Source organism: Amycolatopsis sp. NPDC003676 (assembly GCF_053587275.1).
The window spans coordinates 1-112049 of record NZ_JBSFNS010000017.1 but is presented as its reverse complement, the minus strand read 5'-3'; the positions used below and the strand labels follow the sequence as shown (position 1 = coordinate 112049).

The 112049-nt window shown below is 68.7% G+C and carries 111 protein-coding genes, 1 tRNA gene and 2 pseudogenes; 59 read left to right on the top strand and 55 right to left on the bottom strand.

Annotation, left to right across the window (positions count from 1 at the left end; translation table 11 throughout):
* Positions 1-347: 347 nt before the first annotated feature.
* The 8 genes from ACWDNU_RS14205 to ACWDNU_RS14170 all read right to left on the bottom strand — a co-directional run bounded on the left by ACWDNU_RS14205 (position 348) and on the right by ACWDNU_RS14170 (position 11988).
* Positions 348-3095: a BTAD domain-containing putative transcriptional regulator gene (locus ACWDNU_RS14205; RefSeq protein WP_449669103.1), complete on the bottom strand. Its 2748-nt coding sequence runs from the start codon at positions 3093-3095 to the stop codon at positions 348-350.
* Between the two features lie 363 nt (positions 3096-3458).
* Positions 3459-4361 (bottom strand): ectoine hydroxylase, encoded by a 903-nt coding sequence (gene thpD / locus ACWDNU_RS14200; RefSeq protein WP_370933721.1) that lies wholly within the window; start codon positions 4359-4361, stop codon positions 3459-3461.
* 66 nt (positions 4362-4427) lie between these two features.
* Complete coding sequence (locus ACWDNU_RS14195; protein WP_009084077.1) at positions 4428-4820, bottom strand: ectoine synthase; 393 nt, start codon at positions 4818-4820, stop codon at positions 4428-4430.
* A 31-nt stretch (positions 4821-4851) separates the two neighbouring features.
* Complete coding sequence (gene ectB, locus ACWDNU_RS14190) at positions 4852-6102, bottom strand: diaminobutyrate--2-oxoglutarate transaminase (protein ID WP_449669102.1); 1251 nt, start codon at positions 6100-6102, stop codon at positions 4852-4854.
* Positions 6103-6143: 41 nt separating this feature from the next.
* The gene (gene ectA, locus ACWDNU_RS14185) at positions 6144-6638 is read right to left on the bottom strand and encodes a diaminobutyrate acetyltransferase (RefSeq protein ID WP_449669101.1); all 495 of its coding nucleotides are present in this window, start codon (positions 6636-6638) and stop codon (positions 6144-6146) included.
* Positions 6639-6869: 231 nt separating this feature from the next.
* Entirely contained in the window at positions 6870-9899 is a 3030-nt protein-coding gene (locus ACWDNU_RS14180; protein ID WP_449669100.1) for a patatin-like protein, read from the bottom strand.
* A 47-nt stretch (positions 9900-9946) separates the two neighbouring features.
* On the bottom strand, positions 9947-11191 hold the full coding sequence (locus tag ACWDNU_RS14175; RefSeq protein ID WP_370933717.1) for a DUF445 domain-containing protein: 1245 nt from the start codon (positions 11189-11191) through the stop codon (positions 9947-9949).
* Positions 11192-11196: 5 nt separating this feature from the next.
* Positions 11197-11988, bottom strand: a complete 792-nt coding sequence (locus ACWDNU_RS14170; RefSeq protein WP_370933716.1) for an Abi-alpha family protein — start codon at positions 11986-11988, stop codon at positions 11197-11199.
* A 91-nt stretch (positions 11989-12079) separates the two neighbouring features.
* Here ACWDNU_RS14170 and ACWDNU_RS14165 point away from each other — a divergent pair, with 91 nt between their 5' ends.
* Positions 12080-12838, top strand: coding sequence for a hypothetical protein (locus ACWDNU_RS14165; protein WP_449669099.1), 759 nt, complete (start codon positions 12080-12082; stop codon positions 12836-12838).
* Here ACWDNU_RS14165 and ACWDNU_RS14160 read toward each other — a convergent pair.
* Genes ACWDNU_RS14160 through ACWDNU_RS14150 form a run of 3 tightly spaced genes read right to left on the bottom strand, consistent with a single transcriptional unit; the run spans position 12835 to position 15015 of the window.
* A complete protein-coding gene (locus ACWDNU_RS14160; protein WP_449669098.1) occupies positions 12835-13251 on the bottom strand; it encodes a lipopolysaccharide assembly protein LapA domain-containing protein in 417 nt (138 codons plus the stop codon). The genes ACWDNU_RS14165 and ACWDNU_RS14160 overlap by 4 nt on opposite strands.
* Before the next feature lie 37 nt (positions 13252-13288).
* Entirely contained in the window at positions 13289-14419 is a 1131-nt protein-coding gene (locus tag ACWDNU_RS14155) for a dipeptidase (RefSeq protein ID WP_449669097.1), read from the bottom strand.
* Entirely contained in the window at positions 14416-15015 is a 600-nt protein-coding gene (locus ACWDNU_RS14150) for an alpha/beta hydrolase (RefSeq protein WP_449669096.1), read from the bottom strand. Before ACWDNU_RS14150 ends, ACWDNU_RS14155 begins: the two co-directional genes overlap by 4 nt.
* 103 nt (positions 15016-15118) lie before the next feature.
* Here ACWDNU_RS14150 and ACWDNU_RS14145 point away from each other — a divergent pair, with 103 nt between their 5' ends.
* Positions 15119-15571, top strand: coding sequence for a MarR family winged helix-turn-helix transcriptional regulator (locus tag ACWDNU_RS14145; protein WP_370933711.1), 453 nt, complete (start codon positions 15119-15121; stop codon positions 15569-15571).
* On the opposite strand, the gene ACWDNU_RS14140 is transcribed toward ACWDNU_RS14145, so the two are convergent.
* The 3 genes from ACWDNU_RS14140 to ACWDNU_RS14130 form a co-directional block, all read right to left on the bottom strand.
* Entirely contained in the window at positions 15557-16768 is a 1212-nt protein-coding gene (locus tag ACWDNU_RS14140; RefSeq protein ID WP_449669095.1) for an FAD-dependent monooxygenase, read from the bottom strand. The genes ACWDNU_RS14145 and ACWDNU_RS14140 overlap by 15 nt on opposite strands.
* 73 nt (positions 16769-16841) lie before the next feature.
* On the bottom strand, positions 16842-17339 hold the full coding sequence (locus ACWDNU_RS14135; protein ID WP_449669094.1) for an RNA polymerase sigma factor: 498 nt from the start codon (positions 17337-17339) through the stop codon (positions 16842-16844).
* A 139-nt stretch (positions 17340-17478) separates the two neighbouring features.
* Positions 17479-17973, bottom strand: a complete 495-nt coding sequence (locus ACWDNU_RS14130; RefSeq protein ID WP_370933708.1) for a winged helix-turn-helix transcriptional regulator — start codon at positions 17971-17973, stop codon at positions 17479-17481.
* A gap of 77 nt (positions 17974-18050) precedes the next feature.
* Here ACWDNU_RS14130 and ACWDNU_RS14125 point away from each other — a divergent pair, with 77 nt between their 5' ends.
* Positions 18051-18695 carry a dihydrofolate reductase family protein gene (locus ACWDNU_RS14125; protein WP_449669093.1) on the top strand — a complete coding sequence of 215 codons (645 nt, stop codon included), beginning with the start codon at positions 18051-18053 and terminating at the stop codon, positions 18693-18695.
* Position 18696: 1 nt separating this feature from the next.
* Here the strand turns inward: ACWDNU_RS14125 and ACWDNU_RS14120 are convergent, their stop codons facing one another.
* The 6 genes from ACWDNU_RS14120 to ACWDNU_RS14095 form a co-directional block, all read right to left on the bottom strand.
* Positions 18697-19551, bottom strand: a complete 855-nt coding sequence (locus ACWDNU_RS14120; RefSeq protein ID WP_449669092.1) for an amidohydrolase family protein — start codon at positions 19549-19551, stop codon at positions 18697-18699.
* A 13-nt stretch (positions 19552-19564) separates the two neighbouring features.
* Positions 19565-21127, bottom strand: a complete 1563-nt coding sequence (locus ACWDNU_RS14115) for a benzoate-CoA ligase family protein (protein WP_449669091.1) — start codon at positions 21125-21127, stop codon at positions 19565-19567.
* 10 nt (positions 21128-21137) lie between these two features.
* Positions 21138-22559: a benzoyl-CoA 2,3-epoxidase subunit BoxB gene (gene boxB, locus ACWDNU_RS14110; RefSeq protein ID WP_370933704.1), complete on the bottom strand. Its 1422-nt coding sequence runs from the start codon at positions 22557-22559 to the stop codon at positions 21138-21140.
* A 4-nt stretch (positions 22560-22563) separates the two neighbouring features.
* Complete coding sequence (boxC, locus tag ACWDNU_RS14105) at positions 22564-24201, bottom strand: 2,3-epoxybenzoyl-CoA dihydrolase (protein ID WP_370933703.1); 1638 nt, start codon at positions 24199-24201, stop codon at positions 22564-22566.
* A gap of 32 nt (positions 24202-24233) precedes the next feature.
* Positions 24234-24671, bottom strand: coding sequence for a hypothetical protein (locus tag ACWDNU_RS14100; RefSeq protein ID WP_449669090.1), 438 nt, complete (start codon positions 24669-24671; stop codon positions 24234-24236).
* 62 nt (positions 24672-24733) lie between these two features.
* On the bottom strand, positions 24734-25168 hold the full coding sequence (locus ACWDNU_RS14095) for a MarR family winged helix-turn-helix transcriptional regulator (RefSeq protein WP_370933701.1): 435 nt from the start codon (positions 25166-25168) through the stop codon (positions 24734-24736).
* Positions 25169-25221: 53 nt separating this feature from the next.
* Between ACWDNU_RS14095 and ACWDNU_RS14090 the strand changes: the two genes are divergently transcribed.
* Together ACWDNU_RS14090 and ACWDNU_RS14085 are read left to right on the top strand one after the other, a co-directional pair.
* The gene (locus ACWDNU_RS14090) at positions 25222-25692 is read left to right on the top strand and encodes a DUF1579 family protein (RefSeq protein ID WP_370933700.1); all 471 of its coding nucleotides are present in this window, start codon (positions 25222-25224) and stop codon (positions 25690-25692) included.
* A 4-nt stretch (positions 25693-25696) separates the two neighbouring features.
* Positions 25697-26554 (top strand): alpha/beta fold hydrolase, encoded by an 858-nt coding sequence (locus tag ACWDNU_RS14085; protein ID WP_449669089.1) that lies wholly within the window; start codon positions 25697-25699, stop codon positions 26552-26554.
* On the opposite strand, the gene ACWDNU_RS14080 is transcribed toward ACWDNU_RS14085, so the two are convergent.
* Together ACWDNU_RS14080 and ACWDNU_RS14075 are read right to left on the bottom strand one after the other, a co-directional pair.
* Positions 26544-27305, bottom strand: a complete 762-nt coding sequence (locus ACWDNU_RS14080; RefSeq protein ID WP_370933698.1) for a 2-keto-4-pentenoate hydratase — start codon at positions 27303-27305, stop codon at positions 26544-26546. The genes ACWDNU_RS14085 and ACWDNU_RS14080 overlap by 11 nt on opposite strands.
* Positions 27302-28099: a 2-keto-4-pentenoate hydratase gene (locus ACWDNU_RS14075; protein ID WP_344265172.1), complete on the bottom strand. Its 798-nt coding sequence runs from the start codon at positions 28097-28099 to the stop codon at positions 27302-27304. Before ACWDNU_RS14075 ends, ACWDNU_RS14080 begins: the two co-directional genes overlap by 4 nt.
* A gap of 152 nt (positions 28100-28251) precedes the next feature.
* Here ACWDNU_RS14075 and ACWDNU_RS14070 point away from each other — a divergent pair, with 152 nt between their 5' ends.
* From ACWDNU_RS14070 to ACWDNU_RS14060, 3 genes are read left to right on the top strand one after another with little or no spacing between them, the layout of a single operon-like run.
* A complete protein-coding gene (locus tag ACWDNU_RS14070) occupies positions 28252-28755 on the top strand; it encodes a VOC family protein (RefSeq protein ID WP_370933697.1) in 504 nt (167 codons plus the stop codon).
* Between the two features lie 42 nt (positions 28756-28797).
* On the top strand, positions 28798-29364 hold the full coding sequence (locus ACWDNU_RS14065; protein ID WP_449669088.1) for a hypothetical protein: 567 nt from the start codon (positions 28798-28800) through the stop codon (positions 29362-29364).
* 42 nt (positions 29365-29406) lie between these two features.
* Positions 29407-29808: a CoA-binding protein gene (locus ACWDNU_RS14060; RefSeq protein WP_370933695.1), complete on the top strand. Its 402-nt coding sequence runs from the start codon at positions 29407-29409 to the stop codon at positions 29806-29808.
* On the opposite strand, the gene ACWDNU_RS14055 is transcribed toward ACWDNU_RS14060, so the two are convergent.
* From ACWDNU_RS14055 to ACWDNU_RS14035, 5 genes are read right to left on the bottom strand one after another with little or no spacing between them, the layout of a single operon-like run.
* Positions 29797-30339: a chloramphenicol phosphotransferase CPT family protein gene (locus ACWDNU_RS14055; RefSeq protein ID WP_449669087.1), complete on the bottom strand. Its 543-nt coding sequence runs from the start codon at positions 30337-30339 to the stop codon at positions 29797-29799. The genes ACWDNU_RS14060 and ACWDNU_RS14055 overlap by 12 nt on opposite strands.
* A complete protein-coding gene (locus ACWDNU_RS14050; RefSeq protein ID WP_009084133.1) occupies positions 30336-31004 on the bottom strand; it encodes a response regulator transcription factor in 669 nt (222 codons plus the stop codon). Before ACWDNU_RS14050 ends, ACWDNU_RS14055 begins: the two co-directional genes overlap by 4 nt.
* Before the next feature lie 2 nt (positions 31005-31006).
* Positions 31007-32395, bottom strand: coding sequence for a HAMP domain-containing sensor histidine kinase (locus tag ACWDNU_RS14045; RefSeq protein ID WP_370933693.1), 1389 nt, complete (start codon positions 32393-32395; stop codon positions 31007-31009).
* 29 nt (positions 32396-32424) lie between these two features.
* Positions 32425-33132, bottom strand: coding sequence for a type 1 glutamine amidotransferase (locus ACWDNU_RS14040; protein ID WP_449669086.1), 708 nt, complete (start codon positions 33130-33132; stop codon positions 32425-32427).
* The gene (locus ACWDNU_RS14035; protein ID WP_370933691.1) at positions 33125-34351 is read right to left on the bottom strand and encodes a MurT ligase domain-containing protein; all 1227 of its coding nucleotides are present in this window, start codon (positions 34349-34351) and stop codon (positions 33125-33127) included. Before ACWDNU_RS14035 ends, ACWDNU_RS14040 begins: the two co-directional genes overlap by 8 nt.
* A gap of 242 nt (positions 34352-34593) precedes the next feature.
* On the opposite strand from ACWDNU_RS14035, the gene ACWDNU_RS14030 reads away from it, so the two are divergent.
* Complete coding sequence (locus ACWDNU_RS14030) at positions 34594-35373, top strand: IclR family transcriptional regulator (protein WP_078870254.1); 780 nt, start codon at positions 34594-34596, stop codon at positions 35371-35373.
* Between the two features lie 192 nt (positions 35374-35565).
* Here the strand turns inward: ACWDNU_RS14030 and ACWDNU_RS14025 are convergent, their stop codons facing one another.
* The 3 genes from ACWDNU_RS14025 to ACWDNU_RS14015 are packed head-to-tail and all read right to left on the bottom strand — an operon-like array spanning position 35566 to position 37679.
* Positions 35566-36843 (bottom strand): RNA polymerase sigma factor, encoded by a 1278-nt coding sequence (locus ACWDNU_RS14025; protein ID WP_449669085.1) that lies wholly within the window; start codon positions 36841-36843, stop codon positions 35566-35568.
* Between the two features lie 54 nt (positions 36844-36897).
* Positions 36898-37254, bottom strand: coding sequence for a YciI family protein (locus ACWDNU_RS14020; RefSeq protein ID WP_449669084.1), 357 nt, complete (start codon positions 37252-37254; stop codon positions 36898-36900).
* The gene (locus tag ACWDNU_RS14015; protein WP_344265209.1) at positions 37254-37679 is read right to left on the bottom strand and encodes a YciI family protein; all 426 of its coding nucleotides are present in this window, start codon (positions 37677-37679) and stop codon (positions 37254-37256) included. The genes ACWDNU_RS14020 and ACWDNU_RS14015 overlap by 1 nt, the downstream gene beginning before the upstream one ends.
* A gap of 135 nt (positions 37680-37814) precedes the next feature.
* Here ACWDNU_RS14015 and ACWDNU_RS14010 point away from each other — a divergent pair, with 135 nt between their 5' ends.
* A complete protein-coding gene (locus ACWDNU_RS14010) occupies positions 37815-38813 on the top strand; it encodes a small ribosomal subunit Rsm22 family protein (RefSeq protein WP_449669083.1) in 999 nt (332 codons plus the stop codon).
* 86 nt (positions 38814-38899) lie between these two features.
* Complete coding sequence (locus ACWDNU_RS14005) at positions 38900-39658, top strand: maleylpyruvate isomerase family mycothiol-dependent enzyme (protein ID WP_449669082.1); 759 nt, start codon at positions 38900-38902, stop codon at positions 39656-39658.
* Positions 39659-39663: 5 nt separating this feature from the next.
* On the opposite strand, the gene ACWDNU_RS14000 is transcribed toward ACWDNU_RS14005, so the two are convergent.
* Positions 39664-40935, bottom strand: coding sequence for a cytochrome P450 (locus tag ACWDNU_RS14000; RefSeq protein ID WP_449669081.1), 1272 nt, complete (start codon positions 40933-40935; stop codon positions 39664-39666).
* A 47-nt stretch (positions 40936-40982) separates the two neighbouring features.
* On the opposite strand from ACWDNU_RS14000, the gene ACWDNU_RS13995 reads away from it, so the two are divergent.
* Together ACWDNU_RS13995 and ACWDNU_RS13990 are read left to right on the top strand one after the other, a co-directional pair.
* Positions 40983-41711: an alpha/beta fold hydrolase gene (locus tag ACWDNU_RS13995; protein WP_449669080.1), complete on the top strand. Its 729-nt coding sequence runs from the start codon at positions 40983-40985 to the stop codon at positions 41709-41711.
* 21 nt (positions 41712-41732) lie between these two features.
* The gene (locus ACWDNU_RS13990; protein ID WP_354739864.1) at positions 41733-42557 is read left to right on the top strand and encodes an acyl-CoA thioesterase; all 825 of its coding nucleotides are present in this window, start codon (positions 41733-41735) and stop codon (positions 42555-42557) included.
* A 19-nt stretch (positions 42558-42576) separates the two neighbouring features.
* Here the strand turns inward: ACWDNU_RS13990 and ACWDNU_RS13985 are convergent, their stop codons facing one another.
* Complete coding sequence (locus ACWDNU_RS13985) at positions 42577-43131, bottom strand: hypothetical protein (protein WP_449669079.1); 555 nt, start codon at positions 43129-43131, stop codon at positions 42577-42579.
* A gap of 329 nt (positions 43132-43460) precedes the next feature.
* Between ACWDNU_RS13985 and ACWDNU_RS13980 the strand changes: the two genes are divergently transcribed.
* Positions 43461-43673 (top strand): hypothetical protein, encoded by a 213-nt coding sequence (locus ACWDNU_RS13980; protein ID WP_344265227.1) that lies wholly within the window; start codon positions 43461-43463, stop codon positions 43671-43673.
* Positions 43674-44026: 353 nt separating this feature from the next.
* Here the strand turns inward: ACWDNU_RS13980 and ACWDNU_RS13975 are convergent, their stop codons facing one another.
* Entirely contained in the window at positions 44027-44719 is a 693-nt protein-coding gene (locus ACWDNU_RS13975; protein WP_449669078.1) for a TetR/AcrR family transcriptional regulator, read from the bottom strand.
* A 500-nt stretch (positions 44720-45219) separates the two neighbouring features.
* Between ACWDNU_RS13975 and ACWDNU_RS13970 the strand changes: the two genes are divergently transcribed.
* Together ACWDNU_RS13970 and ACWDNU_RS13965 are read left to right on the top strand one after the other, a co-directional pair.
* Positions 45220-45828 carry a nuclear transport factor 2 family protein gene (locus ACWDNU_RS13970; RefSeq protein ID WP_449669077.1) on the top strand — a complete coding sequence of 203 codons (609 nt, stop codon included), beginning with the start codon at positions 45220-45222 and terminating at the stop codon, positions 45826-45828.
* Positions 45825-46439, top strand: a complete 615-nt coding sequence (locus ACWDNU_RS13965; protein ID WP_009084166.1) for a response regulator transcription factor — start codon at positions 45825-45827, stop codon at positions 46437-46439. Before ACWDNU_RS13970 ends, ACWDNU_RS13965 begins: the two co-directional genes overlap by 4 nt.
* Here the strand turns inward: ACWDNU_RS13965 and ACWDNU_RS13960 are convergent.
* From ACWDNU_RS13960 to ACWDNU_RS13945, 4 genes are all read right to left on the bottom strand, one after another.
* A complete protein-coding gene (locus ACWDNU_RS13960) occupies positions 46429-47646 on the bottom strand; it encodes an amidase (protein WP_449669076.1) in 1218 nt (405 codons plus the stop codon). The two genes, ACWDNU_RS13965 and ACWDNU_RS13960, sit on opposite strands and share 11 nt — an antisense overlap.
* Positions 47643-47891, bottom strand: a complete 249-nt coding sequence (locus tag ACWDNU_RS13955) for a hypothetical protein (RefSeq protein WP_344266668.1) — start codon at positions 47889-47891, stop codon at positions 47643-47645. The genes ACWDNU_RS13960 and ACWDNU_RS13955 overlap by 4 nt, the downstream gene beginning before the upstream one ends.
* Before the next feature lie 22 nt (positions 47892-47913).
* Positions 47914-48420 (bottom strand): flavin reductase, encoded by a 507-nt coding sequence (locus ACWDNU_RS13950; protein WP_449669075.1) that lies wholly within the window; start codon positions 48418-48420, stop codon positions 47914-47916.
* 96 nt (positions 48421-48516) lie between these two features.
* On the bottom strand, positions 48517-49974 hold the full coding sequence (locus ACWDNU_RS13945) for an ATP-binding protein (RefSeq protein ID WP_449669074.1): 1458 nt from the start codon (positions 49972-49974) through the stop codon (positions 48517-48519).
* Between the two features lie 135 nt (positions 49975-50109).
* Here ACWDNU_RS13945 and ACWDNU_RS13940 point away from each other — a divergent pair, with 135 nt between their 5' ends.
* The 10 genes from ACWDNU_RS13940 (at position 50110) to ACWDNU_RS13895 (ending at position 58408) form a co-directional block, all read left to right on the top strand.
* Complete coding sequence (locus ACWDNU_RS13940) at positions 50110-51231, top strand: acyl-CoA dehydrogenase family protein (protein ID WP_449669073.1); 1122 nt, start codon at positions 50110-50112, stop codon at positions 51229-51231.
* Positions 51232-51263: 32 nt separating this feature from the next.
* Complete coding sequence (locus ACWDNU_RS13935) at positions 51264-51644, top strand: hypothetical protein (protein WP_037808097.1); 381 nt, start codon at positions 51264-51266, stop codon at positions 51642-51644.
* A gap of 12 nt (positions 51645-51656) precedes the next feature.
* On the top strand, positions 51657-52928 hold the full coding sequence (locus tag ACWDNU_RS13930; protein WP_449669072.1) for an aromatic ring-hydroxylating oxygenase subunit alpha: 1272 nt from the start codon (positions 51657-51659) through the stop codon (positions 52926-52928).
* Complete coding sequence (locus tag ACWDNU_RS13925) at positions 52921-53424, top strand: aromatic-ring-hydroxylating dioxygenase subunit beta (RefSeq protein WP_370933678.1); 504 nt, start codon at positions 52921-52923, stop codon at positions 53422-53424. Before ACWDNU_RS13930 ends, ACWDNU_RS13925 begins: the two co-directional genes overlap by 8 nt.
* Complete coding sequence (locus ACWDNU_RS13920) at positions 53421-54164, top strand: SDR family NAD(P)-dependent oxidoreductase (protein WP_449669071.1); 744 nt, start codon at positions 53421-53423, stop codon at positions 54162-54164. Before ACWDNU_RS13925 ends, ACWDNU_RS13920 begins: the two co-directional genes overlap by 4 nt.
* A gap of 27 nt (positions 54165-54191) precedes the next feature.
* Entirely contained in the window at positions 54192-55148 is a 957-nt protein-coding gene (locus tag ACWDNU_RS13915; protein WP_449669070.1) for a PDR/VanB family oxidoreductase, read from the top strand.
* 181 nt (positions 55149-55329) lie between these two features.
* Positions 55330-56655, top strand: coding sequence for an MFS transporter (locus tag ACWDNU_RS13910; RefSeq protein WP_370933675.1), 1326 nt, complete (start codon positions 55330-55332; stop codon positions 56653-56655).
* Between the two features lie 45 nt (positions 56656-56700).
* Complete coding sequence (locus ACWDNU_RS13905) at positions 56701-57270, top strand: helix-turn-helix domain-containing protein (protein WP_449669069.1); 570 nt, start codon at positions 56701-56703, stop codon at positions 57268-57270.
* 73 nt (positions 57271-57343) lie between these two features.
* A complete protein-coding gene (locus tag ACWDNU_RS13900; RefSeq protein ID WP_370933674.1) occupies positions 57344-57967 on the top strand; it encodes a DUF4190 domain-containing protein in 624 nt (207 codons plus the stop codon).
* Between the two features lie 162 nt (positions 57968-58129).
* Positions 58130-58408 (top strand): hypothetical protein, encoded by a 279-nt coding sequence (locus tag ACWDNU_RS13895; RefSeq protein WP_370933673.1) that lies wholly within the window; start codon positions 58130-58132, stop codon positions 58406-58408.
* 254 nt (positions 58409-58662) lie between these two features.
* Here ACWDNU_RS13895 and ACWDNU_RS13890 read toward each other — a convergent pair.
* Positions 58663-58735, bottom strand: a tRNA-Thr gene (locus tag ACWDNU_RS13890).
* 208 nt (positions 58736-58943) lie between these two features.
* Between ACWDNU_RS13890 and ACWDNU_RS13885 the strand changes: the two genes are divergently transcribed.
* The 6 genes from ACWDNU_RS13885 (at position 58944) to ACWDNU_RS13860 (ending at position 66961) form a co-directional block, all read left to right on the top strand.
* A complete protein-coding gene (locus tag ACWDNU_RS13885; protein WP_370933672.1) occupies positions 58944-60449 on the top strand; it encodes a threonine/serine exporter family protein in 1506 nt (501 codons plus the stop codon).
* An 84-nt stretch (positions 60450-60533) separates the two neighbouring features.
* Positions 60534-61985, top strand: a complete 1452-nt coding sequence (locus ACWDNU_RS13880) for an alpha,alpha-trehalose-phosphate synthase (UDP-forming) (protein WP_370933671.1) — start codon at positions 60534-60536, stop codon at positions 61983-61985.
* A 41-nt stretch (positions 61986-62026) separates the two neighbouring features.
* Positions 62027-64561, top strand: coding sequence for a trehalose-phosphatase (otsB, locus tag ACWDNU_RS13875; protein WP_449669068.1), 2535 nt, complete (start codon positions 62027-62029; stop codon positions 64559-64561).
* Between the two features lie 130 nt (positions 64562-64691).
* A complete protein-coding gene (locus tag ACWDNU_RS13870; RefSeq protein WP_370933669.1) occupies positions 64692-65225 on the top strand; it encodes a hypothetical protein in 534 nt (177 codons plus the stop codon).
* Between the two features lie 39 nt (positions 65226-65264).
* Positions 65265-65870 carry an RNA polymerase sigma factor gene (locus ACWDNU_RS13865; protein ID WP_449669067.1) on the top strand — a complete coding sequence of 202 codons (606 nt, stop codon included), beginning with the start codon at positions 65265-65267 and terminating at the stop codon, positions 65868-65870.
* Positions 65867-66961, top strand: a complete 1095-nt coding sequence (locus tag ACWDNU_RS13860; RefSeq protein WP_449669066.1) for a hypothetical protein — start codon at positions 65867-65869, stop codon at positions 66959-66961. Before ACWDNU_RS13865 ends, ACWDNU_RS13860 begins: the two co-directional genes overlap by 4 nt.
* On the opposite strand, the gene radA is transcribed toward ACWDNU_RS13860, so the two are convergent.
* Both radA and ACWDNU_RS13850 read right to left on the bottom strand, forming a co-directional pair.
* Positions 66962-68323 (bottom strand): DNA repair protein RadA, encoded by a 1362-nt coding sequence (gene radA / locus ACWDNU_RS13855; protein WP_370933666.1) that lies wholly within the window; start codon positions 68321-68323, stop codon positions 66962-66964.
* Positions 68324-68367: 44 nt separating this feature from the next.
* On the bottom strand, positions 68368-69060 hold the full coding sequence (locus tag ACWDNU_RS13850) for a hypothetical protein (RefSeq protein ID WP_449669065.1): 693 nt from the start codon (positions 69058-69060) through the stop codon (positions 68368-68370).
* 274 nt (positions 69061-69334) lie between these two features.
* Between ACWDNU_RS13850 and ACWDNU_RS13845 the strand changes: the two genes are divergently transcribed.
* The 5 genes from ACWDNU_RS13845 (at position 69335) to ACWDNU_RS13825 (ending at position 74678) form a co-directional block, all read left to right on the top strand.
* A complete protein-coding gene (locus tag ACWDNU_RS13845; protein WP_009084200.1) occupies positions 69335-69826 on the top strand; it encodes a CarD family transcriptional regulator in 492 nt (163 codons plus the stop codon).
* A gap of 55 nt (positions 69827-69881) precedes the next feature.
* Positions 69882-70538, top strand: a complete 657-nt coding sequence (locus ACWDNU_RS13840; protein ID WP_449669064.1) for an IspD/TarI family cytidylyltransferase — start codon at positions 69882-69884, stop codon at positions 70536-70538.
* A gap of 5 nt (positions 70539-70543) precedes the next feature.
* A complete protein-coding gene (gene ispF / locus ACWDNU_RS13835; protein ID WP_344266674.1) occupies positions 70544-71008 on the top strand; it encodes a 2-C-methyl-D-erythritol 2,4-cyclodiphosphate synthase in 465 nt (154 codons plus the stop codon).
* 203 nt (positions 71009-71211) lie between these two features.
* Entirely contained in the window at positions 71212-73209 is a 1998-nt protein-coding gene (locus ACWDNU_RS13830) for a hypothetical protein (RefSeq protein WP_449669063.1), read from the top strand.
* Positions 73206-74678 carry a hypothetical protein gene (locus tag ACWDNU_RS13825; protein ID WP_449669062.1) on the top strand — a complete coding sequence of 491 codons (1473 nt, stop codon included), beginning with the start codon at positions 73206-73208 and terminating at the stop codon, positions 74676-74678. The genes ACWDNU_RS13830 and ACWDNU_RS13825 overlap by 4 nt, the downstream gene beginning before the upstream one ends.
* 64 nt (positions 74679-74742) lie before the next feature.
* On the opposite strand, the pseudogene ACWDNU_RS13820 reads toward ACWDNU_RS13825, so the two are convergent.
* A pseudogene (locus ACWDNU_RS13820) lies at positions 74743-75087 on the bottom strand (2'-5' RNA ligase family protein); the annotation flags it as partial.
* An 89-nt stretch (positions 75088-75176) separates the two neighbouring features.
* On the opposite strand from ACWDNU_RS13820, the gene ACWDNU_RS13815 reads away from it, so the two are divergent.
* From ACWDNU_RS13815 to ACWDNU_RS13785, 7 genes are all read left to right on the top strand, one after another.
* Complete coding sequence (locus ACWDNU_RS13815) at positions 75177-75863, top strand: HAD family hydrolase (RefSeq protein ID WP_370933660.1); 687 nt, start codon at positions 75177-75179, stop codon at positions 75861-75863.
* 44 nt (positions 75864-75907) lie between these two features.
* Positions 75908-77293, top strand: a complete 1386-nt coding sequence (gene cysS, locus ACWDNU_RS13810) for a cysteine--tRNA ligase (RefSeq protein WP_370933659.1) — start codon at positions 75908-75910, stop codon at positions 77291-77293.
* Positions 77294-77324: 31 nt separating this feature from the next.
* The gene (gene rlmB, locus ACWDNU_RS13805) at positions 77325-78281 is read left to right on the top strand and encodes a 23S rRNA (guanosine(2251)-2'-O)-methyltransferase RlmB (protein ID WP_370933658.1); all 957 of its coding nucleotides are present in this window, start codon (positions 77325-77327) and stop codon (positions 78279-78281) included.
* Positions 78282-78317: 36 nt separating this feature from the next.
* Positions 78318-78989 carry a TetR/AcrR family transcriptional regulator gene (locus tag ACWDNU_RS13800; RefSeq protein WP_449669061.1) on the top strand — a complete coding sequence of 224 codons (672 nt, stop codon included), beginning with the start codon at positions 78318-78320 and terminating at the stop codon, positions 78987-78989.
* A gap of 503 nt (positions 78990-79492) precedes the next feature.
* The gene (locus ACWDNU_RS13795) at positions 79493-80926 is read left to right on the top strand and encodes an MBOAT family O-acyltransferase (protein WP_370933656.1); all 1434 of its coding nucleotides are present in this window, start codon (positions 79493-79495) and stop codon (positions 80924-80926) included.
* 255 nt (positions 80927-81181) lie between these two features.
* The gene (locus ACWDNU_RS13790) at positions 81182-81547 is read left to right on the top strand and encodes a hypothetical protein (protein WP_449669060.1); all 366 of its coding nucleotides are present in this window, start codon (positions 81182-81184) and stop codon (positions 81545-81547) included.
* Positions 81548-81583: 36 nt separating this feature from the next.
* The gene (locus tag ACWDNU_RS13785; RefSeq protein ID WP_449669058.1) at positions 81584-82381 is read left to right on the top strand and encodes a hypothetical protein; all 798 of its coding nucleotides are present in this window, start codon (positions 81584-81586) and stop codon (positions 82379-82381) included.
* Between the two features lie 4 nt (positions 82382-82385).
* On the opposite strand, the gene ACWDNU_RS13780 is transcribed toward ACWDNU_RS13785, so the two are convergent.
* From ACWDNU_RS13780 to ACWDNU_RS13755, 6 genes are read right to left on the bottom strand one after another with little or no spacing between them, the layout of a single operon-like run.
* On the bottom strand, positions 82386-83036 hold the full coding sequence (locus ACWDNU_RS13780) for a class II aldolase/adducin family protein (RefSeq protein WP_449669057.1): 651 nt from the start codon (positions 83034-83036) through the stop codon (positions 82386-82388).
* Positions 83037-84485: an FGGY family carbohydrate kinase gene (locus ACWDNU_RS13775; RefSeq protein WP_449669056.1), complete on the bottom strand. Its 1449-nt coding sequence runs from the start codon at positions 84483-84485 to the stop codon at positions 83037-83039.
* The gene (locus ACWDNU_RS13770) at positions 84482-85522 is read right to left on the bottom strand and encodes a 2-hydroxyacid dehydrogenase (protein WP_449669055.1); all 1041 of its coding nucleotides are present in this window, start codon (positions 85520-85522) and stop codon (positions 84482-84484) included. The genes ACWDNU_RS13775 and ACWDNU_RS13770 overlap by 4 nt, the downstream gene beginning before the upstream one ends.
* A gap of 53 nt (positions 85523-85575) precedes the next feature.
* Positions 85576-86031: a ribose-5-phosphate isomerase gene (locus ACWDNU_RS13765; RefSeq protein ID WP_067576815.1), complete on the bottom strand. Its 456-nt coding sequence runs from the start codon at positions 86029-86031 to the stop codon at positions 85576-85578.
* Entirely contained in the window at positions 86031-87716 is a 1686-nt protein-coding gene (locus ACWDNU_RS13760; RefSeq protein ID WP_449669054.1) for a dihydroxyacetone kinase family protein, read from the bottom strand. The genes ACWDNU_RS13765 and ACWDNU_RS13760 overlap by 1 nt, the downstream gene beginning before the upstream one ends.
* A gap of 3 nt (positions 87717-87719) precedes the next feature.
* The gene (locus tag ACWDNU_RS13755) at positions 87720-88403 is read right to left on the bottom strand and encodes an HAD family hydrolase (protein ID WP_449669053.1); all 684 of its coding nucleotides are present in this window, start codon (positions 88401-88403) and stop codon (positions 87720-87722) included.
* A 104-nt stretch (positions 88404-88507) separates the two neighbouring features.
* Here ACWDNU_RS13755 and ACWDNU_RS13750 point away from each other — a divergent pair, with 104 nt between their 5' ends.
* From ACWDNU_RS13750 to ACWDNU_RS13735, 4 genes are all read left to right on the top strand, one after another.
* The gene (locus ACWDNU_RS13750; protein ID WP_449669052.1) at positions 88508-89119 is read left to right on the top strand and encodes a histidine phosphatase family protein; all 612 of its coding nucleotides are present in this window, start codon (positions 88508-88510) and stop codon (positions 89117-89119) included.
* 7 nt (positions 89120-89126) lie between these two features.
* A complete protein-coding gene (locus ACWDNU_RS13745) occupies positions 89127-89921 on the top strand; it encodes a DeoR/GlpR family DNA-binding transcription regulator (protein WP_370933648.1) in 795 nt (264 codons plus the stop codon).
* Positions 89922-89997: 76 nt separating this feature from the next.
* The gene (locus ACWDNU_RS13740; protein WP_370933647.1) at positions 89998-91329 is read left to right on the top strand and encodes an MFS transporter; all 1332 of its coding nucleotides are present in this window, start codon (positions 89998-90000) and stop codon (positions 91327-91329) included.
* On the top strand, positions 91326-92765 hold the full coding sequence (locus tag ACWDNU_RS13735; protein WP_449669051.1) for an FGGY-family carbohydrate kinase: 1440 nt from the start codon (positions 91326-91328) through the stop codon (positions 92763-92765). The genes ACWDNU_RS13740 and ACWDNU_RS13735 overlap by 4 nt, the downstream gene beginning before the upstream one ends.
* A 106-nt stretch (positions 92766-92871) precedes the next feature.
* Here ACWDNU_RS13735 and ACWDNU_RS13730 read toward each other — a convergent pair whose 3' ends face one another.
* Positions 92872-93342 (bottom strand): hypothetical protein, encoded by a 471-nt coding sequence (locus tag ACWDNU_RS13730; RefSeq protein WP_449669050.1) that lies wholly within the window; start codon positions 93340-93342, stop codon positions 92872-92874.
* 448 nt (positions 93343-93790) lie between these two features.
* Positions 93791-95374, bottom strand: coding sequence for a hypothetical protein (locus ACWDNU_RS13725; protein ID WP_449669049.1), 1584 nt, complete (start codon positions 95372-95374; stop codon positions 93791-93793).
* Positions 95375-95504: 130 nt separating this feature from the next.
* Between ACWDNU_RS13725 and ACWDNU_RS13720 the strand changes: the two genes are divergently transcribed.
* The 4 genes from ACWDNU_RS13720 to ACWDNU_RS13705 all read left to right on the top strand — a co-directional run bounded on the left by ACWDNU_RS13720 (position 95505) and on the right by ACWDNU_RS13705 (position 100632).
* Positions 95505-96734: a DUF445 family protein gene (locus ACWDNU_RS13720; protein WP_449669048.1), complete on the top strand. Its 1230-nt coding sequence runs from the start codon at positions 95505-95507 to the stop codon at positions 96732-96734.
* An 82-nt stretch (positions 96735-96816) separates the two neighbouring features.
* Positions 96817-97992, top strand: a complete 1176-nt coding sequence (locus tag ACWDNU_RS13715; protein ID WP_449669114.1) for a DUF445 family protein — start codon at positions 96817-96819, stop codon at positions 97990-97992.
* Positions 97993-98038: 46 nt separating this feature from the next.
* Entirely contained in the window at positions 98039-99262 is a 1224-nt protein-coding gene (locus tag ACWDNU_RS13710; protein ID WP_449669047.1) for a DUF445 domain-containing protein, read from the top strand.
* Between the two features lie 53 nt (positions 99263-99315).
* On the top strand, positions 99316-100632 hold the full coding sequence (locus tag ACWDNU_RS13705; protein ID WP_449669046.1) for an alginate O-acetyltransferase AlgX-related protein: 1317 nt from the start codon (positions 99316-99318) through the stop codon (positions 100630-100632).
* Here the strand turns inward: ACWDNU_RS13705 and ACWDNU_RS13700 are convergent.
* A complete protein-coding gene (locus ACWDNU_RS13700; protein ID WP_449669113.1) occupies positions 100586-100948 on the bottom strand; it encodes a winged helix-turn-helix transcriptional regulator in 363 nt (120 codons plus the stop codon). The genes ACWDNU_RS13705 and ACWDNU_RS13700 overlap by 47 nt on opposite strands.
* A 106-nt stretch (positions 100949-101054) precedes the next feature.
* Here ACWDNU_RS13700 and ACWDNU_RS13695 point away from each other — a divergent pair, with 106 nt between their 5' ends.
* Positions 101055-101750, top strand: a complete 696-nt coding sequence (locus tag ACWDNU_RS13695) for an NAD(P)-dependent oxidoreductase (RefSeq protein ID WP_449669045.1) — start codon at positions 101055-101057, stop codon at positions 101748-101750.
* Here the strand turns inward: ACWDNU_RS13695 and ACWDNU_RS13690 are convergent.
* Genes ACWDNU_RS13690 through ACWDNU_RS13680 form a run of 3 tightly spaced genes read right to left on the bottom strand, consistent with a single transcriptional unit; the run spans position 101747 to position 104382 of the window.
* Positions 101747-102631: a metal ABC transporter permease gene (locus ACWDNU_RS13690; protein ID WP_370933640.1), complete on the bottom strand. Its 885-nt coding sequence runs from the start codon at positions 102629-102631 to the stop codon at positions 101747-101749. The two genes, ACWDNU_RS13695 and ACWDNU_RS13690, sit on opposite strands and share 4 nt — an antisense overlap.
* Positions 102632-102634: 3 nt before the next feature.
* Positions 102635-103471: a metal ABC transporter ATP-binding protein gene (locus ACWDNU_RS13685; protein ID WP_037808198.1), complete on the bottom strand. Its 837-nt coding sequence runs from the start codon at positions 103469-103471 to the stop codon at positions 102635-102637.
* On the bottom strand, positions 103471-104382 hold the full coding sequence (locus ACWDNU_RS13680) for a metal ABC transporter solute-binding protein, Zn/Mn family (protein ID WP_449669044.1): 912 nt from the start codon (positions 104380-104382) through the stop codon (positions 103471-103473). The genes ACWDNU_RS13685 and ACWDNU_RS13680 overlap by 1 nt, the downstream gene beginning before the upstream one ends.
* A gap of 178 nt (positions 104383-104560) precedes the next feature.
* Between ACWDNU_RS13680 and ACWDNU_RS13675 the strand changes: the two genes are divergently transcribed.
* The 4 genes from ACWDNU_RS13675 (at position 104561) to ACWDNU_RS13660 (ending at position 108257) form a co-directional block, all read left to right on the top strand.
* On the top strand, positions 104561-105661 hold the full coding sequence (locus tag ACWDNU_RS13675; RefSeq protein WP_037809317.1) for a LacI family DNA-binding transcriptional regulator: 1101 nt from the start codon (positions 104561-104563) through the stop codon (positions 105659-105661).
* A 161-nt stretch (positions 105662-105822) separates the two neighbouring features.
* Entirely contained in the window at positions 105823-106314 is a 492-nt protein-coding gene (locus tag ACWDNU_RS13670; RefSeq protein ID WP_182895763.1) for a beta-class carbonic anhydrase, read from the top strand.
* Positions 106315-106337: 23 nt separating this feature from the next.
* On the top strand, positions 106338-107213 hold the full coding sequence (locus ACWDNU_RS13665; RefSeq protein WP_370933637.1) for an HhH-GPD family protein: 876 nt from the start codon (positions 106338-106340) through the stop codon (positions 107211-107213).
* 90 nt (positions 107214-107303) lie between these two features.
* Positions 107304-108257: a peptidoglycan recognition protein family protein gene (locus tag ACWDNU_RS13660; protein ID WP_449669043.1), complete on the top strand. Its 954-nt coding sequence runs from the start codon at positions 107304-107306 to the stop codon at positions 108255-108257.
* Positions 108258-108303: 46 nt separating this feature from the next.
* On the opposite strand, the gene ACWDNU_RS13655 is transcribed toward ACWDNU_RS13660, so the two are convergent.
* Positions 108304-109056, bottom strand: a complete 753-nt coding sequence (locus ACWDNU_RS13655; RefSeq protein WP_370933635.1) for an alpha/beta fold hydrolase — start codon at positions 109054-109056, stop codon at positions 108304-108306.
* A gap of 57 nt (positions 109057-109113) precedes the next feature.
* Here ACWDNU_RS13655 and ACWDNU_RS13650 point away from each other — a divergent pair, with 57 nt between their 5' ends.
* Complete coding sequence (locus tag ACWDNU_RS13650) at positions 109114-110538, top strand: M1 family metallopeptidase (protein ID WP_449669042.1); 1425 nt, start codon at positions 109114-109116, stop codon at positions 110536-110538.
* On the opposite strand, the gene ACWDNU_RS13645 is transcribed toward ACWDNU_RS13650, so the two are convergent.
* Entirely contained in the window at positions 110514-111920 is a 1407-nt protein-coding gene (locus tag ACWDNU_RS13645; RefSeq protein ID WP_449669041.1) for an AAA family ATPase, read from the bottom strand. The genes ACWDNU_RS13650 and ACWDNU_RS13645 overlap by 25 nt on opposite strands.
* Positions 111921-111954: 34 nt before the next feature.
* Between ACWDNU_RS13645 and ACWDNU_RS13640 the strand changes: the two are divergent.
* Positions 111955-112049 (top strand): annotated as a pseudogene (locus tag ACWDNU_RS13640) (DnaJ domain-containing protein); the annotation flags it as partial.

The following is a 112049-nucleotide window of genomic DNA, read 5'->3' as shown; positions in this document are numbered from 1 at the left end:
CTGGCGGCTCTTCCAGGTCCGCGCGGTGCTTGCCGCGGTCCCGCGTCGCCGGCTTCACAGCCTGCCCCTCCCCTAGGGCTCCGCCAGCGTCGCGGCCGACCCTACGCGCGCTGACCGCCCGATGGCTAAGAATCCGCTAAGCGGGCGCGATTATTACCACGCAGACCTGCGAAAACACAGCTGAACGTTGTACAAGAGCGCAGCGCGCCGACTGCCCGCTCACTCCCTGCGCGCTCCCGAGCTGGTCCGTGAGGGGAACCCTGAGGGAATCTGATTCCGTCAGGGTTCCCCTCACGGACCTGGGGACGCGGCACCGCGCCCGCCTGAGTTCTGGGCAAGCGCTCCGCTCACCCCAGGTCGGCAGCTTCCTTCCGCAAGTCCTCGACCTGCCGAGGGTTCATCCGCTCATAAAGCGCGACAGCCCGCCAGTACTGCTCCTTCGCCGGCTCCAGCCGCTTCTGGGCGCGCAGGATCCGGGCCAACGTCACCCGCAGGATGCCCTCCTGCAGTTCGAACTGCCGCGCGACCGCCAGCGACACGGCCTCCCGCGCGTAGCCTTCGGCCGCGTCCAGATCGCCGATGTCCAGGTGCAGCTCAGCGAGGTTGTTCAGCGACACCACGGCGTAGCTGTCATCGCCGAGTTCGCGGTCGATCTTCAACGACGCCAATTGGTGAGTGATCGCCTCAGTGGGCCGACCAGCGCGCTTTTCCGTCTCGGCGCAGTTGTTGAGCGCCTGGCCGCGCAATTCGAGATCACCAGTGCGTTCAGTCTCCGCGACGGCCTCCAGCAGCCGTTCGATGGCCTCCTCGTAGCGGCCGAGCAGGGTCAGCACGCTGCCGAGGTGGATCTTGGCGACGATGAGCGAACGTCCGTCGAGCCGGGTGGCCAGACCAACCGCGCGTTCGGCGTCGGCGATGCTGCCCTGCGACAGCTCGAAGGTGAGCGCGATCGCGCAGCGGGAGATCAACATCCAGCATTGGCCGAGCGGCTCGTCGGCGACCTCCGCGGCGGCGAGGCCGAGGTCGACCAGCCGGATCCATTCCTCGTACAGCGGGCAGACGACCCGGTAGGTGTGCGCGACGCGGGCGAGCCGCCAGACGTCGGCGTAGCGGCCGTCGGCGTGGGCGGCGTCCAGTACGGCCAGCAGGTTCGGCCATTCCGCGGCGAACCAGTCCTGGGCCTGGGCGAAGGTTTCCAGCGGTGGCAGCGCGTCCGGCGGCACGAGGCCGGTCAGGTCCAGCGGGTCGACGATGCGCAGCATCTTCCGGCGCGCGGTGTCCGAGGCGGCCTGGTGGTAGCGGATCGCCCGGTCGAGCACCGCCGCGCGCTCCGCCGGGTCCAGTTCGGTTTCCGCCAGCTCGCGCAGGTAGAGCCGGACCAGGTCGTGCGGGGCGAAGGCGTCGCGCGAGGTCTCGGCGATCAGGTTGTGCGCGGCGAGCGTGCGAAGTTCGCGGCGGGCCTGCGCCACCGGGATCTCGGCGATGGCCGCCGTCAGGTGCGGTCCGGCGTGCCGGGCGGGCACCGCGCCGAGCCGCAGCAGGGTCCGGGCGAGGCTGTCGGGCAGGCCGCGGAACGAGACGTCGAACGCGGCCCGCACGCCGTCGTCGGCTCCGGTCACGTCCAGGCCGGCCAGCCGGGTGCGTTCGTTCCCCAGTTCGCCGACGAGGTCCTTGAGTGTCCACTGTGGACTGGCGGCGAGCCGGGCCCCGGCGATCCGCAGCGCGAGCGGCAGGTAGCCGCACAGCCGGGCCAGCGCGTGGTTGAGGTCGAAGTCCGCGGGCCCGGCCAGTTCCTCGATCACGCTCACCGCGGCTTCCGGCGCGAGCGTGCCGAGCACGCGCAGCTTCGCCGCGTGCGACACCGCCAGCGCCTCCAGCCGCGACCGGCTGGTCACCACCGTCATCGACCGCGCGCCCGGCGGCAGCAGCGGACGCACCTGTTCGGCCGAACGCGCGTCGTCGAGCAGCACGAGCATCCGCCGTCCGGCGATCAGCGAGCGGTACAGCGCGACGCGTTCGTGCATGCGCTCCGGCACCTCGTCGGCGGGCACGCCGAGGCCGAGCAGGAACTGCGACAGCACATCGCCCGGTTCCAACGGCGGCTGATGCGGGTCAAACCCTTGCAGCGCCGCGTACAGCACGCCGTCCGGGAACAGCCGGGCCGCGCGATGCGCCCACCAGATGACCAGCGCGCTCTTGCCGACCCCGGCGGTGCCGGACACGATCACGGTGCTGTCGCCGCGTTCAGCGAGCCCGTCGAGCCACTCCACCTCCGCCGCGCGCCCGGCCAGCGTCGGCAGCGCAGGCGGCAGCTGAGACGGCGCGACGGCCTGCTCCGGCACCGCGCTCTCGTGCGCGGCGAGATCGTCGTTGAGCACCCGCTCGTGCAGCGAACGCAGATCGGCTCCGGGTTCGACACCGAGCGAGCCGAGCGTGGCCCGCGAGACGGTGCGGTACAGCTCGAGCGCTTCCCCGCGCCGCCCGGCGTGGTAGAGCGCGCGCATCAGCTGCCCGGCGATGCGTTCGGCGAGCGGGTCGGCGCGGACGAGCGGGCTCAGCTCCACGATCAGCTCGTCGTAGCGGCCGAGGTCGAGATCGGCGTTGACCCGGGCGTAGCGGATCGCGCGCCGCAGCTCGTCCAATTCGGGCGCCCGTACCGAATCGGGCACGCCGGACAGCGTCGGGCCCTGCCACAGCGAGAGCGCTTCGGCGAGCAGCTTCGAGGCGCTCTCCGGCGGTTCCAGCGCGGCCTGGTCGAGCAGCGCCCGCGCGCGGTGCGCGTCGATCCGCTCCGGGGCGAGGGAAAGCTGGTAGCCGGGCGGGCGGGTGTTGATCACCGCGACCGGTTCGGACATCTCCCGCAGCAGGCGGCGCAGCTGCGACACGTTGCCGTGCACGATGGTGCGGGCGGTGGCGGGCGGATCGTGACCCCACAGCGCGTCGATGATCTCCTCGAGCGGCACCACCTTGCCCACGCGCAGCGCGAGCAGCGCCAGCAGCCCCCGCACCCCGGGCCCGCCGACGGGAACCGCACGGCTGCCGTCGAGCAGCCGCACCGGGCCGAGCAGTTCGACCCGCGCGCCGGCATCGGCCATGCTCGCGCGCACCTCCCAGGCTCTCCCCCAGCCAGACAGGTCAACTTACCGTCAGCGGCAGCCCGCAGAAACCGCTCTTTCGTGAATTCAGCCCCTGAACAGACGAGTCCGGCCCCCGCACCATCAGTCCCGATCTGATGGTGCGGGGGCCGGACTCAATGATCGTCGGCCGGGCCGCCAGGGGGCGCGGTCCACCCGTGCATCGCGGCCGTCCGCCCGCGGTTCGGGGGGCTCACCCCGAGCAAGAACCCGGATCGCCGCGGACAACCTTGCCTCCGCAGACGAGCTGCGAGGTGGCGACAACGTAACAGGGCGCACATTCTTCGTTACGAGCGACCCGCCGGTTGGCGAAAGTAACGCTGGTCACCGCGTGATCGGCGCGGGGTTGCGGCCGGCGATGAAGGACGGCCGGCGCTCGCCCGCGGCGAACGGCTCCTGCAGCGCGTTCTCCACGCTGTTGAACACCAGGAAGATGTTCGAGCGCGGATACGGCGTGATGTTGTTCGACGATCCGTGCATGATGTTCGAGTCGAACCACAGCGCCGAACCGGCCGACCCGGTGAACTGGTCGATGCCGTAGTCGGCGGCGAGCTTCGTGATGTCGTCCGGGGACGGCACGCCCACCCGCTGGTCCTTGAGCGAGCTCTTGTAGTTGGCGTCCGGGGTCTCGCCGACGCACTGCACGAACGTGCGCTGGGAGCCCGGCATGACCATGAGCCCGCCGTTGTACGGGTAGTTGTCGGTGAGCGCGATCGAGCAGCTCACCGCACGCGGCGACGGCATGCCGTCCTCCGCGTGCCAGGTCTCGAAATCGGAATGCCAGTAGAAGCCGGTGCCCTTGAAGCCGGGCATGTAGTTGATCCGGCTCTGGTGGATGTAGACATCCGAGCCGAGGATCTGCCGGGCCCGGTCGAGCACGCGCGGATCTCGGATCAGCTCGGCGATCAGGCCGGAGATCTCGTGCACGTCGAAGATCGACCGGACCTCGCCGGTCCGCGCCTCGGTGATGACGCGTTCGTCGTCGCGCAGCTGCTCGTCCGACGACAGCCGGACGACCTCCTGCCAGTACGTCTGGACCTCACCGGGCGAGAGCAGTCCGTCCACGACCGTGTAGCCCTTGGCGTCGTGATTCGCCAGGGTCGCGGCGTCGATCGGGCCGTCAGCCTCGGTACCCCACACAGTGGGGTGCACGCGCGGAAGGTGCTCCGGCGTACCGGTGATCCGGGTCGGGTAACCGTCGTCGACCCGGGTGTCCATGATCGTCACAGTGGCTCGCCTCCAGTTCTTCTGGCGTTTCTTCTTTCTCGGGGTGGTGGTGGGAGCGGCTCAGTGTCAGGAGTCTTCGGTGACGAGCGGGTAGACGCCGTTCTCGTCGTGCACCTCGCGGCCGGTGACCGGCGGGTTGAACACGCACACGCACTTGATCTCGGTCTTCGGCCGGACCTGGTGCTTGTCGTGGTCGTTCAGCAGGTACAGCGTGCCCGGCTTGAGCGGGTGCACCTCGCCGGTGGCGAGGTCCTCGATCTCGCCTTCACCGGAAGTGATGAAAACGGCCTCGATGTGGTTGGCGTACCAGAAGTCGTTCACCGTGCCCGCGTACAGCGTCGTCTCGTGCACCGAGAACCCGACGCCCTCCTTCGCGAGGATGATGCGCTTGCTGCGCCAGTTCGGGGTCTTGATGTCAGCGTCGGTGTCGGTGATCTCGTCGAGCGTGCGGACCAGCAAGTGAAGAGCTCCTTCTTGTGCTTCGGGGCGGTTACTTCAGAACGGCGGCGATGGATTCCTCGATGATCGCGAGGCCTTCGCTCAGTTCTTCGTCGGTGAGGGTAAGCGGCGGCAGCAGTTTCATCACTTCGCCGTCCGGACCGGAGGTCTCCATCAGCAGGCCGCGCTCGAAGGCCTCCTTGCAGACCGCGCCCGCGAGGTCGCCGCTGCTGAACTCAAGACCGCGCGCCAGACCGCGGCCCTTCGCGACGAGGTTCGCCTCCGGGTAGCGCTCCACGAGGTCCTTGAAGGTGCTCGCGATGCGCTCGCCCTTGGCCTTGGTGGACTTCTCCAGCTCGTCGTCGCTCCAGTAGACGCGCAGCGCCTCGGTCGCGGTGACGAACGCCGGGCTGATGCCGCGGAAGGTGCCGTTGTGCTCGCCCGGCTCCCAGACGTCCAGCTCCGGTTTGATCAGCGTGAGCGCCATCGGGAGGCCGTAGCCGCCGATCGACTTCGACAGGCAGACGATGTCCGGCGAGATGCCGGCGTCCTCGAAGCTGAAGAACGGGCCGGTGCGCCCGCAGCCCATCTGCACGTCGTCGAGGATGAGCAGGATGTTGTGCCGCTTGCACAGATCGTCGAGGCCGCGGAGCCATTCCAGACGCGCGGCGTTGATGCCGCCCTCGCCCTGCACGCCCTCCACGATCACCGCGGCGGGCTCGTTCAGTCCGCTGCCGGAGTCTTCGAGCAGCTTCTCGAAGTACAGGAAGTCCGGCATCGCGCCGTCGAAGTACTTGTCGTACGGCATCGGCGTGGCGTGCACCAGCGGGACGCCCGCGCCGCCGCGCTTCATCGAGTTGCCGGTGACCGACAGCGCGCCGAGCGTCATGCCGTGGAACGCGTTGGTGAAGTTGATGACCGATTCCTTGCCGGTCACCTTGCGCGCCAGCTTGAGCGCGGCCTCCACGGCGTTCGCGCCGCCGGGGCCGGGGAAGACGATCTTGTAGTCCAGCTCGCGCGGGGCGAGGATCTTCTCCTGGAAGGTCTCCAGGAAGTCCCGCTTCGCGACGGTGAACATGTCCAGCGCGTGCGTGACGCCGTCGCGCTGGATGTAGTCGACGAGCGCCTTCTTGAGGTACGGGTTGTTGTGCCCGTAGTTCAGCGCGCCGGCGCCGGCGAAGAAGTCGAGGTAGGCCTTGCCGTCCTCGCTGTAGATCCGGCTGCCCTGCGCCCGGTCGAAGACGACCGGCCACCCCCTGCTGTAACTGCGGACTTCTGATTCGAGCTCTTCGAAGATGCTCATGACGATTTCTTTCGCTCCTACTCGGCGAAATTGACGGGTTATTAGCGGCGCAACGGCCCGATGCGGTAAAGATCCTCGGGTTCGTGCGCCTCCCCCTGCGGAAAATCAGCGACTTCGAACAACCGGCGGTGTTCCAGATCCGCGTTCCAGCGCTTCGCGAACGACTCGAAGAGCCGGATCGACGCCTGGTTGTCCGGAGTGATCGTGGTTTCCAGGTACCGCACGCCCTCGCCGACCAGACGCGTGTACAGGCTGTCCAGCAACTGCCCGGCCAGGCCTTTTCCGCGTTGCGACGCGTCGACGGCGACCTGCCACACGAGCGCGACGTCCGGCGCGGACGGCCTTCGGTAAGCGATCACGAATCCGACTGGCTCACCGTCGACGCGGGCGACGACCGAGGTCTCCGCGAAATCCTTGCACCACAACAGGTAGGCATACGGCGAGTTGAGATCAAGCTTCTGCGAATCGCGTGCGATTCGCCAGAGAGCGGCACCATCGGCCTTGGTCGGGGATTCGATCAAGTGCTTTCCGGACATACTTTGGAAACGTAACAGAGAATTTTCGCGCCGCCAGCGATCCATGCCACGTCCACCGCCCTCACCAGGGATGACGTGGATACCCCGGTGAGGAGGACCACAAACATGTTTAGCGGAGCCGAGTTCTGGGCACAGGTGCGCCTGGGCCGCACACCTTCGGTATGCCACCTGTGACACCAGACGATGGGCCTTCGTCGGCGCTGCCGCAACTCCAGCGCCGGAAATCGCGGTCTACCTGGGGCTGGAGCGTGGACTGTCCGGACGGGACCGTCGCCGCTTCTTCCGCCCCAGCCCGGACAGCGGGGTCCAGACCGCGGGCAGCAGGAGCAGCGCGACGACGGCGAGCCACCACAGTGGAGCCTGCCCGCGCCGCCAGCCGTCCACCACCGTGCCGAGCCAGCCGAACAACGGCTGCGCGATCGGCGGCAGGAAAGCCGCGAACAGCAACGCGGCTATCACCAGCACACCCAGCACGGTCAGCACCATTCGCCACGTGCGCCTCAACGTCAGCAGACTCACCACGAGGAACACGAGCGCACCGCCGGCGACCGGCAGGCCGAGCCACTGCAGGACGGATCCGCCTTCGCCGCTGAGCACGAATCCGGCGATCGCGGTGATGGCGGCGGCGAGCAGGTTCCAGGGACGGCCCAGCCTCGTCGCGCCCTGCGTGACCCACCACGAACTACGGCTGCTGAGCTGCGCGAATTTCGCCAGCGGCTGGAGGGTTTTCGGGACCCGCGTCGCGGTCGACGCGGCGTTGAGCCCGGCGGCTCCGGCTTTGACAATGGTTTTGGTGAGCAAAGTACTGCCGAGTTCGCCTTCGAAGCGTTCAGCGGAGACTTGGCAGGCTTGGAAAGCGCGCTGAGCCGCGTCCTGCTGACCGGAATTTTCCGGCGGGGCGGCGGCTTTCTTGGATTCTTGTTCGAGCGGCCGGGAAACCATCAGCTTTCGGAAACTCTCCGACGCTTTTCCGTTGCCCTCCTTCGCATCCTGCTCGGCTTGCTGCGCGAGCACCGGCAATTCCTCCCGCGCGATGGTCAGCTGCCGCGACTTGGCCAGCACCATCGACGTCACCGGAAGGCTGGTCGGCACCTCTTTCCCGAAGTCGACCGGCGACAGATTCGCGTCCAGGCCAAGGAAAGCCAGCTCGTCGCCCAGCTGCGCGAGCAGCACGGGCAGGTCCGCGGGCATCCCGTTGTCCGCCGGGGAAGGCGGCTCCCAGCCGATCTCGCGGAACGTCGTCCTCACCTGCTCCCGGAATTCCTCCGGGCCCACGATGTCGCGCAGCACCCGCAGGCGTTTCGGGTCGAGCAGGCACTGCATCAGCCAGCCCGCGCCGTCGATCCGGCCCCACATCCAGTCGTTCGCGCGCCAGGACGCTTTGTAGAACCCGCCGAAGTTGTTCGCCTGCGTCCCGGTCAGTTTGTCCTGGCCGCGCGGCCGCGCCAGATCCAGCAGGGTGCGGCTGTCCGCGCTCATCTGCACCAGGTCGACACGCTGGTCCACCGCCGGCGCTTCGGCCAGGAGCCCGCGCGTTGCCATGTGCAGCAACAGGAACCGCGCCATGACAAAGCCGTCCGCGACGTCCGCGTTGTCCAGGCCGAACCAGTCCAGCAGCGTCGTCACCGTGTCGGCGGCGTCCGCGGACCACTGGTTTTCCTTGCCCGACAACGCTTGCAGCACCGGGGCCGCCGACCGCAGCGCGCCGGTCAGCTCCGGCCACGCCTCGCGGACCGCGTCCGACGCGCCGAGATCCGCCCATTCGACGGCGAGCTGGCCGATCCAGTCCGGCATCGACGTGCCCGCAGGCGGGGGTTCGTGCCGGGCCACCCACGCGGACAGCCGGGCCTCGCGAGCCGCACTCCGGCGGGCGGCGTGCATCTTCGCGCGCGCCTCGTTGAGCTGCGTCGCCTGTTCGAGATCCGGGCCCATCCGGAAGCCGGCGTTGATCAGCTGGATGCCGGTGGCGACCGCGTCCTCCAGCGTCGAGGTGCGGTAGCCGACCATCTCGCCGACCGTGACCGATTCGCCGGGCAAGGTGTCCGGGATCCCGCGACGCAGTCCGTCGGCGGCGATGTCCTGCAGCAGCGCCGAATTCCCGGCCGCCCACCCACTGTCCTCATCGGACAGTTCGTAGCGGCGGGTGGCCGCTCGCACCAGATCGGCCGCGTCGAGGGCGACCCGGCGGTCGAGGTACGCCCGGTGCACGCGGTCGTCCACCAGCTGTCCGCCGCGCAGGCCGAGCGAGGCGAGCGCGACCCGCGTGTCCCGGGTGCGCGTGACAGCGGAGTTGTGGCGGCTCAGGTCCTCAAGTTCGACACTGATGGTCTGGCTCATGATCGTCGAGGCGACCTTCGCCAGCGCGGTGCCGAGCATCGGCGGATCGGCCGGATCACAAGCCATCGGCTTGACTTCCCCGTCGATCTTCGGGACGACGTACAGCAGCAGCCGCCGCACATCCGTCGAGGACGAGCGTTCGAAAATCTCTCGCAACGCCGGTCGCAAGGGCTTGTTCACCAGCACGCCGCCGTCGGCGAGCCAATGCGAACGGCACAGCTCGGTGTAGTCGGTCATGTCCGGATGCAGCCGGTCCGCCGCCTCGGGGCCGATCGGCATCCGCGACAGCTCGAAGGCCCCGGGGAAGGACGCGCTCGACCGGGCGGCGAGTGCGAGCGGGCCGTGCACCTGGTTATTCCACAATGGACCGTCGAAGCGGAACAGCATGCGATGTTCGGTGTCCCGCACCCGGTTTCCGAGCGCGTCGTCGTACTGCGTGGTCTCGCCGTCGATCATGGTCCCGGTGAGCAGCACGGTCACGTCCGGCGGCTCGGTGGGCACGACGCCGGATCCGGTGATGTCGTGCATCGCCTGGACCAGGCCGCCCAGCAGCACCTTGTCGCCGTTCAGCACCGAACGCGGCTGCGTCTCGCCCGGGTCGCGGATCAGGTTTTCCAGCGACCCGGCGGAGAACCAGGTATCGCGCAAGATCGCCGGCGTCGACCGGTACGCCTCCGCCAAACCGAGACACGCGGCGTTGATGCCGCCCGCGCTCGTGCCGGTGAGCACGTCGAGGCGCACCGAAGCGTGCAAAAGGTCGAGAAGTTTCCGGTAGCCGTTACTCTCGTCCGGCGTGCGCGAAGCGTGCAGCAACGCCGAGGTCTCGGTAGCGACTCCCCCCATCCACACTGCCAGGCTGGATCCCCCCACCATGGCCATCGCGATCCGGATTTCCTGCGGCCACGGCACCGCCGTCTCACCCATGAGGGTCAGTCTCCCGGCCGAAGCCGCTCCTCCACAAGGGGGAGGCGTCACACGGCGAGATGCTCCAGCACCAGTACCTGCGCCTCGCCGACCGCGAAGCCGAGCACCGCGCCGGTCGCGATGAGAATCCATTCGTCCTGCTGGAAAGCCGGGCGCAGCAGCTGCTCGAACTCCTCGGGCGACAATTCCTTCATCTTGCCGACCAGGACATTCCGGATGTCCATCGCGTCGGTGGCGTAATCCTCGATGTAGCGCATGGTGTCCGGCAGCCGGGTCATGATCTGCTCCGAGATGGCCAGCTTCATGTCCTGGTAGCGGCGGCTGCCGATGGCGAAGACCAGCAACGGTTTCGCGACGTTCGCCGCCCGGCCCAGCTCGCGGTCGAGCTGCCGCTGGATGAGCGCGAGCACACGGTCGGAAAGCGGGCCCTGCAGCACCGCCTCGATGACGTTGTGCGGCGTGATGATTTCTTTCGCGATCAGCTCGCCGTAGGCCTCGGCGACCTCCGCGCGCCGTTTGAGGAACAGGCCCTGCCAAGTGACGCCGAAGTATTTCTTGGGCTCCAGCGGGTAGAAAATCATCCGCAGCGCGAGCCAGTCGGTGAACCATCCGGTGAAGAGACCGAACAACGGCATGATCGGCGGGAATTTGAACAGCACCCACGCGACCATCTGGATCACGCCGATCAGGCCGCCGAATACCAGCCCGGAGCGGGCGATGAACTTGAACTCCTCCGCGCCGGCTTCCTGGAAGATCCGGTTCAGCAGCCGTTTGTCCTTGACGAGGCTGGTGACCACCATGCCCTTGAGGTCGAACACACTGTCCACATCGGACTGGATGAGTTCGAGCACGGCCTTGACCATGTGCGGCGATTCGGCCTGCACGCGCTGGATCACCAGCCGCTGCACGCCGACCGGCAGCGACTCCCACAGACCAGGCTGGTAGTGCCCGGCCACCTCGCGCACGATGTCCTCGACGGCCGCGAGCAGCGGTTTCTCGATTTCCTTGGCGATCCGGTCGGCGTCGAGGCGGGCGACGACCTCGGCCGGTTTGATCAGCTGCTCGGTCATCGTGTCGCAGGCGATGCTCGCCATCCGCGCGGCCCGCTTGGGCACGATGCCCTGCCAGCCGAGGAAGGGTTTGACGCCGATGAACTCGACCGGCTGGAACATCATCCGGATCGCGACCAGCTTCGTGCCGTACCCGATCAGCGCGGCGACGATCGGGATGGAGACATACAGCGGCCAGTGCCGGACGAAGTCGTCGAGGATCTTCGAGACGAACTCGCCCATCGGGGTCAGCCCAGGCTCGGGTCGCAGGCCTGCCAGAACTGCGCGCCGAGCCGCGAGACGTGGATGGTGCGGCGGATGATCTTGATCCGCTTCACCTGCTTCTCCACCTCGCGGACCGACTCGTCGGTCAGCAGGATCTCGTACTGCGTCTCGAGCGAGGGCACCTCCTCGTCCAGTTCGACCAGTCCGAGACCGATCAGCCGGGTCACGTAGCCGGGCACCTGGTCCGGCAGCGACACCCCGGCGGCCTTGCCGACCGTCGAGGCGTTGCGCAGCACGATCCGGCCGGTGCCGCCGATGGCGCTGCGCTCGGCGACGTCGATCGCGGGGAACGGGGAGCCGTCGGACAGCGCGGAGAGGATGCGCGCCTCGTCGGGCGTGAGCTGGCGGAGGATGATCGCGTACAGATACTCGCGGGCGCGCTCGCGGCCGAAGCCGATGGAGTGGTTGAGCAGTTCGGCCATCGCCGCACGCAGCGGTTCGACGTGATCGCGCGCGGGTACCAGCGTCACGGTCGTTTCGACGGCGCGGCTGCCGAGATCGGCCCGGTTCATCGCGGACGCCGCGGTCAGCGCCGCGTGATAGGGATCGTCCACCTCGTCGAGGCGGCGGCGCAGCTCGCTCAGCAGCCCGCGTTCGACCTGCTTGAGGCCGCGTTCGGCGGTGTCGATCCCCGGGAGTTTGCGGGTCAGGTCGAAGCCGGTGCGCGCCGCCCATCCGGCGAGCTGGCCGGCCCGGCGGGCCAGGTTGGCCACGTCCTCGGCGGTGCCCCGGCCGTTCGGTCGCTGGTAGTCCACGGGCTGCTCCCCTCACTGTTCGCGCTGATGCTACCTGCGAGTAGGCCGAATGGCCCTGTGATGCCTGGCCGGTGGGTGTTGGATGACGCGCATGACCGCGCCGTGGGGACCGCCGATCGACGTGCTGCCGCTGCTCGTCCGCGAAGAACAGGCGCTGATCGGAGTTCTCTCCGAGCTTCGGACGCCGGAGTGGGCGTCGCCCGCGCTGGGCGAATGGACGGTGCACGACCTCACCGCCCACATCCTCGGCTTGAAGCTCCGGCGGCTCTCGCGGGACCGGGACGGCCACTTCGGCGAGGGGGCTTCTTGGGTTGCTGCCTGCCGTCAGCTGTCGCCGGAGGTGTTGTTCGCGATGTTCGTGGACAGCACGACGCAGCTGACCGAGCTGTGGAAGCACCGGGATCTGGACGAACCGGCCGCTGCGCCGTTGTGGCTGACGGTTGCTCGTGATTACGCGGAGCAGTGGGTGCATCAGCAGCAGATCCGGGAGGCTGTGGAGGCTCCGCTGCTGGACGAGCCGGAGTTCCGGACGCCGGTGGTGGACACGTTCCTGCGCTCGCTGCCGCAGACGTTGCGTGCGGTGACCGCTCGGGCCGGACGCCAGGTGGCGTGTTCGGTGGAAGGGGCTGGGCGGTGGACCGTGCGCGCTACTGCGGTGGGCTGGACGATCGACCGCGGCGGGGCTACGTCACGGTCTCCGCTCGCGTCTCTGGCGACTGACGCGGACTCGTTCTGGCGGTTGTGCAGCGGGACCTTGCCCGCGGCGGAAGTGCGCACGCGGGTACAGCTCAGCGGGGATCCCGCGGTGTGCGAGATCCTGCTGGGCCTCCGCGCGCAGGAATGCGCCTAACGCCGTCGGCGAGCCTGCTTCCGCAGCTGCAAGATGCGCGCCCCGCCGATCAGCGCGACCAGCGCGGCACCCGCGATGGCAGCGAAGAGCATCGCCACCGCGAGCGGCATGCTGCCGGACGCGCCGAGGAAGTGGACGGTCGCCGTGTCCAGGTTCTGCAGGATGAACACCAGCAGGAACACCAGCAGGACGATCGCCACGATCACGGCGACCCAGGTGCCGCTGATGCGGGTGGACTTGACCTTCCCCCGGCGGCCCGCGGGCTTCGCGGCGGGTGGTCGCGGCCCGGGTTCGGCTCCCGGTGCGGTGCCCGGGGCGGCGGGGTCGAGCGCGCCGGGCACCTCGGTGCCCGGCGCTTCGGGAATTTCCGATTTAGCGGTCCCGTCGGGACCGTCGTTTCGCGCGTGGGACATACCGTGATTGTCCGCCCACTCGCCGTGATGCGCTAATTCAGAGCTTCGCGTCGACCTCGCGCAGCACCCGCAGCGTGTTGCGGCCGGCGAGTTTCGCGCAGTCCTCGTCGCTCCACCCGCGTTCCATCAGTGCGGCGATGAGCGCCGGGTACTTCGACACGTCCTCGAGGCCCACCGGCAGTTCGCCGACGCCGTCGTAGTCGCCGCCGAGCCCGATGTGGTCGATCCCGGCGACCTCGCGCGCGTGCTCGATGTGCGCGACGACGTCCTCGATCGTCGACTTCGGCTTGGGCGGCGCGTCCCAGGTCTCGGCGAACCGGCCGCGCTGGCCGAGGTCGAGGAACTCCTGTCCGGCGGCCGTCATCGCGTCCCGGAGCTGGTTGTCCCACTCGGTGACCGCGGCGGAGATGAAGGCGGGCACGAAGGTGATCATCGCGACGCCGCCGTTGCCGGGCAGCTGGGCGAGCACGTCGTCGGGGATGTTGCGCGGGTGATCGTTGACCGCGCGGCACGACGAGTGGCTGAAGATCACCGGCGCGCTGGACACCTCGATCGCGGCGCGCATGGTGCTCGGCGCGACGTGCGAAAGATCCACGAGCATACCGATCCGGTTCATCTCGCGCACGACCTCGCGGCCGAACTCGGTGAGCCCGTCGTGCTCGGGCTTGTCGGTTCCGGAGTCCGCCCAGGTGGTGTTGAAGTTGTGCGTCAGCGTCATGTACCGGACGCCGAGCCGGCGCAGAATCCGCAGCACGCCGAGGGATTCCGCGATGCTGTGCCCGCCCTCGGCGCCGAGCAGCGACGCGATCCGGCCTTCCGCGAACGCCGCCTCGGCCTCGTCGGCCGTGGTCACCAGCCGCAGCCGCTCGGGGTAGCGCTCGGCGAGCTGGTAAACCACCTCGATCTGTTCAAGTACCGCGGTGACCGCGCTGTCGCCCTTGAACTCGCACGGCACGTAGACCGACCAGAACTGCAGGCCCAGCTTGCCTTCGGCGAGTTTGGGAAAGTCGGTGTGCAGGGTCGGCTGCGGCACGGTGAGATCCACGCCCGCGACCGCTTCGACCGGATTCGGACCGGCCTTGTCGCGAAGCGCCCAGGGCAGGTCGTTGTGTCCGTCGGCGAGGATCGTGGAGGCGAGCAGGTCTTGCGCGCGAGTCAGCTCGGTCATGCCTCGACCCTAGCGAGCCAGGCCCTGGCCGCGCTTACTCCTTCGACGGTCACCTGATGCCCTCCCGGCCAGCGGTGCGTCGCCACTTCGGCGTGCCGTTCGCGAAGCTGTCGCACGAGTTCGTCGTTGGCGGCCAGCGGAGCCATCGGGTCTTGCTCGCCGTTGGAAAGGAACACGCGCGTGCCGGTGAGATCGAGCCGCGGCGGTTCCGGCAACGGGGACATCGACGAGAACAGAATGGCTTCCTTGAGCGCGTCCGGCCGCGTAAGCGTTACTGCGGCCGCGATGTTGGCCCCGTTAGAAAAGCCCACCGCGACTACCCGGCTGAACCCGTACTTTTCCCGTGCGGTGCCGAGAAAATCCGCCAGCTCATCTGCCCGCGCGAGGACGTCCTGGTGGTCGAATACGCCCTCGGACAACCGCCGGAACCACCGCGCCGCACCGTTTTCCGACACCGGCCCGGTCGGTGCGAGCGTCCCCGAACCCGGGCTCAGCTCGTTCGCCAACCCGAGCAGATCGTCCGGGCCGCCGCCGGTTCCGTGCAGGAGAAGAAGCACCGGGAGATCGGGATCGCCCTCGGTGTACTGGTGGATCATCGTCGCTCCTCCTCCGGCGGCTTCGCTTCCGGGAGTATGCACTCCCTTCGTTTGTCCAGGTAACTTCTCGCGCGCAAGATGTATTCCGGGTAGACTCCGTCGGATGACCCCGGATCCGCAGACGGACGACGACGAGATCGTGACGTGGTGGGGCCTCGTGATCGAGGGCTACCTGGCCACGCAGAACGCGTTGATGGGCGAGATCGCCGAGCGATTCGGCCTGGCCCCCGCGTCGTTCGACATCCTGCTGCGCCTGGTGCGCTCCCCGGAACACCGGATGCCGATGACGCGCCTGGCCACCGAAGCCGCTCTGTCGAGCGGGGGTTTCACGAAGGTGGCGGACCGGCTGGTCGCCGCGGACCTGATCTGCCGGGTCCCGAGCCCCGAGGACCGTCGCGTCACGTTCGCCGCACTGACGGAACACGGGCTGGAGGTGGCGGTGAAGGCGAGGGCTGCTTGTGCGGAGATCTTGCGGCGGATCGTGCTTACGCCGCTGGGCCCGGACGCCGCCGGGTTGGCGGAGGCGATGCGGACGCTTCGTTCAGTGAACGGCTGAGTCCCTGCTGCGTGACCGAGAGTCCGGAACCCCTGCGTAGTCGGGCAATTCGACACCGTTGATCGCGCGCCCGACCAACTCCATGAACTCTTCGCTGGCGAAATCGGGACTCGGTTCGGCGTCGGGGCCGGGAACGTCACGGCTGCGCGCGTTCAACCGGCCGATCTCCTGGTTGGCTTCGACGAACGAACGCATTCGCGCCTCGTAGCGGGAGAACCCGGCGTCGGCGTCCCATCCGGCGGCGGCCAGTTCGCCGGCCAGCAGGTAGGCGCCGACCAGGGCCAGCCCGGTGCCCTGCCCGGACATCGGCGACGAGCTGAACGCCGCGTCCCCGAGCAGCCCCACCCGCCCGCTCGACCAGCGGTCCATCAGCACTTGCGCGACCTGGTCGAGGTAGAAGTCCGGGGTGTCGTCGAGGTGCGCGAGGATCTCCGGGGTCCGCCAGCCGAGACCGGCCATCCGCTCCCGCAGCAGCACTTTCTGGGCCGCGATGTCCCGGTAGTCGACGTCGAAATCCGGCGCGGCGAAGTAGAACATCGCCATCGCGCGGGTGGCGTCCTGGATGGGGCGCAGGAGTGCGGTGCGGCCGGACTCCTGATATTCGAGCAGCCAGCGATCCAGGCCGAATTCGTTGGGCACGCTGTAGAAGGCCAGCACATGCCCGAGATGGCGGAGATACCGCTCGTGCGGCCCGAAAACCATCGCCCGCAACGACGAGTGCAGCCCGTCGGCCCCGACCACCAGGTCGAAGCGCCGCCGGTCGCCGCCCGCGAAGACCACGTCAACCCCGCCGGTGTCCTGGGCGAGTTCGGCGATCCGGTCTCCGAAGAGATATTCGACGCCGTCGCGGGTGTCTTCGTAGAGCACCCGGGACAGATCTCCGCGCAGGATCTCGATGTCCGCGATGAATCCGTCACCGCCGTCGTCGTCGGCGCGGAAGGTCTCCAGCACTTTGCCATTCGCGTCGACGGTGTGCGCGCCCGCGGTGTCGGTGCACGCCGCGCGCACCGCCGCGTCCAGCCCCATGCGCGCGATGACGTCCTTGGCCACCCCGCGCGCGTCCACCGCCTGCCCGCCGGGCCGCAATTCGGGAGCCCGCTCCACGACGGTCACCTCGGCTCCCCGCCGACGCAACCAATGGGCCAGCGCGGGTCCCGCGATGCTCGCCCCCGCCACCAACACTCTGGTACCGCTCACCGCGCGCCCCCTGGTCGCCGTCCGGACAACGGTCCGGATCGTACCGCGATTTGCCGCTCTGACCAGCGGTTTGTCATGGATAGCTGAACCCCTCCGACTCCAGCCGCCGCCGAAGCGCCGTCAAACAGCGTTTCCGGATCTTGCTCACGCTCGACTTGGCGATCCCCAGCTCCGCCGCCAGCTGGTCATGCCGCAGCTCCGGACAATGCGCCAGCAGAAGCATCATCCGCCGATGACGCTCCGGGAACTGCTCGACCGCCCGCCACAATGCGGCTGTCAGTTCACCGGCCAACGCGTGCTTCTCGGGGGAATCCGCTGGCTTGCACGCCTCCAATCGCGCATTGTCCGGCACCCGCGAGCGTTTTTCCGCCACTCGGAGTGCATGCCTGCGCGCGACGGTCGTCAGCCAACCGGCCAGCCGGGTCGAATCCTGCATTTTCGGCGGGCGGCGCAGGAATTCCAGCCATGCCGTTTGGCAAGCGTCATCCGCTTCCGCGCACAGCCCCGGATTCGCGGCGACGATCCGGATCACTTTCGCCGACAACCGGCGCACCTCGTCCTGGTCCGGCATTCCCGGCTCCCTTCCTCACTCGGGAAGGCTGACGAACCGGGCATCTCGGAGGATCCGCTTTATCAGGGCGAATGCCGAATCGAGTGATCAACTTCCGGGCGAGGTATCTGGCGCCGGGCGAGCGCCACGGGGCTCGCAGTCATCCTCGGGCGACAGCCTCCGCGTAAGCCGCCGCCAGTCGTTCCGTCGCCGTTGGTCCGTCTCCGCCAGGCCGGGGAATTCCGAGGTGCCGTTCCCGGAGTTCCGCCATGAATTCCTCCCACAGCGGCGGCCCGCCCTCCTCCAGCAGTTCCGCTCGCACGCGCAATTCCGGCGTCGTCGGCCGATGCCGCAAACCCCAGCTTCCGAGCTGCACCAAAACCGGCACCAGCTGAATCGCCGCTTCCGTCAAACTGTAAGTCGCGCGCTGGCCGCGGCCGGCCGAGTCGCGCGTGAGCAATCCTTCTTCGGTCAGCGTGCGCAATCGGTCGGCGAGGATATTCGACGCGATTCCTTCCTCGGACCGCGACTGCAATTGCCGGAAATGCCGCCGGTCGCCGAACATGATGTCGCGCAGGACCAGCAGGCTCCACCGGTCGCCGATCACCTCGATCGCGGCGTTGATCGGGCACCCCGAGCGCGGACCGTCCGGCATCGCACACCTCCTGTAACCACTTGCACTTTACCATCACCTCCGGCATAGTGCTTGCAAAAGACAAGCAGGGGGCTTCGATGCTGGTACGCGTCCAGTGTTTCAACCTTTCCGCCGACGGCTACGGCGCCGGTCCGGACCAAACTCTCGAGCAGCCGTTCGGCCACCCCGACCCGGGGCCGCTCTTCGCCTGGGCCGGAGCCACCGCCAGCTGGCCCATGCGCGGCGAACCAGGCGGCACGCGCGGGCTCGACGACTACTTCACCCGCGACATGCACCGCAGCGGCCACGTCGGCGCGGAAATCATGGGACGCAACAAGTTCGGCCCGCAGCGCGGTCCGTGGGACAACCACGACTGGCAGGGCTGGTGGGGCGACGAACCGCCGTTCCGCACGCCGGTCTTCGTCCTCACCCACCACGAACGGCCCTCGATCACCTTGGGCCAGACCACTTTCCACTTCCTCGACACCACCCCGGAGGAAGCGCTCGCGCAGGCGAAGAAAGCCGCTGGCGACAAGGACGTCCGGATCGGCGGCGGCGTCAACACGGTGCGCCAATTCCTCGACGCCGGTCTCATCGACACGCTGCACATCGCCGTCGCGCCGGTCGAACTCGGCGCCGGGGAACGGCTTTGGGAGAGCCCCGACGAGCTGACCGATCGCTACCACCTGGAGAAAATTCCCAGCTCCAGCGGGGTCGTGCATCATCTGTTCTGGCGCAAGTAACTCAGCGCAGGCCGGGCATCAGCCGTAACGCGTTGCCGGACAGCACCCCGTCCAGTACGTCAGCGGGCAGGCCCAAATCGGCGACCGCGCGGACATTCACCGCGGTTCCCGGCACTCCCGGCCAGTCGGTGCCGAAGATCCATTTCCGCGCCAGCCGCACGAGGTCGAAGCGCGCGTAGTACTCCGGCAGTTTCTTCGGCGGCAGCCCGGCGAGGTCGAGCCATACGTTCGACCTCGCCTGGGCCATGAACGCCGCGACGTCGTACCACCAGCCTCGGCCGCCGTGCGCGAACACGAAATTCACCGACGGGAAGTCTTCGACCACATCGGACAGCAGCTCCGGATCACCGTAACTGGCACGGGAACCGGGGAAGACCGACAGTCCGGAGTGGAGAATCACCGGAACCCCGCGTTCGGCGCACAAGGCGTACACCGGGTACAACTCCTTGTCCGCCGGGGAAAACGCGCCGTGCACCGGATGGATCTTCAACGCCACCGCGCCCAGCGCGAGCTGCCGTTCCACCTCGTCGACCAGCGGGTGGTGCAGATGCGGGTTCACGTTGGCCACCAGACGGAATCGCTCCGGGTTGTAGGCGACCAACGGCAGATTGTCTTCAATCGCCTGAATACCGGTAGCCCGCGGACTGTATTCACAAAACAACAGCACCCGGTCGACGCCCTCGCCCGCCATGAGATCGTCCATCGCTGAGGGGATCACCGTGCCGTCCGCGTCGTACACCGTGCGCCACGGATACTCGCGCGCGAAGTCGCGTGCCCAATCCAGCCAGGCGGGCTTGAGCGTGGGCAACCGCGGAGTGTGCACGTGGGCGTCCACCACGAAGTGCTCGTCGATCATGCCGACCAGTCGATCACGATTGCGGCTGCGGCACGAGCAGCGACTCGCGCACCATTTCGCGGATCACGTTCCGCCGGATCTTCCCGGTCGCGGTCTTCGGCAGCTCGGCCATCTCCACCACGCCGCGCGGTCGTTTGAACGCCGCCAAGCCCTCCCGGCAAAATTCGATCAGCTCCTCAGCGTCCACAGTGGATGAAGGCGCGGCGACCACGCACGCCACCGGTTTGTCCAATCCGTCCTCGTCCGGCGCGGCGACCACCGCGACCTCGGCCACGGCCGGATGCTGCAGCAGCCGTTCCTCCACTTCGGACGGAGACACCCAGATCCCGCCCGCCTTCAGCATGTCGCCGAACCGGCCAAGACACGTGTAGGTGCCGTCCGAGTTACGCACGTAACTGTCCCCGGTCCGCAGCCACGAACCCTGGAAAACCTGTTTTGTAGTCTCGTATCGCGCCCAGTACCCGGTCGCGATGGACGGACCGGACACGAAAAGCTCGCCCGCCCGGTCCGCTTCCGAAATGACCGCGCCCTGCTCGTCCCGGAGCTCGACGGAGTACCCCGGCACCGCCACCCCGGTGCTGCCCGGCCGCACCGCACCCGGCTGATTGGACAAGAAGATGTGCAACGCCTCGGTCGACCCGATCCCGTCCAGGATCTCCACCCCGAACCGTTCCCGGAACCGCGTGAACAACGCCGACGGCAACGGCTCTCCGGCCGAAACCGCGTACCGCACCGAGGAAAACGAATCGTCCGGTACGTCGCTGGCCAGCAGCGCCGCGTAGAACGTCGGCACTCCGAAGAACAACGTCGGCCGATCCGCCCGTGCCCGCGCGGCGATGAGACCCGGCGTCGGACGGGCCGGTTCCAGCAGCGTCGTCCCTCCACAAGAGAGCGGGAAGAACGCCGAATTCCCCAGCCCATAAGCGAAGAACAATTTCGGCACGGACAGGAATCGGTCCGAAGAGGACACTCCCAGCACCTGCGACGCATAAGTCGAGCAGACCGCGCGAATGCTCCCGTGCCGGTGCATCGCGCCCTTCGGCTGCCCGGTCGTGCCCGAGGTGTAGAGCCACAGCGCGGGCGAATCCTCCCAGGTCGGCGCGGCCACGACATCGTCGCTCGGGGTCAGCGGCCACCGATGTGTCCGCACCCCGGCGGGGAATTCCGCCGGATCCGCGCGATCGAGCACGACGTCGGTCACCTCGGGCGCACTGGTCAGCGCACCGGCCGCCTGCGCGGAAAACTCCCCGGACACGCACAGCACCCGCGCCCGCGAATCGGCGAGCACCTGGCCCAGTTCCAGCCCGGTGACCATAGTGGACACTGGCACCGCGACCGCGCCGACGAGCATCGCGCCGAGAATCCCGCTCAGCAGTTCGACGTCGTCGACCATGCAGAACATCACCCGCTCCTCCGGCCGCACGCCCAGCGCGCGCAGTCCGGACGCGACCCGGTGGGTCTCGGCGGCGAGTTCGCGGTAGCTGAGCGTGCGCCGCGGCGAGACGACCGCGAGCGCGTCCGGACGGCCTTGGCCGAGCAGGTACTCCGCGGCGTTGAAGTTCGCGGGAACCGTCATCGGTGCCCCCTCAGGTGAGGTACACGTACTCGTAGTCGAAAGGTTTTCCGTTGATGCCCTGCCGCGGCGGCGCGACCCAGCTGGCGATCTTCCCGCGCTCGTACACCGGGTGCATGAGCGACCGGACGAACGTCAGGTCCTCGGCCGTCGGCAGCCATTTGTGCCGCGCTGCCTCCCACGTCGCCTCGTCGACGATGCTGCCGTCCGGAGTGACGTGGTGGCCGGAGTTTATGCCCACCTCGCGGTTGAAACCAGGGTGCGGCAACGCGAACCGGAAGTCGATCCCGGCGTCGGCGAGGATCTTGTTCCACCGGTTGACCCCGGTCTGGCAGTCCGCGGTGTACTCGCCGCGCAGGTCGAGGTTCAGCAGCAGGATGGCCTGCAATTCCTCGGACGTCCAGGTCCCGTCCTCGCGCGGCCGGTCGAGCAGACGGCTGTCGTCGGTGAGTTTGTGGTCGTCCTTGCGTCGCGTCTCCTGCCAGCGGCCTTTGAGCCCGGCGGTGTAGTAGTTCGCCGCGTTCGTCGACGTCTCGCTGCCGAACAGGTCGAGCGACACCGTGTAGTGGAAGTTCAGGTATCGCTGGATCAGGTCGAGCGGAATCCCGCCGTGCGAGGCGATGTCGTACGTGTCGTGCTCGCGGATCAGCTCCGCACTGCGCTGCACCACCCGGTCGACGCCGGTGGTGCCCACCATCATGTGGTGCGCCTCCTCCTTGAGCATGAACTCGCAGGTGCGCGACAGCGGGTCGAACGAGCTTTCCTTCAACGTGCCGAGCTGGTATTTCCCATCGCGGTCGGTGAAGTAGGTGAACATGTAGAACGCGAGCCAGTCGGCCGTCTCCTCGTTGAACGCGCCGAGGATGCGCGGCGCGTCCGGGCTGCCGGAGTTGCGCAGCAGCAGGCCTTCGGCCTCGTCCCGGCCTTCGCGGCCGAAGTACGCGTGCAGCAGATACACCATCGCCCACAGGTGCCGCCCCTCCTCCACATTCACCTGGAAGAGATTGCGCAGGTCGTACAGCGACGGCGCGGTGAGCCCGAGCAACCGCTGCTGCTCGACCGACGCCGGTTCGGTGTCGCCCTGGATCACGATCAGCCGCTGCAAGTCGGCGCGGTACTCGCCGGGCACCTGCTGCCACACCGGTTCGCCCGCGTGCTCGCCGAACGCGATCCGCCGGTCCGGCTCCCGCTCGGCGAGGAAGATGCCCCAGCGGTAATCCGGCACGTTGACGTGGTCGAAGTGCGCCCAGCCGTCGCGGCCGACGCTCACCGCGGTGCGCAGGTACACGCCCTCGGTTTCCAGCGTGGGGCCCATTTCGCCCCACCAGTTCATGAATTTCGGCTGCCAGCCCTCCAACGCGCGCTGCAGCCTCCGGTCGTCGGCGAGGTGCACGTTGTTCGGGATTTTGGCGTCGTAGTCGATCTTTTCGGGCATCGGTTCAGACCCGCTTCCTGTCGAAGACCGCCTTCTGCCCGGTGCCGTAGCGCCGCAGTGCGCCCTCCGGCCCGGAGGCGTTCGGTCGGGTGAAGATCCAGTTCTGCCAGGCGGTCAGCCGCCCGAAGATCTTGGTTTCGAGCGTTTCCGGGCCGACGAACCGGTGGTTCGCCTCCATCCCGGTGAGCGCGTCCGGCGACAGCGAAGCCCGGCCCTCCAGCGCGATCCGGATCTCGTCCTCCCAGTCGAGATCGTCCGGAGCGTCGGTGACCAGGCCGAGTTCGACGGCTTCGGCTGCGCTCAGCGGACGGTCGCGTTCGCGAGCCAGCCACGTCAGGTGGTCGTCGTCGCCGTAGAACCGCGACTCGAGCCGAGACAGGCCGTTGCCCATCGGGAAAACGCCGAAATTGGCTTCGGACAAGGTGATCGACGCCCGTTCCGGCGAGTCTTCATCGTCAATCGGCGGACCGTCCAGCAGGTACTGCCGGTCCGCCGCGAAGGCCAGCTCAAGCAGGCTGCCCGCGAAGCAACTGCCCGGTTCGATCAACGCGATCAAGGTGCGGCTGGTGACGTCCAGCCGCTTCAGCGTGCGCTTGTAGTAGTGCAGGATTTCGTTGCTCAGCCAGTCTTTCCCGCTGAGCACGACCTCCTCGTGCGCGAGCACCGCCTCCGGATCGCCTTCGGTGCGCAGCACCCAGGTGCCGAGGTCCGGTTCGTTCGTGCGCAGCCGCAGGATCGCGTCGTCCAGCTCGCGGGTCAGCCGCAGCAGCCAGCCGTCCAGCTCCGGTTCCCCGGAGGGACCGAGCACGGTGAGCGTGACCAGCGAGTTCGGCCGGTCATAGCCGACGCGAATGTGCCGGTACTCGATCCCGTCGTCGGTGATCGACGGCTCCAGCGGCGCGAGTTCGATCCCCTGCTCGGCGGGCAGCCGGTCGGATTCGGCGGCCAGTTCGTGCGCCCGCGACAGCACCTTCTCGCGGAACCCGACGCGCGGCACCAGCTCGTCCACCAGCCGCCAGTCCACCGCGGTCCGGCCTTTGACCCCGTCCGGCCGCGTGGCGAACACGTCCGCGAGATCCCGGCGGACGCGCCGTTTGTCGACCACCCGGGTCAGCCCGCCGGTGCCGGGCAGCACGCCGAGCAGCGGTACCTCGGGCAGCGCGACGGTCGACGAGTTGTCGTCCACCAACAAGATCTTTTCGCAGGCCAGCGCGATCTCGTAGCCACCGCCGGCGCAGCTGCCGTTCACCGCCGCGACGTAGGTCTGGCCGGAGAACTCAGTGGCGTCCTCGATGCCGTTGCGGGTCTCGTTGGTGAACTTGCAGAAGTTCACCTTCCACTCGTGCGGAGACGCGGCGAGCATCCGGATGTTGGCCCCGGCGCAGAACACCTTGTCCTTGGCGCTCGTCACGATCACCGCGCGCACCTGCGGATGTTCGAACCGCAGCCGCTGCGTGGCGTCGTAAAACTCGATGTCCACGCCGAGGTCGTACGAGTTCAGCTTCAGCTCGTACCCGGGCACGAGGCCGCCCTGCTCGTCGACGTCCATCTCCAGCCAGGCGACCTCGCCGTCGACAGTCAGCCGCCAGTGCCGGTACGTGTCCGGATGCCGCTCGAACGTGACAGGTGTGGTGGTGGTCACGTCCTCGATTGTCTACATGGTTTCTACGAACGTCAATGTTGTGTAGACATTTGCCCGGCGACGCTCACCCGGTTGAGCCGCGTCGCCGCCCAGCAGACGAATACCCACAGCGCGATCGCCGCGAACGTGTCGGTGAAGATCGTCGCGAACCAGAACGCCGGGATCTGGGGCACGCCGACCAGGAAGTGCCCCGCGCTGGCCAGCCCGGACAGCGAGTAGACCAGCAGGAATGCCAGCGATCGCCAGTACTGGCCGCGCACGTAGGCGCGATAGCCGAGCGCGCCGAACGCGGTGAAAACGACCCAGCTCAAGGCCACCACGATCTGCGCGACCGGCACGCTGATGCCCGGCACCTGCGGGTAGTCGGCGGCGCGCACGACGTTGTGGGTGTAGTGCAGGACTGTGCTGGCCAGGGTGAACGCCAGAATCACCCGCAGCGGGCCGAGTCCCTTCTCGCGCAGAACGTCCATGCCGCTCGCCCCCTTGCGATTTGATAGAGCGCTCTAGCGGGAGGGTACTACCCACGCTCCGCTCAGACCAGATCGCGCAACGCGCGAAGCGTGCGCAGGGTCGTCTCGACGTCTTTCTCAGACAGGCCCGAAGCGACGGCATCCGCCCATTCGGCCTGCCGAGAGCCCAGGATTCGCAGCGCGGCCCGCGCTTTGGCGGTCAACCGCAGCAGCGGCGCACGAGCGTCCGCCGGGTTGTCGGCACGGGAGAGCATTCCGTCTCGCAGCAGGCGATTCACCGTCTCCTGCACGCTTTGCCGCCTCAGCCCGCGCCGCCGAGCCAGCTCCGCCGCGGTCGCGGGACCGTCTTCGAGGAAGCCGACGACCTGCCATTGCGCAGCGGTCAATCCCGCTTCCGCGGTGAGTGCGTCGCCGGCGGCCAGCAGCGCGCCATTGGCCACGAAGACCTCGTTGACAAGCTGCGTAAGGGTTTCCGCGCGGGACGTCCTCGAGGTCATGCGTGCTAGTGTTCCATTTCGACAGGCACCTGTCGAAACCAAGGGGGACACACATGGACATGCCCGTCGTCGGAGCCGCGCACGAAGCCCTTGCCGCACTCGTCGGAGACTGGTCCGGCACCGAAGAACTCGCCGCCGCGCCCTGGGCTCCCGCCTCGACGGCCACCGCGACCTGCAGTTATCGCCGCGCGCTCGACGGATTCGCCGTGCTGGAGGACTACGTCCAGACCCGCGAAGACGGCTCGCGAATGCTGGGCCACCACGTCTTCACCGTCGACCCGGCGACTGGCGACACCCTGTGGTTCGGCTTCGACAGCTACGGCTTCCCGCCCGCGTCTCCCGCACGCGGCGGCTGGCGCGACGGCACCCTGCACCTCGAAAAGCAGACCGAACGCGGCGTCGCGATCCACCGGATCACCCCGGAAGGGGACGTCCTCACCCACGAAATCGACGTCCGCCTCGGGTCCGACGACGATTTCCGCCCGTTCCTCCGTGCCCGCTACCTCCGGAGTGCGCGAGACTGACCCCATGACCGAGCAGACCCTCGAAGCAGACGGCATCACCCTGTGCCACGAATCGTTCGGCGATCCGTCCGCGCCGCCGTTGCTGCTGGTGATGGGCCTCGCCGCGCCGATGATCTGGTGGGACGACGAGTTCTGCGCCCAGCTCGCCGAGGCCGGCTTCCACGTGCACCGGTTCGACAATCGCGACGTCGGGCGTTCGCAGTGGTGGACCGGCCGGGCCAGCCTTCCGCTCGCGTACTTCCTGCGCTCCGCGCCGTACTCGCTCGGCGATCTGGCCGACGACGCGGGCAAGCTGCTCGACGCGCTCGGCATCGAAAGCGCGCACGTGGTCGGCACGTCGATGGGCGGGATGATCGCGCAGGAGTTCGCGATCCGGCACCCGGAGCGGGTGCGGACGCTGACCTCGATCATGTCGACCACCGGCGCGCGCACCGTCGGCCTGCCCAGCCCGCGGGCCGCGCTCGCGATGCTGGCCCCGGGACCACGCACGCGCGAGGACTACGTGACGCAACTGGTGCGCACGTCAAGGCTGATCGGCTCGCCCGGTTACGTGTTCGACGAGGACCATTTCCGCCAGCGCGCGGAACGCACGTACGACCGCGGCCTCAACCCGGCGGGCGTGTTCCGGCAGCTCGCCGCGATCCTGTCCTCCCGCGACCGGACCGCCGATCTGCGCCGCCTTTCCTTGCCGTCCTTGGTGATCCACGGTACGGCCGACCCGCTGGTGCACGTGTCCGGCGGTCGCGCGACCGCCCGCGCACTCGGTGCCGACCTCGACCTCGTGCCCGGCATGGGACACGACCTGCCGCGCGAAGTGTGGCCGCGCGTGATCGCCGGGATCAAACGGCTCGCTACCCGCTGATCGTCACCGAACCCAGGTTCGAGAAATGCGCGGCGACGCGAGATCCGGGGCGCAGTTCGACGGCGTCGGTCATCCCGCCGGTCAGCACGAGCCAGCCCGGTTCCAGCGCCAATCCGCGCGCGGCCAGGGAATTCGCCGCCAGTGCCAACGCCTCGGCCGGGTGCCCTTGCACGGCGGCACCGGTCGCGGTGTCGACGATCTGACCGTCCACTTCGAGCAGCGCGGCTTCCAGCGAAAGGTCCAAAGAGGACGGTGGACGGCCGACCGAGCCGAGCCCGAACAGCGCTGACGAGCCGTTGTCCGCGACGACGTCCGGCAACGTGAAACGGTAGTCGCGGTAACGGCTGTCGATGATCTCAATTCCGCCGTATACCTGGGAAACCGCGCCGAGAGCGGTAGCCGCGGTGACGCCCGGGCCGGCGAGCCGCTCGCCGAGCACGAACACCAGTTCCGGTTCCGCGCGCGGGTGGATGAGCTGCGGCGTCGGCGCGCCCGCGGGCAGCACCATCGCGTCGGTCAGCCATGCGAGCAGGGGTTCCGCGACGCCCATCCGCTGCTGTTTCGCCCGCGACGTCAGCCCGAGCTTCACCCCGATCAGCGTCTCACCGCGTTCCTGACGCAGCCGCAGGGCTTCGTCCTGGATCGCGTACGCGGTGGCGAGATCCAGGTCCGGCCAGGTGTCGGTGAGCTGCGCGCTCTCTTCCGTCCGGTTGAGCAATTCCTGCGCTGCGGCGGCGATATCGGCGGTCACTTTTCCTCCTCCGGAGCGAACACCGCGGTCACGCTGCCCAGGCCGGCCATGGTCGCCACGACAGTGTCGCCGGGGCGGACGGTCTGCGCGGCGGTCATCGAACCGGGCAAGACGACGTGGCCGGGCTCCAGCGTCACGCCGAGCGGGCCGACGGTGTTGGCCAGCCACACCAGCGCGTTGATCGGCGAACCCAGCACCGCGCCGCCCGCGCCGGTGGCCGCGAGCTGGCCGTTGACGTGCAACGTGCAGCCGGCGAGCCGCAGGTCGACGTCACGCAGGTTGGTCGGGCTGCTGCCGAGGATGACGCCGCCGGAGGACGCGTTGTCCGCGACGGTGTCGAAGATCGAGATTTTCCAGTCGCGGACCCGCGAATCGACGATCTCCAGCGACGGAAGCACGAAGTCGACCGCGCGGACGGCGTCAGCGACGGTCACGCCCGGACCGCGCAGCGGCGCGCCGAGCACGAACGCGATCTCCGGTTCGATGCGCGGCTGCAGGAACCGCGTCGTCGGGATCGGCTGGTGTTCGAGCAGGAACATCGAGCTGGTGAGGTGCCCGAAGTCGGGCTGGTTCACACCCATCTGGCGCTGCATCGCGGCGGAGGCGAGGCCGACCTTGTGGCCGCGCACCACGTCGCCCGCCGCCACCCACGCGCGCACTTGCTCCTGCTGCACGCGATAGGCGTCTTCGATGGTGCCGTCGGGGAAGGTCTTCACGAGCGGATCGATCGGCTCGTGGCGCTCGTACGCGCTCGTCAGCAGCGCGACGGCGTCCTGCAGCTCAGCGGGTTCCACGGGCCGAACTTTGCCTGACCGCGCGGCTTGAGCCAACCCGCTCGTTCCATTCACCGGTACGAGCTACTTCTCTCGCTCGATAACCTCTTGCGCGCGAGAGTTTGTCGGCGTATCGTTCTCCGTGTTGGCTCCCAGAGAGGACGTGACCCGAAATGGCACCCACCGAGACCGAAGTCGCCCAGCTCGCGCAGGCCCGCGACCGGCTGCGGGACCAGCACCTGCACCCCGCGTCGGAGCGCCCGGCGACCGTGGGCCGCGGCATCCACCACACCGCGCTGCTCTCCAGCGACGTCGAGCGGACGATCACCTTCTACCAGGACATTCTCGGCTTCCCGCTCACCGAACTGATCGAAAACCGCGACTACCCGGGGTCGAGCCACTTCTTCTTCGACGTCGGCAACGGCAACGCGGTCGCGTTCTTCGACCTGCCCGGCCTCGACCTGGGCCCGTACGCGGAGGTGCTCGGCGGACTGCACCACCTGGCCCTGTCGCTCACCCCGGAAGCCTGGGCGGGCGCGCGCTCCCGGCTCGACGCGGCTGGCGTGAAGTACCAGGAAGAGAGCGGCACGTCGATCTACTTCGCCGACCCGGACGGCGCCCGGATCGAACTGATCGCGGACGACCTCGGCGAGATGTACGGGTCGAAGATCGGCTGAACCACTGGACTCGGTGCGTCGCCGGGTTCAGAGTGTGGGCCCATGGGCGACTGGGCGGCTTCGCGGCAGAAGGCACGGCTCGACCGGCGGGAAGCGATCGACGAACTGATCGCGCAGGTCCGCTTCGAGGTGCGGCTGCACCTGGCGGAACCGACCGCGGTGAGCCGGTACGACGACCTCGCCGAGGTTTTCGCCCTCGGCCACGGCGAGTGCGCCGCGTTGCTGGCTCACCGCCGTTTGCTGCCTTGGTGGGAGCGACGGCTGCTTATGCGATTCGCGCGTCGGCTGCATGGCCGTGCGATCGTGGGCAGCGTTTTCGATGTACCAGCGGGCGCGGGTGTTGTTCAGGCTTTCCGAGTCGAAATCGCCCGTCTCCTTCCCGACCCGGGCGACACCGGCGCCCGGTATGACGTGCAGGGACGCGGTCTGCTGACGGTTTTCCGCCTCGCGCTTGGTGCCCGCGGCGAGGCTTGGCCAGACCGGCACGAGGTCGCGTCCACTGTCGCGCGCAATGTTCTGGTGTGCAGTTCCGCGTTCCTGCGACGGTCGCCGTGGCAGGTGCTGTGGCCGGTCTATCGCGTGCGCGGCCTGCGGTTGTGGCGGCTGTGACCGTCGTGGAATCCCTGGCTGTGCTGGGATGTTGAGGAGAGTATGAAGCCCGAAGAAATCCTTGCCAGCGCGCGCACGATCGCGGTCGTCGGCCTGAGCCGCGACCCGGGCAAGGCCGCGCACGGCGTACCGGCTTCCCTGCAGGCGCACGGGTTCCGGATCATCCCGGTGCATCCGTCGGCGACCGAACTGCTCGGGGAGAAGGTGTACCGGTCACTGGAGGACATTCCGGAGCCGGTGGATCTGGTGGACGTCTTCCGTCCGGCCGGGGAAGCGCCGGACATCGCGCGTTCCGCGGTCGCGATCGGGGCTAAGGCGTTGTGGTTGCAGCAGGGAATCGTGTCGGCGGAGGCGCGGCAGATCGCTTCTGATGCCGGGCTGGAGTATGTCGAGGATCGGTGCACTGCTGTTGTGCGAGCAGTGGCGGGGATTTCAGTGGCTTAGCCTCGCGAACGCTTGGGAACGCCCAGGTTTCACGATGAAGTCCGCGATGATTTGTGCACATTCTCTAGGACTGTGCAGTGACGTGTCGCATTCTAGGTCGTAATCGTTGTGGGCGTGCACGATCGGATATTGCCGCTCCGTCAGCCCGGCGGGGCGGTCGCCTCGCGCTTGCTCACGCCGTCGCAACTCCGGCAGCGGGCAGTGCACGCCCACGAACGTGACTTCCTGCGCCCGCAACACTTCCAGGCAGTCGGCAAGCCAGTGTGGCCGAAGCACGTGGTCGGCGATCACACCGTTTCCCGCCGCCGCGAGACCGGCCAGCATTCGGTGGTAGCCGAGCACGGTCCGCTCAAAAACCTCGTCGAACTCAGGTGTGCCGAACTCGGGCGTCTGGGTCCGCGATCGCATGCTGTTGACCGCATCCCTCGGGACCAGGAAATACGGCCCCGGCAGCAAATCCAGCAACTCCGTCGCGATACTCGACTTGCCGGAACTGGACGTGCCATTGAGGAAAACGACGTGCCCGCTCATCCGACGAGCCGGTACCCCACCCCGCGCACCGTCTCAATCGTCCGCGTCCCGAACGGCGCGTCGATCTTCCGCCGCAAATACCCGACGTAAACCTCGACCACATTCTCGTCGCCCTCGTAATGCGCGTCCCAAACATGACCGAGAATCTCGTTCTTGGTCAACGCCGCCCCCTGCCGACGCAACAAAAACTCCAGCAACCCGAACTCGCGCGCGGTCAGCTCGATCCGCGTCTCTCCTCTGTGGACAGTGCGCGCGGCCGGGTCGAGCTGCAGATCCCCGGCGGTCAGCACCGCCGGACGGGCGGGCGCACCCCGCCGAAGCAGCGCACGCAACCGAGCCAGCAAAACGACGAACGAGAACGGTTTCGACAGATAATCGTCCGCGCCGAGGTCGAATGCGTCCGCCTCGTCGTACTCGCCGTCCTTCGCCGTGAGCATCAGCACCGGCGTCCAATTCTCCGCTGCCCGCAAGCGTTTCAGCACTTCGTAGCCGGAAAGCTCGGGAAGCATGATGTCGAGCACCACGGCGTCGTAATCGTGCTCCATCGCCGACCAGAGCCCGTCCCGCCCGGTGTGCGCGACGTTCACCGTGAATCCCTCGGCGACCAGGCCGCGGCGAAGGGTTTCGGCGAACTCCAGTTCGTCCTCCACGATCAGCAACCGCATGCTCAGTCCTCCTCGATCCGGGGCAGTTCGATGCTCGGCAGTTCGATCACGAAGTGCGCGCCCGGGTAGCTCGGGTCGGCGACGTCGACGTACCGCGCGCGGCCGCCGTGCCGGGCCGCGATGCCGGCCACGATCGACAGGCCGAGCCCGGTGCCGCCGCGCCGTCGTGACGCGTCCAGCCGCACAAACCGCTCGAACACTCGCTCCCGGTCCTCCTCGGCGACGCCCGGGCCGTCGTCGCTCACCTCCACCACGACCATCTCATCTTGCACCGAACTCGCAATCCGGATCCGCTCACGCGCGTGCCCGCAAGCGTTGTCGACGAGGTTGCGTACGGCGCGACGCAGCTGCGCCTCGCTGCCGCGCACCTTCGCCGGTCCCGCGCGCACTTCGATCTCGACAGCCGCTTCGCCGCGTACGCGTTCGGCTTCGGCGCGGACGATGTCGTCTAGATCGACTTCAGTGCGCGCGGGCCGGTCTGTGGCGTCGTCGGTGCGTGCGAGCATCAGAAGGTCGTCCACCAGCTCTCGCAGGCGCGCGGTCTCGCGAGTGATCACGGGTACCAGTTCGTCGGTGGTCTCCGGGTGCTGGCTAGAAACGTCGAGGGCGGTGCTGATGGTCGACAGCGGCGAGCGCAGCTCGTGACTCGCGTCGGCGACGAAGCGGCGTTGCGCGGCCTGCGCCGACCCAAGCCGTTCGAGCATCTCGTTGAGCGTGACAGCGAGCCGGTGCACCTCGTCGCCACCAGGAGGCAGCGGTACGCGCAAGGCGAGGTCGCGGGTCGAGATCTCGGCGACAGTGCGCCGCATCCGCTCAACCGGTCGCAGTGCGGACCCGACAGAGCGGTACACCGCGAAGCCGGCGATCCCGAGCAGCGGCAGCGAAATCAGCCCTAGAAGCAGCGTAAGCCGCGCAGACGCTTCGGTGACTGGCTCAAGCGACCGTGCCGAGATGACGGTGAACGGTCCACCCGGTCCGTTGACGCCTTCCGAGACCAAGCGATAGTCACTGCCGTCGCCATCTAAGCCGAGCGGCAGCGTTTCGACGGTTTCTTGTCCTGGGGCCGGGCGCGCGGCGGTGATGGCCGGACGGCCGACAATCGCCGGGTCACTCGCGATTGGCGTGCTTCGCGGCCCGAGAACCTGCGTAACTGCTTCAGTGTCACCAGTGCTCGCGACGTCGCTTGGCGACAGGTCTCGCGCGCCCGCGCGCACGAGTTGGACAGCAACCTGCCGCGCGGTACTGCGCGCGCTTTCAGTGACGCTTCGGTCGAGCGACTGCTGCAGCAGGAGTACCACGACAACGCACGCAGTCGCGATGGCAAGCGCGAGCGCGAGCACGGCAACCCCGGTTGTCCGCATCCGGACGCCTGCTGCAGCGAGAATTCTCACGCACGCAGCGTAACGAGCGCGGAGTGACGTCATCGGGCGCGGCGGGCTGCCAGCCGTTCCGAGCGGAGAGTGTCCACCTCAGTCAGGTCCAACGGCTTCAGCGCGTGGCCCAGCACCCACGACAACAGCAGGTCAGCCAGCTCGGGGTTGCGCGCCAGCGCCGGGCCGTGAAGGTAAGTCCCCACGACGTGGTCGGTGACCGCGCCCTCGGTGCTGTCGCCGTTGCCGGTGCCCCGGACGACGCGGCCCAGCGGCACGCTGCCCGGACCGAGCACGCTCGCGCCCTGATGGTTCTCGAAGCCGGTCAGCGGCGTCTCGAGCAGATTCGGTTCGACGATCAGCTCGGCCACCGCGCGCTGCTGCGCCGGCTCGGTGACGAGGTCGAGCAGCCCCAGCCCGGCGTGTTCGATGCCGTCGACGCCGCGGAAGCGCGTGCCAAGGATCTGCAGGCCTGCACACACCCCGAAGACCGGACGGCCCGCGTCCGCCGCGCTCCGCAGCCCCGCCGAGTCGCGCAGGAAGTCCGCGGCCAGCACCTGCGCCATGTCCTCGCCGCCGCCGAGCAGGTAGAGGTCCAAAGTGGACGGTACCGCGGAGTCGAGCGAGACCGGCACCACCTCGGCGTCGTAACCCCGCCACTGCAAGCGTTTGCAGAGCACCTGTGCGTTGCCGGAATCGCCGTACGTCCCCAGTACCTCGGGCAGCAGCAGGCCAATGCCGACGGTCGAATCAGACATCAGGCAACCGGTCGACCAGATCGCGGAAGGCGGTGTAGTTCGCGACGAGCTCGACCCCGCCCGGCGGCAGCGTGTCGATCGCGCTCACCGGGTCCGGGGCCGACCAATGCGGCACCTCGGCGTAGCAAAGCCGCACCGCGAGGTCCGCGCACCGCTCGCCGGCGACGACGACCTGACGGCCGCGCAAGCGCTCGAAGTGCACGTCCCAGAGCCACGACAGGTCGCGGCCGTCCGCCTCGTGCGCGTTGACCGCGACGACGACCGGGGTGTCCTCGTCGAGCACGCGCAACGTTTCGGCCCATCCAGCCGGGTTTTTCGCAAGCATGAGCCGCACCGAGTGCCGGGTGCGGCGAATCGTGCGGTACCGCCCGCCGATATCGGTGATCGTGCGCAGCCGGGCCGCGGCGGTGTGCGGCGGCACGCCGACGCAATGCGCGGCGGCGAGCGCGAGAGCGGCGTTGGCGCGGTTGGCCTCGCCGGGCAGCCGCAGGTCGAGGTCCACCTGCCGTCCCCCGGGCGTGTGGACCAGGTCGCCGTCGAGGGTCCAGGTCGGCTCCGGTCGGGCGAAAGCACAGACCGCGCAGCGCCATTCGCGATCGGTGTGGGTGATCGCGCCGCCGCAGCGGGGACAGGAGACGGAATCGCCCGACCAGCGCCGTCCGGTGCCGACCCACACCGGGCGGGCCGCCGCCGAGGCCGCGGAAGTGACCAGGACGTCGTCGCAGTTCGCGACCACGACCGTGCGCGACAGCCCGGCGAACGCGGCGCGGAGGTCGCGCTCCATCATCCGGACCTCGCCGACGCGGTCGAGCTGGTCCCGGCTGAGGTTGAGCAGCACGAGCGCCGCGGGCTGCACCTGCTCGGCCACCCACGGAACGTAGGTTTCGTCCACCTCCAGCACCGCGTACGGCGCTTCAGGGGCTGCGGCGAGCGCGGCCACCAGACCGTCGGGCATGTTCGCGCCGTCGCCGTTGTGCGCGACTTCGGCGAGCGCTTCGAGCGCGCGGGTGAGCATCAGCGACGTGGTGGTTTTGCCGTTCGTGCCGGTGACTATCACGACCGTGCGATCGCGGCCGAGCCTGCGCAGCGCCTTGGGGTCGAGCCGCAGCGTGACGCGGCCGCCGATCACCCCGCCGCGGCCCAGCCGGGCGGTACGGGAAAACCACGCGGTCAGCCGCCCGGCGGCGACCGACGCCCGGGTGCGCAGACGTGTGGACATCACCCAAACCGTGCGGCACGGGCGCTGTGATTTTCCTGAGAGGGTGACTCCAGTCTCCGTTACCCTTTGTAAGCAGTCTTACCGATCGGAGGTTGAACCATTCGGCGCAACCTTGACCTTGCCGAATGACAGAGTTCGGTCAAGATCTTCCGTCCATACATCGGAGGTGTTAGCGTCCAACCCCGCTTGATGGCACCACGCACCGGTGACCGGGAACGCAGAGCGACAGGCGGAGGGCGAACGTGGACGCAGCAGTACGCGGGCTGGACCAAAGCGGCACCCTGGAGCGCGGGCTGGCGGTGCTCGAACACGTCGGGCAGCACCAGGAAATCTCCACGAACGCGCTCGCCCGGCAACTGGGCCTTTCGCGCAGCGCCGCTTACCGGATCGTCGGCACCCTGAAGCGGCTGGAGTACCTGGAGGCAGACACCGTCACCGGACGCGTGCGGCTCGGCACCCGGCTGGTCGAACTGGGCGCCCGCGCGATGGCGGCAACCGACCTGCACCGCTGCGCGCCGCGGTATCTCACCGCACTGGCCGAACGTTCCGGGGAGACGACGTACCTCGCCGTGCCGGACAACGACGCGATGGTCTACGTCGCGACCGAACGCAGCGCCAGCGCGGTCACGCTCTCCTGCCGTCTCGGCACTCGGCGGCCGCAGCACGCGACGTCGCTGGGCAAGGCCTGGCTGGCGGCGTTGCCGGAGGCCGATCGGGTGGAGCGAGTGCGCCGGATGAAGCTGGACAGCCTCACTCTCAAGACCATCAACGACCCGGTCCGGCTGCTGGACGAACTGGCGCGCACCCGGCGTCGCGGCTGGGCCGTCGACGACCTGGAAAACGAGCCGGACGTCGGCTGTGTCGCGGCGGCCGTGCGGGACCACTCGGGCCGTCCGATCGCGGCGATCAGCGTCGCCGGACCGGCTCCCCGGGTGATGCGCCGGGCGGACGAACTGGGCGCGACGGTGGCCGGGACGGCGGCGGCGTTGTCGATGCGGCTGGGATACGTGCGCAACCGCTGAGTCTTTCCAGCCTTTCACCGGATCGGGTTGGGTGACCTGCTTCCGGTACTGCTACCAGCGGAAACAGGTTATCCACAGGCGTGTCGACTTGTGGACAACCCTGGGGATGGCTGTCTGCGGGCGCGGGAATTGTCGGGGCGGTGGTGGACCGTTCCCGGCATGAAGATCACTCCCGCACCGCACGGTGCTCAGTTACCTCGTTCCCGCTTCCAGCTTGCTGCACGACTCGGCCCGCGCCAGAAGCAGCGCGCGCTCCCGCTCGTTGCCGGTCATCTTCGCCGCGCGCTCGAACTCGGCGCGCGCCTCGTCCCGGCGGCCGAGCTTGTACAGAAAGTCGCCGCGCACGCTCGGCAGCAGGTGGTAGTTCTTCAGCGCGGGCTCCGTCAGCAATTTGTCCACCAGCACCAGCCCGGCTTCCGGCCCCTCGGCCATCGAGACCGCGACGGCCCGGTTCAGCTCGATCACCGGAGACGGCGTGAGCTGCGCCAGTCCCGCGTACAACGCCGCGATGCGGGCCCAGTCGGTCTCGTCCGGCGTCACCGCCACGGCGTGGCAGGCGGCAATCGCGGCCTGCGCGGAATACGGCCCGTACGTGCCGTCCGCCAGCCGTTCGGACCGGGCCAGCGCGGTGAGGCCGCGCTGGATCAGCAGGCGGTCCCAGCGGCTGCGGTCCTGGTCCATCAGCAGCACCGGTTCGCCGTTCGGGCCGGTGCGCGCCGCCGAGCGCGACGCCTGGATCTCCATCAGCGCCACCAGGCCGTGCACCTCCGGTTCACCCGGCATCAGACCGGCCAGCACCCGGCCGAGCCGCAACGCGTCCTCGCACAGGGCAGGCCGCATCCAGTCGTCGCCGCGTGTGGCGGAGTAGCCCTCGTTGAAGATCAGGTAGATCACTTCGAGCACGGCGGGCACCCGCGCGACGCGCTCGTCGCCGACCGGCGTCTCGAACGGCACCTTGGCCTCGACGAGCGTCTTCTTCGCCCGCACGATGCGTTGCGCGACAGCGGATTCCTTCACCAGGAAAGCGCGGGCGATCTCGTCGGTGCTGAGCCCGCCGAGCATGCGCAGCGTGAGCGCCACCCGCGCTTGGGTGGACAGCACCGGGTGGCACGCGGTGAACACCAGCCGGAGCAGGTCGTCCTCGATCTGCTCGTCGTCGAGCACCGCGTCGAAGTCGGGCAGCACGCCCTCGCCGAGCTGTTCGGCCTCCCGGCCGATCTCGTCGAGTTTGCGGCCGAAGGTTTCGTTGCGCCGGAACAGGTCGATGGCCCGCCGCTTGGCGATGGTCATCAGCCAGGCGCCCGGGTTGCGCGGCACGCCGGTCTCCGGCCATTGTTCGAGCGCGGCGACCAGCGCGTCCTGGGCCAGCTCCTCGGCGAGGCCCACGTCGCGGGTCATCCGCGCGAGACCGGCGATCACCCGCGCCGACTCGATCCGCCAAACGGCCTCTACCGCACTTCGCGTGTCCACCGGCCCATCAGACCGGGCCCGCCCGCCCGAGGCAACCCTCGGGCGGGCGCGGCGTCAGAGCTCGGCCGCCATCGGCCGGATCTCGACGGTGCCCGCCTGCCGGTCCGGGTTGGGCGCCCGCTTCATCAGCTCGACGATCTCGGCGAGCGACTCCCCCTCCAGAATCCACACGCCCGCGACCAGTTCCTTGGTCTCGGCGAACGGGCCGTCGACCACGCTGGGCGCGGCCTCCCCGTCGAACCACAGCAGCCGGGCGCCTGCCGAGCTCGGCGTCAGCCCGGCGGCCTGCACGAGGTGGCCGGATTCGGCGAGCTCGGCGTTGAACTGGCCCATCTGCTCGATCAATTCGGCGCTGGGCGCGGCTCCCGCTTCGGATTCCTTGCTGGCTTTCACCAGCACCATGAACCGCATCAGTTCTGCGCAGCCTGCTCGCGCACCTTCGCCTCGGCGTCCCGCAGTTCCGGGGTGAGGTTGTCGCCGAAGTCGTCGGCCTCGAAGATCCGCCGGATCTCGATCTCGTGGTGCGCGCCGTCGGTGTTGGGCACGCGCTTGATCCACTCCACGGCTTCCTCGAGCGAACGCACCTGGAGGATCCAGAACCCGGCGATCAGCTCCTTGGTCTCGGCGAACGGACCGTCGACCACGCTGGGCTCGCTGTCGCCGGAAAACTTCACCCGCGCGCCCTGGGAGCTGGGGGCCAGTCCCTCGCCCGCGAGCATCACGCCGGCCCGCACGAGTTCCTCGTTGAACTTGCCCATCTCGGCGAGCAGTTCGGTGCTCGGCATCTGGCCCGCTTCGCTCTCTTCGCTGGCCTTCATGATCACCATGAATCGCATCTTCGGTACCCCTTCGCTCTCGGCTTGCCTTCACCCCTGCGTCGAACGGGCCGCGGCCGGATCGACAAGGTCCTCAAACTTTTTTCCCCGCCGCGAAACTAGCAGGTCAGGCGAGCTTCGGCGGACAAAACAGGCATGGGAGAATCGTCGTCCGTGGCAGTACTCCCCGAACCTCTCCGCGCCGCCCTCGACGAAGAGCTCGGCCGGTTCCCCGAATCCCGGCTCGCGCAGGCCGTGGACCGGCTCAGCAAGCGTTATCGACAAGGCGACTCGGCAAGCTCGCCGATCCTCTCTTCGGAGCTGGATGTCGCCGCGTACGCCGGATACCGGATGCCAGCGACGTACGCGGCAGTCAGCGCGGTGCTGGGCGAGGTGGCTGCCGCCGCGCCCGGGTTCGCCCCGAAGACGCACGTCGACATCGGCGGCGGCACCGGAGCGGCGGTGTGGGCAGCGGCCGATGTCTGGCCGTCGCTGGAGAAGTGCACTGTCCTGGAGCAGGTGGCGGCCGCGCTGGCGCTGGGACGCAAGCTGGCGGCCAAGTCCGACGAGCCGGCCGTCCGCACCGCGGTCTGGCAGCGCGGGCTGGTCGATTCCGCGTCGGCCGCCCCGGAAGCCGACCTGGTCACTCTCTCGTACGTCCTCGGCGAACTGCCCGAACGCGGCCGTGCCGACGTCGTCCGATGGCTCGCCGCGAAAGCCGGAACCGTCGTGCTCATCGAGCCTGGAACGCCGGCTGGATTCGAGCGGATCCGTGCGGCTCGCGAGGTGCTGCGCGAGATGGACCGCAGCGTGGTGGCGCCGTGCCCGCACGACGACGCCTGCCCGATCAAGCCGGGAGAAGACTGGTGCCACTTCTCCGCCCGGCTGCCCCGAAGCGGGGTGCACCGGCGGATCAAGTCCGGCACACTGGGCTTCGAGGACGAAAAGTATTCGTACGTGGCGGCCACGTCGGCACCGGTCGACCGTCCGTCGGCCCGGATCATCCGGCATCCGCGCAAGCACAAAGGGTTCGTGCAACTCGACCTCTGCACAGTCGACGGGCTCGCGCCCGGCACTGTCGTGTCGAAGCGGCACGGCGTGCGCTACCGCGCCGCTCGCGACGCGGAATGGGGAGACGCCTGGAGCGTCGAGTAGCTCGGTTTCTCCCCCTGCGGTGTCTGGTTGGCGGCGTCGGCTCCGACTGTCGGGTGTCAGCGGATCCGAACCGGAGAGGACACCCGATGGACTTTCACGAGCGTTGCGCGGAGATCGTGCGGCAGACGGAACTGATGGCCGCGGCCGTCGAAGGCGCGGACCGGACGGCGCGGGTCGCAGCGTGCCCGGAGTGGAACCTCGGGCAACTGCTCGATCACGTCAGCACGGGGCATCGGTGGGCGGAGGAAACCGTGCGCACGCGGGCCGACCATTGGCTGCCTGCCGACGGACTCCGGAATCCGGTGGACATCCCGCGCCCGGCGTCGTGGCTCGTGGACGGGGCGAAGACGTTGGTGGCGACGCTGCGCGACGCGGGTCCGGACGCGGAGGTGTTCACGCCAGTACCGAACGGGCCGCCGAGAGCAGCGTTCTACGCGCGCCGATTCATGAACGAGACGCTGATCCACCGCGCCGACGCGACCTTGGCCGCGGGCGGGGAATTCACCGTCACGCCCGAAGTCGCGCACGACGCGATGGAGGAATGGCTGGAGCTCGGAGAGCTGGCGCAAGTGCTGGAGTACGTACCCGAACGCCGCGAACTGCTCGGCCCGGACCGCACGATCCACCTCGCGCCGACCGACCACGCGACGTCCTGGACGGTCGATCTCACCGGCGATCATCCGGCCTGGCACCCGGGCCCGCCGGAGAACGCGGCGGTCACCGCGGCCGCGCCGCTGGGCGATCTGCTGCTGATGGTCTACGGCAGGCTGCCGTCGGAGACCGCGCACCGCAGCGGCGACACGGTGTACCTGGACCGCTGGCTTTCGCTCGTCGGCTTCGGCTGATCCGGTCAGTCCCAGCGGATCGGGAGGCTTTTGAGCCCGTTCTGGAAGTTCGACCGCAGCCGGCGGGGTTCGCCCGCGAGCCGGACCTCGCCGAGCTGGTCGAACACCGCCGCGAACAACGCGCGCATCTGCATCCGCGCGAGGTGCGAACCGAGGCAGAAGTGCGGGCCGTGGCCAAACGTCAGATGTTCGCTCGGCGCGCGCGTCACGTCGAAGACATCAGGATCGGGAAAGACCGTCTCGTCGCGATTGGCCGAGGAGAACCACACCACGACCTTGTCCCCGGCCTTGATGTCCACATCGGACAGTCGGGTGTCCTGCGTCGCCGTGCGGCGGAAGTGCATCACCGGCGTGTGCCAGCGCAGCATCTCTTCGACCGCGCCCGGCAGCAGGCTCCGGTCGTCGAGCAGCTTGCGGTACTGCTCGGGGTGCGCGAGCAACGCGGCCATCCCGCCGGGCAGGCCGTTGCGCAGGGTTTCGTTGCCAGCTACGGAAAACAACCAGAAAAGGTTCTCGAACTCCTCAATCGACACGCGGCCGCCGTCGTCGTCCACGTGCTGCATCAGGTTGCTCATCACGTCGTCGCCGGGGTGCGCGCGTTTGTGCTCGCCGAGCGCGTGCGCGTAGGCGTAGAGATCCGGCATTCCGGCGCGGCTGCGCGGATCCGGCATCCGGCCGTCCGGTCCGGGTTCCGGGCGCACGGCCAGCGCGGCACGGGCGAGGTCGGTGACGTCGTCGGCTTTGACGGTCGCGCTCACCGCGTATTCGGCGTCCTGGAAGCCGATCACGCGGTTGCTCCAGTCGAACATCAGCCGGCGGTCCTGCTCGGGAACGCCGAACACCTCGGCGAGCGTGAGCAACGGCAGATCGGCGGCGATGTCCTTGGCGAAATCGCATTCGCCGCGATCGGCCACCACCGCGACGAGATCATGTGCCCAGCCTTCGATCCGCTCCGTGATCCGGCCGACCGCGCGCGGGGTGAACGCTTTCGTGAGCAGCCCGCGCAGCCTGCCGTGCTCGGGCGGGTCCATGTTGAGCATCATCCGGCGCACGTACCGCAGGTCCTCGGCAGTGGCCGGATCACGAATCTGGGTGCCGCCGAGCTGCGACGAAAACACCGCCGGGGTGCGGAGCACGTGCCGCACGTCGGAGTGGCGCAGCACGGCCCAGAAGTCGCCGATCCGCGTCACCGGCGTTTCGCGGCGCAGCCGGGCAAGCAGGTCGTAAGGCACGCCCGTGACGTAGGTGTCCGGGTCGGCGATGACAGCACTCGACACGTTCCGACCCTAGCCCCGAGACCGCCGCCTGCGGAAAGATCCGTCCGGTGGAAAAGCTGAAGCTGCGCGTCACCGGACAAGGCGAACCGCCGGTCCTGCTCCTGCACGGACTCGGTGCCACCGGCGCGGTCTGGGACGGCTTGACCGGTCACCTCGACCGGCGGCTGCTCGCGCCGGACCTGCCCGGCCACGGCGGCTCGCCGCAGCTGCCCGAGTACACGTTCAAGTCGCTCGCGGCAGCAGTCGCCGATGCTCTCGACGAGCCCGGCCCGGTCGCCGTCGTCGGTCATTCGCTCGGCGGTGTTGTCGCACTGGAACTGGCGAGCGGCCGCTACGGCCTCGGTGTCAGCAGCGTGCTGACGGTGGGCATCAAGGTCGAGTGGAGCGAAGACGACCTGGCCCGCGCCGCCGCGATGGCAGCCCGCCCGCCCCGGCTGTTCGAAACCCGAGAGGAGGCCGAAACCGCCTATCTGAAGGTCGCCGGGCTGACCGGCCTGGCTCCGGCAGACCCGGACGGCGTCACCGAAACCGCGGACGGCTGGCGGCTGGTCCTGGACCCGCCCGCCTTCGGCGTCGGCCGCCCGGACCTGCCGAGTCTGCTGGCGGCCGCGCGCTGCCCTGTGGTGCTCGCCACCGGCGAAAACGATCCGATCTGCCGCCCTGAGCAGCTCCGCGCCCTCGTTCCCGAGGCAGTGGTCCTGTCCGGGCTCGGGCACAACGCGCACGTCGAGGATCCAGCCGCGGTGGCGGCGCTGCTCACACCGCGGAGCAGCTGAGCAGGCGCTTAGACTGGCCGGGTGACGACGATCGATCCCGCCCGGACCGGGCTAGACCAGCTGCTGAAGCTCGAACCGCTCGAGCTGAACCTGTTCCGCGGCTGGTGCCACCAGGGTTCGCCGCAGCGGGCGTTCGGCGGTCAGGTCGCGGCGCAGGCGCTCACCGCGGCCGGCGCGACCGTGCCCACCGCGCGGCATGTGCACTCGCTGCACGGTTATTTCATCCGTGGCGGGCGCACCGACATGCCGATCATCTACGAGGTCGAACGCACCCGCGACGGCGGTTCGTTCACCACGCGCCGGGTCGTCGCGATCCAGAACGGCGAGAGCATCTTCAGTCTGTCGGCGTCGTTCCAGACCGAGGCGGAAAGCAGCGCACACCAGGCGCGGATGCCGGACGTCCCGGCCCCGGACGAGGCGGGCGTCGTCGAGCAGGACCGTTCGCCGATCGTCCTGTCCGCCATCGAAGTCCGCTTCGTCAGCAACCCGGAAACCGGCCTGCCCGACACCGGCCGCGGCCCGCGTCAGCAGATCTGGGTCCGAGCGAAAGACGCGCTGCCGGACGCTCCGCTGGCGCACGTCTGCGCGCTCACCTACATCTCCGACATCCGCCTCGCTGGCACCGCTCTGCTGCCCCACCGAGACGACCCGGGCGAACCGCAGCTGACTTCGCTGGACCACGCCGTGTGGTTCCACCGTCCGTTCCGCGCGGACGAATGGCTGCTGTTCGACATGGAAAGCCCCAGCTACGCGAACACCCGAGGCCTGACCCACGGCGAATTCTTCACCACCGACGGGCGGCTGGTTGCCTCAGTGACCCAAGAAGTACTGCTGCGCAGGCGCTGAGCCAGTCCGATGTAGACAGTCAGCCGAGCCGGACCCGCACCGGCCCCGCCGGCTCCGCGGCAGCCTCGGCGACGGGCGCGCGCAGGATCTTCGACAACTGCCACGCTTCAAGCCCGGCGAGCACGGTGTTGGCGACCACCAGCAGCAAATACAACCCGGCCTGCACCGAAAGCCGGAACGGATGCTGGTCGGAAGACCCGGCCAGCAACGAAATATGGCACGCCACAACGACCGCCATCGACACCGCGGACAGCCCGCCGAGCGCGATCAGCAGCGCCCGCAACACCCGGGTGCGCCGCCAGTTCAGGTACCCGGTCTGGACCAGACCCGGCGTGCTGACCATGACCAGCCCGCAGCCGTAACCGGAAAAACCGCCGACGACCCCGCCGCCCGCGACCAGCGCGGTAGTCAGGTGATACGAAACCGGAACCCGGTAGGCGGCGAGGATCGCGGCCACGCACACCAGCAGCCCCAACGGCAGGTGCGGCCAGCCGTACCAGGGAAGCCGGCGCTCCATGCGAAGAATCGCCGGCAGGTCGATGTCGCGGTACGCGTCGGGGTCGCGCAAAGCCATTCGCACCGTTCCTCTCGTCCCGGAAACCCCCGGTGTGTGCGCGGTGACCGGCGAAGCCTAGGGCAGGCCGCCCGGCCGTGCAAAATCCACCTGAACCCGCCCGGGCGAGAGACCGGTTAACCTGCCCCTTGCTTTCGCATCCCGCCTCCGAATTCCGCCGCCGACGGGCGAAGACCGCGTGACCCACACCACCCGCCAGCTCGCTCGTATCCTCCCGACCAGCAGGAACCATCGCCGAACCGGCATTCACTTCTTGCGCTTCCTACGGGGTTGTCCCGGGATGTCCGGTAGAGCGATTTTCTGTCGGTGGTGCAAGTTAGGCTGCAGGCATGAACACCGAGGCACCCACCGTCGCCGCCGAAGATCTCTCCCAAGGCCAGTGGTTCTGGCACGAACCCGCTCCCGGCTTGCGTTCCTGGCCGCTGCAGGTCGCCACGGCCGAGATCCTGGAAGACGCAGTCCGCATCATCACCACCGACGAGGTCCGGGAACTGGTCTCGTACGCCCGCGACCGCCGGGTCCGCCTGGCCGTCGCCTCCTGAACCGCACCACCAACAGCACCACCACTGGGGAACTCTGGGGGACCGGGCCGGCCGCACCCGCGAGCGGCCCGTCCAATATGGACATCACATCCCGGCCCGCGGCCGTCGGCCGGATCGGGCACTGAATTTCGGTAGCTGCTAAGCGACTCTTGCCGCTCCGCACTCGCTGCCTCACACAACTGCGCCGCGCACCGCGGCACCCGACTGCGCAGTGCATTGCGGCGCAGGGGTTGCGCATCGCGCCTCAATAGCGATGGCGTGATCATTCCGGTCGCGCGTGAATCCGTTGTCCGGCAAGCAGATCTCATCCACGCCGGTCCTCCGGTTCTGCCTCGCATCTCTCCGCCGACCGGTCAGCGGGAAAGAACTCCCTGCAACAGCACGTCCAGGAGATGCCGAGCACGGGAATCCCACTCGTCCTCGTCCAGGCGAGTCAGGTAGCCCGACAAGATGAAAAAGTCGCGAGCGTCGATGTCGGGACGGATGGTTCCTTCGGCCTTTCCGGCATCGAGCAGGAGAGTAATGGCGTCCCCGAGCGGACCGTGGCTTTCTTCCGACAAGCCTTTCCACACCGCGGTTTCCAGCGCCGCGAAGACGCCGCGCTTGACTCGCGCGTATTCGGCGATCCGGTCGAACCAGCGAGACAACGCCTCGACCGGCCCGTGCGCGGACAGCAGTTCCGGGGCCAGCGCGACCAAGTCCTCCACCTCTTGCCGATACACCTCGGCAAGCAGGTCCTCCCGCGTGGGAAAGTGCCGATAGAGCGTCCCCTGCCCGACGCCAGCCGACTTGGCCACCGCGTTCAGCCGCAACTCCCCCGAACCGGCGATCGCCTCGCGAGCGATCTCGACGATCCGCTCCCGGTTCTCCCGGGCGTCGGCCCGCTGAGCCGCACTCATCGCCGACGTCCGGCAGCAGTGGAAACGCACATGCCGCAACGTTATCGCGGACCGGCCGAGTGCCGCATAATCCGCGTGCGGCACGGCGCTGGCGGACCGGTGGCCGACCAGCGTGCCCTGCGGCCAAACGCAGCGTTCGGGATCCATGCGCAGCCGCTTCCACCGCCAACGATCCCGACCGCAACGAACGGCCACGACGCGGCCACGACGTTCCGAGCCCAGCGTGAACACGGCACCACACGCCACGGCAATGCTCTTGCCCGGCCAGGCCGATCCGCCCCGCATCTTCGCCACAACCACCCCGCACGGGCGGGCCTGCGCCAGGGTTATCCAGCAAACACCGCGCCCCAGGCGGGTGCCCGCAGCGGCGGGACCAGAAGCGTCTCCCCAAAGAGCCGCCCCCAGCCACCTCTGGGCCACCAACCACCCCCAGCCCATTGATAACCGCCACCCCCGGTTTGAAACACGCCCCGCATAACTCACCGATCCGATTGACAACCCTTCCGAACGGGGCAGAGGCTGGTCACAAGCTGCCAACACCCGGCGCGGTCCGGTCCGGTTACCCTGTCACCTAGCCGAAAACCGCACCGAAAGGCCAACCCCCGGCACTGAAGCGCCATCCGTCACAACTTCTGGTGAGGAAAACGATGTCTCTCGACCACCCCGCACCCGCCGACCCGGCCACGGACCGGCGGATCGCCGCGCTGGAGGAGACTGTCGCGGGGCTGGTGCGGCGGGTCGGGACGCTGGAGGCCGAGGCGGAGATTCGCCGGGTGCAGGCCCGCTACATGTTCCTCTGCGACACTCCCTGCCCGGAGTTCGGCGTCACCAGCGACGACGAGCGGATCGACCTCATCATGGCGCTCTACACCGACGACGCCGTCTGGGAGGGCGTCGGCGAGTACTACGACGGGCAGTTCGGGCGAGCCGAAGGCACCGACGCGATCCGGGCGCATTTTCAGCGGTTCTGGGGCGAGAAGAAAGACCCCGAGCTTCTGCTGAACGCGCATTATCTCACCTCTGAGCAGATTCACGTGAATGGCGACGAGGCCACCGGGCAATGGATCCACATGCAGCCGTGGCTGTTTTCCGACGGGAAGGCGCTCCTGCGGTCCAGCCGGTTGAACAATGCGTTCCGGCGTGTGGGCGACACCTGGCGAATCACCCGCACCCGCACCGAAAACGTCTTCATCGCGCCCCTGCCGGAAGGCTGGGCCAGCGACTATCCCTCGGCCTCAGTGCTGATGAAGCCATGAGCGACGACCCGGTCGTGCACGTGGTGGACGACGACGAGGACCTCCGGCAGTCCCTGGTTTTCCTGCTGGAGAGCGTCGGCGTGCAGGCGTTGACCTATCCGGATGCCCAGACCTTCCTCGACGAGTTCGATCCGGCCGAACCGGCGGTCGTGATCGTCGACGTGCGCATGCCCGCGATCAGCGGTTTTCAGCTGCAGGAAAAGCTCGCGGAAATCGACTGTCCGGCTCCGCTGATCTTCTGTTCCGCGCACGGGGACATTCCGATGTCGGTCCGTGCGCTCACCGCGGGGGCGGTCGATTTCCTGGAGAAGCCTTACCAGGCCCAGCGCATGGTCGAGGTGGTCCAGACCCAGCTCATCGAGGCCCGCCGCAGGTTCGCGGAGCACGCGGAGCGGCAGGCGGTCCGGGCTCGGCTCGACACGTTGACTCAGCGCGAGCGCGAGGTGTTGCGACTGGTGGTCGACGGGATGCCCAGCCAGGCGATCGCGCACCGGCTGGGCACCAGCGTCAAGACTGTCGACGTGCATCGGGCGCGGATCAAAGCGAAGACGTCGGCGGACAGCCTCGGGACGCTGGTCCGCGACATCCTCACCCATCGCGTCACCGTTTAAGCGCGGTCTCCATCCAGCGGCCGGTGGCGAGCAAAGCTGTCTCCTCCGAAGAACGGCCGACTAGCTGCAATCCCAGCGGCAATCCGGCCTCGTCGCGCAGAGCCGGTACGGCGATGACCGGCAGGCCCAGCGCCTGCCAAGGGCGGCTGAGCACGGGATCGCCGGTCGCGGCCAGCCCGGCAGGGGCCGAACCGAGCGCGGCAGGGGCGAGGATGGCGTCATAACCGGCCACGATCTCGGCGAGCCGCGAAGCACCGGAAGCGACGACGTCCAGCGCGGCTTCGTATTCCGCGAGCGGCATCTCCGCGCCGGTACGCAGCAGTTGCGCCAGCGGGGCGCTGAGCCGGTCCGCGGAAGCAAGCTCGACGGAACGTTCCCGTGCCGCCTCGTAAGCCATCACCACGGGGTGCGCGGCGGTCAACGCAGGAACCAGAGCCGGGTCTGGGAATTCGTCGACCACGGCACCGGCGGAGCGCAGCCCAGCGACCGCGGAACCAAGCGCAGTCCGCATCGCCGGAGTCGCGTCCTCGGACGACCACACGAGAAAACGCGGTGCCGTAGAAACCTCAGCCTCCGGTTCACCCGACAACGCTGACCAGGCCAAAGCCAGGTCGGAGACCGTCGCGGTGAACATGCCGTGGCTGTCCAGGCTCGGGCTCAGGCCGGTGACGCCGTCGACGGGGAACCGGCCCCGGCTCATGACGAGCGAGGCCACTCCGCAGAACGCGGCCGGGCGCGTAACTGAGCCAGCGGTTTGGGAACCGAGGGCCAGCGGGACATGTCCGGCGGCAACGGCAGCGGCGGAACCGCTCGAGGAACCGCCGGGCGTATGGCCGGGCGCGGCGGGGTTGTCCGTGGGGCCGGGAGCGAAGAACGCGAATTCCGTGGTGACCGTTTTGCCGATCGGCACCGCTCCGGCCCGACGCCATTCGCGGACGATCGCAGCGTCCACAGTGGCCGGTGGGACATCCGCGCGCAGGACGGAGCCGCACCGGGTCGGGAGTCCGGCCAAGTCGATGATGTCCTTGACGCCCAACGGAACTCCGCCCAAGGGGCCCGTCGACACAGGCACAAAAGCCGACGAGACCCAGGCGTCGAAAGAAGCCGCAGCGATCCGCGAGCGAGCCTCAGCGACAGCCGCTTCCGGCGTCGTCCGGCCAGCGGTCAGATCGGCGGCCAGGGCGCGCAGCGACCACGGGGCGGTCACGGCTGGGTCCAGGCGGCGTCCGCGGTCCAGTAATCCATGCCGCTCGCGCTGACCGAATGCCGCCAGTCGGACGTCCGGCGCAGCAGTGGTTCGACGCGCGCGGTGGCCTCGTCGGCGGCGTCCGGGCCGTCGGCCGGGACCTGCCAGTGCACCCAGTCCAGTTCGCGGCCGTGCTCGTCGTGCACGAAGAGGTCGACGTGCCGCCAGCCGTAGCCGTGCGTGTCGTTGTAGCAGGTCAGGGTCATCCGGTCCACGGGTTCTCCTCGATCAGGCGCTGAGTGCGGCAAGTCGGTGGAAGCGGCGCTGGAAGTACACCAAAGCTCCGCTGTCCGGCGCGGTCAGCACTTTCTCGATCTCGACGAACAGCACCGAATGCGACCCGTGCTCCTGCTCGGCGACGATCCGGCCGACCAGCGAGGCCGCGGCACCGCGCAGGACCGGGGCGTCCTCGCTGTCGAGGTCCCAGCAGTCCTCTTCGAACCGTTCGGCGGTCGGCACCTTCGTCGCGCCGGCGAAGTGCATCGCCAGGTCCTCCTGGCCGGGGCCGAGGACGTTGACGCACACCTGGCCGTTGCCGACCAGGATCGCGTGCGACCGGCTCGACCGGTTGACGCACACGAGCACGGTCGGCGGGCTGTCGGTGACCGAGCAGGCGGCGCTCACCGTCATCCCGGCGAGGCCGTGCGGGCCCGCGGTGGTGACGACGTTGACGGCCGCGGAGAGGTTGGCCATCGCGGTGCGGAATTCGCGCTGGGTCCGGGTCAGCTCGGACACGGTGCCTCCTAGGACTGGGGCCGGGACTGCCTCGACCGTACAAAGCCGCACCGGTCGCGGGATATCGAGAACTTCCCCGGCACAGCTGAAGAATTCCTAACCCGGGCCGGTCGCGGGCAGTGCGAAGCCGAAGCGCGAACCGCCGCCGGCGCGGTGTTCGGCCCAGATCGTCCCGTGCTGGCGGGTGATGATGCGATGGCTCAGCGCCAGTCCGATGCCGCTGCCGCGCTCCTTCGCGGTGAACGACTCGTCGAACGGGTTGCGCGGGAAGCCGCGGCCGCGATCGTCCACGGTGACCACGCCGGTGTCGCCGTCGCGGCGCGTGGTGAGCACCAGGCTGCGCCGCTGCTGCGGGCACTGGGCCATTTCCTCGATCGCGTTGAAGCACAGGTTCAGCACGACCTGGCCGGTAAGCACGCGCTCACAGTGCACGGGCACCGCTTCGGCGGACCGGTCGAAGGTCACCTCGATCGCGGCCGGTTCAGCCCGCAACCGCACGAAATACAGGCATTCCTCGACGATCTCGTTGAGGTCGGCCACCTGCTCCACATGCTCCAGATGCCCGACGAACGCCCGCACGGACGACACGATCTGGCTCGCCCGCTCGATCTGCCGGACAGCGCTGTCGATGCCGTACACAACGGGTGCGGCATCGAGCGTCCGCGACCGGACCCCGGCCAGGAAGTTGCCCGCGGCGGCGAGCGGCTGGCTCAGTTCGTGCGCGATCGCCATCGCCATGTCGCCCATCGCGGTGTAGCGCGCCAGGTAGTTCTCCCGGTGCAATTCCCGCTCGCGTCGGACCTCGCCGCGCACGCGTTCGGACACGTCGTAAAGCAGCATCAGAAACGCGTCTCCACCAGGCTCGCGAAGCCGTTCGACGCTCCCTTCCAGCCACACGCGACCCTGGATCTCCAGCCGTACCTGTGTGGCTGGCACCGCGCGTTCGCGGACCTCGTCCCACGTGGCCGGACGGTCGTCGAGGCGCAGGCCCGCGTAGTCGGTCAGGCGGCCGAGCGGCTCGTCTGGCGTCGCCCCGAACAGCTCGACCGCGGAGTCCGTCGCGAACCGCAGCTCGCCCGAGCCGTCGAGCATCAACGCGACCGCCGACGTCTGCCGGGCCAGCGCGTCCACCCAGGACGTGGTCAACCGCAGCTCACGCTCGATTTCCTGCTCGCGTTCGATGTCGCGGAACTGCACCATCACCGCTGGGCCCTGCACCAGTTCAACTCGAGTCGCCACCGCGTCCGTCGGGATCACCCGGCCGGATTTCGTGCGGTAGTGCCATTCGATCCGGCTGACGCCCTTGTCGACGGCCTCCTGCAGCCACGCCCGCCCGATCACCCGGTCGTACTGCTGCGCGGAGCTGCTCATGTGGTTCGCCTTCAACGGCCGCAGCTCCGTGACACTCCATTCGAGCATCTCGCACGCGGCCGGGTTGGCCCACAGGATGTTCTTCGTCGCGCCGTCGTGCACGAGCACGCACGTGCGGCTGGCGTTGAGCATCGCGACGAAATCGTGCGTCGTCAGCTCGGGCGCGCGCGGGTCTGCCTCCATCGGCTCAGCGTAAAGCCCCTGGCTGGCGGCTCGCACTGAAGAAATCCCCTACGCCCGCTCAGGCACTACCAATTCCCGCGCGCCGCCGTGGTTCGTACCGTCGGAACGACCGCACCGGCATTCTGAGGAGCAGCGATGAGCGAAGTCACCATGGAGGAGGTGCTCGCCGAGCTCGCCAAGCGCAAGGACGAGTTCCAGCAGCAGCGCTACGTACCGCGGGACTTCATCGACCGGCTCAAGCAGCTCGGCATCTACCGGGCCAGCACGCCCGCGAAGTTCGGCGGCAACCCGCTCCCGCCCGCCGAATTCCTCCGCCTGATCGAGCGGATTTCCACAGTGGACGGTTCGACCGGCTGGGTCGCCAGCTTCGGCTCGTCGCTGATCTACCTCGCCGCGCTCCCGCTGGACACGCAGGCCGAGCTGTACTCCAGCGGCCCGGACGTCGCGTTCGCCGGCGGCCTCTTCCCGGTCCAGCCCGCCCCGGCGACCGAAACCGGCTTCCGCGTGGACGGTCGCTGGAAGTTCGCCAGCGGCTGCATGGGCGCGGACATCCTCGGCGTCGGCATCCCCGGCGACGAATCGACCGGCGGGAAACCGCGCACCGCGCTGCTGCGGCCCGAGCAGGTCGAGATCGTGCAGGAATGGGACGTCGTCGGCATGCGCGGCACCGGTTCGTTCGACCTGGTCGTGCGCGACGTCGAGGTCCCGCGCGAGTGGACGTTCATCCGCGGCGGCGCGCCCATGGTGGACGAACCGCTCTACCGCTACCCCACAATCGCTTACGCCGCACAGGTTCTCGCCATCGTCGGCGCGGGCGTCGCACGTGCCGCGCTCGACCACGCCCGTGAGGTCGGCGCTGGCTACACCGGCGTCACCGGTGCGCCGAAGCTCGCCGACCGCGGCTACTACCGCACCGGGTACGCCGACGCCGAGGCCGCGCTGCGGTCCGCCCGCGCCTGGTTCTACGAGGTCAGCCACGAGGTCTGGGACACCGTCGTCTCCGGCGACGAGGCCAGCGACGAGCAGAACGCCCAGCTGCGGCTTTCGTCCGCGCACCTGGCGAAGACGTCGTCCGAGGTCGTCTCGAAGCTCGTCGAGATTTCCGGCACCGCGCCGATCTACTCGACGCACCCGCTGCGTGGACTTCAGGGCGACGCACTGGTACCCAAGCAGCATGCGTTCCTGGGCCCGGCCATCCACGACGCCGCCGGCGCGGTTCTCATGGGACAGCCGCCGACCAGCCCCGGCTTCCGCTGACCAGCCACCACCACGACGAGGAGTCTCCGACTGTGAGCACGCAGCCCCTGCGGGTGCTTTTCTGCATCGGCATCAACCAGAACTTCTTCGACCTGCCCGCCGACGGCATCACCATCGGCGACGTCTGGCAGTCCTTCGTGTCCATGATGGACCAGCTGAAAGCGTTGCCGGGCATCACTTTCATCGGCGACATCGACGATGACGCGCACATGGTCGGCCCGTCCGACGGCTGGCCGTGGACCTGCTACATCCTCGCCGACGCCGACAGCCAGGAAACCGTCAAGGCCGGCTGCAACCTGCTGCGCACGACCGAGGTCGGCAGCAATGGCGTCAAGCTGTGGCGCTTCGCCAAGATCGAAGCCCGGATCGGCCGTCCGCTGACCGTCCGCGAAGACGTCGACCTGCCCGACTGAACCGGAGACCTCATGACTGAGAACGCAGGAGTTCCCGCCGACTACGCCGAGAGCGACCGCGTAGCCGCCCGGCTGTATACCGATCCGGAAATCTTCGAACGCGAGATGACGCAGATCTTCGAGCGTTCGTGGGTTTGGGTCGCGCACGAAAGCGAATTGGCGCAGCCGGGCAACTTCAAATCCACTTACGTCGGCCGTCAGCCGGTGATCGTGACCCGCGACCGCAAGGGCACGCTGCACACGATGCTCAACCGCTGCCGCCACCGCGGCGCGAGCCTGTGCGAGAAGCCGAGCGGCAAGGCCAACGGCTTCACCTGTCCGTACCACGCCTGGAGCTACGGCCTCGACGGCAAGCTGCGCGGCATCCCTTACCCCGACGGCTACGAAGGCGTGCTGGAAAAGGGCGAACTGTCGCTGAAGAAACTGCGCACCGAGTCGTACGGTGGCATGGTTTTCGCGACCTTCGTCGAAGAAGGCGAGTCCCTTGAGGACTTCCTCGGCGACGCGAAACTGTGGATCGACCGCTTCATGAAGCAGGGCGGCGGTTACCCGATCAAGGTGCTGGGCAAACACCAGTTCAAGTTCCGCGGCAACTGGAAAATCCAGCTGGAGAACACTACCGACGGCTATCACTTCCCGATCGTGCACCGCTCGTGGATGGCTTCGGTGGACGCGGAAACCGCCGACATGATGTCGTTCATGACCGATCCGTCGGCGATCACGCATTCGCTCGGCAACGGCCACAGCGTCATGCAGATGGTGCCGGAGCACTCCGACCTGGACGTCGACGACGGCACCGAACCGCTGCAGGGCCGCTTCGACCACGTGGTGGCCGAACTGTCGAAGACGCTGGACGAGGCGCAGGTGCGCAAGGTTGTCCGGGCCATGCACGGCACCGGGTTCAACCTCAACCTCTTCCCGAACGTCTCGATGTCCGCGGCGTTTTTCCGCGTGCTGCGGCCGATTTCGGTCAACGAGACGCTGATCGAGCACGTCGCGATCGGTCCGGACGGACCGCCCGAGCTGGACATCGTGAATCGCGAACGGCTGCGCATCCACGAGCACTTCCAGGGCCCGTTCGGGTTCGGCACGCCCGACGACGCCGAAGGCTGGGACCGCGTGCAGCGCGGTGCGCACGGCGGCCCGGACCTGCCGATCCTGGTCAACCGCGGGCTCGCGCGGGAAAAGGCGAGCCCCGAGGGCTGGCCGACCTCGCACGTCACCGACGAAACCGGCATGCGCGCCGCGTACGCCCAGTGGAAGGAGATGATGGGCGATGACTGAGACCATTCCCGTCACTGACCTGCGGGTCGCGCGCGCCGTCGACCTCGTCAACCGCGAGGCGGAGCTGCTGGACCGCACGGAATACCACGTGTGGGAGAAGCTGTTCACCGAGGACGGCATTTACGTCATCCCGATCGACCGGGAAACCGACGATTTCGCCGGCTCGCTGAACATGGTCTACGACGACGCGCGGATGCGGCAGATGCGCATCGCGCGGATGACCGAGGGCTACGCACTCGCGGCCGTCGATTCCGCCCGCACCGTGCGCACGGTGTCGCGATTCGTGCCGGAATCCGTTTCAGACGACGAAGTCGTGCTGCGTTCGGCGCAGATTCTGGTCGCCTACAAGCGAGGCAATCACGATCTGTGGGCAGCGGATCTGGTGCACCGCATCCAGTTGTCGCCGGAAGGCCCGGAAGGCGACCGGATCGCGTTGAAGGTCGTCCGGCTGGTCAACAGCGACGAAGCCGTTCCGGCCGCGGGATTCCTGCTGTGAGCGCGCCAGCTGAACCGCACGTCGCCGTTGTCACCGGCGGCGCGAGCGGTCTCGGGGAAGCGATCGTGCGGCAGTTGCACGCCGAGGGTTACCGCGTCGCGATCGCGGACGTCAACGGCGAAGCGGCCGAGAAACTGGCCGCGTCGCTTGGCAACTGCCGCGGCTACGCGGTCGACGTGCGGGATCGAGCGGCGCTCGCGCAGCTGAAGGACGACGTCGTCCGCGATTTCGGCGGCGTCCAGGTGCTGGTCAACAACGCGGCCCGCACACAGGCGGCCCCGCTGATGGAGATCACGCCGGAAGACCTCGACGCGGTTCTCGCGGTCAACTTCACCGGCACGTTCACCGCTTGCCAGATTTTCGGCGCGTACTTCGCCGAAAAGGGCTACGGGCGGATCGTGAACATGGCGTCGCTGGCCGGCCAGAACGGCGGCACGGCGACTGGCGGGCATTACGCGTCGTCCAAGGGCGCGATCATGTCCGCGACGAAGGTGTTCGCGCGCGAACTCGCCGCGCGCGGGGTCACGGTGAACTCGGTGTCCCCCGGGCCGCTGGACAGCCCGATGGTGCATTCGATCGTCGGCGAGGACAACCTCGAGGCCTTCACGAAGAACATCCCCGTCGGACGGCTCGGCGACCCGGCGTTCATCGCGCGGATGGTGTCGCTGCTCGCCTCGCCCGGCGCGGCCTCGGTCACCGGGGCCTGCTGGGACGCCAACGGCGGCCTTTACCTGCGCTGAACTCCCTTGCCCTGAAACGGAGAGCCGATGCCGAACACCGTGGTCCGCGTGGCCGAGGTCGTCGAGGAAGCGCCCGGGATCCGGGCGCTTCGCCTCGTGCGCGCCGACGGCCTGCCGTTCGACCCGCACCCAGCCGGTGCGCACGTCGACGTCACCGGCCCGACCGGGATCCTGCGCCAGTATTCGCTCTGCGGGCGGCCGGACGACACGTCGTCGCTGCTGATCGCGGTGAAACGGGAGCCGGATTCGCGCGGTGGTTCCGAGGCGCTGCACGCCGTCGCGGAGAACGACAAGCTCGAGGTCGGCGAGTCCCGGAACCTGCTCTCGCTGGCTCCGGACGCGGACCGGCACGTGCTGATCGCGGGCGGCATCGGCATCACTCCATTGCTGAGCCTGGCTTATCAGCTGCACGCCGACGGTGCCGAATTCGAACTGCACTACTTCGCAAGCAGCCGGGAGTCAGCGGCTTTTGTTTCCCTGCTTGAAGAACAGGCTGAATTCCGGGATCGAGTGCTGCTGTATTTCGGCGTACCGCGCGGCGAACAGCCCGCTGTATTGAAGGAAGTGGCGGCCGGGCTCGGTTCCGCCGGGCACGTCTACACCTGCGGCCCGGAAGGTTTCATGGAGCAGGTCACCGGCGTGTTCGCGCCGGTGGTCGGCGAATCGCAGGTGCACGTCGAGCATTTCACCGCGGCCGAGGTCGACACGAGCGGCGATCAGCCGTTCACCGTCGAACTCGACACCGGCGAGGTGTTCGAGATCCCGGCGGACCGGTCGATCCTGTCGGTGCTGACCGACAACGGGATCGAGGTGTTCAAATCGTGCGAGGAAGGCATCTGCGGCTCGTGCGTCTCCGGGGTGCTGGAAGGCACGCCGGAGCATCGCGACCAGTGTCTTTCGGCCAGCGACAAGGCTTCCGGCGACCAGATGGCGCTGTGCGTGTCGCGCGCCCGCTCGGAAAAACTGGTGATCGAACTGTACTGATCGCGGCGGCCGGAATCCTCGGGATTCCGGCCGTCTTGTCGATTAATTGATCGATTTTATTTATCAATCCGCCGCAAATCGGACTTTGCCTCCTTCGTCACGCTTTCCCTAAGCTGTGTCCACCGTTTCCCCACCACCGGACACCCCGCGCATTCTCGCGCGAGACGACGAAAGGCCTGCTATGGCCAAGCGCGACGAAGCGCACTCTCCCGGCGTGCTGCGGCTCGGATTCGCCGCCGGCGTCGGCACTTCCCTGGAAATGTACGATTTCTCGATCTACGGCACCGCGGCGGCATTGGTGTTCGGGTCGGTGTTCTTCAAAACCGGCAACGCCTGGTTCGGCACCTTCATGAGCCTCGCGACCTTCGCCATCGGATTCGTGATGGCCCCGCTGGGCGCGGCGCTTTTCGGCTGGCTCGGCGACCGTCGCGGCCGCCGCACCGCGCTGTACGCCGCGTTCCTGCTGATGGGTTTCGCGACGCTGGGCATGGGCGTTCTCCCGCCGTACGGGGTGATCGGCATCGCCGCGCCGCTGCTGCTCGTCGGATTGCGTCTGCTGCACGGCGCTGCCCGCGGCGGGGAAAGCGCTGGCGCGGCCGTCTTCGCCGTTGAGCACGCGCCGGAGAAACGGCGTGGCCTCTACGGTTCCTTCGTCGCGCTCGGCTCGCCGATCGGCGTCGTGCTGGCGAACCTGGCTTTCGCGCTGGTCCTCCTGCTGCCCAACGACGACATCATGAGCTGGGGCTGGCGACTTCCGTTCCTCGCCGGCGGCATCGTGCTGGCGATCGGCATCTGGGTCCGCCGCGGCGTTTCGGAAAGCCCGGAATTCGAGAAAATGGCCGCCGCCGAAACGCGCGCGAAAAAGCCGCTCGCCGACGTCCTCCGCTCGAATTGGCGACGGCTGCTGCTGATCGCCGGCGCGAACCTCGGCCTCACCGCCTGCACCTTCGCACTGGTCACCTTCATGCTGTCCTACGCGACCGCCGCCGCACCCGAAGGCCTCGGCCTCCCGCGCGCGCCGATCGTCACCATTTCGACGATCACCCTGCTGTGCCACGCCGCCGCGAACGTCGGAGCCGCCTGGCTGTCCGACCGGATCGGCCGCAAACCGGTGATGCTGACCGGCTCGGTCCTGTCGATCGCCGCAGCGCTCGTGATGTTCCCGATCGCCTCGGCCGGCACCGTCAGTGCGGTCTTCGTCGCGTTGCTCTTGGGCTTCACCGCCACCGGAATCCTCTTTGGACCGATGTACACCTGGTTCGCCGAACTGTTCCCGCGAGAGCAGCGCCAGTCCGGTCTCGGCGTGGGCTACCACGTCGGCGCGGTGCTGGGCGGCGGCCTCTCGCCGATGATCGCCAACCGGATCGTGGCCGCGACCGGCGACGCCCTCGCGGTCGGCTACTACCTGGCCGCGCTCCTCGTGCTGAGCCTGGTCTGCCTGCTGATCCTCCCGGAAACCGCTCCCGCGCGCCGCGCCGCGAAACCGGCTCCCGAACTGGTCAGCTGACGCGGCCCGCACCCCAGTCTCCCGTTTGGGCGAGACTGGGGTGTTATGCGTGAGATCGACGAAGTACTGGACGCGGTCGGCCCGAGGCTGCGAACCCTGCGCAACCGGCGCGGCATCACCCTGGCCGACCTGTCGGCCGAGACCGGCATCTCGGAAAGCACCCTGTCCCGCCTGGAAAACGGCCAGCGCCGGGCGAACCTGGAACTGCTGCTGCCGCTGTCGCGCGCCTACGACGTCCCGATCGACGACCTGGTCGGCGCACCCCGAGCCGGCGACCCGCGCGTCCACCTCCGCCCGATCCACCAGCACGGGATGACCTACGTGCCGCTCACCCGGCGACCGGGCGGGGTGCACGCGTACAAAATGCTGATCCCCGGCCGTTCCGCGGAACCCGCATTGAAAACGCACAGCGGCTACGAATGGCTATACGTCCTCAATGGACACCTGCGGTTAATCGTAGGAGCGAAGGATCTGACGGTCCCACCCGGCGAGGCAGCGGAGTTCGACACGACGGAACCCCATTGGCTCGGCTCCGCCAACGGAGGCGCGGTTGAGCTGCTGATCCTCTTCGGACTGCAGGGCGAACGAGTGCATGTGGAGCCGCGCCCGAACTGATACCAAAAATGACGTAACACCCGTGGCGACTAGTGCGACCTGTTTGTGCACGGTCGATCACGAAAGGCTCTTAATGTCCGCCCCTGACTATCCTCCGCCGCCCGCACCCCAGGCGGCCCCGCCGGCCCACCAGCTCCCGCCGAAGAACGGGCTCGGCACCGCCGGGTTCGTGCTCGGGCTGGTCGGCCTGATTTTCTCGTTCATCCCGGTCATCGGGCTCATCGCGTGGCCGCTGGTGATCCTCGGGATCATCTTCTCCGCGCTCGGCTTCGTCCGGACGCGGTCCGGAAAGGCCACGAACAAGGGCCTCTCGATCGCCGGTCTGGTGCTCTCGGTGATCGGCCTGGCGATGTGCATCGTGTGGACCGTGACGACCGCCAAGGCCGTCAACGAGATCAACACCGAAGCAAACCGCACGGTGACCATCCACTACGAGGTCACCGGCACCGCGAAGGAAGCCTCGATCAGCTACACCACCATCGGCGACGGCAACGCGTCCTCCAACCAGGACCAGCCGCAGACCCTGCCGTGGTCGAAAGACATCACCACGAAGGGCCTGTTCAAGGGCGGCAGCCTGTCGGTGACCACCGGCGCCGACGGCGGAGAAGTGACCTGCAAGGTCGTCGTGGACGGCAAGGAAGCCAAGACGGCGAAGGCGTCGGGCAACTTCGCGACCGCGTCCTGCAACGGTTTCTGATTCCGAGACCATCCGCTCGCGGCGGCCCCGTCCACCGGACGGTGCCGCCGCGAGCGGTCTCAACTGGTACCGCGAAATAGGCTCGAAACTGGCTCTGGCTGGCACCAGATGGATCTCGGACAGTGAGAGGAAGCACTGAGCGAACCCACCAGCGAGGCAGTCATGTCGGCCCAGATCCTCCCGCTGAACCACCGCGAGCGAGCCACTCTCACCGCCGTCGGCCTCGGCCGCGCCGAAATGACCTGCAGCTGCGAACCCGACCTCTACATCGACGGCGTCCCGTGCTGCGACCAATTCACCGCCCACCGCCTCGCCCGGTTCGCCTTGGTGGTCCCGCTACGCGCCGGCCGGCGCGGCGAGCGCGTCCCGGCGCTCCTCACCGACGCCGGTCGAGCCGCGATCGATTTGCCTGCCGCTGACCTCCCGCGGTCCGCTGCCTGAACCACCGCGCTGTCGTTGCGGATACGGCATTCTCGCGTGATGGCATACCTCAACGGCACAGCCACGCGAGTAGCGGACGACGAGTTCCCCGGCTGGGTCGAGGTCCGGTTCGCATCCCTTGCCGCGTGGTGAAGACCGAAGACAACGGCGCGGTGGCGGTTGTCGAACTGGCGCACGGGGTCACCGATCGCGGTGACCGAAACGTGTTTCGAGTGCCAGCCGGCGCGGTTATCACGGGCCCATGATCGAAACGGAGCCGGCAAGGGGGTTCGAACCCCTGACCTTCTGTTTACAAGACAGATGCTCTACCAACTGAGCTATACCGGCGCGCACCCGGCACCGGGCGCGTCCGAAGTATATCGGGCCGCTCCCGTCGCACCCGGGCAACCCGCCCCAACCCCCAGGTCAGCCCCCGAAATCGACAAGATCCAACCCCATACGGCACGATCGATGACAGGTGTGGCGGACGCCACTGCAACAGCTGGGGCGGTACGGCCGATGGTCCCCGGGAAGAACGAGGAGGTGGGGATCGATCATGAAGATCAACGAGCGTGCCGGCCAGGGGGCCGCCCGTAGACGGTGGCCGATTCTCGAGCCTCCGCATCCGCGGTCCAGCCAGCGGCATCGGCCGAATTTGCTGCGCCGGCGCGCTTGGCACATTCTCGAGGCTCCGACGGCGGAACAGCCCGCGGTCGAGTCCGAGGAGGCGCTCGGACCGAAGCCGCCCGACGACGCGACCGTCAACTTCGTTCTGGATCTCACTTTGCGGATCGGCGAAGTGCAGATGGCCAGCGGCGCCGGGGCTTCCGACGTCACCGCGACCATTCTCGCGCTCACCTCCGCGCTCGGGCTGCCGCATTGCGAGGTCGATGTCATCTTCACGTCGATCACCGTCACCTGTCACCGCGGGACGGATCTCGCGCCGGTGACCGCGCTGCGAGTGGTCCGTTCGCGCAGTCTCGACTACACGCGACTGACCGAGACCGAGGCGCTCGTGCGCCAGATCGTCCGCGGGCGCACCGGAGCCGAGGAAGCCGTCACCGAACTGGACCGGATCACCTCCGCGCCGCACCCGTACGCGCGCTGGACCGCGACCGCCGCCTGGGGCGGGCTGGCCGGGTTCATCACGCTGTTGCTCGGCGGGGGCCTCGACATCGCGCTCGTCGCCATGGTCATTTCCGCCGCGGTGGACCGGATCGGCAGGCTGCTCAACAAGTTCAACCTGCCGTTCTTCTTCCAGCAGGTCGTCGGCGGGCTGTTCGCGACGCTGTCGGCGATGGTGATAGTCAGCAGCAACATCCTGACCACGGACCGGCCAACGCTCGTGGTCGCGGCGGCGGTCACCGTGCTGCTGTCGGGGCTGTCGACGGTTTCCGCGGTGCAGGACGGGATCACCGGGTACTACGTCACCGCGTCCGGCCGCACGATGGAAACCGCGTTGATGAGTGCCGGGCTGATCGCCGGGGTCGTGCTCGCGCTGCGCATCGCGGTGATGCTCGAACTGCCGCGCACCCCGTTGCCCGACGTCCCGGTGTCGACCGCACAGCATCTGCCGATCATCGTCATCGGCGGAGCCGGCGCGGCTGCCTGCTTCGCGCTCGCCTCGTACTCGAAACTGCGCGCGATGCTCGTCGCCGCGGCAGCGGGCGGGATCGGCGCGATCGTTTACGGCGCACTGATCCTCGCGACGCTCGACGCGGTGAGCGCCTCGGCGATCGCGGCGACGCTCGTCGGGTTCTGCGGCGGCGTCATGGCGCGGCGGCTGAAAGTTACTCCGCTCGTGGTGGCCGTGTCCGGGATCACTCCGCTGCTCCCCGGCCTCTCCACCTATCGTGGTCTATACCAATTAGCGGTGTCGCCAGGCGGCAACATCTCCACCCTGATGACCGCGGTCGCCATCGGGCTCGCCCTCGCGGCGGGCGTTGTACTGGGCGAATACCTCGCCCAGCCGGTCCGCACCGGGCTCGGCAGGCTCGAGCGCAAGCTCTCCGGGCCGCGCCTGGCCGGGCCGATGGAACCGACCGAACGGCGTTTGGAGTAACCAGTTGGTCACCGGCCGGTCACTCCGCGCGCGCTAGGGTTTCCAGTGGGGCCGCGACCCGCCGATGACGAGGGAGCAGCTGGAGTGACTGACGCGATCGCCGAGCAGAACAGCGCACCGTCCGCGGATTTCGTCGTGGTGGCCAACCGGCTGCCCGTCGACCTCGAACGGACCGCGGACGGGGAACAGCGCTGGACCGCCAGTCCCGGCGGACTGGTGTCCGCGCTCGAACCGTTCCTGCGCTCCCGCAAGGGCGCGTGGGTCGGCTGGCCGGGCGTGCCGGACGTCGAGGTGGACGAGTTCGACGACGACGGGCTCGTCCTGCATCCGGTGACGCTCACCTCGGCCGAGGTCCGCGACTACTACGAGGGCTTCTCCAACGCCACGCTCTGGCCGCTCTACCACGACGTCGTCGCCCGGCCGGTTTTCGACCGGGCGTGGTGGGACAGCTACGTGAAGGTCAACCAGCGGTTCGCCGAGGCCAGCGCCACCGTCGCCGCACCGGGCGCGACCGTGTGGATCCAGGACTACCAGCTGCAGCTCGTGCCCCGGATGCTCCGCGAACTGCGGCCCGACCTGCGCATCGGCTTCTTCCTGCACATCCCGTTCCCGCCGGTCGAGCTTTTCATGCAGCTCCCGTGGCGCGCGGAGATCGTGCGCGGCCTGATCGGCGCGGACCTGATCGGCTTCCACCGGCCCGGCGGCGCGCAGAACTTCCTGTGGCTGGCCCGGCAGCTGGTCGGCCTCGAACCCACCCGCGGCGCGGTCGGCGTCCGGTCCCGGCCGGGCATGGTGCAGGTCGGCGATCGCACGGTGCGCGTCGGCGCGTTCCCGATCTCCATCGACGCGGCGGGCCTCGACTCGCTCGCCCGCAGCAAGGGCGTCGCCGAGCGCGCCAAGCAGATCCGCCGGGACCTCGGCAACCCGAAGGCGGTGCTGCTCGGCGTCGACCGGCTCGACTACACCAAGGGCATCGACCTGCGGCTGCAAGCGCTGCACGAACTGCTGCACGAGGGCCGGCTCGAACCCGGCGACGTCACGTTCGTGCAGCTGGCCACGCCGAGCCGCGAACGCGTCGAGCACTACCAGCGGATGCGCGGCGAGATCGAGCAGATGGTCGGCCGGATCAACGGCGAGTTCGCTCGCGTGGGCCACCCGGTCGTGCACTATTTGCACCAATCCGTGAACCGCACCGAGCTGGCCGCCTTCTTCTCCGCGGCCGACGTCATGGTGGTGACTCCGCTGCGCGACGGGATGAATCTCGTCTGCAAGGAGTACGTCGCGTGCCGGCCGGATTTGGGCGGCGCGCTGGTGCTGAGCGAGTTCGCCGGCGCGGCGGCCGAGCTGACCAGCGCTTTCCTCGTCAACCCGCACGATCTGGACGGGGTGAAGAACGCGTTGGAGGCTGCCATTACGCTCGACCCCGCCGAGGGCCGACGCAGGATGCGCGCCATGCGTCGCCAGGTCCTCACCCACGACGTCGACCGGTGGGCGCGTTCGTTCCTCCAGGCGCTGGGTGCCGAACCGGCCGACTGACCCCCTCCCCCGTACCGCGCTGGACCTCCTGAGGAGGAGTGTTGACCGCCGAGGCGTTGCCCGCGGAACTACGGCGCGCGATCGTGCAGATCGCCCGTACCCCGCGCCTGCTGGTCGCCTGCGACTACGACGGCACATTGGCCCCCATCACGGCGAACCCGGACGAGGCGCGGCCGCTGCCTGAGTCCGTGGGCGCGTTGAGATCTCTCGCCGGCCTGCACGAAACGACCACCGCCGTGATTTCCGGCCGGGCCCTGCGCGACCTCGCGACGCTGTCGCGGCTCCCGTCCGAGGTGAACCTGGTCGGCAGCCACGGATCCGAGTTCGACATCGGCTTCATCCACGCGCTCGACGAGGACGCGAAGGCGCTGCACCGGCGGCTCGAACACGAGCTGGAACAGCTGGTGCTCGACGTGCCCGGGGTGTCGCTCGAGGTCAAGCCGGCGAGCATCGCGGTGCACGTGCGCCGCGCCGAGCACAACGCCGGCCGGCGCGTCCTCGCGGACGTGCACGAAGGCCCGGCGAAGTGGGAAGGCGTCACGACCACTGACGGCAAGGAGGTCGTCGAACTGGCGGTCGTGAAGACCGACAAGGGCAACGCCCTCGACACCCTTCGCCACCAGGTCGGGGCCACCGCCGCGGTGTTCCTCGGCGACGACGTCACCGACGAGAAGGCGTTCGCCCGGCTGGCCGGACCGGACCTCGGCATCAAGGTCGGCGACGGCGAATCGCTCGCCGAGTACCACGTGCCCGACACCGTCGACGTCGCGATGGTGCTCGCGTTCCTGCTGGAAGAGCGGCGCAACTGGCTCTACGGCGAGTCCGCGACGCCGATCGAGCGGCTGTCGCTGCTTGCCAACGAGCGCTCGGTCGCGCTGGTGACGCCGGACGCGAAGCTGACCTGGCTGTGCCACCCCGGCCCGGACGCCCCCGCGGTGTTCGCCGACCTGCTCGGCGGTCCCGGGGCGGGCCACTTCTCGATCAAACCGCACCGCAACGGGCTCCCGCTCGGCCAGCGGTACCTGCCGAACACGATGACGGTCGAGACACGCTGGTCGCGGCTGCTCGTCACGGACTATCTCGAACCGGAAAGCCCCGGGCACCGCACCGACCTCGTGCGCGTGATCTCCGGCGAAGCGGTGGCGCAGGTCGTGTTCGCGCCGCGGCCGGAGTTCGGCGGCGTGCCGGTGCGGCTGGTCGCCGAGGCCGAGGGCCTGCGCGTGCTGGGCACGTCGGAGCCGTTCGTGCTGCGCTCGCCCGGCGTCGAATGGTCGATCGCCTCCGACGGCCTCCAGGACACCGCGACCGCGCTCGTCCAGCCGACGCCGGAGCAACCGGTGGTACTGGAATTGCGTTGCGGCACCACGGATTTCGCCGCCCATGAACTGTCCGAAGTGGACCGTCGCGACCGGGCGGGCCGGTACTGGAGCGACTGGGCGGCGAAGCTCAAGCTGCCGACCGTCCAGACCGAACTGGTGCGCCGTTCCGCGCTGACCCTGCGCGGGCTCGTCAACACCGACACCGGCGGCGTCCTGGCCGCCGCGACGTCGTCGCTTCCGGAGGAGATCGGCGGGGTCCGCAACTGGGATTACCGCTATTGCTGGATCCGCGACGCCGCGATGACCGTGCGCGAACTGGTGCACCTCGGTTCGCACGAGGAGGCCGAGGGCTACCTGAAGTGGCTGCACGGCGTGCTCGCCACGCTGGCCGGCCCGGAGCGGCTGCACCCGCTGTACACGCTGGCCGGAAGCGTCATCGGCGCGGAGGCGGTCATCGAATCGCTGCCCGGGTACGCCGGTTCGCGGCCGGTGCGCGTCGGCAACCTGGCCAATCACCAGGTGCAGCTCGACGTGTTCGGCCCGGTCGTGGAGCTGGTCGCGACGCTGGCGCAGGTCCGCGGCGAACTGCGCGACGAGGACTGGCAGATGGTGCGCGCGATGGCCGAGGCCGTCACGCGGCGCTGGAACGAGCCGGACCACGGCATCTGGGAAGAGCGGCACGTGCCGCGGCACCGGGTGTACTCGCGGGTGATGTGCTGGGTGACCATCGACCGCGCGGTGCGCCTCGGCGACGAGTACGGCCGCGACGTCCCGGGAGCCTGGCCCAAGCTGCGCGACCGGATCAAGGCCGACGTGCTGGAGCACGGCTGGAACGAAGAGGTGCAGGCGTTCACCACCGCCTACGACGGCACCGACCTCGACGCGGCGTCCCTGTTCGTGGGCCTGACCGGCCTGATCGACCCGGCGGACGAGCGGTTCCAGAAGACCGTGACGGCGATCGAGGCCGAGCTGCGCAGCGGTTCCACGGTGTACCGCTACCGGCGCGACGACGGTCTTCCCGGCGGCGAGGGCGGCTTCCACATCTGCGCGGCCTGGCTGATCGAGGCGTATCTGTGCACCGGGCGGCGCAACGAGGCCGAGGAGCTGTTCGCGCAGATCGTCGGCGCGGCGGGCCCGACCGGGCTGCTGCCCGAGCAGTTCGACCCGGTCGCGGAGCGTTCGCTCGGCAACCACCCGCAGGCGTACTCGCACATCGGCCTGATCCGGTGCGCGAATCTGCTGGCCGAGAAGGCTTGATCAGGCAAGCTCGTTAGCACGCCTCGGTGACAAGTGCCGTGAAGGCCGCCTTGCCGGAATCGCATTCCGTTAAGGTGGTCTTCACGAGCATTTGCACGTTCGTTCGGGTTGCCGGCGCGGAGGTGATGCGGTGAAGCAGTACTACGGGCAGCAGTCCGCGGAGTACGCCCCGCTGCCGCCGCTGTTCGCCGCCCGGGTGCGCGTCGCTTCCGTGGTCGTCGGGGTCGCGCTGGCGATCGGCACGCTGCTCGTTTTCGGCATCACCGCGCTCGTGAACCGTCCGCTGCACGGGCACAGCCTGCCGAGCGGCCTGCTCGGTCTCGCCGCCCTGCTGCTGCCGCTGCTGTCCGTGCTCGCCATCGCCGTCGTGGTGCTGTCCGCACGCCGCTGCTTGCAAGGCGACTATCTGGTGATCGCCCGGGCTCGCAGCACGCGCGCGGCGCTCACCACCTGCTTCACGCTGCTGTCGGTCAGCTGCCTGATCGCGCTCGGGGTGTCCGCGCTGGTGGATCTCTGGGGAAACCACGGCAAGCTCGGCTTCACCGAGCTGCTCGCGACGTTCTCGAATTTCGCCATCGGCCTGATCGGCTACAGCGCCGGGCTCTGGTTCGTCCGGCCGTCGGTGAGCACGCTGGAGAAGTTCAGCGACCACCCCATCTGGTAACGCCGTGAACGCTCGCCGGCCGTGCGGGCAAGAACAGGTATGCAGGTGACCCATGACGGTCCCGAGCCGGTGTCGACCGGCCCGCAGGACCGCCCCGACCTGGGCGGCCCCGATCCCGCCCCGGCGTTCGGGCGGCTGTTCGACGCGCACGCGGCGACCATGCACCGCTACCTCGCGCGCCGCGTCGGCCCGGACACGGCGCACGACCTCGTCGCCGAGACGTTCCTGGTCGCGCTGCGCCGGCGGGAGTCTTATCAGCCGGAACTGGGCACCGCACGCTCGTGGCTGTACGGGATCGCGACGAACCTGCTGCGCCACCACGTCCGCAGCGAAACCCGGGCACTGCGAGCCACCGCGCGGCTCGCGAATTCCGGCGACCGCGGCCACGGCGGGCACGACACCCGGGTCGCCGAGCAGGTGGACGCGCAGGCCCGCACGGCACAGCTGGCCGGTGCGCTCGCCAAGCTGAGCGTCGCCGACCGCGACACGCTGCTGCTGGTCTCGTGGGCCGGGCTGGAACCGGTCGAAGTCGCCGAGGCACTCGGCATCCCGCCGGGCACCGTGCGGTCGAGGCTGCACCGGATCCGCAGATGGCTGCGCACCAACGCAGCCGCATCGAGCCGCGAGGAGGCGAAGGAACAGTGAACGACGACACCGTGCGGCATCTGTGGTCCGATGCCGAACTCGACGAGGCCCTCGCCGCACTGCATCCGCACGAGGCCGCCACCGACCGCGCCGAACTCGACCGGGCCCGCGCGAGCATGATGCGGGCCGCCGCGGCCGTGAGTGAATCCGACGAACCCGTTGTCCCGCAACGGAAACAGCGCTCCGGCGCGTGGCGATGGATCGCGGTCGCCGCGGCGGTCGCGCTCGTCACCGGCGGCGTGGTCGTGGTCCGGGAACTCGCCAGCGCGCCGTCGACGCTGGCTCCCGCGGGCCCAGGTTCCCCGGCGGACCGCCGCGAAGCGGGCGCGCCGTTCACCCACCTCGTGACCAAGTACAGCCGCACCGCGTTGGTGAACGGGACCAGTGTGTTCAGGGTTCGGGACCAGGTGGACCTGTGGATCCCGGCCGACCCGACCGGAATCTGGAAACGCCGCTGGACCCGGGCCGAACCGCCGACGCTGCTCGGCGGGGAGCCCCGGGACAGCGCGAAATTGCCCGGGCCGTCCCAGGCCGAGCAGTCCGCGCCCGGCGGGCGGTTCACGCCCGACTTCCGCGTTCCCAGCGGAGATTCACCCGCCGGCACTGTGGGCTGGTCCCTGCCGACCCCGGAATTCGTCGCGAGCCTGCCAACCGACCCCAACAGCCTGGCCAATCGCCTCCTGAAGGACCGAATCCCTCCGGCGCTGTCGCCCATCGGCGACGGACCACTGCCACAGCCGTTGGCTTATGGCACTCCGAAGGTCCCTAGCCGCATCAGCTATCCGTCGGCGACCGGGATGATCCTGAACGTGCTCGCTTCCGGGTACGCGTCGCGCGAGCTGCGGCTCGCCTTCATGAAAGCGATGGACGACCCGGCGCTCGGCTTCCAGCGGGTGCAGACCGGTCCGGACTTCACACAGTACGCGGTGCCCACCGGCCCGTACAAAATGCTCGTCTCAGTCGACGCGACGCGGCTTCAGCTCACCGACATCCAGGTGCTCTCCACGAGCACCGTCACCGGCTTCGCGCCCGGCACCTTGGTCAGCTCCGCCCAGTTCTCCTCCGAGACGACCGACCGGCCGGGAGACTGATCATTTCGCGTGGTTCGCCGCGTTGAGCGCGCTCGCCACGTCGGGTACCTCCAGCACACGGATGCCGTCCGGGAGCTTGCCGGAATCCGGCGGCACCAACGCGTGCGTGAAACCCAGCCGCGCCGCCTCGGCCAGTCGGCGGGCGACGTTCGGCACCCGCCGGATCTCGCCCGCCAGCCCGACCTCGCCCACCGCTACCAATCGCGGTGACAGGGCCACGTCGTGCAGCGACGAGGTCAGCGCGAGCACCAGCGCCAGGTCGATGGCGGGCTCGGTGATCTTCATGCCGCCGACCGTGGCGACGTAGACGTCCTTGTCGCCCAGCTTCATCCGGCCGCGTTTTTCCATCACGGCGAGCACCATGGCGATCCGTGCCGCGTCGAGGCCGCTCACCGCGCGGCGTGGCTGCGGCATGCCGCTGCTCGACACCAGCGCCTGCACCTCGCCCAGCAACGGCCGTTTTCCTTCGACCGCGACGGTGACCGCGGTGCCCGGCACCGGCTCCGCCGTCCGGCTCAGGAACAGCCCGGACGGGTCGGGCACGCCGACGATGCCTTCCTCGGTGAGCTCGAAACAGCCGATCTCGTCCGCCGCGCCGAACCGGTTCTTGATGCCGCGCACCATCCGCAGCGTCGAATGCTTGTCGCCCTCGAATTGCAGCACCACGTCCACCAGGTGCTCCAGCACGCGCGGACCGGCGACCGAACCGTCCTTCGTGACATGTCCCACGAGCACGACCGGCAGCCCGCGTTCCTTGGCGAGCGCGACAAGCCCGGAGGTGACCGCGCGGACCTGCGTGACACCGCCCGGCGAGCCCTCGACCTGCGGCGACGCCATGGTCTGGACCGAATCGACGATCAGCACGCCCGGCTTCACCGCGTCGACGTGCCCGAGGATCGCGGACAGATCGCTCTCCGCGGCGAGGTACATCTCACCGTGCACGTTGCCGGTGCGCTCGGCGCGCAGCCGGACCTGCCCCGCCGATTCCTCGCCCGTGACGTACAGCGAACGCCCGGCCGTGACCGCCCATTGGTAGGCGACTTCGAGCAGCAGCGTGGATTTGCCGACCCCGGGTTCGCCCGCCAGCAGCGCGACCGCGCCGGGCACCAGCCCGCCGCCGAGCACGCGGTCCAGCTCCGGCACGCCGGTGGCCTTCGCCCGGGCCGCCTCGACGTCGACCTCGGCGATCGGCCGCGCGGGCGCGCTCGGCGCTCCGGCGGCCACCCGCGCGATCGCCGGTTTCGCGGAGCCGCGCTCCTCGAGCGTGCCCCACGCCTGGCATTCCGGGCAGCGGCCGAGCCACTTCGCCGTTTCGTACCCGCATTCCGCGCACCGGTGGACGGTGTTGGTCTTCTTCACCACGCCGGCAGGCTATCGGCGGGCACCGACAGAAATCGCGGCGGCGATCAGGAACGCGGGTGCGCCGGCGCGGCGACCGGCAGCTCGACCACGATCGGGCCGGCGTTCTGGAAGGTGAAGGTGACCTTGATCGTCGCGCCCGGCCACAGCGGCTGCTTGAGGCCCTGCAGGACGACCTTGCCGGTGCCGAGCTGGCTCGCCGCGCCGCCGTTCTCGCCCGCCTGCGGCGTGTTCGACGCCGAGTTGGGGGCCGAGTTCGACGCGCTGTTCGAGGCGGAGCCCGGAGCCGAGCTGGGCGCGCCGTTGGCGGCCGAGTTGGTCTCCGAAGCCGGCGTGCTGTTCGCCGATTCCGGCTGCGCCGGGGCACCCTGCTCGACCGCGTCGGCCGGGCCGATCACGAGCGAGTGGCCGGCGACGATCGCCGAGTCGCCGGAGATCTGCGCGGGGCCGGAAGCGCCTTCGGAGGTCACCGAGACGAGCTTGTCGTCCTTCTGGCCCTGGTTGATCACGGTGAGCGTGAGCGGGGCGGGCGAACCGGCCGCGTAGCCGGGGCCCTGCGCCGGGTACTGCACCGCGACGTTGCGCAGCACGATCGTCTTCACCTGGGCGTAGGTGCCGTTGACGGCGGGCTGCTGGGTGTCGGTCTGAGTGATCTGACCGGCTCCGCAACCGGCGAGCACGAGTGCGGCGCCGAGCGCCGACACGCCTGCGCCGAGCACGCGGCGATTCTGCAGCCTCACGTCAGAGTCCTTCCCTTTCACGGCCTCGTCCTTCCCGAAGACTAGCCGGGCGCTTCTCCGCGCGCGGAACCGGTGTGCGTTCCCGGCCGATCGACTGTCCACAAAGGATCCCACGGCACTGGTCGAGGTGCTCGTGGCTCACCTGCATGAGCACGGCGAAAACCGGTTTGTCAAGCCCTGCCCAGGCCGCTGACCTGCGACGACGATCCCGGGTCGCTAGGTGGCCGCCGACGGGCCGTGATAGGATGGAGTCAGCGAAAGGGGCAGAGGACACATGGTTTTCAAGGTCGGAGAGACCGTCGTCTACCCGCACCACGGTGCCGCACTCATCGAAGCGATCGAGACCCGCGTGATCAAGGGCGAGGAAAAGAAGTACCTCGTCCTCAAAGTCGCGCAAGGGGATCTTACGGTTCGCGTGCCCGCTGACAACGCCGAGATCGTCGGCGTACGCGATGTCGTCGGGCAAGAAGGACTGGACAAGGTCTTCGATGTTCTGCGTGCTCCGCACACCGAAGAGCCCACGAACTGGTCTCGTCGGTACAAGGCCAACCTGGAGAAGCTCGCCTCGGGCGATGTGAACAAGGTGGCCGAAGTGGTGCGCGACCTCTGGCGGCGAGAAAAGGACCGCGGACTTTCAGCCGGCGAGAAACGCATGCTGGCGAAGGCACGGCAAATCCTGGTCAGCGAGCTCGCGCTCGCGGAGGGCACCGACGAGGGCAAGGCGGAAACGCTCCTCGACGAGGTTCTAGAGACCGCGACGGTCTGACCCCGGGTCCTCCGGTTCGCCGCCGAGGCAACCGGTTCCCTACGATCACGACCTGATGAACCCACAGGTGCTCAGTGTCGCGTTCGTGACTGTCGCGCACCGTCCGGCCGATCCCGAGTTCGCGCTCACGTCGGTCGGTGGTGCAGCACTACTCACGCACACCGTGCGGGGGCTGCTCGGCACACCGGAAATCGATCTGGTGGTCGCCGCAGCCCCCGAGCGGTGTGCGAAGTCGTTTTCCGAGGCTCTTGGCGGCCTCGAGTGCCGGGTCGTTCCCGGCGCATCGCTCCGGCAGGCATTCGCCGCCGTCGAGCCGCTTCTTTCCCCCGGCGCCGTCGTGCTGGTGCACGACGCGCTCCGGGCGTTCACTCCACAACGGACGGTCCGCCACGTGCTGGCCGCGGTCCAGGAAGGCGCGCCCGTCGCGGTTCCGGTGCTGCCGATGTCCGACACGGTGAAAACCACTGACGAGAACGGAATTGTCACCGCCACGGTGGATCGCGACGGTCTCCGCAGCGCACAAACCCCGGTTGGTTTTTCCCTTTCCGCATTCCGTTCCGCGCTCGCCGATTCCGCCGACCCCGGTCTCGCCGACACCGCCGGCGCGGCCACCGTCCCCGGCGATCCGGACGCGATGCGCGTCGCGAGCGCCTTCGAACTGACCCTCGCCGAGGCGCTCGTCGCAGGCGGAGACCGAGAGGACCCCCTGTGACCGATCTGCGGGTAGGCAACGGCGTCGACGTCCATCCTGTCGAACCGGGCCGGGAATGCTGGATGGCCGGCTTGCAGTGGCCCGGAGTCGACGGCTGTGCGGGCCACTCGGACGGCGACGTCGCGGCGCACGCCCTGTGCGACGCCCTGCTGTCCGCGGCCGGTCTCGGCGATCTCGGGGCGGTATTCGGCACCGGCGATCCGCGCATGGACGGCGCGCACGGCACCGACATGCTCGTCGAGGTGCGCGCGTTGCTGCGGGCCGAGGGCTGGCAGGTAGCCAACGCGACCGTCCAGGTCATCGGCAACCACCCGCGGATCGGGAAGCGGCGCGACGAGGCGCAGCAGGTGCTGAGCGACGCGATCGGCGGGCCGGTGAGCGTCTCGGGAACGACGTCGGACGGGCTCGGCCTCACCGGACGCGGTGAGGGCATCGCGGCGGTCGCGACCGCACTGCTGGTGCGCGGCTGAGCGAAATGCGCTCGCGCGGGAAATCGTGATATTCCATTTTCCCCGATCCTTGACCAGCGAGAACAACACGGTCCGGTAAAACGATCTTCGTCGATCGGGCAAAGATCTCCGCTAACTTCTGCGCGAGTACCCGCGGCTCATTATAGTTATTCCGCGACGTTTGCGGCGGCATGGAGCGGGGCCGCCCGGGCCAAAGGGGGACGATGCCCGTCGATGCGCATCGATTGTCCGGAGTACGTTCGATCACCGGAAGGCTGGTCGAAGAACTGCTGAGCCGTCCGGGAGGACAGAGCAGACCGTTGCCGATCGCGGTGGCGCTAGGCGTGCGCGGCTCCGGGAAGTCGGCGCTGCTGGAGGAATTGCGCACCCGGTGCGAGGACATCCCGCACGCGCTCGTCGATTTCGAGCGGCGCGACTGGGAGCAGATTCAGCCGCGGGAACTGTTAGGCCACTTGGCGTTTGATCTCGGCCGGCAATGGCGGCAATTCGGCCGTATCGCGTTTCCCCGGCTGTGGCTATGCATGCTCGTGCTCAGCGCGCCGGTGGAACTCGGCGACCGCAGGGCCGCGCTGCGCAAGCTCCGGGACCTGATCGCGAAAAACCAGCCGCTGGAACGCAATCGCGACGCGATCGTGGACGTCGTCAAGCTCGTCGGCGGCGTCACGTCCGGCAACAGCCTCCCCGGCTGGAACGAGGCGACCGAACTGCTGCTGCGCGGGCTCAGCTGGTACGACCGGCGGCGGCTGATGGGCAAGGTCAAGGCCATGCCGACCGGGCACGGCAATCACCAGGACTTCCTGATCGAGATCGCCAAGCACGCGCACGGCGACGAGGACGACCGGGCGGCGGTCGACGCGATCATCTGCGACGCGTTCCTCGCCGACCTGCGCCGCGCGTACTCCGGCCTCTCCGGCACCCGCCGGACGATGAATTGCCTGGTATTGCTGGACAACGCGCACACGAAGGGCGGGCAGGACTTCTTGCGCGCGCTCGCCGAATCGCGCAGGCACACGCCGGACGAGGCCGATCCGCTCGTGGTGATCGCGACGAGCCGGACATGGAATCCGGACTGGGGCGAAAGCTGGTCGATGGTCACCGCGCATCCTGGCAGCGACCGGGAAATCCGCCGCAACCCCGAGCATCGGACGAGCGGTCTCGAATGGCCGGTGCCGCGGCTGCCCGCGCACGTGGAGACCGATTGGATCCCCGGCCAGCCGGACAACCGCTGGTCCCCGTGGTACCTGCTGGAACTCGGCACGCTGTCCAGCGGCGACGTCGTCGATGTCGCCGCCGCGCACGACGTGCACCCGACGTCGCGGCTGCCGCGGTTCCTGTCCCGGCTCACCGACGGGCATCCCGGCGCGGTGCGGGAACTGCTGCACACTCTCGCCGCGCGCTACGAGCCGGCCAACCCGAACACGTTGCGGGAAGCCTTGTACACCAAGGTAACCGCGGAAGACGGCAGTGATTCCACTTTGCTCGCCGAGATGTGCGACTACCTGCTGCAGGACTTTTCGACCGCGAGCCGCCAGGAACTCGTCACCGCGAGCGCCGCGGTCGACGTGGAAATGCTGTTCCACAAGGAAATTCTCGATCTGCGCAATCCGATGGGCGAGGGCCCGCTGTTCAAACAGCTCGCCGATCAGCTGTGGCTGCGGGCGGATCCGGACGATCCGTCGCGCTACGTCCTGCACCCGTGGCTGCGCCGGTTGCTGCTGCGGAAGCTGGCTACGCGCGCCGACGATCACCCGTTGAGCTGGGAGAAGGTGCACACGCGCTGCCGCGATTTCTACGAGAAGAACGGCCGGGTCGCCGCCGCGCGCTACCACGATCTGGCGCTCGAAAACGTCGACGCGGTCGTCACGCACCTGTGCAAGCCGCTCGCCGCGGCGCACGCCGAGTTCGACGTGCCGACCGCGGAAGCGTGGCTCGCCGAACTGGACACGATCACCGCCGCGCCCAACCGCCTTGTCGAGAACGCGGATCCGTACACGCAGGTGCAGCAGCACGTCGGGGAATGGGAAGGCGAACTGGAGACGACGGTGGCGTGGCTGGTCGCTTCGCTGTGGCTGGCGCGCGATCCGCTCGGTGACCCGGGCGGCACCCTCAACGCCACGATCGAGAGCGGATTCCACCATCTGGCCCAAGGCCGGGGACGAGGATCGATGCTGCTGCACGAGCGAGCGGAGCGCTACCGATGACGCAACGGATCAAACCGCCGCGGCCGACGTGGGCGAAATGGCTGTGGGGCGGCGGCGCGGTGCTGCTGGTCGTGGTCATCGTCGTCGCGGCGTTCGTCGTGGTCCCGGCGATCAGCGAGGCGAATCGCACGTGCGGTACCGGCGTCGAGGAGCGGGGTGAGAATTCCGAATGCATCGGCACGACTGACGGCGAATTCGTGTTCTCTCCCGACCTCGCGGATGTGGAAAACAGAATTCATCAGGAAAATACCGAAACCGTCAGCTCCGGCAAACCGTACGTGACCATCGCGGTGCTGCTGCCGATGACGCTCACCGACCACGACATTCTCTCCCCCGAATGGGTGCGGCATCAGCTCGAAGGGGCGTATGTCGCACAGCACCGGGCCAACAAAACGCAGTCGTGGGGCAGCGTGCCGCTCATCCGGCTGCTGCTCGCGAACCCCGGCAGCCAGCTCAAACAGTGGGAGCCGGTGGTCGACGACCTGATCGGGCGCACCGGAGCGGACCGGATCGTGGGCGTGACCGGGATCGGGCTGAGCCTCGACACCGCGCGCAGCGCCATCCAGAAGCTGTCCGACCACCGCGTCCCGGTCGTCGCGTCGCATCTGGCCGCCGACGAGTTCTCGCAGATCCCCGGGTTCCTGCGGGTGTCCCCGACCAGCTCGACCTACGGCAGTTCGATGGCCGGCTACGTGAAGCCGACCGCGCACACCGCCACCGTCGTGCAGGACCAGAACCCCGGCGACCTGTACCCGAAGACGCTGGCCACGGCGTTCACCAAGACGTTCGCCGACGCCACGCACCGGATCGTCGGGCGCACCGAGTCCTACGACTCCAGCCTGCCCGGGATCGAGAACACGTTCCTGCAGATGATGCCCAATATCTGCGGCGACAACCCGGACGTCGTCTACTTCGCCGGCCGCGAGGACCATCTGAAGTCGTTCGTCGCGCAGCTCGCCCAGCGGCCGTGCCTCGACAAGCACCTGACCGTGCTGACCGGCGACCTCGCCCAGGTCGGCCCGCCCGGTCCGGAAATGCGCCGCGGCCTCCAGGCGAACGTCACCGTGCTCGCGCCCGGGCTCGCGCACCCGCAGGCCTGGCGCGACCATCCGGAGTCGTTCAACAAGGCGGCCGTCGCGAGCTTCGAAGAACCAGGGTGCGACGGCTGTTTCACCGCGGTCTTCCCCCGGGAGCGGCTGGACGACGGCATCGCGATCCTGGCGCACGACGCGGTGCTGACCGTGGTCTGGGCCATCCGGGGGATCCCGCGGGTGTCTCCGGAGCAGGTCACCGCGCAAGATGTGCTGCAGGCCAGGAACCGGTTGCACGGCCAGTCCGCGGTACCGGGAGCGAGCGGCATGATCTCGTTCGACGACCGCGGCGACCCGGTGAACAAGGCGGTGCCGATCCTGAAGGTCCGGCTCGACGCGACGCCGGAATTCGTGGAGCTGTACGTCCCGGCTGGATGACCGCCGGCCTCGGACCGGCTACGCATCGGATCAGCTCGGTATGGGCGCCGCCATACGGCGGGTACTCGGGGAACCTGCGCCATACCAGCTCGATCAACGCCCGGAAGGGCTCGGCCGGGTCAGGAGCCAGCCACGCAACGTCCTTCCCGAACCAGGAAACCCGCGAGAACGTGCACTCGAATGAGCTGGCCGTCGTCAGCACCTCGCGCAAGTCTTCGACCACAGCCTCGGTGATCAGGTCCGGCGGGACGAACGGGTAAACGACCGTGACGTGCGCCGGAACACCCCACGCGGCCGAGCGGTCCAGGACTTCTCGATAGGCGCCCGCGACCGCGTCCGCGGCCGGCACCGGCACGATCACCGCCGTCTCGGTCGCGCCCGCCAGATTGTTCAGACGCACCTCGGTCATCAGACCACGCTCGCACAGAAAGGCGCGAAGGTGAGCCGGGCACCACAAACGGGCGGCATCGCACCCGGAGTGCCCGATAGGGTTGGCGCGTGGCCATCAACGCGGTGTTGTTCGATTTCTCCGGCACTCTTTTCCGCCTTGAGCAGCAGGACGGCTGGCTCGACGACGTACGCGACGACGACGGTTCGGCGCTGGACGTCGAAGCACAGACCGAGCTGATGCGGCGGATGACCGCGCCGGTCGAGCAGTCCGTCGAACTGGACGAGGAGCACCTGCACGCCTGGCACAACCGCGACCGCGACCCGGAGCTGCACCGGAAGGTGTACCTGGAGGTCCTGCGGCTGTCCGGCGTGCCCCGGCGCGACCAGGCCGAGGCGCTGTACGCGCAGCTCATCGCGCCTGACCAGTGGACGCCGTACCCGGACACCGAAGCCGCACTGAAGGCAGTCGCGAGCAGCGGGCGCAAGGCGGGCGTGCTGAGCAACATCGCGTTCGACATCCGGCCCGCGTTCGGCCAGCGCGGCTGGGACGCGCACGTCGCCGAGTTCACTCTGTCCTTCGAGGTCGGAGCGGTGAAACCGGAGCCGGAGATCTTCCAGGCGGCGATCGAGCGGCTCGGCGTGCGAGCCGAGGAGACGCTGATGGTCGGCGACAGCGAGGAGGCCGACGGCGGTGCCCGTGCGCTGGGCTGCCAGTTCGCCCTGGTCGACCCGCTGCCCACCGCGCAGCGGCCGGACGCGCTGCTAGGCGTGCTGCGGGAGCACGGCGTGCTCTGACGTCCTGCGACGTCTCCCACAGTGCTCCCGGTACCCTTTACCTCGTGGCTTTGCACCTGTACGACACCGCGACCCGTGCCCCCCGGGAGTTCTCTCCCGTCCGCAGCGGAACGGCGTCGATCTACGTGTGTGGCGCCACCGTGCAGGGAGTACCGCATATCGGGCACGTCCGCGGCATGCTGAATTACGACGTGCTCCGCCGCTGGCTGCTCCACAGTGGACTGGACGTGCTGCTGGTCCGCAACGTCACCGACATCGACGACAAGATTCTCACCAAGGCCGCCGACGCCGGACGGCCGTGGTGGGAATGGGCGGCGACGCACGAGCGTGCGTTCGAGAAGGCGTACGAGGATCTCGGCTGCCTTCCGCCGTCTGTCACGCCGCGCGCGACCGGGCACGTCACGCAGATGGTCCAGCTGATGGAGCGGCTGATCGAAGCCGGGCACGCGTACGCCGTCGACGGCGACGTCTACTTCTCGGTGAAGTCGTTCCCGGAGTACGGCGCGCTGTCGGGCCAGCAGCTCGACGAGGTCCAGCAGGGCGAGACGCCCACCCGCGGCAAGCGTGATTCGCGCGACTTCACGCTGTGGAAGAGCGCGAAGCCGGGCGAGCCGTCGTGGCCGACGCCGTGGGGCGACGGGCGGCCTGGCTGGCACCTGGAGTGCTCGGCGATGGCGACCAACTACCTCGGCGCCGAGTTCGACATCCACGGCGGCGGCGTCGACCTGGTGTTCCCGCACCACGAGAACGAGCGCGCGCAGTCGAACGCGGCCGGCGACGGGTTCGCCCGCTACTGGCTGCACAACGCGTGGGTGACCATGTCCGGCGAGAAGATGTCGAAGTCGCTGGGCAACACGGTCGCGATCCCGGCGATGCTGGAGCGCTACCGTGCGCCCGAACTGCGCTACTACCTGGTGCAGCCGCACTACCGGTCCACGGTCGAGTACTCCGAGGGCGCGGTTTCCGAAGCCGCGCAGGGCTACCGGCGGATCGAGGCGTTCCTGCGGCGGGCGGAGTCGGCCGGCGCGGTTTCCGTGGGCGAGGTTCCGGCGGAGTTCGCCGCGGCGATGGACGACGACCTGGCCACCCCGGCCGCGTTCGCCGTGGTGCACAACACGGTCCGCGACGGTAACGCCGCCCTCGACGGCGGCGACACCACGAAGGCACTCGAATTGGCCGGCACGGTCCGCGGGATGACCGGCGTGCTCGGCATCGACCCGCTGTCGCCGGACTGGGCGGACGGCGGCTCGGACACTCCCGTCCGCGACGCGCTGGGCACGCTCGTGGAAGCCCTGCTGGCCGAACGCCAGGAGGCCCGTGCGGCGAAGGACTTCGCCCGCGCGGACGCCGCCCGCGACCGTCTCGTGGCGGCGGGGATCGCGGTGGAAGACACCCCGAACGGTCCGCAATGGACAGTCAGGAACTCCTGACTTCCTTCGCGGCAGCAGAGATTGAGGATTCATGGCAGGCAACTCACAGCGCAAAGGTGCCATCCGCAAGACCGGCACCAAGAAGGGCGCCGTCGTCGGTTCGGGCGGGCAGCGGCGCAAGGCGCTCGAGGGCAAGGGCCCGACCCCGAAGGCCGAGGACCGGCCCGGGCACAAGGCGTACCGCGCTGCCAACGCCGCCAATAAGCGTGACCAGGCCCGGCAGAAGAAGGCCGACCGGCCGGAGCTGATCGCCGGCCGCAACCCGGTCGTCGAGGCGCTGCGCGCGGACGTGCCGGGCACTGCGCTGTACGTCGCGCTCAACATCGACATCGACGACCGGGTCAACGAGGCCGTCCGGCTCGCGGGCGACAAGGGCATCTCGATCCTGGAGATCCCGCGCGAGGAGCTGGACCGCAAGACCAACCGCGCGATGCACCAGGGCCTCGGCCTGCAGGTGCCGCCGTTCGAGTACGCGCATCCCGACGACCTGATGCAGGCCGCGCGCGACTCGGGCAACACCCCGCTGTTCGTCGCGCTCGACGGCGTCACCGACCCGCGCAACCTGGGCGCGGTGATCCGGTCGGCCGCGGCCTTCGGTGCGCAGGGTGTCCTGCTGCCGGAACGCCGCAGCGCCGGAATGACCGCGGTCGCATGGCGCACGAGCGCTGGTACCGCGGCGAAGCTGCCGATCGCCGTCGCGACGAACCTCACCCGCCAGCTGCGCGCGTGGGCTTCGAAGGGCCTGATGATCGTCGGCCTCGACGCGGACGGCACGGTCGACATCGACGCCCTCGACCTGGCAGCGGACCCGCTGGTCATCGTGCTCGGCTCGGAAGGCCGCGGTCTTTCCCGCCTGGTCCGCGAGACCTGCGACGCGACGGTCTCGATCCCGATGGCCGCCGGTGTCGAGTCGTTGAACGCCTCAGTCGCCGCTGGCGTGCTGCTGGCCGAGGTCGCTCGCCGCCGCCGGATCGCCGGACGCATCTGATTTCACTGGAATCACTGGCCTGTTATCGTCGATAACATGCCCGACGACGCCCGCGCCCGCATCATCAAGGCCGCCCTGGACCTGCTGTCCACCGGCGGCCCCGACGCGGTGTCGACCCGTGCAGTGAGCTCAGCGGCAGGCGCCCAGCCGCCAACGATCTATCGGTTGTTCAGCGACAAGGACGGCCTGCTGGACGCCATCACCGTCCAGGGCTACGCCGACTACCTAGAGGCGAAAACAGCCCAGCCCCCCGCGGAGGACCCACTGGAGGACTTGCGACGGGGCTGGGACCAGCACCTGGAGTTCGGCCTGGCTAATCCGGCTTTGTACCTGCTGATGACCACCCGTCCTGGTCCTTCTCCGGCCCTGAAGAAGTCGCTGGAGATCCTCGAGGCGCGAGTCAGCCGCATCGCTTCAGCCGGACGGCTCCGGGTGCCCGAACCGCTCGCCGCCGCTTTGATCCACGCCGCCGGTTCCGGGGCGACGTTGAGCCTGATCTCGACGCCCCCGGATTCCCGCGACCTTGCGGTATCCGTCGCGGCCCGGGAAGCGGTGATCGCGGCGATCAGCACGGATCGCCCGGTGTCCCGAACGCCCGGCCCCGCCGCGGCGGCGATGGCGTTGCGGGCGGTGTTGCCGCAGGTGTCGGGGTTGAGCGAGGCGGAGAAGACGTTGATGGGCGAGTGGTTGGGGCGGATCACCGACTGAGGGCGCCAGGACGCTCGCCGCTCTTCTGGTCCTCTGGCTGAGGCAGTTCTCGCGCGCTGCCGTTCTCGCGCGCTGCCGTTTCGCGGCCTCAACTGCCGTCGTATCTGCACGGCCGCCGCCCCTCCGCTCAGCCGCGCCAACCGCCGCCCCGCGCTCCCGCATCGTGCGGCCATTACCTTGCCGTTCTGCCGCACCTCGCACTCCCGCGCCGCACACCCTTCCGCTCCGCCGCACCTCGCACGCCCGCGCCGCACTTCCGCCACTTCCTCGCTCCCCCGCACCAACCGGCCGCCTCGCTCACGCGCCTCGCGCTGCCGCATCACACGCCCGCCCACTTCCCCGTTCCTCCGCACCAACCGGCCGCCCCTCGCGCCGTCGCGAGGGGCGAAATCCTCCCAAATCCGTCACCCTCAGTGATTCGTGCTGTGATCCGTCGGGCATCGCCCCGCGGAGCCACCCGCTCGGGCTAAGGTCTCCTCCGGAACCGAGGGGGTCCGTCACCGATGTCGTTCGTTTCGCCGCTGTTCTTGTGGTACTTCATGCCCGCGGTGCTGATCGCGGTCCTGGCGTGCCCGCGCAGCTGGCGCAACGGCATCGTCGCGGTCGCGAGCCTGCTGTTCTACACGATCGGCGCCGGCCCGTACCTGTTCCTGCTGCTGCTCTGCATGGCGGTGAACTTCCTGGCCGGCCCGGCGCTCGAGCCCAGCCCGTGGGACGTCCGCGGCAAGCGCCGGAAGCGGATCCTGATCGGCGTCATCACGCTCGACGTGCTCGTGCTCGTCATCTGGAAGTACGCAGGTTTCGCGACGCAGCAGATCGCGGCCGTCGCGCACTGGTTCGGCGGCGACATGGGCGTCGCGAACATCGTGGTGCCGATCGGCATTTCCTTCTACACCTTCCACCACATCTCGTACGTGGTGGACATCTACCGCGGCGAGCGGCACGCGCTGCGCAACCCGGTGTCGTTCGCCGCGTACATCGCGATGTTCCCGCAGCTCGTGGCGGGTCCCATCGTGCGGTACCGGGAGATCGCCGACCAGCTTCCGCAACGGCGTTCGCACCGCTTGGACGACATCGCCGCGGGTTTCCCGAGGTTCGCGCTGGGCCTGTGCAAGAAGTCGATCATCGCCGATTCGCTCAGCCCGATGGTCGAAGCCTGCTTCTCGACCCCGGCCAACCAGATGACGTTCACGACGGCCTGGCTCGGCGCGATCGGCTACACCCTGCAGTTGTTCTTCGACTTCTCCGGCTACTCGGACATGGCGATCGGCCTGGGCCGCATGCTCGGCTTCCGGCTGCCGGAGAACTTCGCCCGCCCGTACTCATCGGTGACGATCACGGAGTTCTGGCGCCGCTGGCACATGTCGCTGTCGCGCTGGTTCCGCGACTACGTCTACATCCCGCTGGGCGGGAACCGTTCCGGTGCCGGGAAAACCTACCGGAACCTGTCGATCGTCTTCGTGCTGACGGGTTTCTGGCACGGCGCGCAATGGACGTTCCTGATCTGGGGCTGCTACCACGGCGCACTCCTGGTCATCGAACGCCGCTTCAACCTCGGCGACTCCCCGGCCGGTCCGGCAGCCCGCATCGCCCGCCGAGTGCTGACGCTGATCCTCGTGGTGTTCGGCTGGGTCTTCTTCCGCTCAGCCGACCTCGGCCACGCGTTGTCGATGATCGGCCACATGCTGATCCCCGACTTCGGCGGCCTCGGCGACGTCGTGGAAAGCGCGCTGACGAACCAACGACTGGTGATCCTGCTGCTGGCGCTGATCGTGTTCATCCTCCCGGCGCACCCGGTGACCGGCCCGCTGCTGGAATCGTCCCGAAGCCGCGGAGCGACGGCGCTGCGGATCGGGGTCATGACGGTGGGGCTGGTTTACGCGGCGATCCTGGTGGCTACCGGGACTTTCAGCCCGTTCCTGTACTACCAGTTCTGATCTCGCCTTACTGCGCTGCGGCAGAATGGCGGACATGCTTCCGATCTCAAGGGGAAATGCCGCGTAAGCCGCCGGGCGCAGTGCGCGCTGGGTTACGGACGCGCGCGGCTTGACGACGAGTGCCGCCGGAGGACGCTCCCGGATCCCGGCGCGGATCCCGACGAGCTGTGGTGGCGCAGACGCTGGCGAGAACGCTGAGGCAGCCCGTACGCCGAGGGTAAACTTCGCCCGTTGCCTACCGGGAGGCCCGGAACGATGACCGACCAGACCGAGCCGCCAGATTTGGCTTCCACTCCGAACGTGATCCCGTACGTCGACCCGCACAATGGGCCTCGGCGGTTGCTCACGATCGATATTTCCACGCATATTTTCCACGCCGGCGCGTACATCCCGTTCGTGGGGATCGACGGCCGGCAGTACGTCGTTTCCTGGGGCGCGGTGTCGTTCGAGATTCCCGCTGACCGCAACGTGCACGTCAGCGTGCACCTGCAGAGCAACGGCGGGGCCGGTTACACGCCGTCGCCGTTCGCGTCGATCATTTTGTACCCGAATCCGTTGCCGCAACGGCTGGCTACGCAGTTCGCACGGGCGGGCATGGGGGCGCTCGTCCCGCTACCGTAAGAGGACCACGGAGGGGGAAGTATGGGTTATCCCGGTATGCCCGGACCAACCAAACAGGCGCGAAACCTTGCTCTGGTGCTCGCCGGAGTGCTCGGGCTCAGCGAGATAGTCGTGCTGTGGGCCGAAGCCGCGACCATGATCAATCATGGTTGGGACAGCGGCAGCTACGTGCATCCGCTGCTGGCTGTGCTGAGTATCGCGGTGCTGCCTGGAGCGGCATTGCTCGCGACGCGAGGTCTCCGCCCGGCGCGTTTTCTCGTGGTGCCCGCGGTTCTGCAGGCGGTGGTGGCCATTGTTTCGCTGTCGCGTTTGCTCTCGCGGCACGTGCTTGCCGTCGTGGAACTTCAGACGGGCATCGCGGCTGTCGTCGCCGGGCTGACGGCGATCGCGATGCTGCTGCCTCCGGTCGCCAAGGTTCTTCCGGGCGCACAACCTGCCGGAACGGGCCACGGTCCGGCGGCTTGGACGGCACCGCAGCTCCCGCCGCAGGGATACGCCGGGCAGGTCCCACCAGCCGGGTACGCACCTCAGCCGGGAGCCGCGTATCCGGGCCAGCCCGGGTTTCCGGGTCAGCCCGGGGCTCCGGGTCAGCCCGGGGCTCCGGCACAGCCCGGGTTTCCTATGCAACCCGGATCTTCACCGCAGCCCTGGACTCCTGCTCAGGCTGGGTACCCGATGCCGCCGCCCGCGCCGGGGAATCCCTTGCCGCAGAACGGTTACCCGGCGGCACCAGCCACTCCACCGCCTGGATACCCGCCCCAGCCTGGGTATCCGCCCCAGCCCGGGTATCCGCCGGGCCAAGGCGGCCAAGGCGGACCGCCGCCCTCGCAATGATCAGTCAGCGTTGGCCGTATCCCTTCAGCTTCTCCACCACATGCTCGATTTCCGCTGGCGGCAACAAACCCGGGCTACCAGCGGAACGGGCCACCAGCCACACCTGGCACACCCATTCCAATTGCTGAGCACGGCTATACGCACTCGACAACGAGTCGCCGTAAGTGATCGTGCCGTGGTTCGCCAGGAGGCAGCCTCGGCGATCGGCCAAGGCCTCCAGCATGGCGTCGGCAAGCTCGGTGGTGCCGTAGGTCGAGTACGGGGCCACACGGGCGGTAGGGCCAATGGCCGCGAGCATGTAGTGGATCGGTGGGACTTCGGTGACCAAAGTGGACACTGCGGTGGCGTGGACTGAATGCGTGTGCACCACCGCGTTCACCGGGGCGGACTCCGGATCGACGGCCCGGGTGTACACGGCCAGATGCATCGGGAGTTCGCTCGTCGGCTTCAGGGAACCGTCCTCGGGGTTGCCGTCGAGGTCCACTACGGGGATGTCGGCGGGCGTGAGGGCGGCGTAGTCGACGCCGGTCGGGGTGACGGCGACCAGGTCGCCTGCCCGCGCGGACACGTTGCCCGACGTGCCGACGACCAAGCCGTCCGCGGTCAGGCGGCGGGCGTACTCGCACACTGCGGCACGCTCGTTCTCCAGGATCATTCACAGCCTCCACAGTCCGCGCGCGGCAGACAGGGAAGCCTGGTAGTCGGCGTAACCGCGCTCGTAATCAGCCACATTTTCGGGCCGGGCCTCGACCGTTCGCGAGTTCGCGGCCCAGCGATCCCGATCGTACGGCCTTCCCAGCGCGTCCGCGGCAGTGAGCACAGCACCGCGGGCGCCGACGCCGGGGTCGCTCGGGATCACGACCGGACGGCCGAGTACATCGGCGAAAATCTGCAGCCATTCGGGCGAGCGGACTCCTCCGCCGCAGGCATAGAGCTGCCCCGACAGGCCGGCGGCTTCAAAGCAATGCCGTGCGGCGTAAGCGATCGACTCGCAGAGCGCCCGCACCAGATCGGCCCGGCCGGTTTCCAGGCTCAGCCCGGAGAATTGTGCGCGCGCTCCGGCGTCGACGAACGGCGCGCGTTCGCCGGATACCGAAAGGAACGGCAGGGCACGTACCCCGCGAGCGCCTGGCTTGCTGCTCGCCAGCAGCGGGTCGATTTCCTCGACGCTGATGCCCAGCAATTCGCAGGCCCAATCGATGCCTGCCGTACCGACCATCGCTGGCATCGCGTGCAGGTATTCGTGCTCGTCGGGCGTGCACAGGAACATGCCCGCCGGTTCCGCTTCAGGGTCGAAAGCGGGATCAGCAGTGAGCACCTGGCAGGCGAGCGTGGTGCCTGCGGTGAGGATTCCGTCGCCCGGTTTCCGTACGCCAGCCCCGATTGCGCTGGCCGGCAGGTCGAAAGGCCCTGCGGTGACCGGCAGTCCTACTGGCAGCCCGAGCAAATCGGCACCGCGCCGGTCGAGGCGGAAGACCGACTTCGCCGGGGCCGGTTTCGCGAACAGGGAACGGCGATGGCCCAGACCGCAGGCCTCGATCGCACCATCGTCGTAGCTGCGGGTGGCCGGGTTCAAGAACGGCAGCGAGGCATCCGAAACGTCGACCGTGATCTCGCCGGTGAGCCGCTGCAGCACCGCGTCGACGCAGTATCCGGCCACCGCGGCGCGGTCGAGCACCTCCGGCTCATGAGTGTCCAAATAGGACATGATGGCCGCGGTGCAGCCGGGGAACATGCCGGAACCGGTGCGGCGGAAGACTTCCGCAGTCACGCCGTCAGCCTGCCATTTCGCGAGCACCGTGTTCGCCCGGCCATCGAGCCACGAGATGGCCGGGTGCACCGCGGCGCCCGTCTCGTCGCGGAGCCAGAGCCCGTCGCCCTGTCCGGTCAACGCCAACGCGGACACCGGTTCGGGCAGCGCGGCCGCGACCTCGCGCACCACCGTCGCGACCGTGCCGACGACCTGGTCGAGATCCTGCTCGACCCGGCCGCCCGAAAGGTGGTGCACCTCGGACGGCGTGCACGCGCTCGCGATGGAGCTGCCGTCCTCGTCGAACACCACGGCCTTGGTGAGCGACGTCCCGATGTCGACCCCGACTATCACGGCCGTCGCTCCAGCACCTCAGGATTCGCGAGGTTGGCGAGCTGCTCGCCGCGCGCGTACCGGCCGACCTCCGCGGCGACGATCGCGGCCGCCCGCTCAGCGGTCTGCCTGCTCGCGCCGGCGAGGTGCGGGGTCGCGATCACGTTGGGCGCATCGCGCAGCGCCCAGTCCGCCGGCGGCGGCTCGACGTCGTAGACGTCCAGCGCGAGCGCGCCGAGCCGACCGGAACGCAGAGCCTCGGGCAGCGGCGCGTAGTCGAGCAGGCCGCCGCGGGCGGTGTTCACGAGGACCGCGCCCTCCGGCAGAAGGTCGAGTTTACTCGCGTTGATGAGGTGCCGGGTCTCCTCGGTGAGCCGTGCGTGCAGGCTCACGACGCGACTCTGCCGGAGCAGCTCGTCCAGCTCGACAAGCTGTGCGCCATCGGCCTCGACCGCGGCACGGTCGGCGTACGGGTCAGCCACCAGGACGTTCGCCCCGAACGCGACGAGCACCTTGGTGACCCGGGACCCGATCGCGCCGTATCCGACGAGGCCGACGGTGGTACCGCCCAGCTCTAGCCCGGCCTGGTCGTAGGCGTAGTAGTCGCCGCGCCAGGTACCGGCGAGCAGTTCCGCCGAGGACGTCGAGATCCGCCGCATCGCGGCGAGGATCATGCCGACGGCGAACTCGGCCGCCGCGCCCGCGTTGCGACCCGGCGCGTAGGTGACGGCGACGCCCGCCTCGGTGGCGGCGGTGAGGTCGACGTTCACCGGCCCGCCTCGGCACACCGACACGAGCTTGAGCTCCGGTGCGGCGGCGAAGACCTTTTTGGTGAACGGAGCCATCTGCGTGACGACGGCCTCGGCACCGGCGAGTGCCTCGATCACCTGGTCTTCGGTACCGCTGGCCTCCAGCACGTTGCCGACCGGCCCGAACGGCTCGACCGGCCACGGCAGCGTCAGCTCGGCGACCTCGTGGTCGCCGCCGAGTTCCGCGCGGACGGCTCCGGCCAGCAGGCCGGGGCTGACGAAGTGGTCTCCCGCAGCGAGAATGTGCAACTCTGCTCCCTCACTCGCTCTGTGCCGATTGTGCGCCACGACGGACGCCTTGGTCAGTGGGCGTTCTCGTATTCGGTGATGTGCGCGACCTTGGTCGCGCTGGCCGACGCCGGGTCGAAGCGGTATCCGACCCATTCGGCCACGATCTTCTTCGCCACCTCAGGGCCGATCGCGCGGGCCCCGAAGGTGATCACCTGGCAGTCGTTCGATTTGATCGACCGCTCGGCGGAGTACGAATCGTGCGCGACCGTCGCCCGCACGCCGGGAACCTTGTTCGCCGAGATCGCCATGCCGATGCCGGTGCCGCACACGAGGACGCCGCGGTCTGCTTCGCCGCGGGCGATCGCTTCCGCCGCGGCCAGCCCCAGCAACGGGTACGCCCGGTCGTCCGCCGCGTCCGGCACGCCGAGGTCGGTCACCTCGGTGACCCGTTCGTCGGCCTGCAGCAGGTCGCGCAGCTGATTCTTCAGTTCGACCCCGGCGTTGTCCGCCGCCACCACGATGCGCATCAGTCAGCGCTCCTTTCCAGCTCCTCGCCGACAGCCGTGACCAGCAGCGAGAACGACACCGCACCCGGGTCCGAATGGCCCTCGCTCCGTTGCGCGAGCCGCGCGGCGCGTCCCTTTGTCGGACGCAAGTGCGCGGTCTCCCGCGCGGCTACGACAGCCGCTCCAGCGGCTTTCCGCCATGCCTGAACTACTTCCGAGCCCGTCTGCTCTCGCAGCGTGGCCCGGAACGGCTCGATCGCGTCGAGCATCGTCTTGTCGCCCGGTTCGGCCTTACCCAGCTCGCAGAACGCCCGAACCGCACCGTCGACCGCGTCGGCGAGCATCGCCGTGGTGATGTCCTCGGCGGCCACGCCGCTCAGACCGGCTCCGGTTTCCGCCAGCAGCACGCCGTACAACGCACCCGAGGCACCGCCAGCCGCATCGGCGAACGCTGTCCCGGCGGCCAGCAGCGCACCGGAAACCGTGTCCGGTTCACGCCGAGCGGCTGCGACAGCGGCACGCATTCCGCGAGTCATGCCGAGCCCGTGGTCTCCGTCCGCGGCCACCGCGTCGAGCCTGCCCAGTTCGGCTTCGTTCTCCTCGATGCTGCGCAAAGCCGCGGTGAGAACCCGGTCGACCACGCTGGCCCCCGGAGCCTCCTCGGTCAGCAATTCGTCCACTGTGGACTCAAGCTCGACCGTGGCCAGTTCGGCGCCGCTGGTGCGATAGCCCGGGGTGTCGCACGGCGCGGCGTACAGCTCGGCCAATTCGTCGTCCAGCACCAGGATCGACAGCGAAACCCCGGCCATGTCGAGCGACGTGACGAACTCCCCGACCTCGGAGTGCACGGGGCTGAGCCCGGCCTGGGCGAGCCGTTCGTGCACGCGGGTGTAGGTGACGAACATTTCCTCGTATTTGGTGCGGCCGAGCCCGTTCACCAGCACGACCACCCGGCCGTCACCCTCGGGAAGCTCGGGCAGGAGGCCGTCGACCAGTTCGTCCGCCAGCTCCGCCGCGGACAACCGGCCCACCGTGCGCACACCCGGTTCGCCGTGAATTCCGAGGCCCAGCTCCATTTCCTGGTCCGCGACGGTGAACAGGGGCGCGTCCGCACCGGGCAGCGTGCAGCCGCCGAACGCGACGCCGAACGTCCGCGTGCGAGCGTTCGCTTTCGCCGCGACCTCGTGCACCGCGTCGAGGCGGTAACCGCGCTCCGCCGCCGCGCCCGCGATCTTGAAGACGAGGAAATCGCCTGCCACGCCCCTGCGGCGCTCCGGTTCGGTCGCCGGACCGCTCGCGATGTCGTCGGTGACCAGGATGGTGCGGCTCGGGATGCCCTCCGCCGCCAGCCTGCGGGCGGCGAGTCCGAAGTGGAGCACGTCGCCTTGGTAATTGCCGAAGCCGAAGAGGACGCCAGCGCCGTTGTCCGCCGCCCGCGCCGTGCGGTAGACCTGCTCGGCGCTCGGGCTCGTGAACACGTCTCCGACCACCGCGCCGTCCGCGAGGCCAGGGCCGACGAGACCGGCGAACGCCGGGTAGTGCCCGCAACCGCCGCCGATCACGACCGCGACCTTCGGGCTCTCCGGAGCCTCGCGGCGAACGACGCCGTAGGCATCCGGCACCTTCTGCACCGTGCGGCCGTACGCGGTGACGAACCCGTCCAGCCACTGCCGCTTGAACGTGTCCGGGGAACCCAAGGTGGTCATGGTTCAGTCCTTCACAGCCACCGGCTCGCCGGCCAGGTAGGCCAGGAGCTTCAGTCGGACGTCGTCATTGCTCGCCGCCACCGCGCTGGCCAGCTCCAGCGCGTCCGGCTTCGGCGGGTAGGTCGGGTTGGGCAGTGCGATCACGGTGAGCCCGGCAGCGGCCGCCGCCCGGATGCCGTTGCTGGAGTCCTCAACCCCGAGGCACTCGCTGCCCGCTTTGCCGAGCCGGGCCGCCGCCTCCAGGTACACGTCCGGGTTCGGTTTGCCCCGCGCCACCTCGGCGCTGGACACCGTCGCGGTGAACTCGCCGGTGAGCTGGTGTTTTTCCAGCACCGCGTCGATCACCCGGCGGGCGGCCGAGGACGCGAGCGCGACCGGGACCCGCTCGCTGACCTCTCGGACCATCGCGCCCGCACCGGGCAGCAGCGGCGCTTCTCCCGCGTCGATCGAGGCGATCATGCCGTCGACCACCGCGCGTTCCACCTCGTCCGCCTGGTCCGGCACCCCGCACCGGCGGGCGAGATAGCCGGCCCATTCGGGCGCGCTCATGCCTTGTACCGAGGCCGTGTCCTCCGCCGTCCACTCGACCTGGTGGCGAGCGGCGAAAGCGACCCAGTTCTCCTCCCAGAGGTGTTCACTTTCCACCAGGACACCGTCGAGGTCGAACACCACCGCGTCGAGCGTCATCCACCAGATCCCTTCAGAGAGCGAGCCCGTTTCACACGAGCAATGTTAAATTAACAGCGAGATTGAGAAGTTCGCAAGGGTGTTCACACACAAGGAGGGCACGAGTGGGCGCACGGCTGCTGCTGGCCAGGCACGGGCAGACCGAATGGCACGCGGAGAACCGTTACGCGGGCACCAGCGAGGTGGCGCTGACCGAGGAGGGGATCCGCCAGGCCGACGCGCTGGCCGCGTACGCCCGCCGGGTGAAACCGGACGGGTTGTTCTGCTCGCCGCAACGACGTGCCCGGCGCACGATCGAACCGGCGGCCGAGGCACTTGAACTGGTCCCGGAAATCGTCCCCGGCCTGCGGGAAACCTACTTCGGGATCGCCGAGGGCCGCACCCGCGACGAGGTGCGCCAGACTGACCCGGAGGCGGTCGAACGCTTTCTCGCCGACCCGATCGCCGGGGCGTTCCCCGGTGCCGACGATCCGGCCGAAGCGGCCGAGCGCGGGGCGCGCGCGATCCGCGCGATTGCTGCCGCGACCAGCGGAATCGCACTGGTCGTCGCGCACAACACGCTGTTGCGGCTCACGCTGTGCCAGCTGCTCGGCATCCCGTTGTCCCGCTACCGCAGCGTGTTTCCGCGCCTGGACAACGCGGCCGTCACCGAACTGGAGGTGAGCGGTGACCGAACTGCCCTGGTGCGCTTCAACCTCCCAGTGGAACCGCGATAATCACGGCATGTCGAGCGAAAAGCCTGCCGCGCACCCCCGCGAGAACCGTCAGCAGAGGCTGACCGAGCACGTGTTCCAGCAGGGTTCGGCGACCATCGGCGAGCTCGTTGACCTGCTGGGCGTCAGCATGATGACGGTGCACCGGGACATCGACGAGCTGTCGCGGCGCGGCCTGGTCCGGAAGTACCGCGGCGGGGTCTCGGCGATGCCGTCGACAGTGTTCGAGAGCAACGCCGAATACCGGATGAACGCGCACGTCGACGCGAAACGGCTGATCGCGATGCACGCGGTGGAGCAGGTCGAGCCCGGAATGTCGGTGCTGCTCGACGATTCCACGAGCGCGCTCGCGCTGGCCAGGCTGCTGGTCGACGTGACGCCGCTGACCGTCGCCACGAACTACCTCGCCGCGATCGACGTCCTCAAGAACGTGCACGAGCTGCGGCTGATCTGCATCGGCGGCGACTACTCGCCCACCCACGACTCGTTCCTCGGCATGCAGAGCATCGAGTCGATCGAGCGGCTCTCGGTCGACATCGCGTTCGTGTCGACCTCGGCGATGAGCACGTCGATGAGCTTCCACCAGGAGCCCGAGATCGTGATGATCAAGCGGGCCATGCTGGCCAGCGCACGGCACAAGGTGCTGCTGATGGACCACAGCAAGATGAAGCGCACGGCCCTGCACCGGCTCGCCCCGCTGGACGACTACGACCTGCTGATCGTGGACGAGGAGGCCGATCCGCACTACGTCGACGAGCTGCGCAGCCGGGTCGAGGTGCAGGTCGCCGAACATCCCGACAACTGATCGACTTCATAACACTCTTGCGTGCGAAGTTCACACAGTCCATGATACGTTTGATCTCGACGTCATGGAGGCGTGTATGAACGAGTCGGCAACAGCGGAGTTGCCCAAGTCGGGCTTCGGGCGCTTGCTCACGAAATGGGGGCTGCCCGCGCCCCTGTTCCTCGGGTATGTCGGTCTGCTCCTGTTCATGATCGGCGACGGAGTGGAGTCCGGCTTCATCGCGCCGTACATGGCGGACAACGGCGCGGGCACGGAAATCAAAGCGTCGTACGTGATCACCGTGTACGGCATCGCCGTGATGCTGGCGTCGTGGCTTTCGGGCGCGCTGTCCGAACTGTGGGGGCCGCGGCGGGTGATGATCATCGGCCTGGTCATCTGGCTGGTGTTCGACGCGCTGTTCCTGACGCTCGGCCTCGCCGGCGGAAACTACGCGGCGATGCTGATCTGCTACGGGATCCGCGGATTCGGCTATCCGATGTTCGCGTTCGGCTTCCTGGTGTGGATCACCGCGGTGGCTCCGGTCGCGCGGCTCGGCGCGGCAGTCGGCTGGTTCTACTTCGCCTTCACCGGCGGCCTCCCCACGCTCGGCGCGCTCGTCGCGAGCTTCACCAACCCGCTGTTCGGCCACTACGGCACGCTGTGGGTGGCGGTCGTGCTGCTCGGCATCGGCGGACTCGTGGCGGTGCTCGGAGTCCGGCAGCGCACCGGATACCGCAGGCTCGCGCCGCCTGACGTGAAACCGGTGCAGAGCCTGGTTTCCAGTGTGTCGATCGCGTGGAAGAAACCGCGGGTCGGAGTCGGCATGATCGTGCGGGTCATCAACACCGCGCCCGAATTCGGCATGCTGGTGTTCTTCCCGACGATCTTCATCTCCCAGATCGGGTTCGGGGAGAGCCGCTGGCTGCTGCTGGTGTCGGTGATCTACGGGACGAACATCTTCTTCAACCTGATCTTCGGCGTGCTGAGCGACCGGATCGGCTGGCGCACCACAATTTTCTGGTTCGGCGCGATCGGCTGCGCGATCTCGATCCTGTTGCTGTACTTCGTGCCGGTCGCGATGGGCGCGCAGTATTACTGGCTCGCGCTGATCGTCGGCGCGCTCTACGGCGCGACGCTCGCCGGATTCGTGCCGATCTCCGCACTGCTGCCGTCGCTGGCCCCGGAGCACAAGGGCGGCGCGATGGCTCTGCTGAACCTCGGCGCGGGTGCGGCGGCGTTCGTCGGGCCAGCGATCGTGTCGCTGTTCCTCGGGCCGGCCGGTGCCGCCGGGGTGGTCATCATCTTCGCCGCGCTGTACCTGGTGGCCGCGGTGCTGGTGCGATTCCTGAAACTGCCTGAGGAAACCGAGAAAGCGCTCGCGACCGACGGCAGCCTGCAGGACGTCGAAGAAAGGGTCAGCACGGCGTGAACGAGCAGGTCTCGGTCGGCATCGACGTCGCCACCGCGGGGGTTCGCGCCTTCGCGGTGCGCGGCGGCTCGGTCCTCGCCACCGCATCGGCGTTGCTGCCGGCGCCGGTGCGCGCGGGCGGGGGCCGCAGCGAACAGGATCCGTCGGCGTGGTGGCCCGCGGTCTGTTCGGTGCTGAACGAGGTCACTGCCGCTTTGCCCGGACGCGGCGCGGAAGTCTCGGCGGTGGCGATCGCGGCGACGTCCGGGACGATCGTCGGAGTCGATGCCTCAGGCGAACCGGTGACGCCCGCGTTGATGTACGACGACCGGCGCGGCGCGGACTACAACGCGAAAGCCGTGGAACTCGGTGCCAACCGGTGGCGGAAACTGGGTTCAGGAGTCTCGCCGACCGCGGCAGCCGGCCGGATCGCGTGGCTGGCCGAACATACCGAGGCGGTGGCCGTCCGGCACACGCCGGAGATGATCGCGGCGAGACTGACCGGACATCCGGTCGCGGCGGATTGGTCGCACGCGCTCAAAAGCGGCTACGACCCGCTGGCTGAGGAATGGCCGTCCGAGGTTTTCGCCGGATTAGGCGTGCCGGACGGAATGCTGCCGCCGGTGGTCGCGCCGACCACCGTGCTCGGCGAGGTCTCGGCGCCGACGGCCGGGTTGCCCGCCGGATGTCTCGTGGTGGCAGGCATGACGGACGGATGCGCGGGGCAACTGGCCGCAGGCGCGGTCGAGCCGGGACGGTTCGTAGGAATTCTTGGAACCACTTATGTCCTGAAGGGTGTCACAGAATCATTGGTGCCGGACCCCACCGGAGTCATGTACAGCCATCGGCATCCAGACGGCTGGTGGCTGCCAGGCGGCGCGTCGAATAACGGCGGTGAGTCCGTTTCGGACAGTCCCCGGCTAGCCGAACTGGATGCCGCCGCCGCGGCTCGCGGACCGGCCGAGGTGGTGACGTTCCCGCTGCGACGCAAGGGAGAACGTTTCCCCTTCGCACACGGCGACGCGGAAGGCTTCGTCCTAGGTATTCCGACCGACGAGGTCGAGCTGCACCGGGCTCGGCTGGAAGGAGTCGCTTTCCTGGAACGGCTAGCACTGGATCACCTGCGACGACTGGGTGTCCCGGTCCGCGAACCGCTCCTCGCGGCGGGCGGCGGCAGCAAGAGTCCTTTGTGGACTCAGATCCGGGCTACGGTGAGCGGGCTTGGACTGCAAGTGGCACCGCAGGCAGAAACGGGCTACGGCGCGGCGCTCCTTGCGGCGGCCGGATGCACGCCGGGCGGCCTGAGCGCGGTGTGCAAGGAGATGCCGGTGGGGTCGCTCGTCGAGCCGGACCCTCGTGAGGGCGCGGCGTTGTTGGCTTCGTACCAACGGTTTTGCCGGGAGTTGCGGGACCGCGGCTGGATTGACGAGGAACTGTTCACGGTGGCGGCGGGGTGATGCGGCTGGGGTAGTTGCGAGACTTAGCTTCGGTGCTTGGTCGGCCTTTGCGGGATGGGCGGCGGCCGGAGGAAGGTGTGCGCGGGGGTTGGCTTCCGCTAGCGGGTCAGCGGCGCGGCGACCGCACCGTCGCGGAGACGAGCGCGGCGATCGCGGCAAGGAACGCGACGATGGCGGCCAGACCGATTGGCACCCCGTTGCTCTTGTGGAAACCGAGCACGAAGTCGAGGTGCGCGACGAAACTCGTACCCGCTGGCAGCGGCACGGCCACAATCACGACCACGTACAGCAGGCACAGCCCGAACAGGGTCCATGCCGCCCAGACGTGCCGCGCGAGCAGGAAACCGGCGGGCACGACCACGGCGAACGCGGAGAGCAGGCCGCACACGACGTTCGTCCACACCATGCCCGCCCACTCGCCGACCGGGCCGCCGATCAGCACGTTCGCGAAGACGAACCACACCAACGCGATCGCTGTGCAACCAGCGAGGGCAGCCGCGACCGTCCCAGCCGGAAAGTTCGCCCGGCGGCGGACCAACGCGGGGGTCGGTGCGGGGAAACCCGGTGGCACGGACATCCGGAACTCCTGACGATCTCGGGTAGGCGCGAGCGTCTCATTCCCCTTGGCGCGATTCAGCCTGCTGTCCTGTTCCAGCCACGGAATCCACTGGACAGCACCAGCATGGAACGGCCGAAGGAGTTCGCGCGCGGGGAATTACCGGCCCTGCGTCCGGCGTCGACGTCACTTCGGCGGACGACGCCATCAACTCTGGCACCGTCTCAGGACAAACTCTGGCCATGTAGCGCTCGGTCGCCCGGAGTGTCACAGGAATCAGGACAGCAGGTCAGGAACAGCCCGCGCGTGGGCAACTCGGGCGACGGCCGTTGCCATTGCCGATGCGAAAGGCCAGCGATTCAGCGAGTTTGGCAGTTGCTGCGGGCCTACGGCCGCCGGCGTGTCCGGAGCAGCCGCCGGTGCGTCCGGAGCAATGGATGCGACGGGGCACGGAGTCGGCTGGGGCGGGTCAGGAACGGCCCGCGCGAGGGCGTCCGGGGCGGCGGCCATTGCCGTTGCCGGTCCGAGGGGCGGGCGGGTCTCCGGGCTTGGCAGCTTGCGAGTCCGCGGCCGCCGGGGCGTCTGGAGTGGCGGATGCGGCTGGGCGCGGAGTCGGCTGGGGCAGAGCGGGTGCGGGCGAGCCAGTCGGCGAAGGCGCGTCAACCACAGCCTGCGGAGGCTCCGCAGCGGCGGCTTCCTCTTCCTGCGTACCGAGAAAGCGCAATGCCTCCTGGACGGCCTCATTAGTGGCAGCGATCCGGTCGGCGACCTTGGTCCGCAGGTCCAGCGCCAGGGTGCGCGATTCGGTGGCTTCGGTTTGCTTCTGGAGAGCGTCGGCGAGAGCGGTCTCGGCCTGCGCCTTCTTGACCGCGATCTCTTCCGACGCTCGACGGTCGGCTTCGGCTCGGACTTTGGCGGCCTCAGCTTCGGTGGCGGCGTCGGTTTCGGCGCGGACGCGGGCCGATTCTTCGTCGGCGGCGAGGCGGGCGGCTTCGGCGGCAGCGTCGGCCTCGGCGCGGGCCCGGGCGGCTGCTTCGTCGGCTTCGGTGCGGACGCGGAGGGCTTCCGCATCCTTCTCGTCGCGGATTCGGCGGGCTTCGGCGTCCGCGGCCAGACGGGCGTGTTGGGATTCGGCGTCTGCCTTGGCACGGGCTTCGGCCGCGGCTTCGTCGGCTTGGGTGCGGGCTGCCAACGCCGCTTGATCTGCTTCGGCGCGGGCCGTTGCGGAGGATTGGTCTGCCTCGGCTCGGGCGGTTGCGGCGAGTTCGTCGGCTTCGGCGCGAGCGCGGTCGGCGGCCTCGGTGCGGGACGCGATCTCCGCATCGGCCGCGGCGGTCCGGGTGGCGATGTCTTCATTGGCCGCAGCTGTGCGGGTGGTGATGTCCTCGTCCGCCGCCGCAGTGCGAGTGGCGATGTCTTCGTTGCCCGCCTTAAGCCGAGCTTCCAGATCCGCCAGGCGAGTCGCGATCTCCTCGTCGGCAGCGGCAGTGCGAGTAGCGATATCCGCTTCCGCAGCAGCGATCCGCGACTCAAGGTCCGCCTGTCGCGCGGCCAAATCCTTCTCCGCGGCCGCGACTCGGGCGTCCAGAGCCTCCGAGCGCGCGGCGAGGTCGGCGTGGGTCTCCGTCAGCAAGCGCTGGCGTTCCGCTTCCGCTTCTTTAGCCGCTTTGTCCGTTGCCCGTTGGGTTTCGTGCGCGTAGCGGTCCGCTTCGCCGCGCGTTGAGGTCGCGTCTGCTTCCGCTGAGCGGCGGAGGTCGGCGATTTCCTCCTCGGCCAGTTGCACCATCATCCGCACGCGCTCGGAGATCGCGCCGGCACCCGCCGGGCTCGAGGTGACGCGGACTAGCGCTGCCTTCGCCTCGGACAGTTCTGACTGGGCTGTCGTCAGCGCCTTCGTGAGCTCGCCCGCCGTGGCCACCGCCTCGTCACGGCCGTGGGACGTCGTGTTCAGTTCGCTGGTCAGCTGGGCGATGCGGGCGTCGACCTGGTGGGGGTCGTAACCCTTGCGGGTAACAGCAAAGGCGGGGTGCTGCGGCTTTTCGGGCGCGACCATCGGGCTACCTTAGTGATCGGGGCACCTGCGGCACGTACCGCCAAACGGCTGTATTACGAAGCGCGAAACCCGACGTCACGCATGGCATCCTGTCCCCTCGACCTACCGCGCGGGCGAACGGGGCAGACGCATGGACCTTTCAGCCATCGCCGCCGACCTGGCCGCGCACTGGCATGTGTACGCGACCATGCCGTTCATCGCGGCGCTCATCGGCTACCTGACCAAACGCGTCGCGATCGAGATGATGTTCCGGCCGCTCGAGTTCCGCGGCATCCGGCCCTTCCTCGGCTGGCAGGGCGTCATCCCGGCCAACTCGCGGCGGATGGCGACCACCGCGGTCGATCTGCTCACCAAGAATCTCCTCGACCCGCGTGAGGTCTTCGCTCGGCTCGATCCGGAGGAAATGGTCGCGCAGCTGGAAGAACCGCTGCTGAAGGCGGTCGACGAGGTCACCCGCGAGGTGTTCGAGACCTATCAGCCGCGGCTGTGGGAAATGCTGCCCGCCCGCGCTCAGCAACTGCTGGTGGACCGCGTCCGCGCGCAGGCGCCGGTGGTCGTGAAGCGGCTGATGCGGGAAGTGTCGGCCAATGTGGACGAAGTTCTCGACGTCAACGACATGCTGATCAACGCCATGGTCCGGGACAAATCGCTCACCTGCCGGTTGATCCGCGAGGTCGCGGCGCCCGAGTTCCGGTTCATCGCACGCAGCGGGATCGGGTTCGGATTCGTCATCGGGCTCGTCCAACTCATCGCGTGGGCGCTCACGAAACAACCGGTGATCATGCCGGTCTTCGGTTTCGTCACGGGCTTCGTCACGGACTGGCTCGCGCTCAAAATGATCTTCTACCCGCGGCAGCCGCGGCGGTTCTTGTTCTTCACCTGGCAGGGAATGTTCCAGAAACGCCGCGCGCAGGTCGCCGCGGATTACGGTGCGTTGATCGCGGAAGAGGTCCTCACCGCGGGCAATGTGCTGGAGGCGGTGCTGACCGGGCCGCGGGCGGACAAGTTGTTCGCGCTTGTCACGCGGGAAGTCCAGCGGACCGTCGACGCGCAGGCCGGGCTGGCGAAGCCGCTGGTCGCGCTGGCTGTCGGCGGGCGCGAGTACCAGCAGATGAAGCAGGCCGCCGCGGAGAAGGCCATCGCGTATCTGCCGGAGACCGTCAAGCACGTCGAGAGTTACGCGACCGACGCGCTCGACGTCCGCAACACGATCGTCGAGAAGATGCAGCAGCTGACGCCACTGGAGTTCGAGGGCATTCTCCGTCCTGCGTTCAAACAGGACGAATGGAAGCTGATCGCGGTCGGCGCGGTGATCGGCGGGCTCGTCGGCGAACTGCAGGTCCTGCTCCTCCTCCACTGACCGCGCGGGTTACCGTTCCGTAGGCAACACGGAGGGGACGCGCGTGCACACATTCGCCGAGCACTGGCCGGTGTACGTCTCCATGCCGTTCATCGCGGCGCTCATCGGCTACATCACCAAGCGCGTCGCCATCGAGATGATGTTCCAGCCGCTCGAATTCGTCGGCATCCGGCCCTTCCTCGGCTGGCAGGGCGTGCTGCCCGCGAACGCCGAGCGGATGGCGACGACCGCGACCGAAATGCTCACCACCAACCTCGTCGACCCGCAGGAGATCTTCGCCCGGCTCGACCCGGCGCAGGTCGCCAAAGAGATCGAACAGCCGCTGCTGCGCGTGGTCGAGGACGTCACCCGCGAGGTGATGGAGACCTACCAGCCGCGGCTGTGGGAAATGCTGCCGTCCGGCGCGCAGCAACTGCTGCTGAAACGCGTGCAGGCAGAGGCGCCGCGGGCGATCACGAAGATCATGCGCGAGATTTCCCAGAACATCGAGGACGTGCTCGACCTCAAGCACATGGTCGTCACGAACCTGGTGCGCGACAAGGCTTTGCTCAACCGGCTGATCCGCGACATCTCGCGCCCGGAAATGCGGTTCATCGCGCGGTCGGGCATCTGGTTCGGGTTCATTCTCGGCTGCGTGCAGCTGCTCGTGTGGTCGCTGACGCGCTCGCCGATCGTGCTGCCGCTGTTCGGGCTCGCGATCGGCTGGCTGACCGACTGGCTCGCCCTCAAAATGATCTTCCTGCCGCGCGAGCCGAAGCGGTTCTTCGGCTTTTACAGCTGGCAGGGCGTGTTCCAGAAGCGCCGCGACGAGGTGGCCGCCGACTACGGCGACATGATCGCGCGCGAGATCATCACCGTGCCGAATCTGCTGGAAGCCGTGCTGCGCGGGCCGAAATCGGACCGGTTGTTCTCGCTGATCAGCCGCGAGGTGCAGAAGACGATCGACGCGCAGGCGAGCGTCGTGAAGCCGTTCGTCGCGATCGCGGTGGGCACGAAACGGTTCCAGGAAATGAAGCAGGTCGCCGCCGCGAAGGCCGCCGAGCGGGTGCCGGACACCATCCGGCACGCGGAGTCGTACGCGATCAACGCGCTCGACGTCCGCAACACGATCGTGGACCGGATGCGCCGGCTCAGCCCGCTCGAGTTCGAGCAGCTGCTGCGGCCCGCGTTCCGGCAGGACGAATGGAAGCTGATCGCGGTCGGCGCGGTGATCGGCGGGCTCGTCGGCGAGCTGCAGGCGTTGCTCCTCCTCGGGTGAGAGCGCACGCGATACGGTTTCCTTCCGGAGCGGGGAGGGAGACCCGGTGGACGCGGTGCTGGACGACTTCGCGCGGCACTGGCCGGTGTACGTCTCGATGCCGTTCGTCGCCGCGCTGATCGGCTACGTCACCAAGCGCGTCGCGATCGAGATGATGTTCCGCCCGCTCGAATTCGTCGGCATCCGGCCGTTCCTCGGCTGGCAGGGCGTGGTGCCGAAGCACGGCGGGCGGATGGCCGCGATCGCGACCGACCTGCTCACCGCGAACCTGCTCGACATCGAAGAGGTCTTCGCCCGCGTCGACCCGGTGATCATCACCCGCGAACTCGAGCAGCCGCTGCTGCGCGCGGTCGACGGGATCGCCCGCGACGTCCTCGAACAGCATCATCCGCGGCTGTGGGAGGTCATGCCCACGATCGCGCAGGAACTGCTGATCAAACAGGTGCAGGCCAGCACGCCGCAGCTGGTGCGGGAATTCCTGGACGAGGTCCGCGACAACCTGGACGAGGTCCTCGACGTCCGGCACATGACGGTCGAACGGCTCACTCGCGACCGCGCGCTGCTGGTCCGGCTGATCCGGGAGACGTCCCGGCCGGAGATGACGTTCATCGCGCGCGCCGGGATCGTCTTCGGCTTCGTGCTCGGTCTCGTTCAGGCTCTGGTGTGGGCTTTCACCCGGCAGCCGCTGGTGCTGCCGATCTTCGGCGGCGCGATCGGGCTGTTCACCGACTGGCTGGCGATCAAGATGATCTTCCTGCCGCGCGAGCCGGTGCGGCTGGGCCGGGTCATCCTGCAGGGCAAGTTCCAGCGGCGGCGGGCCGAGGTCGCCCGGCAGTACGGCGAACTGGTCGCCAGTGAGGTGCTGACCGTCCCGAATCTGCTCGACGCCCTGCTGCGCGGCCCGAAGTCGGACCGGCTCGTAGCGATGGTCGAACGCGCCGTCGGGCACGCGGTGGACGCGCAGGTCAGCGCCGCGAAACCGGTGGTCGCGCTCGCTGTCGGGGCGCAGCGGCTGCAGGAGATGAAGCACGCCGCGGCGCAGCGGGCGCTGGCGGAGATGCCGCTGACCGCGCGGTACGCCGAGGGGTACCTGACCGAGGCGATGGACGTCGCGAAAATGGTCGAGCAGCGGATGCTCGCGCTGACGCCGCTGGAGTTCGAAGGCCTGCTGCGGCCGGCGTTCCGGCAGGACGAGTGGAAGCTGATCGCGGTCGGCGGCGTGATCGGGTTCCTCGTCGGCGAGCTGCAAGTCCTCCTCATGCTCGGCTGACTTTTCGGCGGTTGTTCGCGCCGGGCTCACTCGAATTGACTAACCTCAGTGCCGTGTCCGAGCCACCGCAGCTGCCCGCAGTCCACGAGGCCTACCTGCCCCGCGAGCACGCGCTGCATCGCCCGCGGCACGGCAAGCGGCAGCTGACCGCGCTGGTCAGCGCCCTGTTGTTCTTCGTGACGCCGACCATGCTGTGGGTCGTCGGGGTCCGGCCGAGCGAGATCGAGAACCACAAGCTCGCCGGATTCCCCAACCTTGGCGAGGGGTTCAAGTTCTTCACCAACCTCCCCAAATGGGCGACGGACCAGCTGTCGTTCCGCGCGGGCGCGATCAACGCGGCGAACGGGATCAGCGAGGGCGTCTTCGGCGAGGCCGCACCGCTCGACCAGGGTTCGGCGTCGAGCAACGGCCCGATCCCGGCACCGCCGCTGCAGCAACCGGGCGCGCCGAACACCGGTCCGACGGTGCCGAGCGGGCCGGGTTCCAGCCAGGCCGGATACCGCAAGGTGGTTCAGGGCGCGGACGGCTGGCTGTACTACGGCTACGATTCCGAGGCGAAGTGCACGCCGACCCAGGACATCGACACCACGATGAAGCGGATCGACGAACTGCGCTCGGCCGTCGAGGCGTCCGGCCGGAAGTTCGTGTTCGTGGTGACGCCGGACAAGACGACGATGGTGCCGCAGTTCCTGCCCGCGAGCTATCCGGGCAAGGAGTGTTCGCAGGCCGCTTCGCCGAACGACTGGTACAAGATCACCACCGAAGGCCACTCGCTCGACCTGCGCCCGCAACTCGCCGCCGAAGCGGCCAAGGTCGGGCACCCGATCTACGCCCCGAACGACACGCACTGGCGCGACGAAGGCGGCCTCGTCCTGACGCGCGCGCTCGCCGAGACGCTCAAGCCTGGCTCCACGAACAGCTGGCTGAGCGCCCCGGACGGCCAGTACGACGCGGTCGCGGACCTGCCGCTGCTGCTCGGCCAAACCGGCGTCAAGACGAACACCCGGTACAACCTGCGCCCGGACGGCGTCACCGACCGCGCGGGAGAATTCGTCGGAAGCATCGACCAGCCGGTGCACCGCTCGGCCCCGCCGATCGTCGGCACGATCGACCAGCCGACCCTCGTCTACGGCGACTCGTTCAGCCTCGCGTCGTCGCGGTACCTGGAGGCGGCGTTCACGAATCTCACGTATTTGGCGTATTCGACGGACAAGACGCCGCAGTCGCAGGCGGTGGACCAGTTCGTGAACTCGCACGTGGTGGTGCTGCAGGCGGTGGAGCGGAACGTCGCTGGCGGGTTGGTGCCGTTTACTGATGAGGGCTTTATTTCGGCGGTGAAGACGGCGTTGGCGCAGCATCCGATCCGGTAGTGATCGGGTGGTTTTGGCGGTGGGCAAGGAGATCGGCCAGGTGCTGATCGCTCCACTCGCGCATGGCGTCGATGACGGGCAGGAGGCTGCGGCCCAGGTCGGTCAGTTCGTAGGTGACGTGGGGCGGATTGGCCTGGTGGTCGGTGCGGGTGAGAAGACCGTCGCGGACCATGTCGCGCAGGGTTTCGGTCAGGACTTTGGCGCTGCTGAGGCCCAAGGTTTGCCGGAGATGGCCGAACCGCCGCGGGCCGTCCAGCAACGCGACGACGACCATTCCGGTCCACTTCCCGCCCACGTGGAAAGGGAAGGCCGCCATCGGGCACGCCGGATCCATCCGCGCGCTGACCTGGGCATCGGCAGACATCTCCGGCGGCCTCCGGTTTCGTTGAAGTAACCAGTTTTCCGACGATACGTTCGCGTACATGGTGCCTGATGAGCGAGACAATCCGGTCGTGGTTTTCGGCGCTGGCGGGCGGGCCGGGCTCGCCGTAGTTGCCGAGGCGCTGCGCCGCGGACGCCCAGTGCTCGGAGTGGTTCGCGACCCCAGCCGACACGAAAAGCTGGCCGCCCTCGGGAAGGGTGTCACTGTCGTCGCGGGCGACCTGACCGACTCTGACAGCGTCGCGGCTGCGTTGGCCGGCGAGCCTGGCGAGTTCGCGGCGCTGGTGAATGCGGTGGCGCCGTTTCCCGGCCCGCCTGAGTCGTTCGAAGGCTTCGACCCCGGGCACTACGTGCGTTTGGCCGAGAACCTGGTTCAGGCCGCGCGGGGGTCCCGGATGATCGAAATCGGTCTCGCCGCGACTCTTCGTACCGGCAACGGCCGCGTGTTCGAGGACGCCTCGGTCTTTCCCGCTTTCTTGCGTCCCTTCGCGGAAGCCCGGATGAAGAGTCTGGCCGCCTGGCGAGAACAACCCGCCGCGGTGGACTGGCTGGTCGTCACGCCACCACCCGAGTTGTCGCTTGAAGCACCGACGACCGGCGAGTACCAGATTGCGGGCGACGTGCTCGACTCCCAGGCAGCGGCAATCCCGTTGTCCTACGCGGATCTGGCGACAGCCGTCCTCGACCAGATCGACCAGCCGACGATGTCTCGCCAGCAGGTGACCGTCTACCGCTAACCGACCGGAACCGGAGCCGCTTCCACCGGGCTAGTCCGCACCCCGCGCCGACGGTCGCGGACCCACGCGATCACCCGGCACACCAGATAAATCAAGAACGAAATCGAAGTCACGAACGCGCTCACCGGCAACCCCGGCGCGAGCGACAGCACGATCCCGCCCAGTGCGGCGATCTCGGCGAACACCACGGACAGCACCGTCGCGCGCAACGGGCTCGCCGTCACCCGGGCAGCGGCCGCGGCGGGGGTCACCATCAGGGCGACCACCAAGAGCGACCCGACCACCTGCACGCTCAGCGCCGTCGCGACGCCGACCAACAGGGAAAACAGCACCGTCAAAGTCTTGACCGGGACCCCGCGTGCCTCGGCTACCGCGCGGTCGACGCTGGCGAACAGCAGCGGACGGTAGATCAGCGCGAGCACCGCCAAGACCGCGGCGGCGGCGATCGCCAAGGCGGTCAGGTTCGTGCTGTCCACGGTGATGATCTGGCCAGTCAGGATCCCGAATTTGTTCGCTGACCGTCCTTTGTAGAACGACAGCAGCAGAACGCCCATGCCCAGCCCGAAGGACAGGATCACGCCGATGACCGAATCGCGATCCGAGTCGCGGATTCCCAGGATTCCCAGCAGCAGCGCGGCAGCCACCGCACCGGCGAGCGCGCCGTATTCCACGCCGACGCCCAGCAGCAGCGCGCCGGCGGCGCCGGTGAAGGCCAGTTCGGACGTGCCGTGTACCGCGAAGGACATGCGGCGCATCACGATCAGCGGGCCGAGCACCCCGGCCAGCAAGCCGAGCACCGCGGCGGCGATCAGCGCGATCCGGACGCTGTCCAGTTCCGCGATCAGCTCCCACGTCTTGGCGAAGTCGAACATGCCGTCCAAGGCTCAGCCCACTGCTTCCTGCTCGTGGTGATGCGGTTCGTCCTCGCACAGCGCGCTTTGCGCACCCGCGATGTGAATCTGCCCGCCGACGCGCAGCACCTCGATCTTCGTCCCGTACAGATCCGACAGCGTCTCCGAGGTCATCACCTCGTCCGGCTTGCCGATCCGGAACTGGCCGTTCACCAGGTACAGCACGCGGTCGACGAACTGCAGGACCGGGTTGATCTCGTGCGTCACGAACAGCACCGCGGACCCGGCTTCGCGGCGTCGCGCGTCGATCAGTTCGCTGACCGCGCGCTGGTGCGCCAGGTCCAGCGACAGCAGCGGTTCGTCGCACAGCAGCACCGTCGGGTCGCCGACCAGCGCCTGCGCTACCCGAAGGCGTTGCTGCTCGCCTCCGGACAAGCGGCCGACCGGCTGTTTCGCGTAGCGCGTGCCGCCGACCGATTCGATCACCGACGCGACGCGGCGCTTCCGGGCGCGCATTCCGGCCAGGCCAGGGCCCCAGCGGTGACCGTCCAGTCCTAAACCGACGAGGTCGACGCCGCGCAGCGTGAGCGAATCGTCGATCGCTCGCTGCTGCGGGATGTAGCCGACCTTGCGGTTCGCGCCTCCCGGACGGCCGCCCGCGATTTCCACCGTGCCCGCCGACAGCGACTGCATGCCCAGCAACGCCTTGAGGAAGCTGCTTTTGCCGGAACCGTTCGGGCCGAGGACGGCCAGGAATTCGCCCGGCTCGACGTCCAGGTCCAAACCGGACCAGAGGGTGCGGTCGCCGAAGGCGAGCCCGGCCCCGCGCACGCGGACCGCGGGGCCGGCTTCCGGAAGCTGGACGGACATCAGCTGTTCAGAGCCCCCGACAGCGCGTCCACATCCTTGGTCATCCAGTCAATGTAGCCCGTGACGTTCGCCGGGAGCGTCTCGGATACGTCGACCACCGCGACCCCGGACGCCTTCGCGTCGGCGACGGCCTGCTTGGTCAGCGGGGTGACCGTCTGCACGTTGTTGACCAGCGCCTTCACCTGCTTTTCCTTGATCAGCTTGGTGAACTCGGAGACCGCCGCGGCGGGCACGTCGGTCTCGTTCTCGATCGCGTCGGAAAACGCCTTCGGGGTGGCGTCGGCGATGTTCGCGGTCTTCAGCAGGTAGTGCGCGACCGGTTCGGTGACGACGACCTTCGTGTTCGGGTGCGCGGTGCCGAGCGCGCCCGCCTTCTTGATCAGGCCGTCGAGCTGGCCCTTGAAGGTCTTGGCGTTGTCCTCGAACGCCTGCTTCGACGCGGGCTGGATCTCGCCGAGCGCGGCCGCGACCTGGTCGGCGACCTTCTCGACGCCCGGCAGGTCGTACCAGACGTGCTCGTTCTCCTCGCCCGGCTTGGCGATGTCGTAGGCGACCAGTTTCTTCGCCGAAGCCGCCTCTCCGGACAGCTTGGTGAAGAACTCGTCGTAGCCGCCGCCGTTGGCCAGGGTCAGCTGCGCCTTCTTGGCGGCGAGCGCGTCGTCGGCGGTGGATTCGTACGAGTGCGGGTCGGCGGAGGGATCGTGAATGATCGACGTGACCTGCACTTTGTCGCCGCCGATGGCGGACGCGACGCTGCCCCAGACATCGGTGGAGGCGACGACCTTCACCTGATCGCCCGTTCCCCCTCCCGCCCCGGAACCGGTCGAGGACGTGCTGGAGCACGCGCCGAGCGCGAACACAGCCAGAGCCGACGCGGCGGCGAGAACGCTCGTGGTGCGGCGGGAAGTCATCGGGCACTCCTGGGTCGAACTGCTAATGGAAACCGTTGTCAGATTCACTTTACCCCATCCGAACGGCGAGCCTCACTCCACCGGGTGGCCGTACCCGCTCTTGATCACCGAGAGGATCGAGACGCTCACCACAGGGGTGTCGCTTCTGGAAAACGATCTGAACCGTTACGGTTTGCGGATGGGCCGTCCTATTCGCACCCGGAGGCAGGCGACATTGGCGTCGCTCGCGGCGGAACTCGGGGTGTCCAGGACCACCGTGTCCAACGCCTACAACCGCCCGGATCAGCTCTCCCCGGAACTGCGCCGCAGGGTGCTCGAGACCGCACGACGGCTCGGCTACCCCGGCCCGGACCCGGTCGCGCGCTCGCTGCGCACCCGCAAGGCGGGCGCGGTCGGGCTGCTGCTGACCGAGAACCTCTCCTACGCCTTCCGCGACCCGGCCGCCGTCGGCGTGCTCGAAGGGCTCGCGCTGGCCTGCGAGGACGCGGGCGTCGGCCTGCATCTCGTGCCGGCCAGCCCCGGTCGCGAGGACCTCGCCGCGGTGCACCGCGCGGGCGTGGACGGGTTCGTCGTGTACTCGGTGCCGGACGACGACCCGCATCTCGCGGCCGTCCTGGAACGGCCCGTGCCGACGGTGATCATCGACCAGCCCCGCATCGAGGGCGTGGATCGCGTCGGCCCGGACGACGCGGCCGCCGTCACGCAGCTCGCCGACCATCTGGTGGCGCTCGGCCACCGGCAGATCGGCGTCCTCTGCATGCGGCTCGGCCGCGAGCGCAACGACGATTTCGTGACCTCCGAACGCCAGAGCGGCGCGCACTTCCACGTGCAGCGCACCCGGCTGGAGGCGCTGGCGACGGCGTTTTCCTCGGCTGGCGTCGACTGGGCGACCGTGCCGGTGGTCGAGCGTTTTGACCACACGGTGGACGACGGCGCCTCGGCCGCGCGTCAGCTGCTGGACGCGTATCCGCAGGTCACCGCCCTAGTCTGCACCTCGGACATTCTCGCGCTCGGTGCGCTGGCCGAGGCCGCGCGACGCGGGCTGCGGGTGCCGCTCGACCTCACGGTGACCGGTTTCGACGGCATCGCCGAGGCGGAGCGCTCGGGGCTCACGACGGTGCATCAGCCGGTGCTGGAGAAGGGCAAGGTGGCCGGACGGCTGCTGCTCAGCTCGGCCGAGCGGGTCGGGCCCAAGGTCATCACGCTGCCGACCGAACTGCGGGTCGGCCGCACGTCGGCGCCGCCGCGGACGGTCGAGGAGCCCTGGTTCGGCGGGTGAGTCGTGAGTGGCAATCGCGGTTAGAACCGTGATCAGCACTCACGAGCACCCCCAGCCTTTGCCGTGATTTCGGGCCCACCGCATTGTGTGCGCGCCCTCGGGCCGGTTCCATGGAAAGAACCGCCCGCGTCCGCGGGGAAGCGCAGGCCGAAAGGTGCCCCATGACCTCCATCGACGTGCTGCTCAAGCGTAATCAGGAGATCGGGAACATCGTCCCCGGCGACCGGTCCTCCCCCAAGCCGTCGCTGCAGGTGTCGATCCTGACCTGCATGGACGCGCGGATCCGAGTGTTCGAGATCTTCGGCCTGCTCCAGGGCGAGGCGCACGTGCTGCGCAACGCGGGCGGTGTGGTCACTGACGACATGATCCGCTCGCTCGCGCTCAGCCAGCGCAAGCTCGGCACCCGCGAGGTGCTGATCGTCCAGCACACCGACTGCGGCCTCTCCACGGTCACCGAGGACGAGTTCAAGGACGAGCTGGAGTCCGCGACCGGCCTGCGGCCGACCTGGGCGGTCGAGGCGTTCCGCAAGGTCGAGGACAGCGTGCGCACCTCGGTGGAGCGCGCCCGGCGCAGCGACTTCCTCCTGCACAACGACAACGTGCGCGGATTCGTCTACGACGTGAAGGCCGGGAGCCTGACCGAGGTCAAGTAAGAGCCGTCGTATTCAATGGCGGGGTGGCAGTAGACACCGACGTTCTGATCGATTGGTTCGCCGAGGTGGGCCGCGACCTGCCGTGGCGGGAGCCGGACTGCTCGGCGTGGGGCGTGCTGGTCAGCGAAATCATGCTGCAGCAGACGCCGGTCTCGCGCGTCCAGCCGATCTGGCTGGAGTGGATGGCCCGCTGGCCGGTGCCCTCAGCGCTGGCCGCCGAGACCACCGGCGAGGTCGTGCGCGCGTGGGGCAAGCTCGGCTACCCGCGTCGCGCGCTTCGGCTGCATGCCGCCGCCACTGTCATCGCGCAGGAGCACGGCGACGTCGTTCCGTCCGATGTGGACACTCTGCTCGCGCTGCCCGGCATCGGCGCGTACACGGCGCGCGCGGTGGCGGCGTTCGCGTACGGCAAGCGTGCACCGGTGGTGGACACGAACGTCCGACGGGTGGTCGCGCGCGCTGTGCATGGCGCCGGTGACGCTGGCCCGGCGTCGAATACCCGTGACATGGCAGACGTCGAGGCGTTGTTGCCCGCTGAAGACGCGCCCGCGGCGAAGCTGTCCGCGGCGTTGATGGAACTGGGCGCGCTGATCTGCACCGCCCGGTCGCCGAAGTGCGCGGACTGCCCGATTTACGCCGAATGCGCCTGGCAGCACAACGGCCGTCCCGAATACGCCGGTCCGGCCAAGCCGGTGCAGAAGTTCGCCGGAACCGACCGGCAGGTGCGCGGGCTGCTGCTGGACGTCCTGCGCGGCAGCGAGGGACCGGTCGAGAAGGCTCGGCTGGACCTCGTGTGGCACGAATCCGGCCAGCGCGACCGGTGCCTGGATTCGCTGCTTGTGGACGGTCTGCTGGAGCAAACCCCCGACGGGCTCTTCGCGCTTCCCGGGGAACACTGACGCACTACGACGAAAGTCGGCAAAAAGTTGTCCCCTCCGGGGCGCCGGGTTAGCTTTCCCCCGTCGCACTTCCGGGCTGAGGAGTTCCGCATGGGGGAAGCAACGCGTCGTGCCGTCTTGAAGGGCGGCCTCACCGTCACCGCCGTGGGCGCTTTGGGGTTCGCCACGGCGAGATCCGCGGCCGCCGTCACCACGCCGACCATCCATTCGACGGCCGAGTGGAACGCCCGGCCGCCGTCGGGCGCGATCGTGGTGGAGAACCACAAGCCGACGTACATCGTGGTGCACCACACCGTCGATCCCGGCAACAACACCGACTACTCGCTGGCGCACGCGCTGCAGATCTCGCGGGACATCCAGAACTTCCACATGGACACCCGCGGCTGGATCGACACCGGCCAGCAGTTCACGAACAGCCGCGGCGGCTTCGTCACCGAGGGGCGGCACCGCAGCCTCGAAATCCTGCGCGGCGGGACGCAGCACGTGCAGGGCGCGAACGTCGCCAACCACAACAGCGAATGCCTCGGCATCGAGAACGAGGGCCTCTACAGCACGGTCGACGTGCCGGTCGCGCTGTGGAATTCGCTCGTGCAGCTGATCGCCTACATCGCGCACCAATACGGCATCACCCCCGAGTTCATCAAGGGCCACCGCGATTTCAACTCGACCGAGTGCTGCGGCCAGGTGCTCTACGACCGGCTTCCGGAGCTGCGCAAGGCGGTCGGGCAGCAGCTCGGCCTGTCCGTCGCTCGGCTCGACGCGCCGGAATGGCCGCTGCTCAAGCCGGGCGACACCGGACCGCGGGTGATGACCGCGCAACGGTTCCTGCGCGCGGCCGGGTTCGGCGTGCCGACCGACGGCGTGTTCGGCAAGGCGACCGCCGACGCGGTGTCCTCGTTGGCCGCTGAGCACGGACTTTCCCGCGACAGCTGCACCGCGGCCCGGGCCAGCGACGAGTCCGCCTACCTCGGCTCGGACGTCTGGCCGTTGATCGTGCCGGCAGACCGCTCGACCGCCGCGTGGCGCACCGAGCTGGCCCGCTGACCGGGGACGCCTCACGTGTGCCAGCGAGGGCGGCACACGTGGGGCGTCACAGGCCGGACAGGAACGCTTCCACCGCGCCGCGATACGTCTCGGGAGCCTCGGCGTGCGGCAGATGCGCCGAACCGGACACGATCAGGTGCTTCGCGCCGGGCACCCGCGCTGCGACCTCGGCTTGCTGACCGGCGGGCATCGCGGTGTGCTCGCCCTCGACCAGCAGCAGCGGACAGCGGATACCGTCCACAATGGACCAGTAGTCCCGGCGGCCCCATTCGGCGGCGATCTCGTACAGGTTCTCCAGGTCGGCGATCAGGTGATAGCCGTCTTCGCGTTCCTCGACGCATTCGGTGAAGTAGTCGCCCGCGGTGCCGAAGAACTCGCGCACATGGGCCAGCGATTCGAACGGCACCGGCCAGCTCTCGAAGTAGCCCCGCCAGGTCTCGACGGTGCGTCCGCGCTGGTCCGGGGCGAAATCCTCGCTGACCACCGCGCGCACCAGCTCCGGGTATTTCGCCGCGGTGGCCCACGCGTGCAGCCCGCCCATCGAATGCCCGATCAGCACCGACGGCCCGAGGTCGGCCAGCACGTCCGCGACATCCTCGGCGAACCGCTCGGTCGTCCACGGCCCGGTGTGCGGCGCACGGCCGTGACCACGGGCGTCGAGAGCATGCACGCGGCCGTATCGCTTGAGCCATTGCGCGACCGGCCACCAGGTGCGGGCGCGGCCCATCAGCCCGTGCAGCAGCAGGATCGACACGCCGTGGCGTTCGTCGCCGCCGAAGTCAATCAGGCCTGGTCGCATTACTCCTCCTGGGTTTTCACCGCTACTTCATCACAAACCTGCCCCTAGGGTGAAGGAATGCGCAGCCGCCCGACCGCCGTCCTCGCCCTCATCGGCGTGCTTGCGCTGTCCGCGTGCAGCCCTGCCGAACCCGCCGCCGCTCCACCGCCGCCGATGCATCCGGCACCGGGCGCGAACAGCGCGGGCGATCCGTACTTTCCCGACGACGGCAACGGCGGATACGACGCCCTCGACTATCACGTTGATGTCAGCTACGACCCGCCGAGCGGCCGCCTCGACGGCGACACCACGGTCTCCGCGAAAGCCACCCAAGACCTCAGCCGCTTCGGCCTCGATCTGCGCGGACTGGACGTCGCCGCGGTGGAGATCGACGGCAAACCGGCTAAATACAGCCGGGAAAAGAACAAACTGGTCGTAACTCCGGCCGAACCGCTGCGGTCGGGTTCGACGTTCCGGACGCGCGTGCGCTATTCGGGTATTCCGGCGAAAACCCCGCACGACGGCGGATCGGAAAACGGCTGGGCCCGCTCCGAGGACGGCGGCGCGTATTTGGTCGGCGAGCCGCATTCCGCGTCGTTCTGGTACCCGGTCAACGAAACCCCGCGCGACAAGGCGACGTTCACGCTGACCGCGCACGTGCCCACCGGCTGGACGGTGCTGTCCAACGGCCGCGAGCAGGGCACCAGCGCCAAGGACGGCAAGACCACCACGACGTGGGCCGATCCGAATCCGGTGGCCAGCTACCTGACGACGATCGCGATCGACAAGTTCACCGTGCAGCGCTCCACGCTCCCGGACGGCACGCCGGTCGTTTCCGGCTACGCACCCGGCGCCGAACCCCGCGAGGCCACCGGCGACCGGCTGCCGGAGGTGCTCTCGTTCCTGGAAAGCAAGTTCGGCAAATACCCGCAAAGCGCGGCCGGCGGGATCTACCTCGACGAGAACATCCACTTCTCCCTGGAAACGCAAACCCGTCCCAATTATGCGAAATGGGCGGAAATCCTGACCATGGTGCACGAGAACGCACACCAGTGGTTCGGTGATTCGGTGTCGCTCAACTCGTGGGCGGACATCTGCCTGAACGAATGCTTCGCGTCGTACGCACAGTGGATGTGGGGCGAACGCGAGGGCCAGAACCTGGACGACCGTTATCGCGCGGCCGTCGAAATCACCAAGGGCAGCACGGATTTCTGGGGACAGAAGCTCGTCGACATGGGGCCGGAGCACCTGTTCGAGGGTGCGTACGACAAGGGCATCCTCGCCGTGCACGCGCTGCGCCGGGAACTGGGAGAGCCCGGATTCGAGAAGGTGCTGCACGAGTGGGTGGGGCAGCATCGCAACGGGAACGCGACTTGGGCGGACTTCGAGAAGCTGGTGTCGAAGGTCGCTGGGCGCGATTTAAGCGGGTTTCTCAACGACTGGTTCCACGGGACTAAGGTGCCGTCGGATGCTGATCTTTACCCGGGCGCGTTGCGGCCTTGACTGCCGAGCAACGACCTGGTCAGGCTGCTGCGCGCGTCGTTCATCTCGGCTAAGGCATTGCCGAGTTCGGTGTCGCTGACCCGCACTGGCTCTTCGGGCCTGAGCGCCAACGCGTGGAGCGACGCCCGGCGAAGCAGTTCCTTCATGAAGGACGCCGTGACACCGTCTGTCGCCTCGACCACTGGGGCGAGGTCAGCCGTCAGCTCCAGGCCGCGGGAGTACAAGCGCAGCAACGCTTCCCGGCCAGCCGCGTCCGGCAGCGGCACCTCGACCGCCAAGTCGACCCGTCCGGGACGGTCTGCCAGCGCTTTCTCCAGACTGCTCGCCCGGTTGGTGGTGAGCAGGAAGGTGACGTCCGCGTCGCCGCCGACGCCGTCCATCGCGTCGAGCAGGCTGAACAGCAGCGGCGTCGGGCCATGTGCGAGGTCGCGGTCCTCGGCAATCAGGTCGACGTCCTCCAGCACCATGATGCTCGGCTGCAACCGCCGCGCCAGGGAAGCGGCTTGCGAGATGAACCGCATCGCGGCGCCGGTCAGGATCACGACCGTGCAGTCCGGGAGCTGACCCATCAGATATCGCACGGTGTGCGTTTTTCCAGTGCCGGGCGCGCCGTGCAGAAGGAGGCCGCGCTTCAGGTGCTGCCCCGCCGCAGCCAGACGCGCGCCGTGTTCGGCGATGCCCATGGTGTGCCGCTCGATCGCTTCGAGGACGCCATCCGGCAGCACCACGTCTTCTTTGCGCAGCTCCGGCCGCGGCAAAAAGGTAACCAGCTCGTTGTTGCGGTGCTCGCTCAGGCCGAACGCGATCACCTGGCCGCGCAGCACGTCGTGCTCGGTCATCAGCGCTTCAATGCGATCCCGGGTCTCGGTGGCCGCCCGCCGGTCCTCGGCGATCACCTCGAGGCGGCAGTTCACCTGCCCGTACTGCGGGGCCGCGCCGCGTACGCCGATCAACACTTGGGAACCGTCCGGTGCGACCGTGCCGACCAGCCCGAGCTGGACGACGTCCGCCGCTTCGTCCGGGCCGATCGCGACCGTCGCGTAGTCCACCGCGCCCAGCTCGTAGTGGCCGTGCTGTTTGGCCGTGACCAGCATGCCGACCAGGTCCTCGTGGCCGCGCAGACCACCCGCGATGCCGAACCAGTCGGTGCCGATCCCGTGCTCGGCCAGGTACGCGTCGACCCCAGCCTGGATGGTCGCGTGTTCCCAGTCCTCGAAATTGCGCGTGACCACCAACGCCTGCGCAAGCGGCACGCCGAGGTGCCCAGTGACGCGGTCGATCAGCTCATTCCCGTTGCCCGATCCGGCCGACTCGGCCGCGGCTTTCACCAGGCGCTGCAGGTTACGGGCCAATTCGGTGCCAAAGACTTCGTCGTCCCCCATGTGAGCAGAGTGGCACGAACCGCGAACCCAGGCCAGCCAGAACGCGAGCGATCAGGAGATCAAGCGCGCGTACCGCAAGCTGGCCCGTGAGCTGCACCCCGACGTGAACCCGTCGGAGGACGCCCAGCA

Coding starts and splice junctions, on each gene's coding strand:
- ACWDNU_RS14205 (WP_449669103.1), bottom strand. CDS start 3,095: ATGGCCGATGCCGGCGCGCGGGTCGAACTGCTCGGCCCGGTGCGGCTG.
- ectB (WP_449669102.1), bottom strand. CDS start 6,102: ATGAGCATCTTCGAAGAGCTCGAATCAGAAGTCCGCAGTTACAGCAGG.
- ectA (WP_449669101.1), bottom strand. CDS start 6,638: ATGTCCGGAAAGCACTTGATCGAATCCCCGACCAAGGCCGATGGTGCC.
- ACWDNU_RS14180 (WP_449669100.1), bottom strand. CDS start 9,899: ATGGGTGAGACGGCGGTGCCGTGGCCGCAGGAAATCCGGATCGCGATG.
- ACWDNU_RS14175 (WP_370933717.1), bottom strand. CDS start 11,191: ATGGGCGAGTTCGTCTCGAAGATCCTCGACGACTTCGTCCGGCACTGG.
- ACWDNU_RS14165 (WP_449669099.1), top strand. CDS start 12,080: ATGACCGCGCCGTGGGGACCGCCGATCGACGTGCTGCCGCTGCTCGTC.
- ACWDNU_RS14160 (WP_449669098.1), bottom strand. CDS start 13,251: ATGTCCCACGCGCGAAACGACGGTCCCGACGGGACCGCTAAATCGGAA.
- ACWDNU_RS14155 (WP_449669097.1), bottom strand. CDS start 14,419: ATGACCGAGCTGACTCGCGCGCAAGACCTGCTCGCCTCCACGATCCTC.
- ACWDNU_RS14150 (WP_449669096.1), bottom strand. CDS start 15,015: ATGATCCACCAGTACACCGAGGGCGATCCCGATCTCCCGGTGCTTCTT.
- ACWDNU_RS14145 (WP_370933711.1), top strand. CDS start 15,119: ATGACCCCGGATCCGCAGACGGACGACGACGAGATCGTGACGTGGTGG.
- ACWDNU_RS14135 (WP_449669094.1), bottom strand. CDS start 17,339: ATGCCGGACCAGGACGAGGTGCGCCGGTTGTCGGCGAAAGTGATCCGG.
- ACWDNU_RS14130 (WP_370933708.1), bottom strand. CDS start 17,973: ATGCCGGACGGTCCGCGCTCGGGGTGCCCGATCAACGCCGCGATCGAG.
- ACWDNU_RS14125 (WP_449669093.1), top strand. CDS start 18,051: ATGCTGGTACGCGTCCAGTGTTTCAACCTTTCCGCCGACGGCTACGGC.
- ACWDNU_RS14120 (WP_449669092.1), bottom strand. CDS start 19,551: ATGATCGACGAGCACTTCGTGGTGGACGCCCACGTGCACACTCCGCGG.
- ACWDNU_RS14115 (WP_449669091.1), bottom strand. CDS start 21,127: ATGACGGTTCCCGCGAACTTCAACGCCGCGGAGTACCTGCTCGGCCAA.
- boxB (WP_370933704.1), bottom strand. CDS start 22,559: ATGCCCGAAAAGATCGACTACGACGCCAAAATCCCGAACAACGTGCAC.
- ACWDNU_RS14100 (WP_449669090.1), bottom strand. CDS start 24,671: ATGGACGTTCTGCGCGAGAAGGGACTCGGCCCGCTGCGGGTGATTCTG.
- ACWDNU_RS14095 (WP_370933701.1), bottom strand. CDS start 25,168: ATGACCTCGAGGACGTCCCGCGCGGAAACCCTTACGCAGCTTGTCAAC.
- ACWDNU_RS14090 (WP_370933700.1), top strand. CDS start 25,222: ATGGACATGCCCGTCGTCGGAGCCGCGCACGAAGCCCTTGCCGCACTC.
- ACWDNU_RS14085 (WP_449669089.1), top strand. CDS start 25,697: ATGACCGAGCAGACCCTCGAAGCAGACGGCATCACCCTGTGCCACGAA.
- ACWDNU_RS14070 (WP_370933697.1), top strand. CDS start 28,252: ATGGCACCCACCGAGACCGAAGTCGCCCAGCTCGCGCAGGCCCGCGAC.
- ACWDNU_RS14065 (WP_449669088.1), top strand. CDS start 28,798: ATGGGCGACTGGGCGGCTTCGCGGCAGAAGGCACGGCTCGACCGGCGG.
- ACWDNU_RS14060 (WP_370933695.1), top strand. CDS start 29,407: ATGAAGCCCGAAGAAATCCTTGCCAGCGCGCGCACGATCGCGGTCGTC.
- ACWDNU_RS14055 (WP_449669087.1), bottom strand. CDS start 30,339: ATGAGCGGGCACGTCGTTTTCCTCAATGGCACGTCCAGTTCCGGCAAG.
- ACWDNU_RS14050 (WP_009084133.1), bottom strand. CDS start 31,004: ATGCGGTTGCTGATCGTGGAGGACGAACTGGAGTTCGCCGAAACCCTT.
- ACWDNU_RS14040 (WP_449669086.1), bottom strand. CDS start 33,132: ATGTCTGATTCGACCGTCGGCATTGGCCTGCTGCTGCCCGAGGTACTG.
- ACWDNU_RS14035 (WP_370933691.1), bottom strand. CDS start 34,351: ATGTCCACACGTCTGCGCACCCGGGCGTCGGTCGCCGCCGGGCGGCTG.
- ACWDNU_RS14020 (WP_449669084.1), bottom strand. CDS start 37,254: ATGCGGTTCATGGTGCTGGTGAAAGCCAGCAAGGAATCCGAAGCGGGA.
- ACWDNU_RS14015 (WP_344265209.1), bottom strand. CDS start 37,679: ATGCGATTCATGGTGATCATGAAGGCCAGCGAAGAGAGCGAAGCGGGC.
- ACWDNU_RS14010 (WP_449669083.1), top strand. CDS start 37,815: ATGGGAGAATCGTCGTCCGTGGCAGTACTCCCCGAACCTCTCCGCGCC.
- ACWDNU_RS14005 (WP_449669082.1), top strand. CDS start 38,900: ATGGACTTTCACGAGCGTTGCGCGGAGATCGTGCGGCAGACGGAACTG.
- ACWDNU_RS13985 (WP_449669079.1), bottom strand. CDS start 43,131: ATGGCTTTGCGCGACCCCGACGCGTACCGCGACATCGACCTGCCGGCG.
- ACWDNU_RS13980 (WP_344265227.1), top strand. CDS start 43,461: ATGAACACCGAGGCACCCACCGTCGCCGCCGAAGATCTCTCCCAAGGC.
- ACWDNU_RS13975 (WP_449669078.1), bottom strand. CDS start 44,719: ATGGATCCCGAACGCTGCGTTTGGCCGCAGGGCACGCTGGTCGGCCAC.
- ACWDNU_RS13970 (WP_449669077.1), top strand. CDS start 45,220: ATGTCTCTCGACCACCCCGCACCCGCCGACCCGGCCACGGACCGGCGG.
- ACWDNU_RS13965 (WP_009084166.1), top strand. CDS start 45,825: ATGAGCGACGACCCGGTCGTGCACGTGGTGGACGACGACGAGGACCTC.
- ACWDNU_RS13955 (WP_344266668.1), bottom strand. CDS start 47,891: ATGACCCTGACCTGCTACAACGACACGCACGGCTACGGCTGGCGGCAC.
- ACWDNU_RS13945 (WP_449669074.1), bottom strand. CDS start 49,974: ATGGAGGCAGACCCGCGCGCGCCCGAGCTGACGACGCACGATTTCGTC.
- ACWDNU_RS13940 (WP_449669073.1), top strand. CDS start 50,110: ATGAGCGAAGTCACCATGGAGGAGGTGCTCGCCGAGCTCGCCAAGCGC.
- ACWDNU_RS13930 (WP_449669072.1), top strand. CDS start 51,657: ATGACTGAGAACGCAGGAGTTCCCGCCGACTACGCCGAGAGCGACCGC.
- ACWDNU_RS13925 (WP_370933678.1), top strand. CDS start 52,921: ATGACTGAGACCATTCCCGTCACTGACCTGCGGGTCGCGCGCGCCGTC.
- ACWDNU_RS13915 (WP_449669070.1), top strand. CDS start 54,192: ATGCCGAACACCGTGGTCCGCGTGGCCGAGGTCGTCGAGGAAGCGCCC.
- ACWDNU_RS13910 (WP_370933675.1), top strand. CDS start 55,330: ATGGCCAAGCGCGACGAAGCGCACTCTCCCGGCGTGCTGCGGCTCGGA.
- ACWDNU_RS13905 (WP_449669069.1), top strand. CDS start 56,701: ATGCGTGAGATCGACGAAGTACTGGACGCGGTCGGCCCGAGGCTGCGA.
- ACWDNU_RS13900 (WP_370933674.1), top strand. CDS start 57,344: ATGTCCGCCCCTGACTATCCTCCGCCGCCCGCACCCCAGGCGGCCCCG.
- ACWDNU_RS13895 (WP_370933673.1), top strand. CDS start 58,130: ATGTCGGCCCAGATCCTCCCGCTGAACCACCGCGAGCGAGCCACTCTC.
- ACWDNU_RS13885 (WP_370933672.1), top strand. CDS start 58,944: ATGAAGATCAACGAGCGTGCCGGCCAGGGGGCCGCCCGTAGACGGTGG.
- ACWDNU_RS13865 (WP_449669067.1), top strand. CDS start 65,265: ATGCAGGTGACCCATGACGGTCCCGAGCCGGTGTCGACCGGCCCGCAG.
- ACWDNU_RS13845 (WP_009084200.1), top strand. CDS start 69,335: ATGGTTTTCAAGGTCGGAGAGACCGTCGTCTACCCGCACCACGGTGCC.
- ACWDNU_RS13840 (WP_449669064.1), top strand. CDS start 69,882: ATGAACCCACAGGTGCTCAGTGTCGCGTTCGTGACTGTCGCGCACCGT.
- ACWDNU_RS13830 (WP_449669063.1), top strand. CDS start 71,212: ATGCCCGTCGATGCGCATCGATTGTCCGGAGTACGTTCGATCACCGGA.
- ACWDNU_RS13825 (WP_449669062.1), top strand. CDS start 73,206: ATGACGCAACGGATCAAACCGCCGCGGCCGACGTGGGCGAAATGGCTG.
- rlmB (WP_370933658.1), top strand. CDS start 77,325: ATGGCAGGCAACTCACAGCGCAAAGGTGCCATCCGCAAGACCGGCACC.
- ACWDNU_RS13800 (WP_449669061.1), top strand. CDS start 78,318: ATGCCCGACGACGCCCGCGCCCGCATCATCAAGGCCGCCCTGGACCTG.
- ACWDNU_RS13795 (WP_370933656.1), top strand. CDS start 79,493: ATGTCGTTCGTTTCGCCGCTGTTCTTGTGGTACTTCATGCCCGCGGTG.
- ACWDNU_RS13790 (WP_449669060.1), top strand. CDS start 81,182: ATGACCGACCAGACCGAGCCGCCAGATTTGGCTTCCACTCCGAACGTG.
- ACWDNU_RS13785 (WP_449669058.1), top strand. CDS start 81,584: ATGCCCGGACCAACCAAACAGGCGCGAAACCTTGCTCTGGTGCTCGCC.
- ACWDNU_RS13780 (WP_449669057.1), bottom strand. CDS start 83,036: ATGATCCTGGAGAACGAGCGTGCCGCAGTGTGCGAGTACGCCCGCCGC.
- ACWDNU_RS13765 (WP_067576815.1), bottom strand. CDS start 86,031: ATGCGCATCGTGGTGGCGGCGGACAACGCCGGGGTCGAACTGAAGAAT.
- ACWDNU_RS13760 (WP_449669054.1), bottom strand. CDS start 87,716: ATGACCACCTTGGGTTCCCCGGACACGTTCAAGCGGCAGTGGCTGGAC.
- ACWDNU_RS13755 (WP_449669053.1), bottom strand. CDS start 88,403: ATGACGCTCGACGCGGTGGTGTTCGACCTCGACGGTGTCCTGGTGGAA.
- ACWDNU_RS13745 (WP_370933648.1), top strand. CDS start 89,127: ATGTCGAGCGAAAAGCCTGCCGCGCACCCCCGCGAGAACCGTCAGCAG.
- ACWDNU_RS13740 (WP_370933647.1), top strand. CDS start 89,998: ATGAACGAGTCGGCAACAGCGGAGTTGCCCAAGTCGGGCTTCGGGCGC.
- ACWDNU_RS13730 (WP_449669050.1), bottom strand. CDS start 93,342: ATGTCCGTGCCACCGGGTTTCCCCGCACCGACCCCCGCGTTGGTCCGC.
- ACWDNU_RS13725 (WP_449669049.1), bottom strand. CDS start 95,374: ATGGTCGCGCCCGAAAAGCCGCAGCACCCCGCCTTTGCTGTTACCCGC.
- ACWDNU_RS13720 (WP_449669048.1), top strand. CDS start 95,505: ATGGACCTTTCAGCCATCGCCGCCGACCTGGCCGCGCACTGGCATGTG.
- ACWDNU_RS13715 (WP_449669114.1), top strand. CDS start 96,817: ATGCCGTTCATCGCGGCGCTCATCGGCTACATCACCAAGCGCGTCGCC.
- ACWDNU_RS13700 (WP_449669113.1), bottom strand. CDS start 100,948: ATGGCGGCCTTCCCTTTCCACGTGGGCGGGAAGTGGACCGGAATGGTC.
- ACWDNU_RS13695 (WP_449669045.1), top strand. CDS start 101,055: ATGGTGCCTGATGAGCGAGACAATCCGGTCGTGGTTTTCGGCGCTGGC.
- ACWDNU_RS13685 (WP_037808198.1), bottom strand. CDS start 103,471: ATGTCCGTCCAGCTTCCGGAAGCCGGCCCCGCGGTCCGCGTGCGCGGG.
- ACWDNU_RS13680 (WP_449669044.1), bottom strand. CDS start 104,382: ATGACTTCCCGCCGCACCACGAGCGTTCTCGCCGCCGCGTCGGCTCTG.
- ACWDNU_RS13675 (WP_037809317.1), top strand. CDS start 104,561: ATGGGCCGTCCTATTCGCACCCGGAGGCAGGCGACATTGGCGTCGCTC.
- ACWDNU_RS13670 (WP_182895763.1), top strand. CDS start 105,823: ATGACCTCCATCGACGTGCTGCTCAAGCGTAATCAGGAGATCGGGAAC.
- ACWDNU_RS13660 (WP_449669043.1), top strand. CDS start 107,304: ATGGGGGAAGCAACGCGTCGTGCCGTCTTGAAGGGCGGCCTCACCGTC.
- ACWDNU_RS13655 (WP_370933635.1), bottom strand. CDS start 109,056: ATGCGACCAGGCCTGATTGACTTCGGCGGCGACGAACGCCACGGCGTG.
- ACWDNU_RS13650 (WP_449669042.1), top strand. CDS start 109,114: ATGCGCAGCCGCCCGACCGCCGTCCTCGCCCTCATCGGCGTGCTTGCG.
- ACWDNU_RS13645 (WP_449669041.1), bottom strand. CDS start 111,920: ATGGGGGACGACGAAGTCTTTGGCACCGAATTGGCCCGTAACCTGCAG.